The organism is Kribbella ginsengisoli (assembly GCF_039537185.1).
Classification (GTDB): Bacteria; Actinomycetota; Actinomycetes; order Propionibacteriales; family Kribbellaceae; genus Kribbella; species Kribbella koreensis.
This window is the reverse complement of the sequence record NZ_BAABAA010000002.1, coordinates 1,066,207-1,178,643: the sequence shown is the minus strand read 5'-3', so window position 1 is coordinate 1,178,643 and position 112,437 is coordinate 1,066,207. Positions and strand designations below refer to the sequence as shown.

General features: G+C 68.5%; 107 protein-coding genes (2 of these 107 cut by a window edge). 52 read left to right on the top strand and 55 right to left on the bottom strand.

The annotated features are described in order from the left end of the window. Window positions 1–623, top strand: the 3' end of a protein-coding gene (locus ABD768_RS13060; RefSeq protein WP_344840568.1) for a hypothetical protein. The gene continues 679 nt to the left of window position 1, outside the view; only the last 623 of its 1,302 coding nucleotides appear in the window; the start codon falls outside the window, past its left edge; it ends in the stop codon at window positions 621–623. Here the strand turns inward: ABD768_RS13060 and ABD768_RS13055 are convergent. Further along, the gene (locus ABD768_RS13055; RefSeq protein WP_343975484.1) at window positions 609–1,298 is read right to left on the bottom strand and encodes a DedA family protein; all 690 of its coding nucleotides are present in this window, start codon (window positions 1,296–1,298) and stop codon (window positions 609–611) included. The genes ABD768_RS13060 and ABD768_RS13055 overlap by 15 nt on opposite strands. A gap of 86 nt (window positions 1,299–1,384) precedes the next feature. Then, entirely contained in the window at window positions 1,385–1,963 is a 579-nt protein-coding gene (locus ABD768_RS13050) for an ArsR/SmtB family transcription factor (RefSeq protein ID WP_344840566.1), read from the bottom strand. Window positions 1,964–2,022: 59 nt separating this feature from the next. Here ABD768_RS13050 and ABD768_RS13045 point away from each other — a divergent pair, with 59 nt between their 5' ends. The 4 genes from ABD768_RS13045 to ABD768_RS13030 all read left to right on the top strand — a co-directional run bounded on the left by ABD768_RS13045 (window position 2,023) and on the right by ABD768_RS13030 (window position 8,346). Next, window positions 2,023–3,312, top strand: a complete 1,290-nt coding sequence (locus tag ABD768_RS13045; RefSeq protein ID WP_344840565.1) for an MFS transporter — start codon at window positions 2,023–2,025, stop codon at window positions 3,310–3,312. Between the two features lie 10 nt (window positions 3,313–3,322). Further along, a complete protein-coding gene (lysS, locus tag ABD768_RS13040) occupies window positions 3,323–4,843 on the top strand; it encodes a lysine--tRNA ligase (RefSeq protein WP_344840564.1) in 1,521 nt (506 codons plus the stop codon). Window positions 4,844–5,130: 287 nt separating this feature from the next. Further along, complete coding sequence (locus tag ABD768_RS13035) at window positions 5,131–5,460, top strand: histone-like nucleoid-structuring protein Lsr2 (protein ID WP_343975495.1); 330 nt, start codon at window positions 5,131–5,133, stop codon at window positions 5,458–5,460. 339 nt (window positions 5,461–5,799) lie between these two features. Next, entirely contained in the window at window positions 5,800–8,346 is a 2,547-nt protein-coding gene (locus ABD768_RS13030; RefSeq protein WP_328330040.1) for an ATP-dependent Clp protease ATP-binding subunit, read from the top strand. A gap of 263 nt (window positions 8,347–8,609) precedes the next feature. Here the strand turns inward: ABD768_RS13030 and ABD768_RS13025 are convergent, their stop codons facing one another. The 3 genes from ABD768_RS13025 to ABD768_RS13015 form a co-directional block, all read right to left on the bottom strand. Beyond that, the gene (locus ABD768_RS13025) at window positions 8,610–9,038 is read right to left on the bottom strand and encodes a hypothetical protein (RefSeq protein ID WP_344840563.1); all 429 of its coding nucleotides are present in this window, start codon (window positions 9,036–9,038) and stop codon (window positions 8,610–8,612) included. A 180-nt stretch (window positions 9,039–9,218) separates the two neighbouring features. Beyond that, a complete protein-coding gene (locus ABD768_RS13020) occupies window positions 9,219–9,881 on the bottom strand; it encodes a hypothetical protein (RefSeq protein ID WP_344840562.1) in 663 nt (220 codons plus the stop codon). After that, window positions 9,878–12,178, bottom strand: coding sequence for a hypothetical protein (locus ABD768_RS13015; RefSeq protein WP_344840561.1), 2,301 nt, complete (start codon window positions 12,176–12,178; stop codon window positions 9,878–9,880). Before ABD768_RS13015 ends, ABD768_RS13020 begins: the two co-directional genes overlap by 4 nt. Window positions 12,179–12,852: 674 nt before the next feature. On the opposite strand from ABD768_RS13015, the gene ABD768_RS13010 reads away from it, so the two are divergent. Both ABD768_RS13010 and ABD768_RS13005 read left to right on the top strand, forming a co-directional pair. Next, complete coding sequence (locus ABD768_RS13010) at window positions 12,853–15,099, top strand: kinetoplast-associated-like protein (protein WP_344840559.1); 2,247 nt, start codon at window positions 12,853–12,855, stop codon at window positions 15,097–15,099. 72 nt (window positions 15,100–15,171) lie between these two features. Further along, window positions 15,172–16,125, top strand: coding sequence for a DivIVA domain-containing protein (locus ABD768_RS13005; protein WP_270135943.1), 954 nt, complete (start codon window positions 15,172–15,174; stop codon window positions 16,123–16,125). 174 nt (window positions 16,126–16,299) lie between these two features. Here the strand turns inward: ABD768_RS13005 and ABD768_RS13000 are convergent, their stop codons facing one another. After that, window positions 16,300–17,244, bottom strand: coding sequence for an HhH-GPD family protein (locus tag ABD768_RS13000; protein ID WP_344840558.1), 945 nt, complete (start codon window positions 17,242–17,244; stop codon window positions 16,300–16,302). Between the two features lie 32 nt (window positions 17,245–17,276). Here ABD768_RS13000 and ABD768_RS12995 point away from each other — a divergent pair, with 32 nt between their 5' ends. After that, a complete protein-coding gene (locus tag ABD768_RS12995) occupies window positions 17,277–17,924 on the top strand; it encodes a hypothetical protein (RefSeq protein ID WP_344840556.1) in 648 nt (215 codons plus the stop codon). Here ABD768_RS12995 and ABD768_RS12990 read toward each other — a convergent pair. The 10 genes from ABD768_RS12990 to ABD768_RS12945 all read right to left on the bottom strand — a co-directional run bounded on the left by ABD768_RS12990 (window position 17,911) and on the right by ABD768_RS12945 (window position 29,608). Next, window positions 17,911–19,419, bottom strand: coding sequence for a DHA2 family efflux MFS transporter permease subunit (locus ABD768_RS12990; protein WP_343975519.1), 1,509 nt, complete (start codon window positions 19,417–19,419; stop codon window positions 17,911–17,913). The two genes, ABD768_RS12995 and ABD768_RS12990, sit on opposite strands and share 14 nt — an antisense overlap. Further along, window positions 19,395–19,976: a PadR family transcriptional regulator gene (locus ABD768_RS12985; RefSeq protein WP_344840555.1), complete on the bottom strand. Its 582-nt coding sequence runs from the start codon at window positions 19,974–19,976 to the stop codon at window positions 19,395–19,397. Before ABD768_RS12985 ends, ABD768_RS12990 begins: the two co-directional genes overlap by 25 nt. 143 nt (window positions 19,977–20,119) lie before the next feature. Beyond that, complete coding sequence (gene disA / locus ABD768_RS12980) at window positions 20,120–21,214, bottom strand: DNA integrity scanning diadenylate cyclase DisA (RefSeq protein ID WP_343975525.1); 1,095 nt, start codon at window positions 21,212–21,214, stop codon at window positions 20,120–20,122. 257 nt (window positions 21,215–21,471) lie between these two features. Beyond that, on the bottom strand, window positions 21,472–22,410 hold the full coding sequence (locus ABD768_RS12975; RefSeq protein ID WP_344840553.1) for a beta-ketoacyl-ACP synthase III: 939 nt from the start codon (window positions 22,408–22,410) through the stop codon (window positions 21,472–21,474). A gap of 153 nt (window positions 22,411–22,563) precedes the next feature. Continuing rightward, window positions 22,564–23,976, bottom strand: coding sequence for a DNA repair protein RadA (radA, locus tag ABD768_RS12970; RefSeq protein ID WP_343975531.1), 1,413 nt, complete (start codon window positions 23,974–23,976; stop codon window positions 22,564–22,566). A 57-nt stretch (window positions 23,977–24,033) separates the two neighbouring features. Next, window positions 24,034–25,329: a hypothetical protein gene (locus tag ABD768_RS12965; protein ID WP_344840552.1), complete on the bottom strand. Its 1,296-nt coding sequence runs from the start codon at window positions 25,327–25,329 to the stop codon at window positions 24,034–24,036. Beyond that, window positions 25,326–27,095, bottom strand: a complete 1,770-nt coding sequence (locus tag ABD768_RS12960; RefSeq protein ID WP_344840550.1) for a sugar ABC transporter permease — start codon at window positions 27,093–27,095, stop codon at window positions 25,326–25,328. Before ABD768_RS12960 ends, ABD768_RS12965 begins: the two co-directional genes overlap by 4 nt. After that, window positions 27,095–28,348, bottom strand: coding sequence for an ABC transporter substrate-binding protein (locus tag ABD768_RS12955; protein WP_344840548.1), 1,254 nt, complete (start codon window positions 28,346–28,348; stop codon window positions 27,095–27,097). The genes ABD768_RS12960 and ABD768_RS12955 overlap by 1 nt, the downstream gene beginning before the upstream one ends. After that, a complete protein-coding gene (locus tag ABD768_RS12950) occupies window positions 28,338–28,886 on the bottom strand; it encodes a P-loop NTPase family protein (protein ID WP_343975543.1) in 549 nt (182 codons plus the stop codon). Before ABD768_RS12950 ends, ABD768_RS12955 begins: the two co-directional genes overlap by 11 nt. A gap of 80 nt (window positions 28,887–28,966) precedes the next feature. After that, window positions 28,967–29,608 (bottom strand): class I SAM-dependent methyltransferase, encoded by a 642-nt coding sequence (locus ABD768_RS12945; protein ID WP_343975546.1) that lies wholly within the window; start codon window positions 29,606–29,608, stop codon window positions 28,967–28,969. A gap of 134 nt (window positions 29,609–29,742) precedes the next feature. Between ABD768_RS12945 and ABD768_RS12940 the strand changes: the two genes are divergently transcribed. Both ABD768_RS12940 and ABD768_RS12935 read left to right on the top strand, forming a co-directional pair. Continuing rightward, window positions 29,743–30,588 (top strand): GNAT family N-acetyltransferase, encoded by an 846-nt coding sequence (locus ABD768_RS12940; RefSeq protein WP_344840546.1) that lies wholly within the window; start codon window positions 29,743–29,745, stop codon window positions 30,586–30,588. 61 nt (window positions 30,589–30,649) lie between these two features. Then, on the top strand, window positions 30,650–31,447 hold the full coding sequence (locus ABD768_RS12935; protein ID WP_344840544.1) for an SDR family NAD(P)-dependent oxidoreductase: 798 nt from the start codon (window positions 30,650–30,652) through the stop codon (window positions 31,445–31,447). Window positions 31,448–31,466: 19 nt separating this feature from the next. On the opposite strand, the gene ABD768_RS12930 is transcribed toward ABD768_RS12935, so the two are convergent. The 3 genes from ABD768_RS12930 to ABD768_RS12920 are packed head-to-tail and all read right to left on the bottom strand — an operon-like array spanning window position 31,467 to window position 33,848. Further along, window positions 31,467–32,075: a TetR/AcrR family transcriptional regulator gene (locus ABD768_RS12930; RefSeq protein ID WP_344840542.1), complete on the bottom strand. Its 609-nt coding sequence runs from the start codon at window positions 32,073–32,075 to the stop codon at window positions 31,467–31,469. Window positions 32,076–32,111: 36 nt separating this feature from the next. Next, on the bottom strand, window positions 32,112–32,570 hold the full coding sequence (locus ABD768_RS12925) for a GNAT family N-acetyltransferase (protein WP_344840540.1): 459 nt from the start codon (window positions 32,568–32,570) through the stop codon (window positions 32,112–32,114). 9 nt (window positions 32,571–32,579) lie between these two features. Continuing rightward, the gene (locus ABD768_RS12920; protein ID WP_344840538.1) at window positions 32,580–33,848 is read right to left on the bottom strand and encodes an MFS transporter; all 1,269 of its coding nucleotides are present in this window, start codon (window positions 33,846–33,848) and stop codon (window positions 32,580–32,582) included. Between the two features lie 100 nt (window positions 33,849–33,948). Between ABD768_RS12920 and ABD768_RS12915 the strand changes: the two genes are divergently transcribed. Both ABD768_RS12915 and ABD768_RS12910 read left to right on the top strand, forming a co-directional pair. Continuing rightward, the gene (locus ABD768_RS12915; protein ID WP_344840536.1) at window positions 33,949–35,373 is read left to right on the top strand and encodes a beta-N-acetylhexosaminidase; all 1,425 of its coding nucleotides are present in this window, start codon (window positions 33,949–33,951) and stop codon (window positions 35,371–35,373) included. Between the two features lie 105 nt (window positions 35,374–35,478). After that, complete coding sequence (locus tag ABD768_RS12910; protein ID WP_344840534.1) at window positions 35,479–37,008, top strand: WS/DGAT/MGAT family O-acyltransferase; 1,530 nt, start codon at window positions 35,479–35,481, stop codon at window positions 37,006–37,008. Window positions 37,009–37,093: 85 nt separating this feature from the next. On the opposite strand, the gene ABD768_RS12905 is transcribed toward ABD768_RS12910, so the two are convergent. From ABD768_RS12905 to ABD768_RS12895, 3 genes are all read right to left on the bottom strand, one after another. Then, window positions 37,094–37,813: a Type 1 glutamine amidotransferase-like domain-containing protein gene (locus tag ABD768_RS12905; protein ID WP_344840533.1), complete on the bottom strand. Its 720-nt coding sequence runs from the start codon at window positions 37,811–37,813 to the stop codon at window positions 37,094–37,096. Between the two features lie 10 nt (window positions 37,814–37,823). Beyond that, window positions 37,824–38,456, bottom strand: coding sequence for a VOC family protein (locus ABD768_RS12900; RefSeq protein WP_343975572.1), 633 nt, complete (start codon window positions 38,454–38,456; stop codon window positions 37,824–37,826). A 63-nt stretch (window positions 38,457–38,519) separates the two neighbouring features. After that, on the bottom strand, window positions 38,520–39,275 hold the full coding sequence (locus ABD768_RS12895; protein WP_344840532.1) for a DUF3109 family protein: 756 nt from the start codon (window positions 39,273–39,275) through the stop codon (window positions 38,520–38,522). A 136-nt stretch (window positions 39,276–39,411) separates the two neighbouring features. Here ABD768_RS12895 and ABD768_RS12890 point away from each other — a divergent pair, with 136 nt between their 5' ends. The 6 genes from ABD768_RS12890 to ABD768_RS12865 are packed head-to-tail and all read left to right on the top strand — an operon-like array spanning window position 39,412 to window position 44,131. Beyond that, on the top strand, window positions 39,412–40,344 hold the full coding sequence (locus ABD768_RS12890; RefSeq protein ID WP_344840531.1) for a Ppx/GppA family phosphatase: 933 nt from the start codon (window positions 39,412–39,414) through the stop codon (window positions 40,342–40,344). A 22-nt stretch (window positions 40,345–40,366) separates the two neighbouring features. After that, the gene (locus tag ABD768_RS12885) at window positions 40,367–41,230 is read left to right on the top strand and encodes a sugar phosphate isomerase/epimerase family protein (protein WP_343975580.1); all 864 of its coding nucleotides are present in this window, start codon (window positions 40,367–40,369) and stop codon (window positions 41,228–41,230) included. A 28-nt stretch (window positions 41,231–41,258) separates the two neighbouring features. Then, window positions 41,259–42,077 carry a TetR/AcrR family transcriptional regulator gene (locus tag ABD768_RS12880; RefSeq protein WP_344840530.1) on the top strand — a complete coding sequence of 273 codons (819 nt, stop codon included), beginning with the start codon at window positions 41,259–41,261 and terminating at the stop codon, window positions 42,075–42,077. Then, window positions 42,074–42,619, top strand: coding sequence for an HDIG domain-containing metalloprotein (locus tag ABD768_RS12875; RefSeq protein ID WP_344840528.1), 546 nt, complete (start codon window positions 42,074–42,076; stop codon window positions 42,617–42,619). The genes ABD768_RS12880 and ABD768_RS12875 overlap by 4 nt, the downstream gene beginning before the upstream one ends. A 49-nt stretch (window positions 42,620–42,668) precedes the next feature. Further along, window positions 42,669–43,397, top strand: a complete 729-nt coding sequence (locus tag ABD768_RS12870; RefSeq protein ID WP_343975589.1) for an ABC transporter ATP-binding protein — start codon at window positions 42,669–42,671, stop codon at window positions 43,395–43,397. Continuing rightward, on the top strand, window positions 43,394–44,131 hold the full coding sequence (locus tag ABD768_RS12865; protein ID WP_343975592.1) for an ABC transporter permease: 738 nt from the start codon (window positions 43,394–43,396) through the stop codon (window positions 44,129–44,131). The genes ABD768_RS12870 and ABD768_RS12865 overlap by 4 nt, the downstream gene beginning before the upstream one ends. A gap of 42 nt (window positions 44,132–44,173) precedes the next feature. On the opposite strand, the gene ABD768_RS12860 is transcribed toward ABD768_RS12865, so the two are convergent. Both ABD768_RS12860 and ABD768_RS12855 read right to left on the bottom strand, forming a co-directional pair. Next, complete coding sequence (locus tag ABD768_RS12860) at window positions 44,174–45,133, bottom strand: hypothetical protein (RefSeq protein WP_344840525.1); 960 nt, start codon at window positions 45,131–45,133, stop codon at window positions 44,174–44,176. 37 nt (window positions 45,134–45,170) lie between these two features. Beyond that, entirely contained in the window at window positions 45,171–46,205 is a 1,035-nt protein-coding gene (locus ABD768_RS12855; protein WP_344840523.1) for a DUF695 domain-containing protein, read from the bottom strand. A 259-nt stretch (window positions 46,206–46,464) separates the two neighbouring features. Between ABD768_RS12855 and ABD768_RS12850 the strand changes: the two genes are divergently transcribed. Beyond that, a complete protein-coding gene (locus ABD768_RS12850) occupies window positions 46,465–47,394 on the top strand; it encodes a proline dehydrogenase family protein (RefSeq protein ID WP_343975601.1) in 930 nt (309 codons plus the stop codon). A gap of 333 nt (window positions 47,395–47,727) precedes the next feature. Here the strand turns inward: ABD768_RS12850 and ABD768_RS12845 are convergent, their stop codons facing one another. The 3 genes from ABD768_RS12845 to ABD768_RS12835 form a co-directional block, all read right to left on the bottom strand. Further along, a complete protein-coding gene (locus ABD768_RS12845; RefSeq protein ID WP_344840522.1) occupies window positions 47,728–48,561 on the bottom strand; it encodes an SDR family NAD(P)-dependent oxidoreductase in 834 nt (277 codons plus the stop codon). A 75-nt stretch (window positions 48,562–48,636) separates the two neighbouring features. After that, entirely contained in the window at window positions 48,637–49,239 is a 603-nt protein-coding gene (locus ABD768_RS12840; RefSeq protein ID WP_344840520.1) for an alpha/beta fold hydrolase, read from the bottom strand. Window positions 49,240–49,284: 45 nt separating this feature from the next. Further along, the gene (locus tag ABD768_RS12835; RefSeq protein ID WP_344840518.1) at window positions 49,285–49,632 is read right to left on the bottom strand and encodes a nuclear transport factor 2 family protein; all 348 of its coding nucleotides are present in this window, start codon (window positions 49,630–49,632) and stop codon (window positions 49,285–49,287) included. A 78-nt stretch (window positions 49,633–49,710) separates the two neighbouring features. Here ABD768_RS12835 and ABD768_RS12830 point away from each other — a divergent pair, with 78 nt between their 5' ends. Next, window positions 49,711–50,517, top strand: coding sequence for a MerR family transcriptional regulator (locus tag ABD768_RS12830; protein ID WP_343975616.1), 807 nt, complete (start codon window positions 49,711–49,713; stop codon window positions 50,515–50,517). 61 nt (window positions 50,518–50,578) lie between these two features. After that, entirely contained in the window at window positions 50,579–51,715 is a 1,137-nt protein-coding gene (locus ABD768_RS12825; protein ID WP_344840516.1) for a DNA alkylation repair protein, read from the top strand. Window positions 51,716–51,942: 227 nt separating this feature from the next. Here the strand turns inward: ABD768_RS12825 and ABD768_RS12820 are convergent, their stop codons facing one another. Further along, window positions 51,943–52,548 (bottom strand): TetR/AcrR family transcriptional regulator, encoded by a 606-nt coding sequence (locus ABD768_RS12820; protein WP_344840514.1) that lies wholly within the window; start codon window positions 52,546–52,548, stop codon window positions 51,943–51,945. Between the two features lie 49 nt (window positions 52,549–52,597). On the opposite strand from ABD768_RS12820, the gene ABD768_RS12815 reads away from it, so the two are divergent. After that, the gene (locus tag ABD768_RS12815) at window positions 52,598–54,037 is read left to right on the top strand and encodes an MFS transporter (RefSeq protein ID WP_344840512.1); all 1,440 of its coding nucleotides are present in this window, start codon (window positions 52,598–52,600) and stop codon (window positions 54,035–54,037) included. Here the strand turns inward: ABD768_RS12815 and ABD768_RS12810 are convergent. Beyond that, window positions 54,034–56,118 (bottom strand): Xaa-Pro dipeptidyl-peptidase, encoded by a 2,085-nt coding sequence (locus tag ABD768_RS12810; protein ID WP_344840510.1) that lies wholly within the window; start codon window positions 56,116–56,118, stop codon window positions 54,034–54,036. The two genes, ABD768_RS12815 and ABD768_RS12810, sit on opposite strands and share 4 nt — an antisense overlap. Before the next feature lie 199 nt (window positions 56,119–56,317). Between ABD768_RS12810 and ABD768_RS12805 the strand changes: the two genes are divergently transcribed. Further along, window positions 56,318–58,696, top strand: a complete 2,379-nt coding sequence (locus ABD768_RS12805) for a tetratricopeptide repeat protein (RefSeq protein ID WP_344840508.1) — start codon at window positions 56,318–56,320, stop codon at window positions 58,694–58,696. On the opposite strand, the gene ABD768_RS12800 is transcribed toward ABD768_RS12805, so the two are convergent. Then, complete coding sequence (locus ABD768_RS12800; RefSeq protein WP_343975637.1) at window positions 58,693–59,157, bottom strand: hypothetical protein; 465 nt, start codon at window positions 59,155–59,157, stop codon at window positions 58,693–58,695. The genes ABD768_RS12805 and ABD768_RS12800 overlap by 4 nt on opposite strands. Before the next feature lie 108 nt (window positions 59,158–59,265). Between ABD768_RS12800 and proC the strand changes: the two genes are divergently transcribed. The 3 genes from proC to ABD768_RS12785 are packed head-to-tail and all read left to right on the top strand — an operon-like array spanning window position 59,266 to window position 61,298. Next, complete coding sequence (gene proC / locus ABD768_RS12795; protein ID WP_343975640.1) at window positions 59,266–60,075, top strand: pyrroline-5-carboxylate reductase; 810 nt, start codon at window positions 59,266–59,268, stop codon at window positions 60,073–60,075. A gap of 49 nt (window positions 60,076–60,124) precedes the next feature. Beyond that, window positions 60,125–60,655: a hypothetical protein gene (locus ABD768_RS12790; RefSeq protein ID WP_344840506.1), complete on the top strand. Its 531-nt coding sequence runs from the start codon at window positions 60,125–60,127 to the stop codon at window positions 60,653–60,655. A gap of 49 nt (window positions 60,656–60,704) precedes the next feature. Next, the gene (locus ABD768_RS12785) at window positions 60,705–61,298 is read left to right on the top strand and encodes a hypothetical protein (protein ID WP_343975646.1); all 594 of its coding nucleotides are present in this window, start codon (window positions 60,705–60,707) and stop codon (window positions 61,296–61,298) included. A 49-nt stretch (window positions 61,299–61,347) separates the two neighbouring features. On the opposite strand, the gene ABD768_RS12780 is transcribed toward ABD768_RS12785, so the two are convergent. Beyond that, window positions 61,348–61,782 (bottom strand): TIGR03618 family F420-dependent PPOX class oxidoreductase, encoded by a 435-nt coding sequence (locus ABD768_RS12780; RefSeq protein ID WP_344840504.1) that lies wholly within the window; start codon window positions 61,780–61,782, stop codon window positions 61,348–61,350. A 51-nt stretch (window positions 61,783–61,833) separates the two neighbouring features. On the opposite strand from ABD768_RS12780, the gene ABD768_RS12775 reads away from it, so the two are divergent. Together ABD768_RS12775 and ABD768_RS12770 are read left to right on the top strand one after the other, a co-directional pair. Continuing rightward, a complete protein-coding gene (locus ABD768_RS12775; RefSeq protein ID WP_343975652.1) occupies window positions 61,834–62,184 on the top strand; it encodes a winged helix-turn-helix transcriptional regulator in 351 nt (116 codons plus the stop codon). A 10-nt stretch (window positions 62,185–62,194) separates the two neighbouring features. After that, the gene (locus tag ABD768_RS12770; protein ID WP_344840502.1) at window positions 62,195–63,097 is read left to right on the top strand and encodes a TIGR03560 family F420-dependent LLM class oxidoreductase; all 903 of its coding nucleotides are present in this window, start codon (window positions 62,195–62,197) and stop codon (window positions 63,095–63,097) included. Here ABD768_RS12770 and ABD768_RS12765 read toward each other — a convergent pair. Beyond that, window positions 63,068–63,835 carry an endonuclease/exonuclease/phosphatase family protein gene (locus ABD768_RS12765; protein ID WP_344840500.1) on the bottom strand — a complete coding sequence of 256 codons (768 nt, stop codon included), beginning with the start codon at window positions 63,833–63,835 and terminating at the stop codon, window positions 63,068–63,070. The two genes, ABD768_RS12770 and ABD768_RS12765, sit on opposite strands and share 30 nt — an antisense overlap. After that, window positions 63,832–64,800, bottom strand: coding sequence for a tryptophan--tRNA ligase (trpS, locus tag ABD768_RS12760; RefSeq protein WP_344840498.1), 969 nt, complete (start codon window positions 64,798–64,800; stop codon window positions 63,832–63,834). The genes ABD768_RS12765 and trpS overlap by 4 nt, the downstream gene beginning before the upstream one ends. 268 nt (window positions 64,801–65,068) lie before the next feature. Between trpS and ABD768_RS12755 the strand changes: the two genes are divergently transcribed. Further along, on the top strand, window positions 65,069–66,244 hold the full coding sequence (locus ABD768_RS12755) for an acetoin utilization protein AcuC (protein WP_343975664.1): 1,176 nt from the start codon (window positions 65,069–65,071) through the stop codon (window positions 66,242–66,244). A gap of 169 nt (window positions 66,245–66,413) precedes the next feature. After that, window positions 66,414–66,629 (top strand): helix-turn-helix domain-containing protein, encoded by a 216-nt coding sequence (locus ABD768_RS12750; protein ID WP_343975667.1) that lies wholly within the window; start codon window positions 66,414–66,416, stop codon window positions 66,627–66,629. 69 nt (window positions 66,630–66,698) lie between these two features. Here the strand turns inward: ABD768_RS12750 and ABD768_RS12745 are convergent, their stop codons facing one another. Then, window positions 66,699–67,205: a MarR family winged helix-turn-helix transcriptional regulator gene (locus ABD768_RS12745; protein WP_344840495.1), complete on the bottom strand. Its 507-nt coding sequence runs from the start codon at window positions 67,203–67,205 to the stop codon at window positions 66,699–66,701. Between the two features lie 90 nt (window positions 67,206–67,295). On the opposite strand from ABD768_RS12745, the gene ABD768_RS12740 reads away from it, so the two are divergent. Next, window positions 67,296–68,543: an amidohydrolase family protein gene (locus tag ABD768_RS12740; protein WP_344840493.1), complete on the top strand. Its 1,248-nt coding sequence runs from the start codon at window positions 67,296–67,298 to the stop codon at window positions 68,541–68,543. A 2-nt stretch (window positions 68,544–68,545) separates the two neighbouring features. On the opposite strand, the gene ABD768_RS12735 is transcribed toward ABD768_RS12740, so the two are convergent. Both ABD768_RS12735 and metG read right to left on the bottom strand, forming a co-directional pair. Next, a complete protein-coding gene (locus ABD768_RS12735; RefSeq protein ID WP_344840491.1) occupies window positions 68,546–69,430 on the bottom strand; it encodes an LLM class flavin-dependent oxidoreductase in 885 nt (294 codons plus the stop codon). Window positions 69,431–69,760: 330 nt separating this feature from the next. Beyond that, window positions 69,761–71,236, bottom strand: a complete 1,476-nt coding sequence (metG, locus tag ABD768_RS12730; protein WP_344840489.1) for a methionine--tRNA ligase — start codon at window positions 71,234–71,236, stop codon at window positions 69,761–69,763. A 265-nt stretch (window positions 71,237–71,501) separates the two neighbouring features. Between metG and dnaN the strand changes: the two genes are divergently transcribed. From dnaN to ABD768_RS12715, 3 genes are read left to right on the top strand one after another with little or no spacing between them, the layout of a single operon-like run. Beyond that, complete coding sequence (gene dnaN, locus ABD768_RS12725) at window positions 71,502–72,656, top strand: DNA polymerase III subunit beta (protein ID WP_344840487.1); 1,155 nt, start codon at window positions 71,502–71,504, stop codon at window positions 72,654–72,656. Between the two features lie 58 nt (window positions 72,657–72,714). After that, the gene (locus ABD768_RS12720) at window positions 72,715–74,571 is read left to right on the top strand and encodes a hypothetical protein (protein WP_344840485.1); all 1,857 of its coding nucleotides are present in this window, start codon (window positions 72,715–72,717) and stop codon (window positions 74,569–74,571) included. A gap of 33 nt (window positions 74,572–74,604) precedes the next feature. After that, the gene (locus ABD768_RS12715) at window positions 74,605–75,735 is read left to right on the top strand and encodes a DUF6042 family protein (RefSeq protein WP_344840483.1); all 1,131 of its coding nucleotides are present in this window, start codon (window positions 74,605–74,607) and stop codon (window positions 75,733–75,735) included. 1 nt (window position 75,736) lies between these two features. Here the strand turns inward: ABD768_RS12715 and crcB are convergent, their stop codons facing one another. Both crcB and ABD768_RS12705 read right to left on the bottom strand, forming a co-directional pair. Further along, entirely contained in the window at window positions 75,737–76,111 is a 375-nt protein-coding gene (gene crcB, locus ABD768_RS12710) for a fluoride efflux transporter CrcB (RefSeq protein ID WP_343975690.1), read from the bottom strand. Next, window positions 76,108–76,587: a fluoride efflux transporter FluC gene (locus ABD768_RS12705; RefSeq protein WP_343975693.1), complete on the bottom strand. Its 480-nt coding sequence runs from the start codon at window positions 76,585–76,587 to the stop codon at window positions 76,108–76,110. The genes crcB and ABD768_RS12705 overlap by 4 nt, the downstream gene beginning before the upstream one ends. Window positions 76,588–76,687: 100 nt before the next feature. Between ABD768_RS12705 and ABD768_RS12700 the strand changes: the two genes are divergently transcribed. Continuing rightward, window positions 76,688–77,197 carry a GNAT family N-acetyltransferase gene (locus tag ABD768_RS12700; protein WP_344840481.1) on the top strand — a complete coding sequence of 170 codons (510 nt, stop codon included), beginning with the start codon at window positions 76,688–76,690 and terminating at the stop codon, window positions 77,195–77,197. Window positions 77,198–77,210: 13 nt separating this feature from the next. On the opposite strand, the gene ABD768_RS12695 is transcribed toward ABD768_RS12700, so the two are convergent. Further along, entirely contained in the window at window positions 77,211–77,870 is a 660-nt protein-coding gene (locus ABD768_RS12695) for a class I SAM-dependent methyltransferase (protein WP_344840479.1), read from the bottom strand. 123 nt (window positions 77,871–77,993) lie between these two features. On the opposite strand from ABD768_RS12695, the gene ABD768_RS12690 reads away from it, so the two are divergent. The 3 genes from ABD768_RS12690 (at window position 77,994) to ABD768_RS12680 (ending at window position 80,441) form a co-directional block, all read left to right on the top strand. Next, the gene (locus ABD768_RS12690; protein ID WP_008356322.1) at window positions 77,994–78,095 is read left to right on the top strand and encodes a 30S ribosomal protein bS22; all 102 of its coding nucleotides are present in this window, start codon (window positions 77,994–77,996) and stop codon (window positions 78,093–78,095) included. 83 nt (window positions 78,096–78,178) lie between these two features. Next, complete coding sequence (locus ABD768_RS12685; RefSeq protein WP_343976834.1) at window positions 78,179–79,183, top strand: NAD-dependent epimerase/dehydratase family protein; 1,005 nt, start codon at window positions 78,179–78,181, stop codon at window positions 79,181–79,183. Beyond that, window positions 79,176–80,441, top strand: coding sequence for a 1-acyl-sn-glycerol-3-phosphate acyltransferase (locus tag ABD768_RS12680; RefSeq protein WP_344840477.1), 1,266 nt, complete (start codon window positions 79,176–79,178; stop codon window positions 80,439–80,441). The genes ABD768_RS12685 and ABD768_RS12680 overlap by 8 nt, the downstream gene beginning before the upstream one ends. 283 nt (window positions 80,442–80,724) lie before the next feature. Here the strand turns inward: ABD768_RS12680 and ABD768_RS12675 are convergent, their stop codons facing one another. The 3 genes from ABD768_RS12675 to ABD768_RS12665 form a co-directional block, all read right to left on the bottom strand. Further along, a complete protein-coding gene (locus tag ABD768_RS12675; protein ID WP_344840474.1) occupies window positions 80,725–81,822 on the bottom strand; it encodes a DUF5667 domain-containing protein in 1,098 nt (365 codons plus the stop codon). Window positions 81,823–82,031: 209 nt separating this feature from the next. Continuing rightward, the gene (locus ABD768_RS12670) at window positions 82,032–82,574 is read right to left on the bottom strand and encodes a sigma-70 family RNA polymerase sigma factor (protein ID WP_020388025.1); all 543 of its coding nucleotides are present in this window, start codon (window positions 82,572–82,574) and stop codon (window positions 82,032–82,034) included. Window positions 82,575–82,617: 43 nt separating this feature from the next. Beyond that, a complete protein-coding gene (locus ABD768_RS12665) occupies window positions 82,618–83,580 on the bottom strand; it encodes an HAD family hydrolase (RefSeq protein WP_344840472.1) in 963 nt (320 codons plus the stop codon). On the opposite strand from ABD768_RS12665, the gene ABD768_RS12660 reads away from it, so the two are divergent. From ABD768_RS12660 to hemB, 7 genes are all read left to right on the top strand, one after another. Beyond that, window positions 83,570–85,018, top strand: a complete 1,449-nt coding sequence (locus ABD768_RS12660) for a class I adenylate-forming enzyme family protein (protein ID WP_344840470.1) — start codon at window positions 83,570–83,572, stop codon at window positions 85,016–85,018. The two genes, ABD768_RS12665 and ABD768_RS12660, sit on opposite strands and share 11 nt — an antisense overlap. Continuing rightward, a complete protein-coding gene (locus ABD768_RS12655) occupies window positions 85,015–85,254 on the top strand; it encodes a glutaredoxin family protein (protein ID WP_343975712.1) in 240 nt (79 codons plus the stop codon). Before ABD768_RS12660 ends, ABD768_RS12655 begins: the two co-directional genes overlap by 4 nt. A 115-nt stretch (window positions 85,255–85,369) precedes the next feature. Continuing rightward, complete coding sequence (locus ABD768_RS12650; RefSeq protein WP_344840468.1) at window positions 85,370–86,128, top strand: redox-sensing transcriptional repressor Rex; 759 nt, start codon at window positions 85,370–85,372, stop codon at window positions 86,126–86,128. A gap of 73 nt (window positions 86,129–86,201) precedes the next feature. Next, entirely contained in the window at window positions 86,202–87,494 is a 1,293-nt protein-coding gene (locus ABD768_RS12645; RefSeq protein WP_343975718.1) for a glutamyl-tRNA reductase, read from the top strand. Next, on the top strand, window positions 87,491–88,372 hold the full coding sequence (gene hemC, locus ABD768_RS12640; protein ID WP_344840465.1) for a hydroxymethylbilane synthase: 882 nt from the start codon (window positions 87,491–87,493) through the stop codon (window positions 88,370–88,372). The genes ABD768_RS12645 and hemC overlap by 4 nt, the downstream gene beginning before the upstream one ends. Beyond that, on the top strand, window positions 88,369–90,123 hold the full coding sequence (locus ABD768_RS12635; protein WP_425552152.1) for a bifunctional uroporphyrinogen-III C-methyltransferase/uroporphyrinogen-III synthase: 1,755 nt from the start codon (window positions 88,369–88,371) through the stop codon (window positions 90,121–90,123). Before hemC ends, ABD768_RS12635 begins: the two co-directional genes overlap by 4 nt. A gap of 8 nt (window positions 90,124–90,131) precedes the next feature. Then, window positions 90,132–91,109: a porphobilinogen synthase gene (gene hemB, locus ABD768_RS12630; RefSeq protein WP_344840463.1), complete on the top strand. Its 978-nt coding sequence runs from the start codon at window positions 90,132–90,134 to the stop codon at window positions 91,107–91,109. Here the strand turns inward: hemB and ABD768_RS12625 are convergent. Beyond that, the gene (locus ABD768_RS12625; RefSeq protein ID WP_344840461.1) at window positions 91,102–92,328 is read right to left on the bottom strand and encodes an MFS transporter; all 1,227 of its coding nucleotides are present in this window, start codon (window positions 92,326–92,328) and stop codon (window positions 91,102–91,104) included. The two genes, hemB and ABD768_RS12625, sit on opposite strands and share 8 nt — an antisense overlap. Before the next feature lie 85 nt (window positions 92,329–92,413). On the opposite strand from ABD768_RS12625, the gene ABD768_RS12620 reads away from it, so the two are divergent. Then, window positions 92,414–92,791 (top strand): hypothetical protein, encoded by a 378-nt coding sequence (locus ABD768_RS12620; RefSeq protein ID WP_344840459.1) that lies wholly within the window; start codon window positions 92,414–92,416, stop codon window positions 92,789–92,791. Between the two features lie 18 nt (window positions 92,792–92,809). Here ABD768_RS12620 and ABD768_RS12615 read toward each other — a convergent pair whose 3' ends face one another. The 8 genes from ABD768_RS12615 to ABD768_RS12580 form a co-directional block, all read right to left on the bottom strand. Next, a complete protein-coding gene (locus ABD768_RS12615; RefSeq protein WP_344840457.1) occupies window positions 92,810–93,334 on the bottom strand; it encodes a dihydrofolate reductase family protein in 525 nt (174 codons plus the stop codon). A gap of 42 nt (window positions 93,335–93,376) precedes the next feature. Next, on the bottom strand, window positions 93,377–94,174 hold the full coding sequence (locus ABD768_RS12610) for a Rossmann-fold NAD(P)-binding domain-containing protein (protein ID WP_344840455.1): 798 nt from the start codon (window positions 94,172–94,174) through the stop codon (window positions 93,377–93,379). 38 nt (window positions 94,175–94,212) lie between these two features. Next, a complete protein-coding gene (locus ABD768_RS12605; protein ID WP_344840452.1) occupies window positions 94,213–95,037 on the bottom strand; it encodes a carbohydrate ABC transporter permease in 825 nt (274 codons plus the stop codon). After that, window positions 95,027–95,968 carry a carbohydrate ABC transporter permease gene (locus ABD768_RS12600; protein ID WP_344840450.1) on the bottom strand — a complete coding sequence of 314 codons (942 nt, stop codon included), beginning with the start codon at window positions 95,966–95,968 and terminating at the stop codon, window positions 95,027–95,029. Before ABD768_RS12600 ends, ABD768_RS12605 begins: the two co-directional genes overlap by 11 nt. Continuing rightward, window positions 95,965–97,221: an ABC transporter substrate-binding protein gene (locus tag ABD768_RS12595; protein ID WP_344840448.1), complete on the bottom strand. Its 1,257-nt coding sequence runs from the start codon at window positions 97,219–97,221 to the stop codon at window positions 95,965–95,967. Before ABD768_RS12595 ends, ABD768_RS12600 begins: the two co-directional genes overlap by 4 nt. A gap of 13 nt (window positions 97,222–97,234) precedes the next feature. Beyond that, window positions 97,235–98,830, bottom strand: coding sequence for an FAD-dependent oxidoreductase (locus ABD768_RS12590; RefSeq protein WP_344840446.1), 1,596 nt, complete (start codon window positions 98,828–98,830; stop codon window positions 97,235–97,237). Continuing rightward, a complete protein-coding gene (locus ABD768_RS12585; RefSeq protein ID WP_344840444.1) occupies window positions 98,830–100,014 on the bottom strand; it encodes a LacI family DNA-binding transcriptional regulator in 1,185 nt (394 codons plus the stop codon). The genes ABD768_RS12590 and ABD768_RS12585 overlap by 1 nt, the downstream gene beginning before the upstream one ends. Window positions 100,015–100,156: 142 nt before the next feature. Continuing rightward, a complete protein-coding gene (locus ABD768_RS12580) occupies window positions 100,157–101,890 on the bottom strand; it encodes a hypothetical protein (RefSeq protein WP_344840442.1) in 1,734 nt (577 codons plus the stop codon). A 163-nt stretch (window positions 101,891–102,053) separates the two neighbouring features. On the opposite strand from ABD768_RS12580, the gene ABD768_RS12575 reads away from it, so the two are divergent. Genes ABD768_RS12575 through ABD768_RS12555 form a run of 5 tightly spaced genes read left to right on the top strand, consistent with a single transcriptional unit; the run spans window position 102,054 to window position 107,317 of the window. Further along, window positions 102,054–102,944 (top strand): carbohydrate ABC transporter permease, encoded by an 891-nt coding sequence (locus ABD768_RS12575; protein WP_344840440.1) that lies wholly within the window; start codon window positions 102,054–102,056, stop codon window positions 102,942–102,944. Beyond that, window positions 102,934–103,818 (top strand): carbohydrate ABC transporter permease, encoded by an 885-nt coding sequence (locus tag ABD768_RS12570; RefSeq protein WP_344840438.1) that lies wholly within the window; start codon window positions 102,934–102,936, stop codon window positions 103,816–103,818. The genes ABD768_RS12575 and ABD768_RS12570 overlap by 11 nt, the downstream gene beginning before the upstream one ends. A gap of 21 nt (window positions 103,819–103,839) precedes the next feature. Then, complete coding sequence (locus tag ABD768_RS12565; protein WP_344840436.1) at window positions 103,840–105,159, top strand: ABC transporter substrate-binding protein; 1,320 nt, start codon at window positions 103,840–103,842, stop codon at window positions 105,157–105,159. Beyond that, on the top strand, window positions 105,159–106,409 hold the full coding sequence (locus ABD768_RS12560; protein WP_344840434.1) for a Gfo/Idh/MocA family protein: 1,251 nt from the start codon (window positions 105,159–105,161) through the stop codon (window positions 106,407–106,409). The genes ABD768_RS12565 and ABD768_RS12560 overlap by 1 nt, the downstream gene beginning before the upstream one ends. Continuing rightward, complete coding sequence (locus ABD768_RS12555) at window positions 106,406–107,317, top strand: DUF6807 domain-containing protein (protein WP_343975778.1); 912 nt, start codon at window positions 106,406–106,408, stop codon at window positions 107,315–107,317. The genes ABD768_RS12560 and ABD768_RS12555 overlap by 4 nt, the downstream gene beginning before the upstream one ends. 81 nt (window positions 107,318–107,398) lie before the next feature. Here ABD768_RS12555 and ABD768_RS12550 read toward each other — a convergent pair whose 3' ends face one another. Both ABD768_RS12550 and ABD768_RS12545 read right to left on the bottom strand, forming a co-directional pair. Then, complete coding sequence (locus tag ABD768_RS12550) at window positions 107,399–108,160, bottom strand: hypothetical protein (protein WP_344840432.1); 762 nt, start codon at window positions 108,158–108,160, stop codon at window positions 107,399–107,401. 300 nt (window positions 108,161–108,460) lie between these two features. After that, window positions 108,461–108,718, bottom strand: coding sequence for a hypothetical protein (locus ABD768_RS12545; RefSeq protein ID WP_343975784.1), 258 nt, complete (start codon window positions 108,716–108,718; stop codon window positions 108,461–108,463). Window positions 108,719–109,020: 302 nt separating this feature from the next. Here ABD768_RS12545 and ABD768_RS12540 point away from each other — a divergent pair, with 302 nt between their 5' ends. Then, window positions 109,021–110,685: a hypothetical protein gene (locus ABD768_RS12540; RefSeq protein ID WP_343975787.1), complete on the top strand. Its 1,665-nt coding sequence runs from the start codon at window positions 109,021–109,023 to the stop codon at window positions 110,683–110,685. Window positions 110,686–110,735: 50 nt separating this feature from the next. On the opposite strand, the gene ABD768_RS12535 is transcribed toward ABD768_RS12540, so the two are convergent. Both ABD768_RS12535 and ABD768_RS12530 read right to left on the bottom strand, forming a co-directional pair. Beyond that, window positions 110,736–111,935: a cytochrome P450 gene (locus tag ABD768_RS12535; RefSeq protein ID WP_344840430.1), complete on the bottom strand. Its 1,200-nt coding sequence runs from the start codon at window positions 111,933–111,935 to the stop codon at window positions 110,736–110,738. Window positions 111,936–112,094: 159 nt separating this feature from the next. Then, window positions 112,095–112,437, bottom strand: partial view of a GrpB family protein gene (locus ABD768_RS12530; protein ID WP_344840429.1) — the 3' portion only. Its footprint extends 185 nt past the window's final position; the window shows 343 of its 528 coding nt (coding positions 186–528); its start codon lies beyond the right edge, outside the window — the gene reads right to left on this strand; its stop codon occupies window positions 112,095–112,097.

Here is a 112,437-nt window from a genome sequence, read left to right as displayed (position 1 = left end):
CGATCCCCGCCGCCGCGCAGTACGGTCTGCCGATCAGGATCCGTGGCCGGTCGATCCTCAAGGAGGTCGTCTGCGCCGACGAAGGTAGTTGCGTGCAGCAACGAACGACGATGTCCGGGCTGCCCGTGGTGCTGCTGACCCAGGTGACGCCGCACGGGCGCTGGACACCGGCCGGCCGCGGCAAGACCACCTCCGGCGGGCACTACGAGATCCCGGTCGTGACGAGCGCCAGCCGGCCGTACAAGGTGATGACGCAGGACTACAGCGAGATCGGCTCGGTCGCCTCGCAGTCGACCAGCAAGGCGCGGCTGACCCAGACCGTCACCCGGATCCAGACGACCGGCTTCCTCGGCGGCGCGATGAAGAAGCGCGGCGAGACGGTGACCGCGATCGTCGTGGTCAGGCCGGCCATGAACACCGTGGTGACGTTCCAGTCCTGGAACAAGGTGACCAGGCACTGGGCCGGCCTCCGCGTCCCGATGCGACGCGGCACCGCGGTGGTCGCCTTCAAGGTCACCCAGCCCGGCATCTTCGCCTACCGCTTCGTGATCCCCAAGGCGATGTCGCTGGGCCGCCCGCTGCTCGGCAAGACGACCCAGACGCTGGCTCTAAGCGTCCGCTGACTCGGCCGGTACTACGTCCGCGTCGCCGGCGGCCACTGCCGGCTTGGCCTCGTGCACCGCGTTGCGCCGCTTGCGGATCTTGTAGACCGCGTACGCCACCACGAGCGCGGCGCCGATCACCACCAGCGCCCAGACCGAGACCTCGCCGAAGATCTTGTCCGCGTTGTCGCCGATCTTGTACGCGACCACGCCGATCGTGGTCGACCACGCGATGCCACCGGCCGCGTTGGCGGCCAGGAACCGCGGATAGTGCATCCGCAACATGCCTGCCATCGGCCCGGCGAAGATCCGCAGCAGCGCGACGAACCGGCCGAAGAAGACCGTCCAGACGCCGTACTTGTGGAAGTACTTCTCCGCCTTGACGATGCGTTCCTCGGAGAAGTGGTGGAACCGCCGGCCGAGTCGCTCGAACAGCCCGCGACCGGCCTTCCGGCCGATGAAGTACCCGATCGAATCGCCGATGATCGCGCCGGCCGCGGCCGCGGCGATCACGAAGACGATGTTCAGGTCGTGTTGCGACGCCAGCAGCGCGGCGGCGATCAGCGTCGTCTCGCCGGGCAGTGGCACCCCCATCGACTCGACCCCGATCACCAGGCCGACCACCAGATAGGCGAGGATCGCGACCCCGCCGGTCGGGATCGCGATCGCCAGCGCATGCAATGTCGTTGCCCCCATACCCCCATCCTGGCACCGCGGAGCAAGCGAATAGCTGATCTGTGAGCTATTCCGGGGGAATTTCAGGGTCCCTCAGGTTGAACTGATCACTCTGCGTCACCTTCGGCGGGTGGCTTGCCGGTGGGGACGATCGCGATCAGGGTGCTCACCTGCCGGGTTCCGGCCGGGTGGCCGGCCGCCGAGCGGCCGCGGCGGTAGCGGTTGACGACCTCCATCAGATCCTTGTCGAGCTGCTCGGTCTCCGCCTTGGTGAGCCACAGGCGGCTGCGGTTCATCGCGCTGACGCCGTCCCACGGGTCGTCGCCGGGGAGCTCCTCGAACTGCTCCATCACCCGGTCGATGTTGCTGCGCATCATCGCCTGGCTGGCCAGCCGGCCGGCGCCGGTCGACTGCGACGAGATCACCAGGCTCGTGGCCGGGGCCTGCCAGGGCCGTTCCCGCCCGTCGGGCGAGCCCTCGGCGCGCTCGATGATGCCCCACCGCGACAGCGCGCGCAGGTGGTAGCTGGTCGCCGACGGGGTCAGCCCGGCCAGCTCGGCGCACTCCGTCGCGGTCAGCACCCGCCCGCTGTACAGCTCGTCGATGATCCGCTGCCGGGCCGGGTGCGCCAGGGCGCGGATCGCTCGCGGGTCGGTCAGCACCACGCGCTTCTTCTTCGCGGCCACGCCCGACAGCGTAGCCGGTCCCTTGACGATCCGATATCTGAAGCATTAACTTCATAGTTATGAAGCAATCACTTCACATCTCCGGTACGCCGGCCGCCGCCTCGCTCTGGTCGCACCGAGACATCCGGCTGGTGCTGCCGGCCCGCGCGGTCTCGTACGCCGGTGACGCGATCGCCCTGGTGGCGTTGATGCTCCGCGTCTCGGGCGACGGCACGGGCACCGGCGCAGACGGCGGCTCTGGCTCCGGACTCTCGGCCACGGCGGCGATCACCGCCCTGCTGCTGGCCTTCGCCGTGCCTACGGTCGTGATGATCCCGTTCGCGGGCCGGATAGTGGATGCGTACGACTCGCGCCGGGTCCTGGTGTGGGCGTCGCTGCTGCAGGCGGCCGCCGGTGTCGGGATCGCCTTTTCCCGCGGACTCGCGGCCACGTTGGCACTGGTCTGCGTGCTGCAGGTCGGCCAAGCCGTCGCCGGTCCGGCCTGGGCGGCGCTGATCCCACGGATCGTCGGCGATGACCTGGTCGGCCGGGCAACCGGGGTGAGCCAGGCGCTCATCGGTGCGGCCACCCTGGCAGGGTCGGCAGCAGGCGGCCTACTGGTCGGCATGTCCGGGGATCGGGTCGCTTTGCTGGTCGACGCCTCGACCTTTGTCGGTCTGGCGGTCGTTGCCCGGCTGGTGCGCACCCGGCGTACTCCGTTGCCCGGGGCACCGAAGGAGCGAGGGGGCATGACTGCTGGTCTGCGCAGCCTCTTCGCCGACAACCTGTTGCAGGTGCTCGTGCCAGCGCTCTGGGTGTTCATCCTGGTCGGGGAGGCGGTCAATGTGGTCGAGGTCCTGCTGATCAGGAACGAGATAGGACTCGGCCCGACCGGCTACGGCCTGGTGCTGGCCGCCCAGGGAGCGGGTGCCATCGCCGGCGCCTGGTACACCGGCCGGTTGAGGAGCGACCTGGCCCGCACCCGCGCAGTGCTGGCCGGTACTGCGGCCATCGGCGTCTCCTGCGTCCTGATGGGCCTGGCGGGTGGGGTGGTCCCGCTGGTGATCGGTGCGGTGGCGGTCGGGTTCGGGGGCGGGATGCTCAACGCGGCCACGAGCACCTTGGTGGTGACCCGGTCGCTGGATGCTCTGCGTGGCCGGGTGGTGGCTGCATTGAGTGGTACGGCGCGAGCCTGCTCGCTGGTGGCTCTATTGCTGGGCGGTGCCGTCGGGGCGCTGGTCGGGCCTCGGGCGACCTTTGTCCTCGCCGGGGTGCTCGCCGTCCTTTGCGCGGCTGTTACGGCGGGTCTGGTGGCCCGGAGGGACGTAGTACGGACAAAGGATTCGTTGGTGGAGGCGTTAAGTCACTAGCCTTTGAGGCATGACTGAATCACGTGAGAACCCGGCGACCCCCGACAGCGGGCAGGACGACCTGCCCGAGCAGATCCGGGTACGCCGGGAGAAGCGTGACCGGCTGCTGGCCGAGGGGGTGCAGCCCTACCCGATCTCGGTGCCGCGGACGCACCTGCTGAAGGACCTGCGGGCGAAGTACGACGTGCAGGAGCTGGAGAACGACTTCAAGACCGGCGAGCTGGTCGCGGTGACCGGCCGGGTGATCTTCCAGCGCAACACCGGCAAGCTCTGCTTCGCCCAGCTGCGCGAGGGCGACGGTACCGAGCTGCAGGTGATGCTGTCGCTGGCCGAGGTCGGCGAGGAGGAGCTGGCCCGGTACAAGGCGCTGGTCGACATCGGCGACCTCATCTCCGTGCAGGGCGAGGTGGTGACCAGCCGGCGCGGCGAGCTGTCCGTGCAGGCGACCAGCTGGCAGATGGCGGCCAAGACGCTCCGCCCGCTGCCGAACGAGCACAAGCCGCTGAACGAGGAGGCCCGGGTCCGCCTGAGGTACGTCGACCTGATCGTGCGCCAGGAGGCGCGGGAGATGGTCCGTACCAAGGCCGCCGTGCTCAAGTCGCTGCGCTCGACCTTCGACAGCCACGAGTTCATCGAGGTGGAGACGCCGGTCCTGCAGCTGACCAACGGCGGCGCCGCCGCCCGGCCGTTCACGACCCACCTGAACGCGTTCGACCAGGACATGAAGCTCCGGATCGCGCTCGAGCTGGATCTGAAGCGGGCGATGATCGGCGGCGTCGACCGGGTGTTCGAGATCGGCCGGACCTTCCGCAACGAGGGACTGGACTCGACCCATGCGGCGGAATTCTCGATGATCGAGTCCTATCAGGCCTATGGCGATTACGATTCGATCGCCGAAGTGACCGAGGAGCTGATCCGGAACGCGGCCCGTGCGGTCGGCCGCAGCGTGGTCACCGCGCGCGACGGTTCGCAGATCGATCTGGACCTGCCGTGGCGGCATGCGACGCTATTCGAGCTGGTCTCCGAAGCGGTCGGCGAGACCGTCGACGCGACCACCGAGACGGCCCGGCTGATCAAGATCGCCGAGCAGCACGAGGTCGAGCTGCAGCCGGCCTGGAATGCCGGTGAGATCGCCCTGGAGATCTACGAGAAGCTGGTCGAGCACACCCTGATCCAGCCCACCTATGTACGCGACTATCCGGAGTCGGTACGGCCGCTGGCCAAGCCGCACCGCGAAATTCCGGGCCTGGTCGAGGCCTGGGACCTGATCATCAACGGGGTCGAGCTGGGCACCGGCTACTCGGAGCTGAACGACCCGGTGATCCAGCGGGAACGCCTGGTGGCACAGTCGTTGCTGGCCGCGGCCGGCGATCCCGAGGCGATGGAACTGGACGAGGATTTCCTCCGCGCGATGGAGTTCGGGATGCCGCCGGCCGGCGGTATGGGGATGGGCCTGGACCGGCTGGTGATGTTGTTCACCGGGGCCGGGATCCGGGAGACGATTCTGTTCCCGCTGCTCCGGCCGGAGTAGTTTCCTCCGCTGATCTGAAAGGCGGCCCCGGGCTGTTGCATAGCACAACCAACGGTCAAATCCATTCCCGGGGCCGATTCTTTCCACGATCCGGCGGGTGAGCGCGATGAATACCCATCGTCACGACGGATGCGCAGCGTCGGCGGAACCGGAGGCTTTAGTCACATCTTTCCTGCCCATTCCGCCTGTTGAATGACAACTTGCCGGTTTGTGCTGTAGAAATCAGTAACAAGAAATTCGGCAGGGGGATTGTGCCCGGTGGCGGGCGCGGAAAGGACTGTCACAAGATGGCGCAAAGGGTTCAGGTGGTTCTCGAGGACGATCTCGACGGCGGTAAGGCCGACGAGACCGTGACCTTCGGACTGGACGGTTCGACGTACGAGATCGACTTGTCGAAAAAGAACGCGGCCAAGCTGCGCGACGCCCTGTCCGGCTACGTCGGCGCCGGGCGCCGGGTCTCCGGGCGCCGGGGCGGGGCCGGCCGGACGCGCGGCCGTGGCCGCTCGGCCACCGACTCCGCGGACATCCGCGCGTGGGCCAAGGACAACGGCTACGAGGTCAGCGAGCGGGGCCGGATCTCGGCCGAGGTGCGCGCGGCCTACAACGACGCCAAGTAAGTTTTTCCGGACTTTGCCGGTCCCGGTGCCAGGTATGGCGCCGGGACCGTCCGCATTCCGGCCGTTTCACAGTGTGGACACAGTTCGGCGGGTCGGTGCGAGCCGGTGCCTGACCGGGCAGGTAAAGGGATGAATTCGCTGGTGGCGAACACTCAGCGCGTCGGGAACACCGGGGCACTGAGCGGGGTTGTTCCCTTGTGATCCCCACTTCGCGGCCGTACCGGAGGTCGTCGCTTGTTCGCTGAGAGCGAGGTCGTCGGTGCCGGGGACTAGCATGCATGTACGGGGGTCGGCCTACACGGCACGTCCGACTCCTCTGAGGCAAGGAGCGCTTTGGCGATGTTTGAACGATTTACGGACCGCGCCCGTCGGGTAGTCGTCCTGGCACAGGAAGAAGCCAGGATGCTCAGCCACAACTACATCGGGACCGAGCACATCCTGCTCGGCCTGATCCACGAGGGTGAGGGTGTCGCCGCCAAGGCTCTGGAGAGCCTTGGTATCTCGCTGGAGGCTGTCCGCTCTCAGGTCGAGGAAATCATCGGCCAGGGACAGCAGGCTCCGAGCGGCCACATCCCGTTCACCCCTCGCGCCAAGAAGGTACTGGAGCTCTCCCTGCGTGAGGCCCTGCAGCTGGGCCACAACTACATCGGCACCGAGCACATCCTGCTCGGCCTCATCCGTGAGGGCGAAGGTGTCGCCGCGCAGGTCCTGGTCAAGCTCGGAGCGGACCTGAACAAGGTCCGGCAGCAGGTCATCCAGCTGCTTTCGGGATACCAGGGCAAGGAGACGGCGACCGCCGGCTCCGGGGCCACCGAAGGTGCCCCGAGCAGCTCTCTGGTGCTCGACCAGTTCGGCCGGAACCTCACCCAGGCCGCCCGCGAGTCCAAGCTCGACCCGGTGATCGGGCGCGAGAAGGAGATCGAGCGGGTCATGCAGGTGCTGTCCCGGCGGACCAAGAACAACCCGGTCCTGATCGGTGAGCCGGGCGTCGGCAAGACCGCGATCGTCGAGGGCCTGGCCCAGGCGATCGTGCGTGGCGACGTGCCCGAGACCCTGAAGGACAAGCAGATCTACACGCTCGACCTCGGCGCGCTGGTGGCCGGGTCGCGCTATCGCGGTGACTTCGAGGAGCGCCTCAAGAAGGTCCTCAAGGAGATCCGCACCCGCGGCGACATCGTGCTGTTCATCGACGAGATCCACACCCTGGTGGGTGCGGGTGCCGCCGAGGGCGCGATCGACGCGGCCAGCATCCTGAAGCCGATGCTGGCCCGCGGCGAGCTGCAGACCATCGGCGCCACCACCCTCGACGAGTACCGCAAGTACGTCGAGAAGGACGCCGCGCTGGAGCGCCGGTTCCAGCCGATCCAGGTGGCCGAGCCCTCGATCGCACACACGATCGAGATCCTCAAGGGCCTCCGCGACCGGTACGAGGCGCACCACCGGGTCACCATCACCGACCCGGCCCTGGTCGCGTCGGCGCAGATGGCCGACCGGTACATCTCGGACCGCTTCCTCCCGGACAAGGCGATCGACCTGATCGACGAGGCCGGTTCCCGGTTGCGGATCCGCCGGATGACCGCTCCGCCGGACCTGCGCGAGTTCGACGAGAAGATCGCGAACGTGCGCCGGGAGAAGGAGTCGGCGATCGACGCCCAGGACTTCGAGCGGGCGGCCTCTCTTCGCGACGACGAGAAGAAGCTGATCAACGCGAAGGCCGAGCGGGAGAAGCAGTGGAAGGCCGGCGACATGGACGTCGTCGCCGAGGTCGACGAGGAGCTGATCGCCGAGGTGCTCAGCACCGCGACCGGCATCCCGGTCTTCCAGCTGACCGAGGAGGAGTCCTCGCGACTGCTGAAGATGGAGGAGGAGCTGGCCAAGCGGTACATCGGTCAGGTCGACGCCGTGAAGGCGTTGTCCCGGTCGATCCGGCGGACCCGTGCGGGTCTGAAGGACCCGCGCCGGCCGAGCGGCTCGTTCATCTTCGCGGGACCGTCGGGTGTCGGTAAGACCGAGCTGTCCAAGGCGCTGACCGAGTTCCTGTTCGGCGACGAGAAGTCGCTGATCAGCCTCGACATGTCGGAGTACTCCGAGAAGCACACGGCCTCGCGGCTGTTCGGTTCGCCTCCCGGGTACGTCGGCTACGAAGAGGGCGGCCAGCTGACCGAGAAGGTCCGCCGCAAGCCGTTCAGCGTGGTGCTGTTCGACGAGGTGGAGAAGGCCCACCCGGACATCTTCAACTCGCTGCTGCAGATCCTGGACGAAGGTCGGCTGACCGATGCCCAGGGCCGCGTGGTCGACTTCAAGAACACCGTGATCATCATGACCACGAACCTGGGCACCCGCGACATCGCCAAGTCGGTCAGCACCGGCTTCCAGCGAGCCAACGACGTGGTCGGGTCGTACGACAAGATGAAGGCGAAGGTGACGGACGAGCTGAAGCAGCACTTCCGTCCCGAGTTCCTGAACCGCGTCGACGAGATCGTGGTCTTCCACCAGCACGGCAAGGAAGAGATCGTCCAGATCGTCGACCTGATGGTCGCGCAGGTGGAAGAGCGGCTGAAGGACAAGGACATGGGCATCGAGCTCACCCCGGCGGCGAAGGCTCTGGTCGCCGAGCGTGGCTTCGACCCGATCCTGGGTGCCCGCCCGCTGCGTCGCGCGCTGCAGCGTGACGTGGAGGACGTGCTGGCCGAGAAGATCCTGTTCGGGGAACTGCGTCCCGGCCAGATCGTGCTCGTCGACGTCGCCCCCGAGGGCACCGTCAGCGAGGACGGCGTGCCGGAGTTCTTCACCTTCACCGGCGCTCAGAAGAGCACCGCTGCGGACCCGGACCTGGAACTCACCGAGATCGCCGGCGGCGGCACCTCGGGCCTCCAGGACACCTGAGCCCCACAGCACCAACCGGAAGGCCCCACGGACACCCGTCCGTGGGGCCTTCCGCCGTTCCCACCCACCCAACACAACCAAGCCCCAAGCAGCACCACCACAACGGACGATCGGCCCGCACGGCCGCAGCTGAGGCTGGAGCGATACGGCCGCCGCCGGGATCGGACGGCACGGCTGTGGCCGAGAACCGGGCGGTGCGACGTACTGGGGTACAGGCGGTGGGGCTGTGGCGCGGGGGCCGGGCGGGTACGGCGTACTGCGGTTCAGGTGGTGCGGGTGTAGCGCAGGCCTCGGATGCCGAGTGCTGTCCAGCCTGCAGCCAGCGCAACCGCTAGCACTCTCGCCGTGACGGCAGCGCCTGGCGCCAGGAGCAGCCCCACAGCCGCAACCACCTCCACGGCGGTGAACCACAACAACGGCCGGTACGCCGATGGGCTCCACTCGGTCCGCGCATGCCCGACGGCAGCCGGTACTCCGATCAAGCCCAGTACTGCCACAGCTCCGGCATCCACCCGCGTCGGCACGAAGCTGAGTCCGAGCGCATCGACGCCGAACAGCCCAGCGAACCCTTCGATGCCGAGGGGGTCAGCGCTGAGCAGCCTGGCGACTCCATAGGCACCGAGAGCCAGCGACATACAGGCCACTGCGATTGGTAGCCAGACCTGCGTCCGGCGGATGGCGATGACGCTCACCACTCCACCTTCGCGCACGCCAGCCCCCACCACCTCAACTCCGCGAGGGACTCCCCTCACTCCACCGGGTGACCCGACCAGCCACGCCCTCCGCAGGCGCTCTGCCCGGGGACCGTCCGCAACCGTTGGGTCGGGGAGGTTTCTGGCCGCCATTGGGGTGGGTTGTACGCCCGGATCAGGCTATTGGTCTCCCCGGTTGGGTGGGCCGCTGGATGGTCCGGGTAGCTCGGATGCAGTGGGGGTGCCGGGCGTGGTGGATCGGGTGGGTCGGCCGGCTCGGCTAGGCATGTTCGGGGTGCTGGTCGGGCTGGAGTGGCTGGGCGGGGTGGGTATGCGGCGGAGGCGGGAGTGGGCGATGGTCAGGGCTTCTTCGGTGGGGGGTGGATGGTGGAGGTGGGTGGCCAGGAGGTGGGCTGAGGTGGTGAGGAGCCAGATGATGGCGGTGGTTAGGGCGAGGGTGGGGCCGGGGCCTGGCCAGGTGTCGGTCAGTTGCTCGAGGTCGCGGGCCTGCCAGCAGCCGGCGAGGTAGATGAGGGTGATGACGCCGGTGATCGCCGCAGCGGCTTGGGATTTCGGGCCGGGCGGCAGGGCGAGGGTGACGATGGTGGCGAGCAGGCCGGCTGACCAGGTGAGGGCGAGGGTCGGTTGGGTCTCGATGCCGAGTTGCCACACGGACAGACCTAGGCGGCGGCTGAACGTCCAGGGGAGTAGCAGCGTGACACCGGTCGCGATGGCTGCAAGCAGCATCGCCAGGGCGAACCATCGATGTTGCTGAGCGCCAAGTTCGCGCTCCAGGGCGTCGAGCTTCGGTGGGAGTTGCTCATCGGGCGGCAGTTCGGTCATCGCGGATCCAGCCGGGCAATATCGTTGCCCAAGGCAAAGAATAGTGAGCGGCCGATGACGGTGACCTCGTCGGCCGCCTGCGGTACTCCTTGGGCCGGTCCGGCGATCGTCGTGATTCGCCCAGGACCGTCGACGCGCACCAGATGGCTGCCGTCGTACCCCCAGAGCTTCCCGTCCGGACCCGCGAACCAGTTGCCGTCCGTGGTCCACTGGCTCGGCGCGACGCTGGTCGACGAGATCGGCCAGCCCGTGGTGGCTCCACCGAACAGCGCAGTGGTTCGCCCGCTCCGGCTCACCAGCACCAGCCGCTCGTCGAGCACCATCGCCGCATCCCCAGAACTCAACTGAACCAGCCCGTCCGGCCGCAGCCCACCGGCGACCTTGACCCGGCTGACCTGCTCGCCCGGCCCGTAGAAGTTGTACAGGTTCCCACCGATCGCAGTGACGAGCCGATCCCCAGCAGCGGCCGCGAACTCACCCCGCTGGTTGGGCAGCTCAGGCGCAGGGTCTCGCACGACCTTGGTCGACCCACCCACCAGATGAACGCCGATCTCGTTGGACGCCTTGCCCGGGCCACTCGTAGTCCACCAGACGCCGCCCAGGCCGTCCGGAGCCCACGCATGCGCCGCAATAGGCAGTCGAACCTGCACCAGCCGCCCATGCCCGTCCAGACCCAGCTGAGTCGCCGTCCCCGTCGCCACCTTCCCCGGCGGATCCACAGCAGGCACGACCGGCACCACGGTCGCCTTGTACGCCGTACTCCCACGAGCCGGCGTCCGTCGGTCGCACCGGGCGTCTGGCTCGGGTGCAGCCGGATACGACTCAGCAGCATCGGCCGCACCCGTGATCTCAAGGACCTGGTCGCCCCCACCCGGCGACGTCCCCAGCAACACCGACCCATCCGGCCGTGCCTCGATGCTGTCGACTCCAGCAGCTCCACCCGGCAGCAGTCGCAGCACGCCGTCTGGCGTGACCACTGCGGTCGGCGAACCACCACCGAGCCACACGTTGCCGCGGACATCGACAGCGAAGGCCTCGACTGTCAACGACGAGCTGGCCGCGTCTCTGCTCAGCGAGCAGGCAGCAGGAGCGACACCAGTGAGCTGCTGCGCCATAGAAGAGCCGGGCCGCAGCAGAGCCAGGCCCGTCCAACTGGTTCGCCAAGCAGTAGTGCCGTCAGGCCCGGTAGACACCGCGTTGCCGGGTGCGCCGGGTCCTGGGTCCACCACGTAGGCGCTGAGATCCAGACCGGGACGCAAGCGATCGGCTGGGATCTGCCAGGTGGTGGTGCCTCCCCAGATGACGATCGACCGGTCCGCGTTGCGATGCGTGAGTGCAGGGCCTTGGCCGGTCGCCAAGACGTCGACGTCGGGCGTCACGTAGTACGTGTTGTCGGGGTTCTTGTGGCTCAGGCTCACATCAGCAGCCACTAGCGTCAGTGGGACGGCGAGGATCGCCCAGGGTCGACTGCCTGCTCCGCCAGCGAGCATGACCATCTTGTCGTCCTCGACGCCGAGCAATGCGGGTGGTGTCACACCGTGGCTCAAGGTGACGCGAGGGAACGCCACCCCGTCGCGGTACTCGAACAGGGTCGACCCTTCCGAACCAGTACGGCCCAGAAGCCATTGACCCGGTCCGCCGTCCAACCGTCCCGCGATCGAGTCCAGCGGGTCCGACGTACCGATGGCGACGCGCATGCCGAGCCGGTCGACCAGTTGCCCGCCCTGCAGGTCCAGCAGTCGATGCGGAATCCCTGCAAACGCTAGGGGTTTGTACTCCGGTGCTGCTGTCGCTGGCGCGAGTACTCCAGCCGTTACGCCAACAGCCCCGGCTAGCAAGACAGCAAGCAGTTCGCGTCGGCGAGCTTGTGCGCCAAGGCCTAGCAGCACCACACCAGATGCAAGTGCGAGCCAGGCGCCGATCCCTGGGCGATAGCCCACGCCGTCGGACAGTTGGTCCGGTAGTTGGACCAGTGCCGAGAGGACGCCGGCTACTGCGAGAGCGCCGGCTAGTGCGGACGCAGGCCGGAGCACGGGCAGGTAGCGCGCTATGGATGCGCCGAGCACGGCCACGGCGGTTAGGGCGAGTAGGGCGGCCCACGTTTCGGCGTACGGGATCTCCCAGAGCTGGACGCGGATCATGCCGGCCTCTGCGCCGGCCGGGCCGAGGGCTACGGGATCGAGCAGTTCGCGCCAAGGGAGGACGGTTGAAAGAAGGAGGATCGCGGCCAGCGAGCCGGCCAGGACGGGGGCGACGACAGGGCGGGAGACCGGCCGAGACTCGGTCGAAGAGGTCAATTCGACGAAGATTGCTCGCAATTCGGACTGATCGAGACTTTCTTCCGACGAGTTTTCGCGGCCTTCCGAAGGGCTGCCGAGCAGTGGTGAAACAGTTGGCGAACAGGTCGCCCAATAGGCGGCGATGACCGCGGCCAAGGCGGCGGAGACGAGGAAACCGATCACAGCCGGTGAAGTGCCGCAGCCCGATCGGCCCTGCCAGGCAAGGCCGCTCCATGCGGTCGCGGCGACGGCAGCAACCGCCACGGCACCCCATCCGCGGACCTGTCGGCGAAGGACGATTCTGTCCGCAGACAAGCGATCCGCGAGTACCAGCGCGATCAGCGTGAGGGGTAGGGCCAGCGCCGCGCCGCGACCGCTTACGGGCTGGGTCGTCGCGCGCCAGAGGTAACAGCCTGTGCTCGCGCTGCCCGGCAACAGGACGGCCACCGTGCAGACCACTGAGAGACACGCGAGGGTTACACCTTGCCACTGGGTTCGTCGTAAGGTCCTTCGGTGTGCCAGCTCCTCCGTGCGGAGCAGGGCCGCCGCGGCCTTCGATTCGGTGGGAAGATCGCGCAGCGGCATGAAGGAAAGTTAACCCGTCACCCGAACTCGCTCGTTGTAGCTACGTGACCACGGCTTTGGGACCCGGACTGTTGGAGAGGGGGCCGGAGATGGAATCATCTCGTCGCATGGACGCACCGCGTCTGCCGCTGACCCAGGAACCGGTCCCCGACGCCGGTTCCTTTGGCGTGCGGCAAGCGGGCGGCGTGCTGGAGCGCGCACAGCGGATCGCGGACACCCTGCGCGAGCAGGCGGAGTACGAGAACGACACCGCGCTGGAAGAGGCGGAGCGGATCCGCGCCGAGGCCGAGCGGGTGAAGGCCGAGGCCGAGCGGCATGCGCAGGAGCTACGCGCGGCGGCTGAGGAGGAGACGCAGGCACTGCGCGCGGAGGCCGAGCAGGCGGTCCAGAAGCTGCGCTCCGATGCTCACTCCGGAGCCCAGCGCTTGCTCAGCGATGCCGAGCGCGCCGCCGAGCAACTCCGGAGCGAGTCCGAGGCCGAGGCCCACCGGGTCCGTACCGAAGCCCAGGCTCTGGCCGAACGCCTGGAGCAGGAGTCCACTGCCGCAGCCGAGACACTTCGGGCCGAGTCGACGGCAGCGGCCGAGTTGTTGCGGTCCGAGTCGACTGAGGCCGCCGGCAAGCTGCTGGCCGACTCGAAGGCTGAGGCCGAGCGGCTCCGTTCCGAGGCGGCTGCTGAAGCGGCGCGAGTCCGTGGCGATTCGACTGCCGAGGCCGAGCGGATTCTTGGCGAGGCCCAGGCCGCGGCCGAGCGACTGACAGCAGAGTCGACCGAGGCCGCCGAGCGGTTGCGGGCCGAGTCGACGGCTGAGGCCGAGCGGGTACGGGCCGAGGCGACCGCGATTGCCGAGCGGCTGAAGGCCGAGTCGGAGGCTGCTGCCGAGGAACTGCGCAGCACGGTCGACTCCGAGGTGGCTCAGCGCCGGATCGAGGTCAAGGCGGCCGCGGAACAGTTGCACACCGAGTCGCACGCCGCGGCCGACCGGTTGCGCGAGGAGTCGCAGGCGGCGGCGGATCGGCGGATCGCCGCGGCCGAGGCGGAGGCCGCGCGGCTGAAGGAAGAAGCCGACGAGATCGTCGAGGAGGCCAAGCAGGCCCGCGAGGCGGCCGCTGCGGCAGTCGAGCGCGCGAGCCGCGAGGCGCAGCAGCTCGTCGCCGACGCCGGCGAGCAGGCCGCGCTCGTTTCGCAGGCAGCGGTTCGCAACGAGGCCGAGCTGATCGCCCGGGCCGAGTCGGAGGCGATCGCCCTGCGGACCACGGTCGAGCGCGAGGCGGAGGCGGCCAGGGAGAAGTCCCGGGCGCAGATCGCCGCCGCGCATGCCGAGATCGAGCGCCTGCGCGGTGAGAACCGGACCGAGCTCGAGCGCCGGACCGCCGAGCTCGAGGAGACCGAGCGCGCCAAGATGGCCGCCATCTCGCTCGAGATCGACAAGCTGCGCGCCGCCGCGGTCGAGGAGATCGCCGCGAAGAGGGCCGAGGCCGAAGAGGCCAACGAGCGGCTGATGGCCGACGCGCGAGCGCAGGCCAAGCTGGTCGTCGACAGTATCGAGGCGGATCGGCGTACGGCGTCGGCCGAGGCGCAGCGGATCGTCGAGGACGCGAACAAGGCGGCCGAGACCGCGCTCGCCGAGGCCGAGAAGCAGACGGCCTGGAGCAAGAAGACCGTCGACGACCTGGTCGCCACCGCCGAGCAGGAGGCCCGGGGGATCCGCGACCGGGCGGCGATCGAGGTCGCCGAGCTGGCCCGCGCCAAGCGCGCGCATCTGCGCCGTGTGGTCAGCCGCTCGACCAGCCGGCTCAAGGAGACCCAGGCCGCGATCGCCAAGGAGAACGCGGAGCTGACCGCGCTCGCCGAGAAGACGCTCGCGTCGGCCAACCAGCAGGCCGAGGCGACGCTCGCCAGTGTCACCCAGCAGGCCGACAAGGTGACCGCGCAGGCGCAGGCGAAGGCCGACCGGCTGAAGGCCAACGCCGAGGTCGAGGCCAAGGAGATCATCACCCGCGCCAACCGCCGCGAGGCCGAGGCGAAGGTCAGCACGCAGGTACTCCGCGAGCAGGCCGCCAACGATCTGGCCAACGCGCAGCGTCAGTCGCACGAGCTGATCCGCAAGGCCCGTGCCGAGGCCCAGGGCCTCGAGGCGCAGGCCCGCGAGCACTCCGACGAGCTGCGCCAGCAGGCCCGAAAACTTCTCGCCGACGCCGAGGCGAGGGTCGCGGCGCTGAACCAGCGCCGCGACGAGATCACCAAGGAGCTCACCCAGCTTTCGGGTGTGATCGAGGCACTCGCTATCCCTGGGTTCCACGCAGGTGGTGGAATGTCCGGTAGCGAGGGTTCCACGGGGGAATCAGGATGAGGACGTGACAGTCAGATCCTTGTCAGTGACAATGTGTGATCCACCCACCCACCGAAGTGAGCATCAGAAGACATGAGCAGTGAATCCCCAACCCCGTTCCGCACCGTTCTGCGTGGCTACGAGCCTGCCCAGGTGGACCAGCACGTTCGTGAGCTGACCACCTCGCTGACCGCACTGCAGCAGCAGTCGGAGCAGCTGCAGCGCCACGTTCAGGAGCTGCAGTCCCGGACGGACGCGGCCGAGTCGGCCGTCATCACCGCCCAGGAGGACAACAAGGACCGCACGCCCACCTTCACCGAGTTCGGTGAGCGGGTCGCCAAGATCCTGTCGCTGGCCGACGACGAGGCCCGCGATCTGGTAACCCGGGCCCGCACCGACGCCGACGCGATCGTCGCCGACGCCGACGTGCACGCCAAGAAGGTCCGCAAGGAGGCCGAGCAGTACTCGCTGGACTGGAAGAGCGAGGTCGACGCCGAGGCTGCCCGCATCCTCGAGGAGGCCCGCACCCAGGCCGACGACATGCGCGACGAGGCCGAGCGCGACGCGACCGCGCGCCGCAGCGAGGCGCAGGCGCTGTACGAGCAGGAGCGCGCCAAGTCCGCTCAGGCGGCGGCTGCCTTCGAGACCACCCTGGCCGAGCGCCGGGGCAAGGTCGAGCAGGAGTTCGCGGCCCGGACGGCACTGGCCGAGCAGCAGCTGGCGGCGGTCACCGACCGTGCGGCCCAGGTGCAGCGCGAAGCCGACCGGTCCCGGTCCGAGGCGGAGCGCCTGGCCCAGCAGCAGCTGGCCGACGCCAACCGTCAGGCGCAGGAGATCGTCGCGGCCGCGAAGGACAAGTCCGAGCGGATCCGCGCCGAGTCCGAGCGCGAGCTGGCCGCCGCGACCCAGCGTCGCGACAGCATCAACGCGCAGCTGACCAACGTCCGGCAGATGCTGGCCACGTTGTCCGGCAGCCCGGCGATGCCGCTGGACCTGCTCACCGACGACGCCGACGAGGCGACGGCGAACAGCAGCAAGAAGAACTGATCACCACCTGTACGACCTGCTGAGGCCGGCCCGACCCCGGGCCGGCCATCGGCACCCCGCCCGATCGGCAGCAGCCGCTCGGGCTTTTGCGATGGCTCACCCGGCCTGGGTTGTTGGTGCCGGCCGGGTGCCACCCGGGTTAGCTCGCTTCGCGAGCAGCTGGCGTGGGCTGGGTCAGGCCGGGAGGCGGTAGCTGTTGTTGGCTACCGGGTCGACCAGGCCGTCGGCAACCAGGCCGTCGAGGGCTCGTTCGCGTTGGATCTGCTCTGGCCAGCACGCATCCAGTTCGCTCTTCGGGACCGGGCCCTGCGCAGCACGCAGCACTGCGAGCAGTCGGCCACGCACCTGGCGATCCGTACCTTCGTAGGTCTGGCCCTTGCGGGGTGGGCCGTCGTAGGGCGGGCTGCCCGCCAGCACCCAAGCGCAGTTGCTCTGGATCGGGCAGGCGGCGCATCGCGGGGTTCGGGCGGTGCAGATGAGGGCGCCTAGCTCCATTGTGGCTATGGCCCAGCGGGCGGCTGTCGGCTCGTCGGCGGGCAGTGCGGAGACAGCTAGCCGCAGGTCGGCCGCAGTGGGCGAGATGGTCGGCTGAGCCGACCCGGTGATGGCCCGGGCGAAGACTCGGCGCACGTTGGTGTCCACCACCGCATGGCGCTGCCCATACGCGAACGACGCGATCGCAGCCGCCGTGTACGTCCCCACCCCCGGCAGTGCGAGTAGTGCCGCGTGGTCATCCGGTACTACGCCCCCGTGCTCCTCCACGATCGCCTTAGCCGCCGCATGGAGCCGCAGGGCCCTCCGTGGGTACCCCAGACGGTCCCAAGCCCGCACAGCCTCACCTGGAGCCTCCGCGGCGAGGTCAGCCGGCTTCGGCCAGCGCTGCATCCACCGCTCGTACGCAGGGAGCACCCGGGCGACCGGTGTCTGCTGCAGCATGAACTCGCTGACCATCACCGCCCAGGCACCGGCATCGGGCTCGCGCCAGGGCAGGGTGCGGGCGTTCTCGGCGTACCAGTCGAGGATCGGCTCGTGCAGGGCTGAGGCTGAGCGGGCCGCCGGAGCCGACGAGGCTGAGCGTGGCGTGCGGGCTGGTGTGTGGGGGAGCGGCGAGTCTGACATGTCGGGCACAATCCTGACATTAAGGTTCGAACATGAGCAGCCTGCTCCGACCGGTCGGGCATCTGCCCGCCAGCGTGTACTGGTTCCGGCGCGCACTTGTGCTCGCCGTACTGGTGGCGCTGCTCTTCGTCCTGGTCCGGGTGCTCGGCGGTGGCGACGACCCCAAGAACTCAGCGGCCACGGACCCCGGCCAGAACCCGACATCGGCCCCGACCGTCGTCCCCACGCAGACACCCAGCTCGAAGACGTCAGAGTCCAAGAAGGCGACGGAGACGTCGACCAAGACTCCGAAGGACGTCACCTGCACCGGCCGGGACGTGCGGATCGAGGTCGTACCGGCCACCCGGACGCTCACCTCGGGCAACTCGATGAACCTGGTGATCCAGCTGAGCGCCGTCCGCGAGGAGTGCCGGGTCGCCGTCGACCCGACCGTACTGTCGCTGACGATCACCTCCGGCAAGGACCAGATCTGGACCACGGAGCACTGCGAGAAGGTGGTTCCGCGAGCCATCCTGATCCTTGCCAAGGGCAAGCAATCGACGGTGACCATCCCGTGGGACGGCCGCCGGTCGCGCCCCGGCTGCCTGCCCGGACAGCTGCAGGCCAAGCCGGGAACCTATGTGGCCAAGGCGGTCTACGACGGGAACGCCTCGGCCCTCCAGGCCTTCACGATCGTCTAGCAGTCCCTGTTGCAGAAGGGATGTCGGCCGGCTTGTTCATGAAGGCCGGCTTGGCGAAGAGCAGTGACGCGGCGAGTCCGATCAGCAGAACAGCAGCCGGCAGCATGATCGATTGCGCCATCGAGTCGCTGAAGCCCTGCCGTAGCGCCTCGGGCAGCTTGCCTGCACCTTCGACCGCAGTCCCTTGCAGTGCAGGGAGATTGCTGGCCAGACGCGACTCCATCAGTACGGCGATGCCCGCGCTGCCCAGCACCGCACCAACCTGCCGCGTGGTGTTGTAGACGCCCGCGCCCGCACCGGCCTGATGCATCGGCAGGTTACGAGTCGCAGTGCTGCCCAGCGGCGCCCACATGAAGCCGTTGGCGACACCGAGCAACGCGATCGGCAGCAGTAGCTTCCAGATCGCCACGTCCGGCTCGATCACCTGGCTGAGCCAGAAGAGCGAGACCGAGCAGCACAGCAGGCCGAAGCCGGCCAGGTACCGCGGGTGGGTCTTGTCCGTCAGGCGTCCCACGAACGGTGCGAGCAGGCCGGAGATGACCGCCATCGGCACGAGCAGCAGCGCCGACCGGGTCGGGCTCAGGCCGCGCACGCTCTGGGCGTACAGCATCAGCGGGAACGTCATCGCGGTGATCGCGAAGCCGACGGTGGTGATCGCGGTGTTGGCCAGCGAGAAGTTGCGGTCCTTGAACAGCGACAGCGGCAGCAGCGGCTCGCCCTTGTTCTTCGCCTGCCAGAACAGGAAGATCCCGATCACCAGCAGGCCGACGATGATCAGGCCCCAGACCGAGATCGGTCCGCTGATCTGACCCCAGTCGTACTTCTGGCCCTCCTGGATGCCGAACACCAGGCAGAACAGGCCGATCGAGGACAGCGCGACGCCGACCAGGTCGAACCTGTGCTCGTGCGTCGGCAGGTCCGGGACGAGCCGCCAGGCCAGCACGAAACCGAGGACGCCGATCGGCGCGTTGATGAAGAAGATCCACTGCCAGCCGAGCCCGTCGACGAGCACGCCGCCGAGGATCGGGCCGACCAGCGTCGCGACGCCGGCGGTGGCGCCCCACAGGCTCATCGCCTTGCCGCGCTCGTTCGCCGGGAAGATCCGGGTGATCACCGCCATCGTCTGCGGCGTCATCATCGACGCGCCCAGTCCCTGGAAGACCCGGGCGATGATCAGCATCTCGATCGAGTTGGTCAGCCCGCACCAGACCGACGCGAGGGTGAACAGGGTCAGGCCGGCCAGGTAGAGCTTCTTCGGCCCGATCCGGTCACCGAGCCGGCCGGTGATCAGCAGCGGCACGGCGTAGGCGAGCAGGTAGGCGCTCGTCACCCAGACGACGTTGCCGACGTCGGTGTGCAGGTCGGTCAGGATCGAGGGGGTCGCCACCGAGACGATGGTGGAGTCGACCAGGATCATGAAGAAGCCCAGTACCAGCGCCCACAACGCCGGCCACGGCCGGACGTCGGGTGTCACTTGTTCTTGCGGTGTTGCCATGAAAGATCCTTGCTCTCGATCCGTTGGAGAAGCGTGGTCAGCCAGTCCCGCTCGGCGGCGAGCACGGCCCGGTTGTAGCCCGCGGCGAGCCAGAACGGCTCGGGCACCTGCCGCTCGGTCACGTCCGCGATCGCGGACTCGACCTCGGCGAGCTGCTCCTCGATCTCGCACAGCCGGCGCCGGAAGCGTTCCGCGGCGTCCTTCACTTCGAGGTTGTGCGCCTCGCTCAGCACGACGGGGAACAGTGGGTACTCGTACTCGTAGGTCTCGATCCCGGTCCGGACGCGCTCCTCGAGCGCCTCCCGGCCGGCGGCGGTGATCTCGTACGTCGTCCGCTCGGGGCGGTTCCCGGCCCGTTCGGTGCCGGTCGCGCGGACGAGTTCCTGGCCGGTCAGCCGCTCGACGGTGTGGTAGAGCGAACCGGGCTTGACCTTGATCAGCCGGTCGTTCCGCCGGTGCAGCAGCAGTTGGTACATCTCGTAGGCGTGCATCCGGCGCTCGACCAGCAACGCCAGCACCGCGATCGCCAGTGGCGTCAGGGAGGCCAAATCGCCCACTCCGATCATTCCGTGCGAACTATTCCACGTGGAGTATTACTCGCCGAGAGGTGCTCAGGCAAGTCCCCTACGGGCAGCACAAAGAGACGCGGCGCCGGCTGATGGGTCAGCCGGCGCCGCGTTACGTAGTACAGGAAGAGCGTCTAGACGTAGCGCTCCAGGATGCTGGACTCGGCGAGGCGGGACAGGCCCTCACGGACCGTGCGGGCGCGGTTCTCGCCGACGCCGTCGACGGTCTGCAGGTCGTCGATGCTGGCGGCGAGCAGCTTCTGCAGGTGGCCGAAGTGCTCGATCAGGCGATCGATGACCGCGCCGGGGAGGCGCGGCACCTTGGCCAGCAGGCGGTAGCCGCGCGGGGTGACGGCCGCGTCGAGCTGCTCGGCGCCACCGAGCTGCAGGGCGCGCGCGACCTGGCCGATGTCGAGCAGGTCGGTCGGGCTGACCGCGTCGAGCTCGAGCAGGACGTCCTCGGCCGTCTTCGGGCGGCGGCCGGCCGCGGGCGGCAGGTAGTCGCGGACGACGAGCTCGCGCTCACCGGCGACACCGGCGACGAGCTCGTTGAGCTGCAGAGTGAGCAGCCGGCCGTCGGTGCCGAGCTCGACGACGTACCCGTCGATCTCGGTGGCGATCCGGCGGACCATCTCCAGCCGCTGGGCGACCGCGGCGACATCGCGAACCGTGACCAGGTCCTCGATCTCGAGCGCGGACAGCGTGCCGGAGACCTCGTCGAGGCGCAGCTTGTAGCGCTCGAGGGTGGCCAGCGCCTGGTTCGCCCGGGACAGGATGGCGCCGGAGTCCTCGAGCACGTAGCGCTGGTCGTCGACGTACAAGGCGATGATGTGCATCGACTGGGAGACCGAGATGACCGGGAAGCCGGTCTGCCGGGCCACCCGGTCGGCGGTGCGGTGCCGGGTGCCGGTCTCCTCGGTGTGGATGGACGGGTCCGGCATCAGGTGGACGGCGGCGCGCAGCATCCGGGACATGTCGCGGTCGAGGATGATCGCGCCGTCCATCTTGCTCAGCTCGCGCAGGCCGGTCGCGGTGAACTCGACCTCGATCTCGAAGCCGCCGGTGGAGATGGAGTCGACCACCTTGTCCTGGCCGAGCACCAGCAGGGCACCGGTCCGGCCCCGCAGGATCCGTTCCAGGCCTTCACGCAGTTCGGTACCGGGCGCCACGGCGGCGAGGGTCGCGCGCATCCGGGCGTCGGTGCTGTTCTTGTCGGAATTCGGGGCCACGGTCCCTGAGTCTATGCGGCTGCGCGCCGTACTGTGACCGACCCACCAGCTTTGCGGGCCGGTGGGCTCCGGCGATTCGGTCGCGTTTGCAAACGCACGTGCATCGCATCGTGCAACCGCATCGTGCAGTGGTCGGCTGAGCGTCGTTTCGGTACCCGGCGGGGCCGGAAGGTGATCGGGGGCGGTGTTCGATCACCGATCGGATAACAGCTGAAGCAACTCCCGGTGTACCGCGTGTCGCTGCTGCCGGGCCGGTACTACGGGCAGCGGATGATCTGTCCGGCGTACGAGAGGCCGCCGCCGAACCCGAACAGCAGCACCGGCGCACCGGCCGGAATCTCGCGCCGCTCGACCAGCTTCGACAACGCGATCGGGATGCTCGCGGCCGAGGTGTTGCCGGACTCGATCACGTCGCGGGCGATCACCGCGTTGACCGCGCCGAGGCGCTTGGCCAGCGGCTCGATGATCCGCAGGTTGGCCTGGTGGAGGACGACACCGCCGAGCTCCTCGGGGGTGACTCCGCCCTTCTCGCAGACCTGCCGGGCGATCACCGGGAGCTGGGTGGTGGTCCAGCGGAAGACGCTCTGGCCTTCTTGGGCGAACTTGCCGTCGCGGCCCTCGATCCGGACCGCGTCGGACATCTCCGGGACCGAGCCCCAGACGACCGGGCCGATCTCCGGCTCGTCGCTGGCGACCAGGACGGCCGCGCCGGCGCCGTCGCCGATCAGCACGCAGGTGGTCCGGTCGGTCCAGTCGGTGAAGTCGCTCAGCTTCTCGACGCCGATCACGATCGCCTTGGAGGCGGCGCCCGCGCGGATAGCGTGGTCGGCCGTGGCGAGCGCGTGGCTGAAGCCGGAGCAGGCGGTGTTCACGTCGAGCGCGGCCGGGCTGCCGAGGCCGAGGCGGGCGGCGACCCGGGCGGCGATGTTGGGGGAGCGGTCGATCGCCGTACAGGTCGCGACGACGACCAGGTCGATCTCGGCGAGGTCGATGCCGGCGTTGGCGACGGCCTTCTCGGCGGCGCGCCAGGCCATCTCGTCGACCTGCTCGTCCGGCGCCGCGATCCGGCGTTCCTTGATCCCGACCCGGCTCTGGATCCACTCGTCGTTGGTCTCCACCATGGTGGACAGCTCGGCGTTGGTGAGCACCCGCTCGGGTTGGTAATGGCCGAGGGCGACAACTCTGGAACCGGTCATCTCGCGTGCTCCTCCGGGAGGGGGACGGCCTGGGGCGGTGGCCGTTTGGGGTGGGGGCACCCTCAGAATACGTTCCTTACTACTGGTGCGTAGATACCCGTCTCACGCTCATGCCCCCGCTGTGAACTGGACCACAGGGTCCAGCCCCGGTGGTCAGGTGAGGCCGGCGGCGGTGAGGGCGGCGCGGATGTCGCCGGCTGCGAACGTGCGCAGGCCGTACTTGGCCTCGATGTCCATCGGCTTGGACTCCTTGGAGCGGTTCGGCACGTCGGCCGGGATGATCGCCTTGGTGAAGCCGAGCCGGGCGGCCTCGGCCAGCCGCTTCTCCAGCCCGCCGACGCGGCGCACCTCGCCGGCCAGGCCGACCTCGCCGATCGCGATCAGGCCGGGGTGGATCGGCTTGTCCATCACCGACGACGCAACCGAGATGGCGACCGCGAGGTCCGCGACGGGCTCGGTGATCTTCACTCCGCCGACGGTCGCGACGTACACCTCCTGGTCGGTCAGCTTCAGCCCCGCGCGGTTGCCCAGCACCGCGAGCACCATCGCCACCCGCGACGACTCGAGCCCTGACGTCGTACGCCGTGGTTGTGGTGCCGCCGACGGCCCGACCAGAGCCTGTACTTCGGCCAGCAATGGCCGGCGTCCTTCCATCATCACGGTCACGCAGGTGCCGGCGACCGGCTCGGCGTGCTCGGACACGAACAGGCCGGTCGGGTCGCTCACCTCGACGATGCCGGTGTCGACCATGTCGAAGCAGCCGACCTCGTCGGACGGGCCGAACCGGTTCTTGGTCGCCCGCACCATCCGGAACCCGGAGTGCCGGTCGCCGTCGAACGCCAGCACCACGTCGACCAGGTGCTCCAGCATCCGTGGTCCGGCGATCGCGCCGTCCTTCGTCACGTGCCCGACCAGGACGACGGCGATGTTCCGCTCCTTCGCCAGCCGGACGAGTGCGCCCGTCACCTCGCGGACCTGGGTGACACCGCCTGGCGCGCCGTCGACCTCGGGGTGCGCCATCGTCTGCACGGAGTCGATCACCAGGAAGGTCGGGTCGACGGCGTCCACTTGGCCGACGACCGCTCCGAGGTCTGTCTCGGCCGCGAGGTACAGCTCGTCCACCAACGCGTCCGTACGTCCTGCCCGGAGCCGGACCTGGGCTGCGGACTCCTCGCCGGACACGTACAACGTGCGTTGTCCTCGCCGCGCCGACTGCGCCGCCACCTCCAGCAAAAGCGTCGACTTGCCAACACCCGGCTCGCCCGCGAGCAGAATCACTGCCCCCGGCACAACCCCGCCGCCAAGCACCCGATCCAGCTCACCGATCCCTGTCGGCCGAGACTCCGCCTCAACCGCCGACACCTTCCCGATCGGCATCGCCGGCGACGACACGGGCCCCGCAGTAATCCGAGCAGCCTTGGGCGCCCCGACCTCGGCCACCGTCCCCCACGCCTGACACTCCCCGCACCGCCCGATCCAGCGCGCGGTAGTCCACCCACACTCACTACACGCGAACGGCGATTTCCCCGCCGCCTTCGACCTGGCCGACCCCGCTGCCTTCACCATGCGGCCCAACCTAATTGAACCCACCGACAAACTTGATCTCCCTATCCACAGGTTTGCTCAGGTGAACCAACGGGAGAGTTTTCGGCGGAGCCAGTTGGTGGCGGTTCGGTGGGGTGGGGATTCGGGTGGGGGTGGTTGGTCGCCGGCGTCGCGGGCTGCTTTGAGGTAGTGGGCGAGGAGAGGGTGGCCGGTTGTGCCGCCGCGGAGGTCGGCACTTTGTTCGAGGTAGGCGCGGGCGTTGTCGGGGAGGTTGTTGATGATCTCGGCTGAGCCGAGGTGCTGGAGGCAGCGGGCCCGGCCTTCGGGTTCGTCTACCTCGGCGTAGAGGTTGGCGGCTTCTCGCCACCACTGTTTGGCTTCTTTGGGGCTGCGTTGCATCCAGGCTGCTACGCCGTGGAGTTCCAGGGCGTGGGCTCGTGCGCTGGCGTCACCGGCGGCGGTGGCCCGGGCAGCTGCGGCTCGTAGGCGGTCCAGGGCGCTTTCAGGATCCTGTTGGTAAAGGTGGACGATCGCGAGGTTGATCTGGATGGCGATCTCGCCTGCCAGATCCGGCCCGGGGCGTCGCAGTCGTGCGTCGTCCAACCGGTCCCGTGCGTTCAGTACCGCCTCGTCCCGATCGCTGCCGGCCGGTGCCTGCTCGGCCCGCGCCAAATGCAGCAGCGCCCGCTCCACCTGCCGCCGAGTGGTCAGTGCCGCCGCAGTCCGACCACGGGTCGCCACATTGGAAGACACCCCGAGCCGAGTGCTCGCCGTCTCCAGATCACCCATCAACCGGTACGCCGTTGCCGCCCGCGCCGCAGCGAGTTCCGCCAGGTCGCGCCGAGCACAGGCATCACCCGCCGCCGTCAGCAGTTCACTGAGCTCCAGCAGTCCACGACTGTCCTGCCGCCGCAGGTACCAAGCCTCCAGCGCATCGCAGATCCGGGCGAAGTCATCCACGTTGTCGGTACGAGCCTTCTCCACCTCCAGTAGCTCCCGCAACCGCGGCTCCTCCTGCTGGAACCACTCCGAGGCCGCCAACCCACCTGCATCCGAGCCGAGCGACACCAGCCACTGCTCAGCCTCCTCAGCCGCAACATGCAACGCGCCAGGCTCTCGCGGGGCCCGAGACCGCCAGCGCCGATACCGCCGCAATCCGACCGGAGCGTTGTAGATCGCCCAGATCAGCCCCAGCACGATGGTCAGGCTGATCCCGGCGACCTTGATCCAGCCGCTGCTGTCGATGCTCTGGGAGAGCTTGTCCCCGGCCAGTCCCGACAACAGCCCGGCCGCGAGCGCGCTGATCCCGAGGATGTCGCCCCGCCGACGCGGTTCCTGGTCAGACGGCTTGTGAGAAGGGTCAGGTGACGTCACGGCTTGCTCCCCACGGTCAGCCCGCGCACAACCGTCCGCCAGAACGTCAACAGCAACGCCACTGGCACCACCGACGCCACCACCGCAGCAGCGGCCACTGTCCCGCTGGAGGCCGAGAACTGCCGAGCCTCTCCCCACAACACCAGCGACAGCGGCGTAGTGCCAGGCCCGCTGATCAAGAACCCCACGATGAAGTCATTCCACACGAGCGCGAACTCCAGCACCGCCACAGCAACCAGAGCAGGCCGGTACGTCCGCTGCACAGTAGCCAGTACTGCGCTCTGCCGAGCCGGCCCCCGCAACGCCTCAGCCACCAGCACCGGCGGCGCCGAAGCAAACGCCGACCGCAGCAGCAGTACTGCGAACGGCAACCCGGCCGCCGCATGCACCAAGGCCAACGCCACCCGCGACCCGGCTAACCCCGCCGTGCCGATCGCATCCCGCAGCGGAGCCGCATACATCTGCACCGGCGTCACCGCGAGCACCACAAAGGACGACGAGACCAGCCGCCCCAACCAGTGCGGTAACCCACCCCAGGCCACCAGGTACGCAGTAGGCACCGCGATCACCAGCAAAACAAGGGTTGCCACGGAAGAGATCAGCAGTGTCGACAGCAGCGCCCGCAGCAAGCCCGCGTTGACGGCGGCCGTGAAGGAGTCCACCCCGATCCCGTCGAGCGACCACCACCCACGCAGCCCGGCCTCCCGCGGCGAATGCAGCGCAGTCGCCACGAGCACAACGGCAGGCAGGATCCAGATCAGGCTCACCGCGAATCCGACCGTCCACCCGATCCGCCGCACCCGCCGGCTAGGCCTGGAGCGCGCGAGGACAGGCCGGACCACACTCACCGGCATCGCCCACCGCCGTCGCCGCAACCCGCGGACACCGATGACCGCGACAGCAGCCACGATCGCGAACAGCACCACACCCAGAGCCGCAGTACGACCGGCAGGCTCACCCGTGCTGGTAGCGCGCCACCAGTTCAACCCCAGTACGTCGGCATCGCGCTGCATCGGCCCAGGGACGACGATGAGCACCAGGTCGAACACCCGCACGGCCGCAATCACCAGGGTCAGCGTCACCACGCCAGTGATCGGCCTGAGCAAGGGCAACTCCAGTGCCAGCAGCCGTCGCCACCCGGTGACGCCCTCGGCCGCCAAGGTCCGGCTCACGTCATCCGGGATCGCGTCCAGGCCTGCCCGGAACAGCGATACGACGTACCCGAGCCAGGTCCAGCCGAACGCCGACACCAGCACCAGCCAGAACAGCCCAGGCCCGAGCCATACCGGGCTGGAGCCGAACAGCTTGGTCCAGACGGCCGTCACCGTGCCACGCTCGGGCGTCGGGTCGTAGATGAGCCGGAAGGTCACCCCTGACACCAGCACCGACACAGCGAACGGAATCACCAACGCCGGCTGGAGAAACGTCGACAACCCCGGCAGCCGGTAGCTGACGAGCGCCAGCAGGAAGCCGACCACGACCAGTCCGAGCGCCACCGCGATCCACGCCAGACTGTTGCCGACGGCATGCAATGCGGCCGGGTCGCCCATCACCGTGAAGTTCCCGAGCCCGAAGGTACCGTCCGGACGCCTGAACGCAGCCACCACGGTCACCGCAATAGGGATGAACAGCAACGAGCTCAACAGCAATGCCGGAAGCCCAAGCAAATAAGGGCCTAGTGGTCGCCGTGGCTTACCAGGCACCGGCCGGCCGCTGATCTCGCGCCCGACGATCTCGAGCGTCAGGCCGTTGCTCTGCAGCCCCATCAGCTCTCCACCTTCTTCAGTTCGGCCAGCGCGTCGTCAACGGCCTCCGGTACGACGTCGCTACCGCGGCCGCCGATCCGGACGAGGAAGTCGGTCAGCACTCGCCACAGCCCATTGATGTCGCCCAGGCGTCCGAGCCGGTCGGACAGGTCGAACTGCAGCGACGCACCGGGCGCGACCAGTTGCTGAGCGAGCCGGGTGAGCTCAGGGGAGTACCCACTGGTCACCCCGTCCGCCAGGAAGCCACCCTCTGCGATCCACGGATCGACAGCGGCGGGCGCGGCCAACCGGCGTACGAGGTCTCGGGCGTCGTCGCTGGTCGGCTTGGGCAGCACCATGACGTCGCCACCGACCACTACTGGTGGCGCCGCGCCGGGACTGATCGGCGGGAAGGTGAAGATGCCGATGTCGTCGGGGTCTGCGGCGAAGGAGCGCACCACTGGTTCGGCGAAGTCGGATGCGAGCACCATGGCCGCCCTGCGATGCCCGAAGACCTCGACGATCGCATCGGGGAACTGCTGTACCAGCGACCGCTCCACGCCGCCCGCCAGCGCTCCAGGTGCCGACCACATGGTCCCCAGGAGTCGCAGAGCCGCAGCGAAGCCAGGCTGCTCGGATGGCCGTGGGTGAGCGGCAGTGGCCAGCGCGCGGTAGGTGGATGGCGAGGAGCTCAGCAGTACGTTCTCCAGGAAGTCGGTGAGCACCCAGCCATCTCCAGCGGCCAGTGCCAATGGCCTGATGCCTTCATCCGACAAGGCCCTGTTCATCGCGAGCCATTCACTCCACTGGGTGGGCGGCTCGAGTCCTGCCTTCTTCAGCACGGATGGCCGGTACCAGACCGCGGACTTGTGAGCCGTCTTGAACGGCAGCCCGTACGTCGTTCCGTCGACGACCAGTAGCTCGTCCCAGAGCCGCGCTCGGCCCCGCTCGGCCAGGTCATCCGGCATCGATTCCAGATCCTTCTGGTGAGGTGGGACGAGCCCCGGCTGCGGCAGCATCACCAAGTCGGGTCGGCGAGCAGAGCGAGGTCCGAAGGCAGTGGAGATGTCGTCGCCGAGTGGGACGACCTCAACCGGGTAGTCCAGCCGCCCGAGCCCGTCGAGCACCGAGTGGAAGGCGCGCAGTTCCTGACCGCTCCAGCTCACTGCGATGCGTACGGGTCGACGGAGACCGAGGACGTCCGCAGTACCGGAGCAGCCGGTGGCCAGGAGTACGGCGGAGGCACCCAGGAAGGCGCGGCGGCTAGTCGGCATGCTGGAACCCCGTAGTACGGGCTGGGTCGGTAGTGATGAGCAGGAGAGTCGGGAACCACAGCTCCGGGTTCTCGAACCACAGCAGTGATCCCCACGTGGGTAGGCCGGGTGCATCCTCGAGGACGATCGCGGTGGGGTGCGCACGCAGTGCACGGGCAACTCCGGCCAGGCGGCGACGGCCGGGGGTGATCTCGTGGGGATAGCGGTCCAGTACGTCTCCCAGACCGCAACGGGCTGCGGTCTCGCGGCTCTCTTCCTCGGCTGCCCGGCGGGTGACTCGGTGGGTGACGGTATGGCCGTGGACGATGTTGCCGAGCACGTCGAGGTGGGGCAGCAAGCCGCCTTCGGCCGGTACGAGCCGGATGTCGCCGGTGCAATCGATGGTCGCGTCTGGCGGCGGTTGCTCCAGCCCGGTGATCAGATCGGCTAACAGGCGTGCAGTAGTCGCATCCTTAACCACCAGGGCTCGCTGCTCGCCTCGGACTAGCTGAAGCTCCCGTGGCAGACCGGGCAACCCCTTGAGCAGCAGTCCGTCCATCCGGCCTGGCGCCTCCTACGTCGGGCTGCTCACCGTAGTAGAGGGCCAGGGCCACCGCAGCTTCAACGCGTGCCGCAATGTCAGTAGGCCTTACTCCAGAGGTTGATCGCGTAGTCGACCTCGAGGCCTATGTGGGAGGCGATGTAGTGCTCGGCGTCGGCCGGCTTGAACTCGATCCGGATCACCGCCTCCAGGTCTTCGCGGCGCTCGAACCGCCAGCCCATGTCCAGCGAAGTCCGCTGCCAGCCACGGCTGAGCCAGAAGCGCTCTACCTCAGGAGGCTTGATCATCGGGTAGCTCTGGCTGAACCAGCGCCCGAAGGTCGACCGCGAGCCGTCGTTGTCGATCACGAACGCGGTCCCGCCCCGGCGCATCACCCGGTCCAGCTCGGCCAGCCCCGGCTCGCTGCCCGGCCCGAAGAAGTACGCCCAGCGCGCATGCATCACGTCGATCGACGCGTCCTCGACCGGTACCTTCTGCGCCGTCCCCTGCCGGATCTCGACCGTCGGCAGATCCTTGGTACGCCGCCGCGCGATCGCCGCCAGCTCCCCGTGCGGCTCGACCCCGATCACCCGGCCGGCCGTGGCCGCGAACATCGGCAGGTGGAACCCGGTCCCGCACCCGAGGTCCAGCACGGTCGCCCCGGCCCAGTCGCGGATCGCCCGCATCGCCGGCTCGATCACCCCGTCCGGATCGACGGCGCGGTTCTCCACTTCGTACACGGCGGGATGGTGCCAAATGTTGGGACTCGGGATCCCACCGTCCGCTATGTTCGCCACGCCGCAACCCTAATCAACTGCCCCCGGAGGCTCTCGTGCACCGTCGCGACCACCATGGATCAGCCGATGACCGGGCGATGCAGGATCTGGTCCAGCGGATCTACGGCGCCGGATCGCGCTTCCACATCGGCGACATCGGGTGGGAGCTGGCCTCGGTCCCGCCGGAGCGGCAGGCCGGCTGGCGGATCGCGTTGTGGAGTGATGGCGACCAGGACGTCGCGTGGGGCTGGATCGAGGGCAACGGGCTGCTGCTCGTCGTCGATCCGGCACGGCCCGAGGTGGCCGGCGAGGTACTCGACTGGTTCCGCGAAGAAACCGGCCCCGCGGTGCAACGACTGACCAGTGTGCTGGAGAGCGAGACGCACCTGATCGACGCCATCGAGAAGGCCGGCTTCGTCCTCGAGCACGGTCGCCCGTACTACACCCACCACAACATCACCCTCGACGACCTCGGTACGCCGGTCGTCCCGGACGGCTTCACCTTGCGCCATGTCCGTGCCGACGAGATCGAGAAGCGGGCGGCCGTTCATCGCGCCGCCTGGTCCGACGTCGCTCCGTCGAAGATGACGGCCGAGGCAATGGCAGCGGTGATGAGCACCTGGCCGTACCGCCCCGAGCTCGACTGGGTCGTCGAGAACTCCGACGGTGTCTTCGTGGCCAGCGCGCTGATCTGGCTCGACGAGCAGCACCGGGCGGGCCTGGTCGAGCCGGTCGGCTGCGCACCGCAGTACCGGCGGCTCGGATTGGGGCAGGCGGTCAATCTGGGCGCGCTGCACGCGTTGAAGGAGCTGGGCGGCGTCGAGGCACGCGTCTGTCCCCGCGGCGACGACGGCTACCCGATCCCGGCCAAGCTCTACCAGAGCATCGGCTTCCGGCCGGGGCTGCGGACCGTCGACTACGTCGGCCAGAAATTGGACTTGTGAGTCCATTTTCGGCTTTCCACACTGATGGGACAAAGACCGTCGGACGTGGAAGGAACGGATCGTGGATCTGCAGTTGGCCGGGAAGAAGGCGCTCGTCACCGGCTCGAGCGCGGGGCTGGGCGAGTCGGTCGCGAGGCTGCTCGCGGCCGAAGGGGCGAGCGTCGTCGTGCACGGACGCGACCGGGACAAGGCCGAGCAGGTACTGAAGGCGATCGAGGCCGACGGTGGCCAGGGGACCGTCGTCGTCGGTGACCTCGGGACCGACGAGGGTGCGGCGCAGGTCGCCACGGCGGCCGGCGAGGTCGACATCCTCGTCAACAACGCCGGGTACTTCGAGCCCGCCCGCGGCTGGGGTGACCTGGCGGCGAGCGATTGGGCGGACATCTACAACGTGAACGTCCTGTCCAGCGTGCGGCTGATCCAGCACCTGGTGCCGGGGATGCGCGAGCGCGGCTGGGGTCGCGTGATCCAGATCGGCAGCGCGGTGGGCATCATGCCGCAGGCCGGTCAACCCCACTACGCGGCCAGCAACGCCGCGCGTCACGCACTCGCGTCGTCGCTGGCTCGTGAGCTCAAGGAGACCGGCGTGACCTCGAACGCGGTCGCGCCCGGCGGCATCCTGACCGAGGTGAGCGAGCGGAACCTGACCGCACTCGGCCAGGCGCAGGGCTGGGGCACGACCTGGGCGGAGATCGAGCCGAATCTGCTCCGCGCGCTCGCCCCGAACGACGTCGGCCGGATCAGCCGGCCGCACGAGATCGCCAGCGCGGTCCTCTACCTGGCCAGCCCGCTCGCAGGCTCCATCACCGGCACCACCATGCAGGTAGACGGCGGCTGGTACGACGTACCGGCGGCCTGACCGCTGGGCCGGCGCGTGCTCAGGCGTGCGCGTCGGCCTGCCGTAGTCGCGCGAGCCACTGGTCGATCGCTGCTTCCAGGTAGGTGGTCTGCCCGGTCGACAGCATGATGGCGACGCCTCCCTGGATGCCGGCGAGCAGCGCGGCCGAGGCCTGGTCGATGTCGATCGGACCGAGGTGGCCGTTGGCCTGCAGCGCCTCGAGTCCGGTCGCGAGGTACCGCTGCCAATCCGTGAGCAGCTGCCGCACGATCGCCTGGGCGCCGGGACTGTTCCGGCCGACCTGGAGGAACAGGGTGCCCATCGGGCAGTTGTCGCCGAGCGAGCGGTAGCGCTCCACGACCACCTCGCGCCACTCTTGCCAGGCCTCCCAGCTGCCCAGGTTGCTCAGCTGCGGCTGCTGCTCGTCGATCACCCGATCAGCCTCGTACTGCGCGACCGCGAGCAGCAGTTGGTCCTTCCCGTCGGGGAAGTAGTGGAAGAGCTGGCTCTTGCTGCTCCGGGTATGAGCGAGCACGTCGTCGAGCGTGGTGGTGACGACGGACTGCCGGCGCAGCAACTCGGCCGCGCCGGCCACGATCCGGTCCCGGGTCGCCGCGCCCTTGGGTGTCAGCCGCTTCGGTACCGCCATCGACCCTCCGTAGATGTTGCCGCAGGCAATTGTCCCTCAGGCGTCGAGGCGGAAGTAGTACGAGTCCGGCTCGGCCTCGGCCGGCTGCTCGTCCGGGCCGAGCAGCCGGAATCCGTTCTTCTCCAGGACACGGCGGGAGCCGACGTTGCTCTGCACGAGGTCGGCATTGAGCGGGCGCTCGATGACCTCTTTGAGGAACAACTGCAGCGCGACGGTCGCAATTCCGCGGCCCCAGAACCGTTGGGCGATCCGGTACCCGACGTGCCGGCCGCCCTCGTCGGCCCAGCTGACCACGTCACCGGCCACCTCGCCGTCGACGACGACCACGCGGGTGATGTTGTCGGGGTTCGCCTGGACCCGCTCGCGGTGGGCGTAGAAGTCCGCTTCCTCTTTGCTCGGTACGCCGGCCATCGCCGCGCTGGCCGGGTCGTACTGGTTCTCGAACAATGCGGGCAGGTCGTCCGGCGTGATCGGCCGCAGGGTCACCTCAGTCATGCGAGCACGCTAACTCGCCGTACGGACAGTTCTTGTGGTGAGCGTGAGGAGGGCGACCGGGACGAGCAGGAGGCCGCACAGCACTGCGAGCCAGTGGAAGCCGAATTGGGCCAGGATCGGGCCCGCGCCGGTGCCGGCGAGCGAGGCGAAGATGCCCATCGTCAGGTCGGACAGGCCTTGCGCGGAGGTGCGGATGTCGTCCGGGACCGAGCGGGAGAGCAGCGTCGAGCCGGCGACCAGGCACGCGGACCAGCCGAGGCCGAGTAGGAACAGAGCGATCGCGGTCAGCCCGTGGGCATCGTCCGGCGCCAAGGCCGCGACTGTCATCGCGCCGGCCAGGATGACCAGGCCGGTGGCAATCGTCGGGATGCGGCCGATCCGGTCGGCGAGGTAGCCCATCACGGGGGAGAGGGCGTACATCCCGGCGACGTGGCCGCTGATCACGAAGCCGACGATGGTGAGCGAGGCGCCGTGGTGGCGCAGGTGGACCGACGTCATCGACATCACGCCGACCATCACCGCGTGCGCGGAGGCGATCGCGAGCAGGCCGAGCCGGGCGTGCGGGATGGCCATCACGCTGCGGAAGGTGGCGGCGAGTGGCTGGCGTTCCAGAGTGGTCCGGACGGTGACCTGTTGGAGGCGGCGCAGGCCGAACCAGACGGTGGCCAGGGCGAGACCGAAGGCGACGACGGAGAACACGTACGGTCCGGCCAGGGCGAGCACACCGAGCGACGTACCGACCGAGCCGCCGACGCCGGTGAGGTTGGGGCCGACGATGACGCCGATGGTGGTGGCCCAGACGACGACCGACAGGGAGCTGGCGATGTGTTTGGGGTCGGCGGCGTCGGTCGCGGCGTACCGGGACTGCAAGTTCGCTGCGGAGCCGCCGCCGAACAGGCAACCGGCGAAGAGCAGCAGGGCCAGTGAGCCGATCTGTGCGGCGACGATGCTGAGTAGTGCGCCGGCGGTGGCGATCAGGTAGCCGGCAGTCAGCGAGCTGCGCCGCCCCTGCGACCGGGCCAGCTTGGCCAGCGGTACGGCGAGCGCTGCCGCCCCGAGCGTCGTCGTGGTGGACACGAACCCGGCCATCGAGGTCGACCCCGAGATGTTCTCCGCCAGCAGCCCGGACACCGCGAACCCACTGGCCACAGCCACTCCACCAAGCACGTTGCTGGCTACCAGAACCCGCAACGTCCCCCGCTGCAAAGAAGCCGCAGTAGCCGGTACTACGTCCTGCACCGGCTGGGCAGGGTCGGTGGAGTCTTGGTCGGCGGACACTCGCCCACCTTCTCACCCGAAAGGTGCGGGTAGGGTCGCCGCAGCGGCTTTATGTCGCCAGTCTTCGTTTGTCAGCCTGTCGTCCTCACTTGGAGTCCGGATGTCCGAACAGATCGCGATCGTCCCCGCCCCCCGGGAGCTCGTCACCGCCGACGGCCAGTGGGTCAGCGCCGACCCGGCCGGCGACGCCGTCCGTACCGTCGTGGAGAACCTGGGCGATACGGAGTACCGGATCGACGTGACGCCGGACGGCGCCCGGCTGTCGGCCGGCTCCGAGGAGTCCCTGCGGTACGCCGAGCAGACCTACAAGCAGCTGCTCGACGCGGCGACCGAGGTCGAGGGCGGGCTCGCCGTACCGGCCGTGCACATCGCCGACGCGCCCCGGTTCGGCTGGCGCGGGATGATGCTCGACGTCTCCCGGCACTTCATGCCGAAGGAGTTCGTGCTGCAGGTGCTCGACGTGATCGCGCTGCACCGGATGAACGTGCTGCACCTGCACCTGACCGACGACCAGGGCTGGCGGGTCCAGATCGACGCGTACCCGAAGCTCACCGAGGTCGGCGCGTGGCGGCCGGAGACCATGGTCGGCAAGATGTCGCACGGCCAGACGGAGTTCGAGTACGACGGGACGCGGCACGGCGGTTTCTACACCAAGGACGACCTGCGGGAGATCGTCGCGTACGCCGATGAGCGGGGCATCACGGTCGTACCGGAGATCGACCTGCCGGGGCACATGCAGGCGGCCATCGCGGCGTACCCGGAGCTCGGCAACAACCCGGACCAGCAGCTCGGCGTACGGCAGGTCTGGGGCATCAGCGAGGACGTGCTGAACGTCAACGACCAGACCGTCGAGTTCGTCAAGACGGTCCTGCGGGAGGTGCTCGACATCTTCCCCGGCCCGTACATCCACCTGGGCGGTGACGAGTGCCCCGACGGCCAGTGGCGGGTGTCGGAGGCGGCCCAGGCGCGGCAGGCCGAGCTGGGGCTGAGCGACGCCGGGCAGCTGCAGGGCTGGTTCACCGAGCAGGTCTCGTCCGTACTGACCGAGGACGGCCGGCGCCTGGTCGGCTGGGACGAGATGGTCGAGACGGACTGCCCGAAGAGCGCGGTGATCATGGCCTGGCGTGGGCCGGACCGTGGTGAGGTCGCGGCGAAGGCGGGGCACGACGTGGTGATGGCGCCGAACCAGTCGGTGTACTTCGACTACTACCAGGGCGACCCGTCGACCGAACCGCTGGCGATCGGGCACTTCACGCCGCTGGAGAAGGTGTACGACTTCGAGGTGATCCCGCCCGGCCTGACCGCTGAGGAGGAGGCCCGGATCGTCGGGACCCAGTGCCAGGTGTGGACGGAGTACATGGAGGGCCCCGAGCGGGTCGGCTACATGCTGCTGCCGCGGCTGTCGGCCTTCGCCGAGCGCGCGTGGGGGTCGCCCAAGACGTCGTACGACGAGTTCCTGGGCCGGCTGCGGCCGCACCTGGCGCGCGTCGAGGCGCTCGGGCTGACGTACCGGCCGCTCGACTGAACCTGGTCCCTGACCTTGCAGATACTGCGGGGGTAACTAAAGTCGCCTCAGGCTGGTTAGCACGGGTAACAGCCTGAGGCGACTTTTGGTCGGGGCGGAGGACGGATGACCGCAGTGGGGCCGCTGGATGCGATGTTCCTGCTCGGCGAGACGCGCGAGCAGGCCATGCACGTCGGCGGGCTGATGCTCTTCGAGTTACCGGAGGGCGCCCGGGACCAGGTCTTTCCGGACGGTACGCGCGACTACGTGTCGCGGCTGTACGAGGACATCACCCAGGATCAGACCGTCAATCCGCTCTTCACCCGGCGGGTGCGGCACCGGGCGCTGGACCTCGGGTACTGGTCGTGGGACCAGGATCGGGACATCGATCTCGAGTACCACGTGAGGCTGTCGGGGCTGGCCCGGCCCGGGCGGTACCGGGAGCTCTTCGAGCTGACCAGCCGCCTGCACGGCACGCTGCTCGACCGCCACCGGCCCCTCTGGGAGATCCACCTGATCGAGGGCGTCCAGGGCCGGCGCTTCGCCGTCTACAGCAAGATCCACCACTCCCTGATCGACGGCGTCACCGCCCTGAAGTGGATGCAGAACACGCTCACCCCAGACCCGACTCGGACGGGTATGCCGGCTACCTACGCCCTCCGCGCAGCTCCCGGCGCGGACTCCGGCGGCGCGGACTTCGGCGACCCAGGCGGCGCGGACTTCGGCGACCCACCCCGTCGCGGCGGCTCCGGGGTAGCAGCGGGTGCTGGTCTGGCGGGTGGGTTGCCGACGGCGGCTGAGCTGTTTGCGGCTGTTGGGCGGTTGCCGGGCGAGGCGGTCGGGGCTGTTGGGGGAGTTGGGCGGCTGTTGGCGGATGTTGCCGGGTTGTCGCCGGTGGGGTTGCGGAGTGCGTTGCGGGCGTTGCAGCACGAGCATTCGTCGGTGGCGTTCAAGGCGCCGCAGACTGTTTTCAACCAGCCGATCAGTGCGGCTCGGCGGTTCGCCGCGCAGTCGTGGCCGATGGAGCGGTTGGAGAAGGTCCGCGCGATGACCGGCGCGACGCTCAACGACGTGATGCTCGCGATGTGTTCAGGTGCCTTGCGCAACTACTTGCTGGACCTCAAAGCCCTTCCGGACAAGGGTTTGACGGCCATGGTCCCAGTGTCACTCCGATCCGCGGACGGCTCCGGTACCGGCGGTGGCAACTCGCTGGCCACCCTCATCGCCGACCTCGCAACGGATGAGATCGACCCCGAGGCGCGCATCCGCCGCATCATGGACTCGACCACGTACGGCAAGAGCGTCCTCTCCCAACTCAGCCCCACGCAAAACCTCATGCTCGGCGCCCTAGGCCTAGGCTCGGCCGGCCCCGCCGCCGTCATCCCGGGATTGGCCGGCCGCACCCCACCGCCGTACAACCTGGTCATCTCCAACATCCCCGGCCCGTCCGAGAGCCCCCTCTACTGGAACCGCTCCCGCCTCCTGGGCACCTACCCGGCCTCCATCGTCCTCAACGGCCAGGCCCTCAACATCAGCGTCACCAGCTACGACCACCAACTCCACTTCGGCCTCATAGGCTGCCGCCGCACCGTCCCCCACCTCCAACGCCTACTGGCTCACCTGGAGACGTCCCTAGCCGAACTAGAGCTCCTCTAGCTTCCAAGCCACCGTCAGACCGGTCGCCTCGGTGAAGGTGGCGACGGTCGGCGCGAGGTCGGGCGTCGCTAGACGAGGTGATCCATCACAGCAGTCGCGGCACGATCTCGGTCTCGGCGTGGCCACCGGAGCCATCGGGGTCGACCTTCCAGGCGCGTGCGTCCGGTAGTACGGAAACGGCTTCGCGCAAAGTGCCGTCCACGTAGTGCAGGCCCACACCGTCCTCGGTTGCATAGCCGGGTGGAAGCTCGCCAGAGGCCACCAGTCGCCGGTACGTCGTACGCCGGGGCTGGTCGGCTAGGTCGTCGTGGACGCCGTTGCTCCAGGGGAGCCAGCCCAGGCAGTTGCTGTAGGCATCCAAGGAGCCGCTGAAGGAGTCGGTGGGGCCGCCGATGTGCCAGCAGAGACTGCCGGCGGACTGGCCGGCCATCACGACGCCGTTCTGCCAGCACTCGTGCAGGATCTCGGGGAGGTTGTGGGCCCGCCAGACCGCCATCAGATTGACGACGCTGCCGCCGCCGACCCAGACGACGTCCTGGGACAGCAGGTGCTTGCGGACGTCGGGGACGTTCGGCCGGGTGTAGAGGGTCAGCGTGCTGGCCTCGACGGAGGGGTCGTTGCCGAAGGCACCCTTGAACCAGTCGAGGACATAGGGGTTGTCGCCCTCGGCGGTCGGGATGAAGCAGAACCGGGCCGGGCGGCCGGTGATGCCGGCGAGCGATACGGCGTACGAGATCAGATCGCGGGTGCGGGCGCGATCTCCGGTCAGGATGCCGGAGATCGCGAAGATCTGCGTCGAGGTCACCGGAGGCCGGTCAGAGGCGGACGATGCCGTCCGGCGTCTGGAAGACGGCCGCGACCAGGCCCGGCTGGCCGTTCGGGCCGACCCAGGCGACGTCGAGGTCGTCGAGCAGGTGGTCGGCCGGGTGGCCGATCCAGTCCGTGACCCGGGTCGGGTCGCCGGCGATCTCGAGGCCGGTCAGCTTGACGCCCTTGCCGCCGACGGACGGGTGCTGGGTCAGGTCGTCCCAGTGGATGAAGAACGGCAGCTGCGGGTCGGCGATCAGGCCCTTGACGCCGATCTGGCGCCAGGTGATGTTCGCCCCGTCCGGCCGGTGCCGGTTGCCTGGGACCGCTTCACGCCCGAGGCGCTGCTCCATCCGGGCCATGTCGCGGACGGCGACCACCCAGCCGAGCCAGCCGCCGCCGAGCTCCTTGCGGGCCCGGACGGCCTGCCCGAACGGCGCCTTGTCCGAGGACGGGTGGTCGAGCACGTCGACGACCTCGATGTAGCGGTCGTTCTCCAGCGGCAGGATGTGGTTGACCGTGCCGAAGCGCGGGTGCACGCCACCGTCGACGAACTCCGCGCCGAGCACGGCGGAGAGCCGTTCGACCGTTGCCTTGTACCCGTCGGGTCCGGCCGCGTAAGACAAGTGATCAAGGCGCATGCCGATCATTCTGTCCGCCGACCGCCGACACCGCAGATCCGGGGTGTCGAAGAAAGGTAACCCTTACTTGTTGATCAGAGGTAGCGAGGCAGGGTGCGGGAGCAACGGACGGGTGGCTTCCAGGTGCTGTCGGCAGTACTCCGCGAGTACGTCGTACGCCTTCAGCCCCATCAGCGTCTGCAGCTCGACCTTGCTCGACTCGAAGACCGCCTCGACCGCGATGTGCGCCTCGGTGTTGCCGGTGCAGTACCAGTCCAGGTCATGCCCACCCGGCCCCCACCCGCGCCGGTCGTACTCGCCGATCCCGACCTCCGTGTACGACGTACCGTCCGGCCGCTCGACCTCGCGGAAGGTCCGCCGGATCGGCAGCTGCCAGCAGACGTCCGGCTTGGTCTCGACGAAGTGCACGCCCTGCTTGAGTGCCAGCCCGTGCAGCGCGCAGCCGCCGCCGGCGGGGAAGTCCGGCCGGTTCAGGAAGATGCAGGCACCCTCCCAGACGCGGGTCTTGCGATCGCCCTCGTCGTCGGTCTCGACCCAGCCGTTCTTCTTGCCTTCCTTGCGGAACTGCCAGTCCTCGTTGCCCAGCTGCTTGACGTAGCCCTTGACCCGCTTCTCGTCGTCCTCGTCGGAGAAGTGCGCGCCGAGCGTGCAGCAGCCGTCGTTCGGCCGGCCCTTGTAGATGCCCTTGCAACCACCGCCGAAGATGCAGGTCCAGTTGGAGGTCAGCCAGGTCAGGTCACACCGGAACACCTGGTCGGCGTCGTCGGGGTCGACGAACTCGACATAGGCGCGGGGGAAGTCAAGAGATACCTCGGGCACCCGGAAAGAGTACGCCGCCCACCGCGATACCCGGTCATCGAAACCAGTACTGCGTAAGCGGCGGCTGAATCAAATCTCGGGGAAGACGGCCACACGCCCACCAGGTGAACGCCCGGAGTCAAGTAGCGTGGAGGGTATGCGCCTCGGTGTACTCGACGTCGGATCCAACACCGTCCACCTGCTCGTGGTGGACGCGCATCGTGGTGCCGCGCCGCTCCCGGCGTACTCGCACAAGACCGAGCTGAGGCTCGCCGAGCACCTCGAGAAGGACGGCCGGATCGCCCAGTCCGGGGCCGACGAGCTGGTCTCGTTCATCTCCGAGGCGGCCGAGCTGGCCGCCGACAAGGGCTGCGAGTCGGTGATGGCGTTCGCCACCTCCGCGCTGCGCGAGGCGCCGAACGGGGAGAAGGTGCTCGACCGGGTCCGCGAGCAGACCGAGGTCGACCTCCAGGTGCTGACCGGCCAGGACGAGGCGCGGCTGACCTTCCTCGCCGTACGCCGGTGGTTCGGCTGGTCGTCCGGCCGGCTGGCCGTGTTCGACATCGGCGGCGGGTCGCTGGAGATCGCGGCCGGGTCCGACGAGGAGCCGACGGTCGCGGTGTCCGTGCCGCTGGGAGCCGGTCGGCTGACCCGCGAGTCGCTGACGCAGGACCCGCCGGACAAGGACGAGGTCAAGGCGCTGCGCCGCCGGATCCGGATCGAGATGGCGGCGGTCGCCGGCGACGTACTCCGGGCAGGCAAGCCCCAGCGTGCCGTCGCCACCAGCAAAACCTTCCGCTCCCTGGCGAGGATCACCGGCGCGGCCCCGTCCGACGACGGCCCGTACGTCCCGCGCTCGCTCAGCCGCGACAGCCTGACCGAATGGCTGCCGAAGCTGATCGCGATGTCCGAGACCGACCGGGCCGCGCTGCCGGGTGTCTCGGCCGGCCGGGCCAGCCAGCTGGTCGCCGGCGCGCTCGTCGCCGACGCCGTGATGGACCTATTCGACCTGACCTCGCTCGAGATCTGCCCGTGGGCTTTGCGCGAAGGCGTGATCCTGTCCCGCCTCGACCAGTTGCAGCCCCGATGAACTACCACGAAGGCAAGTACTGATGACCCGCGACACCGTCAAGATCGGCCTCTCCAACGCTTCGGTGTACCCGGAGTCGACCGCCAGCTGCTTCGAGCTGGCGGCCCGGCTCGGGTACGACGGCGTCGAGGTGATGGTCGGCATCGATCCGCTGAGCACCCAGATCGACGCGATCCAGCGGCTCGTCGACTACCACCAGCTGCCGGTGCTGGCGATCCACGCGCCCTGCCTGCTGATCACCCAGCGGGTCTGGGGCACGGACCCGTGGGGCAAGCTCGAGCGCAGCGCCGAGGCGGCTACCGAGCTGGGCGCCGACGTGGTCGTCGTACACCCGCCCTTCCGGTGGCAGCGGGACTACGCCCGCGGGTTCGTCGAGGGGATCGCGCGGCTGGAGGCGGAGACCGGGATCATCTTCGCGGTCGAGAACATGTACCCCTGGCGTGCCCCCGGCAAGGGGTTGCAGGCGTACGCGCCGAGCTGGGACCCGACCGAGCAGACCTACGCGCACACCACGCTCGACCTGTCGCACGCGTCGACGGCGGAGCAGGACTGCGTCGAGCTGGCCGCGACGATGGGCAGCACGCTGAGGCACGTCCACCTGACCGACGGCACGGGCTCGGCGAAGGACGAACACCTGGTACCGGGCCGCGGCACCCAACGTGCGGCCGACCTGCTGCAAGTGCTGGCGAACCAGGACTTCGACGGTCACATCATCATCGAGATCAACACCCGCCGCGCCCCCAGCCGCTCCGAACGCGAGGTCGACCTGATCGAGTCCCTCGACTTCACCCGCAAACACTTCACCCGCACCACCGACACCCCCTCCGCCCGCCGCTCAGCCTTCGCCGTCTCCAGCTCCGGTGAGGTGTCGGAGCTCGACTCGTGAGCAGCAAGCCACGGCCGGAGCTCGACTCGTGAGCCCGCAGAACGCCGCGAGGCCGGAACCGGTCGATCCCGGTACGCCGAAGCCGTCCGCCTCCGGCGCAGCCGCGGCGCGAGGCACCGCCCGGGCCCGCGCGCCGAAGCCCGCCACGCGCACGGTGAAGCCTGCCGCGGGCATGGTGAAGTCCGCCCCGGGCGCCGTCGGAACCGGCGATGCCGCCGGGCGAGCTCGTCCGACCAAGGCAGCCGCCGGCAAGCGGCGCGCTCCCTCCCCCCGCGCTCCCGGCCGCCGGCCCGGAGGGCCGGATACTCGCGGGGAGATCTTGCGAGCCGCTCGGGAATCCTTTGCCGGCAAAGGATTCACCTCCACCTCGCTCCGGGCGGTCGCCAGAGAAGCTGGTGTGGATGCGGCGTTGGTGCACCACTACTTCGACAGCAAAGACGCGTTGTTCGTCGAGTCGATGGCCTTGCCGATCGATCCTCGGCAGGTGGCGGCGCATGTGCTCGACGGGCCTCGGGAGGAGCTCGGACGGCGGATCATCACCGTCTTCCTCGGTGTCTGGGAGTCGGCTGAAGGGCAGCAGCGGATGAAGGCGGTCCTGCGCAGCGTGGTGAGCAGCGACGACGTCGCCCGGATGATGCGAGAGGGCGTGACCGAGCTGATCATGCAACCGGTCGGCCAGGCTCTCGGCGTACCGGATGCCCCGCTCCGCGTCTCCCTCGTCGCCACCCAACTGATCGGCTTGGCCTTGACCCGCTACCTGATCGGGCTCGAACCACTCGCCTCCACCGAGATGCCCGAGCTGATCGACCGGATGGCCCCCGTCCTCCAGCACTACCTCACCGCGTGAATCTCCCCACCGACAGCGAGATCCGCGACCTGCACGCCCAGTACGCGCCCACCCGCGCCGCCTTCGAACTGGTCCACACCCACTGCCAGATCGTCTGCGACCTTGCCGAACAGGTCCTCAAGGCGAACAGGCTCTCGGTCGACGGCGATCTCATCCGAGCCGGTGCCCTCCTGCACGACATCGGCGTCTACCGCCTCGAAGGCTCCGCCTACATCCGCCACGGCGTACTCGGCTACGAACTCCTCCGCTCCCTGGACTTCCCCGAGACCCTCAGCCGCTTCTGCTCCCACCACACCGGCGTCGGCCTGACCCGCGAGGACATCTCCGACCAGAACCTCCCGATCCCACCCGGCGACTACCTCGCCGACACCGTGGAGGAGGAACTGGTCATGTACGCCGACAAGTTCCACAGCAAGACCAACCCGCCGACCTTCGTCACCGCAGCCGCGTACCAGAGCTCCGTACGACGCTTCGGCACCGCCAAGGCCGCCCGCTTCACCGACCTCGTCGCCCGCTACGGCGAACCCGACCTCCCCGCCTGACCCACCCCGAGCAGTTGCCAGCGAGACATTCGCACGCTAAATTCATCACATGATGAATAACGCGGTGGCGGTGTCCTGCCGGGACGTCGTGGTGGTGCGTGGGGACCGCGAGGTCCTGCACGGTGTCGGGTTCGACCTCAAGGCTGGGTCGGTCACCGGCCTGCTCGGTCCGTCCGGCTGTGGCAAGACGACGCTGATCCGGTCGATCGCCGGTCTGCAAGCCAAGGTCACCGGCACCGTCCAGGTGCTCGGCCTGCCTGCGGGCGCGCCCAAACTGCGCGGCCGGATCGGCTACGTCACCCAAGAGCCCAGCGTGTACGGCGACCTCACCGTCACCGAGAACCTGCGCTTCTTCGCCGCCGTACTGGGCGTCGCAGCCGCCGACATCGACCGCGTCATCGACGCCGTCGACCTCCGCAGTCACGCCGACGCCCGCGTCGATCGCCTCTCCGGAGGCCAGCAATCGCGAGCCTCGCTGGCGGCCGCGCTGCTCGGCGAACCCGAGTTGCTCGTCCTCGACGAGCCCACCGTCGGCCTCGACCCGGTCCTGCGCCGCGATCTGTGGGAGCTGTTCCATCGCCTCGCGGACGGTGGCGCGACCTTGCTGGTTTCCAGTCACGTGATGGACGAGGCCGCCCGCTGCGACCGGTTGCTGCTGATGCGTGACGGTGAACTACTCGCCGACGACACTCCGCGGGCGCTGCTCGAGTCGGCCGGCGCCGACGACATGGAGCAGGCCTTTCTCACCTTGATCGACCGGAAGGCGGCAGCCCGATGACTCCGCGAGTGACGTTCGCCGTGGCGACCAGGGTGGTCGCCCAACTGCGCCGGGATCACCGCACGGTCGCGATGCTGATCGTGCTTCCCGCCCTGCTGGTCAGCCTGATGTGGTGGATGTTCCACGACACCCCGAACACCTTCGACCGGGTCGGCGGGCCGCTGCTCGCGGTGTTCCCGGCGATCATCATGTTCATCGTCACCTCGGTCGCGACGCTGCGCGAGCGGTCGACCGGCACACTGGCCCGGCTGTTCACGATGCCGATGGGCAAGCTCGACTTCCTGCTCGGCTATGCGCTCGCCTTCGCGCTGATCGCCGTCGTCCAGGCCGTCGTGGTGGTCTCGATCTCCTTGTATGCCCTGGATCTGGACATCCGCGGCGCCGCTTGGCAACTCGGTGTGGTGGCCGTTCTCGACGGAGTACTCGGTACTGCGCTGGGCTTGTTCGCCAGTGCCTTCGCGGCCACCGAGTTCCAGGCCGTGCAGATGATGCCGGCCGTGATGATCCCGCAGTTGCTGCTCTGCGGCCTGTTGCTGCCGCGCGACCGGCTGCCCGGCGTCCTGCATGCGGTGAGCGACATCCTGCCGCTGTCGTACGCCGTCGACGCCGTCGTCGGTGTTGCCCAGGGCAACGGATTCGGCGCAGGCGCCGGCGTGGACACGCTGATCGTGGTCGCGTTCATCGTGGCTGCGCTGGCACTTGGCGCGGCGACGCTCAAGCGGCGTACGGCGTAGTCGAGTGGCCTATCGGGCGCTCAAGGAGACGTACCTGTTGGGTCACTCGCCGGCCAAGGCGTCGGTCGGTGGGTTGTCGGTCCAGCGGAAGAACGCCGGGTCGGGGGTGCGGAACATCAGTGCGTCGAGCTCGCCGAGATGCTTGATCGGCGTCGAGAGGCCGGTCGCGTGCCCGACGGCGTACAGCTGGCCGTACTTGGACTGTCTGTCGACGCCGATCACCAGCGAGCCCTTGCCGCAAGTGGCCGCGACGAGCTGCTCGAACTCTCCCCAGCCGGTCGTCCGGACCTGCTTGACCACCGGCTTCAGCGGCGCCGTGGTCGGCAGGTGGATCGTGTAGAGGGCGCCACCGCGGAGGTTGGCGATGAAGGTGTCGTAGGTCGCGGTCCGGCTGATCAGCGCGATCGACCGGACTGCAGAGAACCCGGTTGCCGCCCCGGTCGGGGTCCACTTGCCGGTGCTGCTGATCGACCAGCGGCGGAGGGTGCCGTCTGTGCGCAGCGCATACGCCGTCTGCCGGGCCAGGGTCTGGCCGCGGTAGTAGTTCGACACCTCGAGGGCTGAATACGGGCCCCAGCCGCCGCCGAGTTTCGTGTACTTGGCGGGCAGGGCGGGATCCGGTGCGCCGTTCTTGAGGCCGTAGTGGTGGGTGTAGAGGGTGTCGCCGTGCACGAACCAGCCGTAGCGGGCTTCCTTGCCGCTCGCCTTCGGCCAGTTGTTGAAGGTGGTGCTGAGCCGCACCCAGCCGCTCGGGTAGGTGTGCGGTTGGTACGTGCTGGTGCCGATGACAGGCGGCGTCGTCGAGGTGATCGGAGTACGCACGTGGTACCCGCCCGCTGTCGCACTCCCCACGACGATCCGGCAGTTCGCGGCCGCGGTCGTGTTGGCCTCGACCGCCCGGGGCGGGGCGCCGATGCTTGCGGCCGCGGGGCCAGCCGCCAGGGAGCCGGTGGCCCCGACGGCCAGGCTGAGCATGGTGAGGACGGCTGGGAGGGTTCGCATACCTAGCTCGATGCTGAGTGTTGGCAGATGGTTGCCTTCAGCTCAGGTGGCGGACGCCTTCCCAGCCGGCGTCCTGGGAGACGTCGAGGGCCACCTTGCCGTCGGGCCAGCCGGTCACCGCCGCCTCGAGCTGGGCGGCCGCAGGCGTCGTACCGTCGACGTAGTAGTGCAGGATCCGATGGCCATCAGCGGTCTCATGGGCGAGCAGTCGCCCGGAGTCGCCGAGCCGGTCGCTCAGATGATCCTCGAAGTCGCGCAGGTGGCTGAGCGTCTCGTCCAGCGGGAGCCCGTCCTCGCGAGCCGCCTTGTACGGAACCGATACGGCCACATGCGTATCCAGATGCGGTAACTGCACCGACCGCAGCGGGACCATCGCCGTCGCGACCAGCCGGTGTCCAGCGGCCGTCGTACCCTCCATCAGCCGCCAGCTCGGCCCACCGTCTTCAGCCACATGATCTGCCGCGAACTGTGCAACAGCCGGCAGCAATTGGGCGATCGGTACTGCGTCCGCCGGGCGCTCGACCGCAGTCTCGATCGCGCCGACCCAGGTCTCGACCAGCTCCTCGCCGAGCACCAGGTCGAGCAGGAGGAACGTCACCCGCTTCTGCAGGTCTTCGGGAAGCTCGCTGAAGGCCGGGTGATGGACGCCGACGTGCAGTGCCGCCTCGCGGGTGTCGGCCTCGATCGTGACGAGCGCGGCGTCGATCTGTACCGGTGGCATGCCCTCGAATCGGATCGTCACGTCAGGCGCCGGGCGGCGCATATCGGCGTACTCCCAGGTCTGGTCCGACGGTGGTGCGGCCCGCAGCCAGCGGCGGGCGAAGGCGCGGGTACCGGGGTCGCCGGCGGCGGTCACCACGAGGACATGGGCGGCGTGCAGGCCGGGGCCGAGCTCCCAATCGAGGTTGCCGTGGATCCGCGAGACGCGGCGGGACAGCTCCTCGGCGGTCGAGCTCGGGTCCTGGTTGGCGACCGCAGTGGCCACCTCGGCCGCGCCGGTCGCGGTCCACCAGGCCCAGAACTCACCGATCGGGTCACCGGTCGCGGCCTTGCGCCGCCGGAACAAAGGCATGCCCGCATCCTCTCTCGCCCTCAGTCCAAGCGGAACCACGCCGTGTCGTACCGGGGTGTGGTGGCTGGGCCGGCGGCGGTCCAGGCCCTACCCTCGGAGCACGGACCACTCGGCGTACTGGTGTGGTTCTGGCCACACTCCTGGCGGGATTGAGCCGCACCATTAGGGACGGCCTGGTTCAGGCGCGTAGCCTGCTGACACCCCTGATTCATCGCGCGGCATGGGGCCGGGTGGGACGGGAAACGAGGAGGAACGCGAAGTGCTTCGGCGAGTCCTGCTGGGCGTGTCCCGCAGCCCCCAGATCAAGAAGGCCGTCTCGGCGATGCCGGTCTCCAGCGGCATCGTGGCCCGGTTCGTGGCCGGCGAGACCGCTCCGGAGGCCGTCCTGGCCACCGAGAAGCTGGTCAGCAACGGCCTCAACGTCACTCTCGACCACCTCGGCGAGGACGTCACCGACATCGCCGCCGCGACCGCGACGGCCGACGCCTACCTCACCCTGCTCAAGCAGCTGTCCGCCGCCGGCCTCACCGCCAACGCGGAGGTCTCGGTCAAGCTGTCCGCCGTCGGCCAGGCGCTGCCGGGTGACGGCGAGAAGATCGCGCTGGAGAACGCCCGGTCCATCTGCCACGCGGCCCGCAACGCCGGTACGACGGTGACGCTGGACATGGAGGACCACACCACCACGGACTCCACGCTGAGCATCCTGCGTGAGCTGCGCCAGGACTTCCCCGAGACGGGAGCCGTGCTGCAGGCGTACCTCCGTCGTACCGAAGCCGACTGCGTCGACCTCGCCCACGCCGGCTCGCGCGTCCGCCTCTGCAAGGGCGCCTACAAGGAGCCCGAGTCGGTCGCCTTCCAGGACAAGCGCTCCGTCGACAAGGCGTACGTCCGGGCCATGAAGGTCCTGATGAACGGCGCCGGCTACCCGATGATCGCCTCCCACGACCCCCGCCTGATCGCCATCGCCGGCTCCCTGGCTGACCGCGCCGGCCGCGAACGCGGCTCGTACGAGTACCAAATGCTCTTCGGCATCCGCCCCGAGGAGCAGCTCCGCCTAGCCCGCGACGGCCAAACCGTCCGCGTCTACATCCCCTACGGCGAAGACTGGTACGGCTACCTCGTCCGCCGCCTGGCCGAACGCCCCGCCAACCTCCAATTCTTCGCCCGCTCCCTCATCAGCAAAAAGTAACCACCACCCGGGTAACCCCACGCGCCCGCCGCATCCGCTCCTACGTCGCTCCTGCTCTGGGCGCTCCCACCCGCCCGGTGTTTTGCGCTGCGCGCGAAGGTGACCACTGAGGTGGCGGCCGTGATCGCGACCGCCTTGGAGTCCGACATGCCGTTGGACACGATCGCGCCGGCGCTGAAGACTGCTGACAGCGCGTTCTGGAAGTCCGAACTGGTCGAGTCCTCTGGGTCAAGCGCGAGGGTTCGTTGCCCTTTCGGCTGTCGGCCGGGGTGCTGGTTCGCCCGGCCGACGGGGCCTCCGCTGGTTAGTCGCTCGACGCGGTAGGGCCGCGCCCTACGAAAAGTCCGCGCTTCGCGAGAGCTTCTCGTTCTGACGGAGCTCGGTGAGTGCGTTTTCGTGCATGGCGACGACGGCGTCGTAGCCGAAGTTGCCGAGGACGATTCGCTGCGGTGGAACGGCTGCGTTCATCGCGCTGATCACGGCCTGCACCCCGCGGACGGGATCACCTGCCTGCTTGCCGTTCTGGTCGACGAACGCCGCCTTGATGCCCTCGATCATCGGTACGTAGGCGTCGACGGTCTCGTCGACGGGCGCGTCCTGGAAGCCGGCGAAGGCCTTGGTGCGGAACGCTCCCGGCTCCACGAGGAGCACGCGCACCCCGAACGGCTCGACCTCGTGACGTAGTGCCTCCGACAGTCCTTCGAGGGCGAATTTGGCCGCCGCGTAGTAGCCGAACCCTGGGGCACTGACCAGGCCTGCGACCGACGACATGTTCACGATCCAGCCGTCACCCCGCGCCCGCATCCCCGGCAGAACCGCCCGCACGACCTCGACCACTCCGAACAGGTTCAGGTCGAACGTACGGCGGATCACGTCGTCCCGGGCGCCCTCGACCGAACCGAACCAGCCTCGGCCGGCGTTGTTGACGAGCACGTCGATCCCGCCGAACCGCTGCTCCGCGGTCCTGACCGCCGCCTGCACCTGAGCCGCGTCGGTCACGTCCACCTCGACGACCAGCACCCGGTCGCCGTACTGGTCGGCCCACTCCTGCAGTTCGGCCGGTCGCCGTGCGGTCACGGCCACTTGATCGCCCAGTTCCAGCGCGGCCTCGGCATACGTCAGGCCGAACCCGCCAGGCGTTGCACCAGTAATGAACCAAGTCCTCATGGACTTTCTCCTTTTGCTATACGTGTCATGTGTCGCTGTTGATGGATGGTTGAGAGCACGCACGAGGGGGTCGGCTCAGTGCGCTCCGACCAGCGCGTTCTGCGCTGCGGAGAGGATGACCTCTGAGACGGCCTCTGCCTGGGTGGCATGCACCGCGTGGCTGCCTGGGACCGTGGTGATTGTTGCGCCGGCGCGCTGGGCCATGTGCCGGAGCATCGCCTGGTCGAATGCCTTGTCCTCTGTGGCGATGACCGCCTTGAACTGCTCGCGGTTGAGGAAGCCGAATCCGTCGTCGCCCACGTCGATGACGAACTCGGGCGTTGGGGCGAATCCCTCGTACTGTTGCGCGGTGGTCTCGCCGGCGTCGGGTACAAGCGCGGCGACATAGACCAGCCCAGCGACCTTGTCGTGGGTCCCGGCTTGCGTGATGACGGTGCCGCCCCATGAGTGGCCGACGAGGACGGCCGGACCATCCTGCTGGTCCAGGACCCGGGTTGTGGCCGCGACGTCATCCTCGAGCGAGGTGAGCGGGATCTGGACGATCGTCACCCGGTGACCCCGGCTGGTGAGGTTGTCGTACACGCCGCGCCAGCCTGAACCGTCGGCGAATGCGCCGTGCACAAGCACGACGTTTTTCACCGCTCCGTCAGTACTGAGTTCTGCGTTGTCGTCGGACATCATTGATCCTTCCCGGTAGTGATGGCTCGAGCGCTGGGCGAGGGGTCAGCCGAGGACGATGTCGAGCCGGTCGATGTGCTCACCCTGGAGCGTGAATCGGTAGTCGAGGTCTGCCTTGCCGCCGGGGAAGTCGCCCTCGAGGTGCTGGCTGGCCACCCAGATCTCGCCGTCGCGGGCGACTTTGGTGATCTCGGTGGTGACGGTGAACTCGGCTCCGGCCTCGGTGATGAAGCGGCGCAGCTCTCTGTCGCCGCTGAAGGACTCCCCGACGTCGGCGATCACGGCCTGCGGGGTGAGAAGGGCGAGGGCGGTGTCGGGATCGCGGGCTTCCTGGGCCTTCAGGAAGGCGCGGATCGTGGTGGGCAACTGTTCGGTGTGCTTGTTGGTATCCATGTCTGGAGCGTGCTGGCTCGCGCCGCGCGAGAGTCAAGAACTGGACTCTCCCCCAGGGAGAGAGTCCAGACTGCTGCCATGTTGGCGATTGGTGAGTTCTCACAGATGACACACCTCAGCGTCCGTACGTTGCGGCGCTACCACGAGGTGGGATTGCTGGAGCCGGAGGTGGTGGACCCCTTCACCGGCTACCGGTACTACTCGGGTGCCCAGATCCCGGTCGCGCAGGTCATCCACCGGCTGCGTGAGCTCGACGTTCCACTCTCCGACGTTCAGCGCATCTTGCGCTCGCCCGACCCGGACCAGCGAGCTGCGCTGGTTGCTCAGCACGTCGAGCGTTTGGAGTCCGAGCTGGCCCGCACCCGCGCGGCGGTTGTTTCTTTACGACGTCTGCTGTCCCCGGAGCCGGCGCCGCTGCAGGTGGAGCTGCGCGCGGAGCCCGCTGTGACGGTGGCGGCGGTCGAGGACGAGGTCGGCGAAGACGACGTTCCGGCTTGGTACGCCGGGGCGATGGCCGAGCTCGACGCCGTACTCGGCCCGCCGGCGGGCGACGGACCGCCCGGCGGTCTCTACGACAACGCGCTCTTCGAGCACGGCCGAGGGCACCTGCTGCTCTACCGGCCCGCCGCAGAGCCCCCCACCCGCGGGCGCGTCCACCCCTTCACCCTGCCCGCCGCCGAACTGGTGGTCACTACCCACCAAGGTGAACACGAGGGCATCGACGTCACCTACGGCGAACTCGGCTCCTGGGTCGTGGACAACGCGCTCACCGTTGCCGGACCGGTGCGGGAACGCTACCTGGTCGGCCCGCGCGACACCGACGACAGCGCCGCTTGGCGCACCGAGATCGGATGGCCCGTGTTCCGCCTGGCCAACAATCCCTGACCTACCCGGCGCGGCCGAGCACCGGGGCTCGAACGAACCCACAACCCACCGAAGAGGCGGCATGCTCATGGGCGCGATGGATGAAATGATCAACCTGAACCTCGTGGCAAAACTGCACGGCATCTTCGACGCCTCCCACCTCCCCTCGACGCGTCGCCACCCCGAGTGGCCAGCGCTGAAGAAGAGTGGCCGCGCACTGCAAAACAGGCCCCTGCGTGCGCGCGTGGACACCGTCCGCGACGCGATCATCGAAGACGTCGAACACGACTTCGACCTGCTCACGGACGTCGTCGATAGGAGCCTGCAACAGGACCGCTTCAAAGGCTGGATGATCTGGCCTGTCACCGAGGCCGTGGCACAACTGGCCGTGGACGCCGCCGCTGCAGGAACCGATCAAGCGGCTCCCGGAGCATTCGAGGCGGGCCTGGAACTGATGCGGAGACTGACAAGCCGGCTCAGCGCAGAGTTCGCACTCCGAATCTTCCTCAACGCCGACGCTGCCCGCACGATCGACGTCGTCACCAGCTGGTGCTCCGACCCGGACGAACACGTACGACGTCTGGCCAGCGAGGGCACCCGAAGCTACCTGCCCTGGGCCAGACAGGTCACCGAGCTCCATCTTCATCCAACGCTCACGGTGCCGATCATCGACGCGCTCTACCGCGACGACAGCACCTACGTGCGCCGCTCAGTCGCGAACCACCTCAATGACCTGTCCAGGCGTCATCCAGAACTGGCCGTCGAGATCGGCAAGCGGTGGCTTGCAGCACCGGACCCCAACACCGAAGCGCTGGTCAAGAAAGCGTTCCGCACCCTCATCAAAGCCGGCGACCCGGGAGCCCTCACCGCGATGGGTTTCGATGGAGACGCCGAGGTGACAGGGCCGCTGCTTGACCGACGATCGCTACGAGTCGGCGAAGACCTCGAGGTTCGAGCGATCCTGACCAACACAGGCTCAGCGCGGACCCGCCTCGCCGTCGATTTCGTCGTCAACTACCGCAAGGCCCGCGGCCAGACAGCCCCCAAGGTCTTCAAGATGGCGACCGTGAACCTTGACCCCGGCGAAACCACGGAGTTGGCGAAACGCCGGTCCTTCGCCCTCACCACCACGCGCGCGCTGTATCCCGGAGCGCACAGCATCGAGTTGCAGGTGAACGGGCGGCGACATGGCGCCGCCGAATTCGAGCTACTCGGGTAATCGCGCGTCACTCAAAGGGCGGAGCATCAACCGTGAGGAGGTCAACGATGGCCGGACACGACCTCGCGTGGTGGAAGTGGTCGACGCAAGCGGACATCCACCCCAGAACTCCGAAGAGACAGCCGCCCAGCACTACGAGGACGAAGGCATCCCCTTTCACCGCGCGGGCGAGCGAGTGACCGTCAATCTCAGTGAATCTCGCTGGCAGATCCGGTAGAACCTGCACTTCACGGCCGAGGGAGGGTTCCTTCGCGGAGGGTGGTGAAGAGGGTGGTTAGGCGGGTGCGGTGGCTGGAGTTGATGTCTGTGGCCGGGAGGTCGGCGATGCGTTGGCGGGCTGTTTCGAGGAGGACTGTGGTGTAGCCGGCGATGAAGAAGGCGGCCAGTAGTACCGGGTCGCCTTTGAAGGTCGCGTCGGCAGACAAAGCGTCGGTGAGGGTTTGTTGGAGGTCGGCGGACAGTTCTCGGGCTCGGGCGATCAGGGCGGGGGAGCCGGCGACTGTGCGGAAGAACGAGACGGAGCGGTCGTTCAGGCCGGACAGTGGGTGGGTCTCGTCGGCCAATTGGAAGGTCAGATCGCGGAGGGAGTCCAGTACGTCGACCCCGGCGACGACGGCCGCGCGGAGGAAGTCGTGGGCGTCGTCTACGCGGTCCAGGAAGAGGTCTTCCTTGCGGGGGAAGTGGTTGAAGACGGTGACGCTGGAGACGCCGGCTTCGCGGGCTATCTCGGCGACGGTGACCGGGTCGTAGCCGCGTTCCAGGAACAGGGTGGTCGCTACGGACAGGATCCGCGCTCGGGTCTGGGGGCCGCCGCGTGCACTTGTCCGGGGCATGAAACCTCACTCCCTTGTGTGACTAAATTTAGTGACCTAAGCTAGTCGCATGTCAGCTCAACAGTCCACCGCCATTGTCGTCCGCGAGCCTCGGTCGTTACGGGAGGCCTGGGTGGCCCTGGCGGGGCTCGCCGCGGTGTTTCTCTTCGAGATGCTCGACAACTCGATCCTGAACGTCGCGCTGCCGACCATCGGCCGCGAGCTGCACGCCTCGACCACAAGCCTGCAGTGGGCGACAGGGGCATACGCGGTGGTATTCGGCGGTCTGATGCTCGCGGCCGGCGCGATCGCCGACCGGTTCGGCAGGCGGCGGATCATGCTGATCGGGCTGGTCCTGCTCGGCCTCGCGAGCCTGGCCACCGCGTTCGTCACCACGGCAGAGCAGTTGATTGCGGTGAGGGTCGCGATGGGCGTCGCGGCCGCGATGACTACGCCCGGGTCGATGGCACTTGCCTTCAGGTTGTTCGGCGACGACGGGCTCCGGCTTCGCGCGCTCAACCTGATCTCGACGGTAGGCATGGTCGGACTCGCGGTCGGGCCGACCACTGGCGGCTTCGTGCTGGCCATCGCGCCCTGGCAGGTCCTCCTGCTGGTGAACGTTCCGATCGCAGTGCTCGCGATCATCGGCATCCGGACCGGTATCGCCGCCGACGACCCGCTCGAGCTCCACCGCGATCCGCTGGACGTCACGGGTGCGCTGCTCGGTACGGCGACGATCGTGCTCGCCCTCGTCGCGCCGACGCTCTTCGTCAACCAGGGCGCCAAATCCTGGATCCCCTGGACCACAACGGCAGCAGCTGCCGTAAGCGCCATCGCGTACTACCTCCGCGAACGCTCTGCGCGCTACCCACTGCTCGACCCGAAGCTCGTCGCCCGCCCACTGGTCTCGAGCGGTCTGGCGTTCAAGGCAGCGTCAGCGCTGGCGGTCGCCGGCCTCAGCTACCTGGTGACGCTGCAACTGCAGCTCGACTGGGGGTGGTCACCGGCGCTGGCAGCGATCGGTATGTTGCCGCAGGTCATCGTGTTGCTGGCAGGCAGCGCGTTCGTCAACCCATTCGTCAAGCTGGTCGGTCTCGACTGGGCCGCCCGCCTCAGCGCCACAGCAGTTGTCGCCGGGCTCGCCGTCTACGCGCTGCTCGGCAGGTACGGCTACCCCTGGATCGCCGCAGCGCTCGTGCTGGTAGCAGCAGGTATGCGAGTGGTCGGCCTGGTCGCCGGTACCAACGTCCTCCGCGGCCTCCCAGAGAACCGCACCACGATCGGCGCGGCCCTGGTCGATACTGCCGGTGAGGTCACCTCCGGTGCCGGTATCGCCATCACCGGCACCATCCTGGCCGCACTGTTCACCGGCAGCATCGCCACCTCGCACTGGACCTCCGATCAGACCAGCCAGTTCCGCGAGGCGGTGATGGTCGCGGGTCTCACCATCACCGCCGTCGCGGCCGCACTAGTTGCCTGGGGCATCCTCCGGTCGAGGAAGGTCAGCTAAGAAGTGGCTGCCTTGAACGCGCTGATCCCGCCCACGACCGGCAAATTGAACGAGCTGCCGTGCAGGTTGAGCGTCAGCTTGGTCCCCGCCGGCGGCCGGATCGTGAACTCCTGGTCGCTGGACAGCACCATCAGCCCCAACCGGTTGCCCGCCGGTACGACGACATCCTTCGGCTGCAGGTCGACGTCGACCCGATCGGTGGCGCCGATCCGGATCGGCGTCTCGACCCAGTCCGAATCACGGTTGGCCGGATCGCGCCAGCCGCGAGTGAGGATGGTGGCCGCGCCGCTGGGGGCGTAGCTGACCAGCGCGACGGACAGATTCGCCCGGGGCGCGTCGAAGGCGACCTTGAGTGACACAGTCGGCGTACCACTGATCCGGATCGGCTTGGTCAGCGCGCCGGTCTCGTAGATCAGCCGCTCCGGAGACGCAGCCGCGTTGGCCGAAGCGGTCGCCGAGATCGAGACGTTGTCCACGAGAGTCTCGCGGGTGCTGCCGTCCTTGCCGACGGTGAGGCCGCCCCGGGCGTTGCCACCCGGCGTGAACCGGAGATCGACCCCGCCGGTGGCCGGATCGGGCCATTCGGCGTACGGGGTGGGGTTGGAGGTGTTGCAGACCAGGTTGACGACGGTGCCGCCGGCAACCTTCTGGCCGGCGCCGGTCGCGACGGCCGAGGTCAGTGTCAGGTGGGTGCTGTCAGGGATGTTGGTGATCAGCCGGGTGGTGTTCGTGATCGTCCCGTTGGCGTTGGTCTGCGGAACGGTCAGCGTGAACCCGATCCGGAACGCGCTGGTGGCCGCAACGGTCAACGTGGCGGTGTTCGCCTGGTCGCCGGTCACCGTGCTCTGCCGGGCCGGGCAAGCCGCAGGCTCGCGGACGACCCACGAGCGAGGCAGCTGCTCGACACCGTTCTGTACGCCGTACAGGTACCGCGTGAACCAGTAGTTGATCAGCACGTCCGGCGGCGCGCCACCGTGGCCGCCCTGGTGGAAGTAGAACATGTGCGGCACGCCCTGCTTCTTCAAGGCGTCGTAGAACTGGGCCGCGTTCTTCGTCATCACGTTGAAGTCGTTGTTGCCGTGCGCAACCAATGCGGCGGCGTGCACGTTCTGCACGTCCTTCATGTAGTTGCGTTCCTGCCAGAAGGCGCTGCGGTCGCCGGTCGCCCGGTCCTGGTTGGCCTTCAGCTCGTCGAGCACCGGCTGGCAGATCGTCCGCTGGGTGGTCTCGTCCAGCCGCGAGTACACCGCGTCGGCCAGGACGTCGAGGTCCTCGCCCTGGAACGTACCGGGCGCCCGGACCATGCCGTTGGCGCGGTAGTAGTCGTACCAGTCGGAGATCGCCGAGATCGGCACGATCGCCTCCAGACCCTGTACGCCGGTGGTCGCAACCGCCTCAGGAATCGTCCCGTTGTACGACGTCCCCATCATCGCGACCTTGCCGGTCGTCCACGAAGCGACCGCGGGCGTGTCACCGTCCCGAGTCGTGTACGCCGGTACGCGACCGTTCAGCCAGTCGATCACCGCCTTGCCGGCCAGCGTCTCGTTGCTACCGCCCGAGGTCGCGCAACCGTCCGAGTGCCCGGTCCCCGGCGACTCGGCGTGGACGACCGCGAACCCGCGCGGCACCCAGCGGGACTCGTAGATGGTGCTGATCACCGGGCTGGTCTCACGCCCGGCCTGGAACGGGGTGGCGATCCGCGATGCCGGCGGCTGGCCGAGCGGGTGGTCGACTCCCCAGTTCGCCGCGTCGTTGAGGCCGGCGTAGTACGGGCTGTCCTCGAAGATGACCGGCACCTTCAGGCCGTCGGTCAGCACCTCGCCGGGTGCGGTGAAGTCGGCGTGGATCCGGTCGGGGCGGCCGTCCCGGTCGGAGTCGAAGGTCGTCTGCACCCAGACCTCGCCGCTGTACCAGTCGGCCGGGTTGGTCGAGAACACATCCTGGGCCAAGCCGTTCACGAAAGTTGGTGTCACACCCTGCGCCTGCGCCTGCGCAGCCACCGGCGCAGTGGCGAGCAATGCCCCCGCCACCAGGGCGGCCGCCGCCGCGGCGCCGGTCACCCCACGAACACGTCGTCTCATTCGGTCCACCTCACGTTGTCGTCGGCCCCCGAACCTGTTGGCTGCATCATCCGGTGCCGTCCGGGGCCCGGCAATTAATTAACGGCCGCGGACCGAGCGCAAGGGAATTCCTTCGAAGCCGGACGAGAGTGGCCAGGAGGTGACTGGAGAGGCTGAGCGGGGTGGCTAGGGTGGCTGTCTTCCGAACTGGGGAGGCTGAGTGCAGGGTCGGGCGCCGGAGCCGGGCGGAGTGCGGACCGTCGACGAGCTCGGGGCGCGGTTGCGGGCCCTGCAGGTCTGGTCGGGGCTGTCCTACCGGGAGATCCATCGGCGGCTGGTGCGGTCGCGGCAGGAGCGCGGGATCGCTGAGCTGCCGGCGTTCAACACGACGTACCGGTGCCTGTCGCCCGGGCGGACCCGGCTCGACGTCGAGCTGGTGGTCGACATCGCGCGGGCGATCCTGGGCGACGAGTCGCGGGCGGCCGAGTGGCGGCAGGCGCATCAGGTGGTCTCCGGGCTGGCCGCGGAGGCCTCGGTCGTGCAGGTCGGCGGCCGAGTGGAGTCCGACGGCGACGCCTTCGTCGGGCGGTCCTCGACGGTCGCAGCTGCGGCGGAGGCGCTGCGGACGCACCGGCTGATCTGCATCGACGGGATGCCCGGAGCCGGCAAGACCACGCTCGCGACCCGGGTCGCCGGGCAGGTCCGAGACGTTGAGCTCGAGTTCTTCGTCAATCTGCGCGGGTTCGACCCGGCACGGCCGCCCGCCGACCCTGCGGCGGTACTGGACGGTTTCCTGCGGCGGCTCGGTGTATCGGGAAGCCGCATCCACGGGCTGGACCTCTCGGCTCGATCGGCGCTGTTCAACCAGTTGCTGGACGGGCGGCGGGCGGTGGTACTGCTCGACAACGCGGCCTCCGACGACCAGGTGCAGCCGCTCACCGCGCCCAACGCGCTCACCCTCGTCACCAGTCGACGGCGCTTGAAGGCTCACCGCATCGGGCTGGAGGTGTTCGAGCCGGCTGAATCGGCCGTACTGATCCGGCGGGCGGCCGGAGACAAGGTCGATCGCGAGCCGGCGGCGGCCACCCGGATCGCGGAGCTCGTCGGCCATCTCCCGCTCGCCCTCGCGGTGCTCGCCGGCCGCATCAAGGCGCAGCCCGAGTGGACTCTCGGCGACCACCTCGAGCGATTGCAGGAGCACACGGCAAGGCTCAGGCTCGACAACGGCGTCGCGGCCTCGCTCTCCCTTTCCTACCAGGCGTTGCCACCGGCCGCTCGTCGCATGCTCCGGCTGCTGGCGCTGCATCCCGGCCGGGACTTCGACGCGTACGCCGGTGCGGCGCTGGCCGGCGCGCCCATCGACCAAGCACGCGAGGAGTTGGCCCGGCTGGTCCGGTCGAACCTCCTGGAGGAGCACGGATCCGGGCGTTACGAGTTGCATGACCTGATCCGCTTGCTGGCCTCCGATCAGGCGCGAGACGAGGATCCTGCGTCGGTACGCCGGACCGCCATCGACGGCCTCTTCGACTACTACCGCAAAGCAGTGGCCACCGCCGCCACGGTGTACGCGCCCCAGGACCAGGCGCGGATCGAGATGACCCAGCAACCGGGCCTGTCCGAGCTGCAGTTCGCCGACCGTGAAGAGGCGCGCAACTGGCTGGAGGCCGAGCGCTCCAACCTGATCGCCACGGCTCTGTATGCCGCCGACCACGACCGCCCCGAGTACGCGACCGGTATCTCGGCCATGCTCATGTACTACCTCGGCACCGCGAGCCTGTTCAGCGGCGCGGAGATCCTCCACCTCACCGCCATCCGCTGCGCCGAGTCCGACCAGGTGCGGGGCCGGTCGTACAACAGCCTCGGCGCGCTCTACTGGCGTCTCGGCCGGTACGCCGACGGCCGCGCCGCCTATCAACAGGCGCTGGACTACGCCCGGCTCGCGGGCAACCGGGTCGGTGAGGCGAGCGGCTTGTCGAATGTTGCCCTAGGCCACTATCGACTCGGCGACTACGAGCAGGCGATCACCAGTCAGCGCGAGGCCTTCGCGCTGTTCGAAGCCGAGGGCAACCTGAGCGGGATGACGACGACGCTGGCTGGTGAAGGCTGGCCGCAGCTACGGCTCGGCCGGCCCGAGATCGCGCTGGAGTTGTTCGAGCAAGGGCTTGCGGTCAGCCGGAAGCTGGGCACGGACACGTTCGAGGAGGCGTTCGCCCTCAACAACGTGGCGGCGGCGCACGAGGCTCTCGGCCGGCTGGACGAGGCGCGGCAGGGGTTCGAGCAGGCGCTGGAGCTGTCCCGCCGGATCGCCTTCGTCAACTGCGAGAGCGACTGCCTGAACTGCCTCGGCCGGCTGCACCTGGCAGCCGGTCGCGTCGGCGAAGCGATCGAGTTCCATGAACAGGCGCTGGATCTGGCCGTCCGGCAGGGCAGCAGGCCGTTCACGATCGAGGTCCGCAACGACTACGGCCACGCCCTGACCGCAGCCGGCCGGGTAGCCGAGGCGGTCGAACAACACCGCACGGCGCTGGAGGACGCCGAACGCATCGAAGACCGCCACGAACTACGCCGTGCCGAGGCCGCTCTGGCCGCGATCGGCTAGCAGGGCGACCCGTACTCCGTGCCGATCCAGGCACTCCAGATGGACGGGTTGCGGGTCACGCCGTCCTTCTCCTCGTACAGCATGAAGCGGACGCACTTGCCTTCGATGTGGTCGTAGTCGCAGTAGTTCCAGCCTTCGGCGGCGGGCCTGGCCTGGCAGTACCGGTCCTTGCCGTAGTTGGTCTGGCTGTGCACGATGGCCGCCCAGCCGTTGGCGTCGCGATCCTCGATCCACTGCTTGTCGCCGACCCACTGGAAGCAGGTGGCCGCGTACTCGGTGATCAGGCCGCCGGCACAGGTGCCCGCCGGCGGTGGTGCGCCGGTCGTCGTGGCCGATGCGGCGCTCATCCCGCCGGCCAGCAGGACGACGGCCCCGGCGAGCACTGCGGACGTACGGCGGAAGGTGCTGAGACCCCAGCCGGTGTCGGAACCGGGGCGGGTGCGTGCTGCGGTGCGGGGCATGCGGAGGTCCTTTCGGCGGGGCGGTGGCCGAAGGAGCATGCAACCCGGTGACCGACCGGGTCGCGGAATTCGAACGAAGTCGAACAGCGGCGGCGCTAACCTGAGCGCATGAGTAGCGACGGTCAGGTGGCCATTCTCGGCGCCGGTGTGATGGGTGAGACGTTGTTGTCCGGGCTGCTGCGCGCCGGACGGCGACCGGGCGAGCTGCTGATCACCGAGCGGCGTGCGGAGCGTGCGACCGAGCTGCGCGAGCGGTACGGCGTGGACGTGGTGACGAACGTGGAGGCCGCGGCCAAGGCGGACACGCTGGTCCTGGTGGTCAAGCCGCAGGACATGCCCGACCTGCTCGCGGAGATCGCTCCGGCGATCCGGTCATCGCAGACGGTCGTTTCGCTGGCGGCCGGTATCACCACCACCTTCATCGAGTCCCGGCTGCCGGAGGGCGTCGCCGTCGTCCGCGTGATGCCGAACACGCCGGCCCTGGTCGACGAGGGGATGGCGGCGATCTCCCGGGGCGCGCACTGCGACGAGAGCCACCTGGTGCTCGCCGAGGGACTGCTGGCCGCGACCGGGCGAGTCATCCGGGTTCCCGAGAAGCAGCAGGACGCGGTGACGGCGATCTCGGGGTCCGGTCCGGCGTACATCTTCTTCGTGGTCGAGTCGATGATCGAAGCGGGCGTGCACATGGGCCTGCCGCGCTCGACCGCCACGGACCTGGTCGTCCAGACCCTCTTCGGCTCGGCCAAGCTGCTCCGCGAAACCGGCGAGCATCCGACCGTACTGCGAGAGCGCGTCACCTCCCCGGGTGGCACGACAGCCGCCGCGGTCCGCGAACTCGAAGACCACAAGGTCCGAGCCGCCTTCCTCTCCGCCATCGAAGCCGCCCGCAACCGTTCCCGGGACCTTGCCGCCGAGTAGCCCGGGCGAGCCGAACCGCAAGGCGCCCGCCCGCGTCACCCCAGCTCCGATGGAGGCAGTACCGCCACTGCCCTGGTCGCCCCGGCTGGAACACCATCTGTACCGCGAGCCGTTCTGGCTGATCTTCGTGTTCGGCGTCGTGCTGACCGTGATCGACCTGACCAGGACGGAGGATCCTGGCTGGCGGCAGTGGGTCTCCGGCCCGGTCGCATTGTTCCTGCTGTGGGGCGCGCTCGCCGTCGTGACCGACCGGCTGACGGTACGGACCGACGAGCTGGTGCTCCGGGGCCCGGTGCTGCGCCGCCGGTACAGCTGGAAGGCGGTCGACGGCGTCCGGCGGCGCGGCGAGAAGAAGGTGATCGTCGACCTGGGACACCGGGGCACCCGGACCTTCAAGTACGACGGCAAAGGCGGCCGTCCGGACGCCGACCAGGTGGCCGCGGTGGTCGAGCGACTGCGGAGTTACAACACCTCGGCGTTGACCAGTTACCGGGTGTCGTTATCCTGGGGCGCCGTGGTCTTTCTGCCTGCGGTTGTGGCGGTCGCCGCCGCGACCGCCTGGGCGTTGATCAAGGGGTAAGTCGATGTCGGATCAGCTAATCCACGCTGAGGGGTCTAGGGTCCCGCCCATGGGAAATCGTTCGAGCGGCACCGATGACGCTGCCGCGCGCCCTGTAACCAGCCCTGTTACCAGCCCCGAAGAAGCCGCGCTGCCAGCGTTGCCGTGGCGGGTGCCGCTGGATCCGGCTCCGTGGTGGGCCTGGGCGCTGTTCGTGGTGCCATTCGTTGCCGTTCCGGCGCTGAACTCCTGGCTGTGGATGGGGGCCCGGGACTTCCTCGCCGTCGGCCTCTTCACCATCATCGGCGCCTCCGTCGTCCGGGTCGCCGGTGGGGTCGTGCTGTACAGGGTCGAGATCACCGCCACCGCCCTGAAGGCCCGCACCAGCCTGCTCGTCCGCAGCCTCGCCTGGCAGGACGTCGACGACATCGAGATCGTCGACGACTCCGTCGTGCTGACCAGCGGCAAGGACGAGAACGAGATCAACGGCATCGCCAAGGGCCAGACCCTCAACTCCGCCGCCGTCATGCAGGCAGCCCGCGCCGCAGCCGACAACCAGCCGGTACGCCGCTCCCGCCCGCGCCCCGGCATCGGCGTCGTCTTCGTCCTGGCATACCTCGTGCTGGCGGTCGGCGCCTTCCTCCTCCGCTGGCACCTGCTCTAACCTCGCCCCACCGCTGTCCACCTGCTCCGGCGCTGCGCCGGGCGCCACGCTAGCCACGGGCTGCCCACGGCCCTTCGCCGGTGATGTTCTCCGGCGTGACGCGAGCGATCACCGCCGTTTCGGAGTACCGGTTCTCGAACGGGTACTCCTTGCCCAGGTACCGCTGTGCCTGCTTGTCCATCAATGCGGTCCACTTTTCGCCGATCCCCGGCCCGGTGATCTCTGCCCGTCCACGGATCACCAGGTACTGCGCAAGTCCCCGCCGGCTGGGCTGGTCGTCCTCGATGATCACTGTGACGCGGGGATCCCGCCGCAAGTTCGCCGCCTTGCGCTGGTACCCCTCCATCCCGATCAGCACCTGGTCGCCGTCGCGCTCGGCCCAGACCAGGGATGCCTGCGGTGAACCGTCCGCGTCGACCGTGACGAGGACTGCGTGGTTGTCGGTCGCGAAGAGTCGATGAGCGCTCTCAGGCAAAGGGATCATGCCGCCGACGCTAGCCAGCGCAACGGGAACCCCTCGGTACCCTTGGGCACTGTGGATGGCATCGGTGACGTCTTTCTCGCGGACTGTCCGGCGCGGCTGGCGGTCGAGGTGATCGCGGACAAGTGGGCGGTCGTGGTGCTGTGGGGGCTCAGCGAAGGGCCGCGGCGGCACGGCGAGCTGGTCGACCTGATCGGTGGGATCTCGAAGAAGGTCCTCACCCAGACCCTGCGCCGGCTCCAGACCAACGGGCTGGTCGCCCGCCACGACTACGGCGGTGTACCGCCCCGCGTCGAGTACGACCTGACCGACCTCGGCAAGACCCTGATGGAGCCGATCCGGATGCTCACCACCTGGGCCGCCGACAACGGGGAGGCCGTCCTCGCCGCACAAGAGAGTGCATAAGGTCGGGGGCATGGACTTCTCTCTCTGGCCCAGCGCCACCCGGACTTGGCAGGAAGTACTCGACGGCGCGGAGTACGCCGAACGGACGGGCTGGTCGGCCGTCTGGATGGCCGACCACTTCATGATGAACAACGGTGACTTCTCGATCCCGATGAACGAGTGCTTCGCGCTGCTGGCCGGGCTGGCGGTGAAGACCGAGCGGGTCCGGATCGGCTCGATGGTGCTCGGCAACACCTACCGGCACCCGGCCGTGGTGGCGAACCAGGCCGCGACGCTCGACCAGATGAGCAACGGCCGGTTCGTGCTCGGTCTTGGCGCGGGCTGGCAGGTCAACGAGCACCAGGTGTACGGGATCGACCTGCCGCCGGTGAAGGAGCTGCTGGCCCGGTTCGAGGAGGCCTGCCAGGCGATCACCGGGCTGCTCACCCAGGACCGTACGACCTTCGACGGCAAGTACTACCAGATCACCGAGGCGCCGCTGGAACCCAAGCCGGCCAAGCTCCCGGTGCTGATCGGCGCCTCCGGCGAAAAGGTTGCCCTGGGCATCGTTGCGAAGTACGCCGACGAGTGGAACCACTGGGGTCTGCCGGAGCTCGCCGAGCACAAGGGCAGCGTGTTCCGTGAGCACTGCGAGCGGATCGGCCGGGACCCGTCGACGGTCCGCCGCTCGACCCAGGCCATGATCGAGATCATCGAGCCGGGCGACACCGAGGCCGAGGGCCGGCGGGACAGCCTGCTCGCGGCCGGCCGCCCGACGATCATGGGCTCGGCCGGCTACGTGCTCGACGTGGTCTCCCGCTACCCCGCGGCCGGCATCGACGAGTTCCTGGTCCCGGACGGCTCGCTCGGCAGCGGTTCCAAGCGCTTCGACCAGCTCGAACGCCTACGCGAAGAGGTCTTCACCAAGATTTAGTGTCGCCACGACCGGCCAGTGGTCGCTCGGCAGGCGACCACCGGGCCGGTGGTGCGAGACCTCGGCGTCGACGACGTGCCAGTTCTTGCTGATCAGGATGTGGTCGATGCGTTCGCGGTCGGTGGCGCCGGTGAAGTCGTGGAAGGTGCCGCCGGCCCCGGCCGGTACGGCGTCCCGCCAGCCTGCCTCCAGGAACACCTTCAGGGGAAGGGATTCCGGCCCGACGTTGAGGTCGCCGAGCACGACCCAGTGCAGCTCCGGCTCGGCGGCCGTCCACCGATCGATCAGCTTCGACGACTCGAGCTGAGCCACCTCGCCGATGTGGTCGTAGTGCGTGTTGACGATCCCGGCCCGGGAGCCGTCGATGGTCGACAGGCGAACGAGCGTGGCGATCCGGGTGAGATCCGCATCCCACCCGACCGACCCCGGCGTCGACGGCGCCCCGGACAGCCAGCGCGTCTCGTGCGAGTCCAACTGCCAAGGACCGCGCCGAATCATCACCACCGAGTGCTCGCCCGCGTGGGCGCCGTCATCCCGCCCGGCCCCGACGATCTCGTACTCCGCGAACCGCTCGCGCAAGTACTCCAACTGGTCGGGCAGCACCTCCTGCAATCCGACCACATCGGCCGCCAGCTCCTCGATCGCGGCCGCGGTCGCCTCGCGCCGCAGTACCCACGAGTCGTCGCCGTCGGCCGCCGAGGAGTTCCGGATGTTGAACGTCGCCACACGAAGTCTCACATCGTCGATCCTGCCAAACCCATCGCGACCGTCGCTGCCCGGAGTCGCGGTGCGCTCGCTTCGATCGCCCGGTCCCGCCCCTGGGCGAGCGCCGCGTCGACCGCGCCGGGGTCGGATGCCAGCCGTGCGTACTCCTTCTGCAGCGGCTCGATCACGGCCAGTACGGCGTCGGCGACGTCGGACTTCAGAGCGCCGTACGTCTCGTACGAGCCGGCCAGTTCGACCGGATCGCCGTCGGTGCAGGCGGCCAGGATCTCCAGCAGGTTGGTGATACCGGGCTTGTTCTCCTCGTCGTGACGCACCTCCCCGTCCGAGTCGGTCACCGCACGCATCACCTGCCGGCGGATGACGTCCGGCGGGTCGAGCAGCCGGATCGTGCCGACGGCGTTGTCCTCGTCGGACTTGCTCATCTTCGCGGTGGGATTGGCGAGATCCTTGATCCGCATCGCCAGCGCCGCCTTCTGCAGCTGCGGTACGACGAACGTCTCGCCGTACTCCCGGTTGAACCGGATCGCGACATCGCGCGCCAGCTCGACGTGCTGGTCCTGATCGCCGCCGACCGGGACGCGATCCGTGCCGTACAACAGGATGTCCGCGGCCATCAGGCACGGATACGTGAACAGCGAGGCGCGGGTCATCGGTCTGCCCCGGCCCTTCTCCTTGTACTGGATCATCCGCGACAGCTCCCCGACGTACGAGGTGCACTCGAGCAGGTACGCGAGCTGAGCATGCGCCGGTACGTCGGACTGCACGAACACCGTGCCCGGCGGCAACCCGGCGGCGAGCATCAGCGTCGCCATCTCGCGGGTCAGCGTTCGCAGCCGGCGTGGATCGTGCCTGGTCGTCATCGCGTGCTGGTTCGCGACGAAGTAGAACCCGTCCGGGTCGGTGAACCGGCGCAGCGCACCGAGGTGGTTCCCGAGCGTGAGCCGGCCGGACGGGGTGATACCGGAGAGCGAGGTCATGGTCTTGTCCTTCGTCGATCGGGCCTCACCGACCGACGGGCACACGAAAAAGGCCGCCTCGGCGAGGCGGCCTGGTCGGTGCGCGTGAACGCAGGAGGGTCCGCCTAAGCGGCCCACCACTGCTGCAAGCTGAAAGCGTTCACCCGAAAACCATAGCCCGTCCCAGGCTCACACCGCCACCCGCCGCCGTCGGCGCGCGGCAGTCCGGCGGACACAACCGATCGGTTGAGCGCAAGCCCGTAGCGCGCTCGCGGGCTAAGGTCGGGGCATGAGCGGTGAGGCGATGCTGGTCTTCGACGAGGGTCTGACGGCGTACGACTTCGGCCATGGGCATCCGATGAGTCCGGTCCGGGTGGATCTGACGATCCGGCTGGCCCGCGCGCTCGGCGTACTCGATCAGCTGAAGGTGGTGCCCGCGCCGGTGGCGGACGACGCGCTGCTGCGGACCGTGCACACGGCCGAGTACATCGAGGCCGTCAAGCGGGCCGGGCAGGATCCTGATCACCCGGACCCGGAGCACGGGCTCGGCACCGACGACACGTACTGCTTCCCGCGGATGCACGAGGCGTCGGCGCATGTGGTCGGGGCATCCGTCGAGGCCGCGCGGGCCGTGTGGGAGGGCGACGTGCTGCACGCCGCCAACATCTCCGGCGGGCTGCACCACGCGATGCCGGGGATGGCCAGCGGCTTCTGCGTCTACAACGACCCGGCCGTCGCGATCCAGTGGCTGCTCGACCATGGCGCCGAGCGGGTCGCGTACGTCGACGTGGACGTTCATCACGGGGACGGCGTACAGACCGTGTTCTACAACGACCCGCGGGTACTGACGGTGAGCCTGCACGAGTCGCCGACGACCCTGTTCCCGGGCACTGGGGGGCCGGGGGAGACCGGTGGGCCGGATGCGGAGGGCAGTGCGGTCAACATCCCGCTGCCGCCTGGTACCGGGGATGCGGGCTGGCTGCGGGCGTTCCACGCGATCGTGCCGGACGTGGTGAAGGCGTTCAAGCCGTCGGTGCTCGTCACCCAGCACGGCTGCGACTCCCACGCCGAGGACCCGCTGGCGCACCTGACCAAGACGGTGGACGGGCAGCGCGCGGCGTACCTGGCCCTGCACGACCTGGCCCACCAGGTCTGCGACGGCAAGTGGGTGTCGACCGGTGGTGGCGGCTACGCGATCGTCGACGTCGTACCGCGCGCCTGGACCCATCTGCTGGCGATCGTGGCCGGTGAGCCGATCGACCCGGAGACGGCGGTGCCGGAGTCGTGGCGTGAGGACATCCGGCTCCGGTTCGACCGGGTCGCGCCGATGCGGATGACGGATGGCCGCGCTCCGACGTACGCGGACTGGTCGACCGGGTACAACCCCGACACCTGGCTGGACCGCTCGATCAAGGCGACCCGGGACATCAGTTTCCCGCTGCTCGGGCTCGATCCGACGTACTAGACCGGGCCCGGATCAGGCTGCTGCGACACTCTGATCCGGATGAACCATCCAGTCACACCAGGCACCCTCTTTCCCATTCGCACCAACAGCCACTACGCTCTGTTCATGCACGCGCGGAGGTGCCGGAGGGGAAGCCGGCGCACGACTCGTGCTGGAAGTGCGGTGCGTTATGGCATCAAAGAAGTCCGGTGGTGAGTCGCCGCTCGCCGAGGTGAAGTTCCTGACCGTGGCAGAGGTCGCCACGGCCATGCGCGTGTCCAAGATGACGGTGTACCGGTTGGTGCACTCCGGAGAGCTGCCCGCGGTGCGGGTGGGTCGGTCGTTCCGGGTGTCTGAGGGCGCGGTGCACGACTACCTCAAGGGCGCGTTTTTCCAAACCGGATAACCACGAGAAGCGAAAGCGGCCGGATCCCCGTGAGGGACCGGCCGCTTCGCCTGTCTGCCTTGCTGCCGACTAGCCGCGCCGTGCTGCCGGGCCGGTCGCCTGGTGGAGTGCGCGCAGCGCGGTGGTCGCGGCATCCAGCACCTCGGCCGGTACGCCCGCCCAGACCTCGGCATGCGCCGCGGCGCCCGCCAGCACCGCTTTCTCGGCCATCGCGACGCCCTCGTCGGTCAACCGGATCTGCGTCCCGCGCCCGTCGTCCGGATCGGGCTCGCGCACCACCAGTCCGCGGTTGGCCAGCTGATTGACCACGTTGCTCGTACCTCCGGACGACAGCAGCAGGCTCCGGCTGAGCTCGGTCGGCTTCATCCGGCACGGCTCGCCGGACCGCCGCAGCGTGCCCAGCACGTCGAACTCCGCCATCGTCAGCCCCAGCTCGGGCAGGACCGCTCGGGCCGACTCGTCCACCGCGGCGGCCAGCAGCAGGAGCCGCTTGGACAGCTCGGTCGTCGGGTGGAGCGCAGCAGGCAACTCGCGCTCCCACGCCGCGATCAACTGGTCTACCCGGTCTGCCGTCATCGCTCCCACCCGTCGCTCGCTTGGTTGACAGCTTATCTGCCTTTGGTGATAGCTTTCAATAAAGCTTTCTAGTGAGGGGATTGATCGGGGATGAACCGAACGCTGCTCCGTGGCGGACTCGTGATCGACACCGAGCCGATCGTGACCGTCCACCGCGACACCGACGTACTGATCGAGGACGGCCGGATCGCCGCAGTCGGGCCCGACCTGGCGGTGACGGATGCCGAGGTGATCGACGCGACCGACCGGATCGTGCTGCCCGGCTTTGTGGACACCCATCGGCACCTGTGGGAGACCGCGCTGCGGGGAACGGCGGTCGACATGGACCTGATGGGGTACATCGAGCAGGTGCTCGGTGGGTACGGTGCGAGGTACCGGCCGGAAGACGTTGCCACCGGCAACCTCGCGGGGGCGTTGGAGTGCCTGGACGCGGGGATCACCACAGTGCAGGACTACTCGCACGTGCAACACAGCCGCGACCACACCGACGCGGCTCTGGACGGCCTGGCCTCGAGCGGCATCCGCGCGGTCTTCGGCTATGGTCCGTCGGCGACGGCAGGCGCAGCGGTTGATCCGGCCGGGATGCGGCACGTCGTGGACCGGGCATCAGGGCTGATCACGCCGGCCCTCGCCGCGATCGGGCCCGCGTTCGCGCCGTTCGAGATCACCCAGGCCGACTGGGCCCTGGCGGCCGAGCTCGGCGTGCCGATCGTCGTGCACATCATGAGCGGCCCGCTGGCGCCGTACCCGCTGCAACTCCTGCAGGACAAGGGCCTGCTGCGCTCCGATGTCCTCTACATCCATGGCAACAACCTGCCCGACTCCGAGCTGAAGCTGATCGCGGACTCCGGCGCTGCGGTCGCTGTCACTCCGGCGGTCGAGGCGCGGATGGAGATGGGCGACCCGATCGCCGGCCGCCTGAAGTCCGCCGGTGTCACCACCGGCCTCGGCATCGACGTCGTCACCACCGCTCCCGGCGACATGTTCAACGCGATGCGCTCGGTCCTCGCCCTCGGCTACCAAACGCTGACCGCCGCCGAAGTACTCCGAATCGCCACCCTGGACGGCGCCCGCGCCCTGGGCCTGTCCGACCAGATCGGCTCGCTGCGCCCCGGCAAACAGGCCGACCTCGTCCTCCTCCGAGCCTCCGACATCAACCTGATCGGCGGCCTCCACGACCCGATCGCCACCGTCGTCACCTCAGCCCACCCGGGCAACATCGACACCGTCCTGGTGGCCGGCAATCCCGTCAAACGCGACGGCCACCTGCTCCACCCCGACCTCGAGTCCACCTTGGCGGCCGTCCGCAGTACCGCGGAACACCTCCGTGCAGCCTGAGTTCAGGCGAGTTTCGCTTGTATGGGCTGAATGATCTCTTCGGCCGCCCAGGTCGCGAGGCCTGGGCGGAACGGCTTCAGGAGATTCAGTACTACGTGCCCGACGCCGATGTCGGCGAGCTCCAGGACGGTACGCCGGGTTCGCTCGACGTCGTCGGGAAAGGCGTGGGTCTGGACCGACCAGGTGATCTCGCGTGGATCCCGGCCGATCGCCCGGCAGTGCTCGTCAAGAACCGTGCCCCGCTCGGCGATCAGCGCGGTGTCGTTGTGCGGCGGACCGGGGATGTTCCAGATGTCCGCGTGCTCGGCGACCACGCGGAGGGTCCGGTCGCCCCAGCCTCCCAGCAGCAGAGGCGGTCCGGGGTGCTGGACAGGCTTCGGCGAGCAGTAGTTCTCCCGCAGCCGGTAGTACTTCCCGTCGAAGTCGACGACCTCTTCGGTCCACAACCTGCGAAGGATCCGGCAGGTCTCGTCGAGTCGCGCGATGCCTTCGGCCGGCGGTACCAAGTCGAATCCATAGGCGGCGTACTCCGCCAGCGCCGGGTTCTCGCCGTCCTGGTGTGTACCGCCGACCCCCAGCCCGACCACCAGGCGGCCGTGCGAGATCGCGTCAACGGTTGCCGCGATCTTCGCCAGCATGGCGGGTGGCCGCAGCCGGTTGCTCGTCACCAGCAGGCCCATCCGCAAGCGCCCGGTCTGCGCGGCCAGGGCCGCCAGCAGCGTCCAGCCCTCGAAGATCGGCCCACCTTTCGGGCCCATCAACGGCAGCAGGTGATCCCACAGCCACGCGTCCCGGATCACCTCGACGGCGTCGGCCTCGTGCCAGACCGCCGCCAGTTCGTCGTACCCGATCTGCGCCGGCACCGTCTTGATCCCGAACTCCACCATCCACGCCTCCAGTTGATTAGCTGGACAAATAAAAGCCTAGTCGGCTAACGACCTCGCGTGCAACGGTGAAATCCGGTTGTCCGCGGCGGGGCCGGTGCCTAGGCTGCGGGCGTGATGCAGGAGGTGTTGGATATTCCCGGTCGTTCGCGCACGCGTTGACGTAGTCAGTCACCGCGTGCTGCCCACTCTGGTGGCACCGTGAGCCCTTTTCCCTGCCCAGGCAGGGCGGCGTGCTGGCCGCCCACCTCGGGAATCGCGCCGCGTTGTTGCTTGCTGCGCTGGGGTTGTGCCTTTCGCCGTTGACCTTTCTCCTCTCACCGCTGCGCAAGCTCAGGTGAGCCTGGGGAACAGCGGGGTCGCGGGCGGGAGGACGCCGTCGATCGGGGTGCACTGGGTGGTGATGCGGGCGGCTGCGCTGGGGAGGAAGGGGGACAGCTCGCCGGCTAGGGTCAGGCAGGCGTGGTGGAGGGTGGCCAGGACCTTTGCCAGCAAGGGATCCTGGGTCTTGGCCAGCTGCCACGGCTCGGTGGTTTCGATGTAGCGGTTGGCGGACTCCACGATGTCCCACAGTGCGGTGGCTGCTTTGCGGAAGTCGTAGTTCGCCAGGGCGGTCTCGATTTCGGAGGGTGCGTTGGCGACGGCCGTCCGGAGCTCGCCAGGGGCCGGTTGGAGGTTGGGTACGCGGCCGTCGTAGTACCGGTGGATGAGGGAGACGACGCGGTTGACGAGGTTGCCGAGGCCGCCGGCGAGGTCGGAGTTGCTGCGGGCGATCAGGCGTTCGCGGGTGAAGTCCGCGTCGCCGATCCTCGGGACGTCGCGCAGCAGCCACCAGCGGACGGCGTCGGTTCCGACTTCCTCGACGAGTTCGGCCGGGTCGATCGTCGTACCGGCGGACTTGCTGATCTTGCGGCCGTCGACGGTGAGATAGTCGTGGACGAGAATCTCGGTCGGTAGCTCGAGTCCGGCTGAGAGCAGCGTCGCGGGCCAGTAGACGGCGTGGAAACGGACGACTCCCTTGCCCAGCAGGTGAATCCGGTCGTCGGAGGTCTGCCACCAATGCTCCAGGTCGGGGCTGTCGGTGCCGTAGCCGAGGCTCGACACATAGTTGCCCAGGGCATCCCACCAGACGTAGACGACCTGGTCGGGATCGCCAGGGACCGGGATGCCCCAACCACGAGCCCGGCGCTGCGAGCGCGAGACGGAGAAGTCGTGCAGCCCGCCGTCGATCAGGGCCAGTACTTCGTTGCGCCGGGTGGCCGGCTCGATCCGCAGCTTGCCGGTGGTGATCAGGTCGCGGAGCTGTTCGGAGTACCGGGAGAGGCGGAAGAACCAGTTCTCCTCGGAGACGAGTTGGGGCTCGGTGCCGTGGTCGGGACAGCGGCCGTCGGTGAGGTCTTCGGGCTGGTAGAACTGCTCGCAGCCGACGCAGTACAGGCCCTCGTAATGCTTGCGGTAGAGGTCGCCGGCGTCGGCGCAGCGCTGCCAGATGCGCTCGACCCCGACGCGGTGGCGGGGATCGCTGCTGGTCCTGATGAAGTCGTCGAAGGACAGGGCGAGTGGCTCGCGCAGCTCTTCGAAGGCCGCGGCGTTGCGGTCGACGAACTCCTGTACTCCGATGCCCTCCGCCTCGGCGGCGAGCACGTTCTTGAGGGAGTTGTCGTCCGTTCCGGTGAGGAAACGGACTTCGTCGCCGCGGCGCCGGCGATGCCGGGCGAGGACGTCGGCCTGGACCAGTTCGAGGGCGAACCCCAGGTGCGGGCGGGCGTTGACGAACGGGATGGTGGTGGTCAGATAGGAACGCGTCATCGGAATCTCCTGCTGGGATGGAAGGAGAGCCGGGACGACGCCGCCCGGTGAAACGCGAACGAGGCCCCGACTCGGGGCCTCGGATCGACTACGTCCGTCGCTGAACCCCGCGCTGGCGGGGCATCATCTGCTGCGACGGGAAGCTGTTCACGCCTTCGAGATTACCAGGCTGGTGGTTGAGCCCCTAGTCGATTCGGCGGCCGCGGAAACTGTCGGTGGCCGGTGCTTGAGTGGAACCCGGTGAGGAAGCTGGGAGGCGGTCGGCATGAAGGTACGGGTGGAGCGGGATCTGCTGGTGGAGTCGGTGGCGTGGGTGGGCAAGAGCCTGCCCAGCCGGCCGAATGTGCCGATTCTGGCGGGGTTGCTGATGGAGGCGTCGGAGGGGGAGCTGACGCTGTCGGGGTTCGACTACGAGACGTCGCATCGGGTCACGCTGCCGGCGCAGGTGGCTGATCCCGGGCGCTGCCTGGTGTCGGGCCGGCTGGTCGCCGACATCGTGAAGAGCCTTCCCCATCAAGCGATTGACTTCAGCGTCGACGGAGCGAAGGCACTGCTCACCTGCGGCACGGCCCGCTTCACGCTGCAAACCTTGCCGGTGGACGAGTATCCGGAGCTGCCGGCACAACCACCGACCAGCGGTGCCCTCCGCAGCGACGTCTTCGCCCAAGCAGTCGCCCAGGTGGCCGGCTCAGCCAGCCGCGACGACACCATGCCCACCTTCACCGGCGTCAGCATGGAGATCGAAGGCTCGACGATCACCCTGCTGGCCACAGACCGCTACCGCCTGGCCATCCGAGAACTGGAATGGGACCCAGCCACCCCGGAGCCAGTGTCAGCGACGATTCTGATTCCGGCTCGGGTGCTTTCGGATACCGCCAAGGCGATGACCGGCTCGGCGCTCACGCTGGCTCTCGACCAGGAGGCCGCCGGCGGGGACGGTCTGGCGGGGTTCTCGGGTGAGGTTTCCGGTGGCTGTCGATGGACGACCACACGATTGCTGGACGGGAGTTTTCCCAAGGTCCGCAATCTGATGCCGGCCGCGGATGCGATCCAGACCCGGGTCCGGGTCGGTACGGCGACGCTGGTCGAAGCGGTGAAACGCGTCGCCCTGGTGGCCGAGCGCAATGCGCCGATCCGCATCACCTTCAGCGAGGAGGGAGCAACCCTCGACGCCGGCAGCGGTGAGGAAGCCCAAGCATCGGAGTCCATCGAGGCCCGCCTGAGCGGTGAACCGGTGACGGTCGGTTTCAATCCGGCGTACCTGCTGGACGGCCTGCACGCGATCGGCACCCCAGTCGCCCAACTCGCCTTCACCCACCCCACCAAGCCCGCCGAACTGACCGGCGCCACCGACCTGGAAGAAGAGCCCCTGACCAACTTCCGCTACATCCTGATGCCGGTCCGCCTCCACAACAACTGACCGCCTGGCCCTGATAACCCGTATTATCGTCACTCTCGACGAGGCGGGGGGCGGCAGCATGGGATTCGACAGCCGGAAGTTGTCAGCGGATTTCGATGACGACTTCGACGAGTACGGCGAGCCCGGTCCGCTCAACCACAGCGCGCTGGAGCGACTGAAAGCAGCTCTCGGCGAGAAGCTCGAGCGCGCCAGACCCGCCGAGGCAGAGCGGTGGGAACAGCAGCTCGAATCGGTGCACTCTGTCGGACTGGTGCCGCTCCTCGGCTGCCTGCGGCATCCCGATCCGGTGGTACGGCGGATCACCGCCTACCTGCTCACCTACGTCGACGACGACATCACGACGCAACTGCTGAACGCGCTGGCCGACGAACAGGACGCGGCCGCCCGGATGGCGCTCCTGGTCAGCCTCGCCGACCGGGACGCCGGCCGAGTGCTGGCCTTCACGGAACCGGGCAACTCCGACACGGACCGGCTCGGCGCCGCGTACGGGCTGACATTGCGGCACCGGCAGGCCGATCCGGCATCGCGGCCCGCACAGGCCGAGCTGCCGTTGCTGAATCGACAGACCGAGGGTGGGTCGGAGATCCCCGAGCGGGTGCTCGACGCGCTGGTGCTCTGCGCAGGACCGGCCGGCCGGACGATGACGATGGAGCTGCCGTGGGCGGAAGGCGGCGGCTCGTGGGCACTCTGGGCGGTTCAACCGACGCTGCCGCCGACTGCTCTGCGGTACTGGCTGCAGCGCATGCTCGACCTCCCCTGGGCGACCGACCCGACGCTGTTCGGGAATCCTGGCTCGCTCGTCCTGATGGCCACGCATCTGTACCAGACGCATCCGGACCTGGCGATCGAGCTGGTGCCGCGGATCATCGACCTGGTGGCGACGACCGATCTGGGGATCGTGTCGACCGGCGTACCGGACCTGATGGCCTGGTTCAAGGATCGGAAGGGACCCGACGGCCCGATCCCCTGGGACCGCAGCGATCGGCGGCTGGTCGTCCTGCTCGACCAGGTGGCGAACCTGAACGACCGCACACCGACGCTCGGACTGCGGAGGATCCTCGTCGCGGCCGGGCATCCCCGAGCGGAGCAGTTCCTGCTGGAGTTGGTCGACCGGCGGCTCTCGAACGAGTCGAGCGAGGTGCTCGGGTCGGCCGCCGGGCACGCGACCGCACTCACCCCACCGCTGGTTGCGCGATTCCGGCAGGAGAAGCAGTTCGACCAGCTCGAACGGTTGGTGGACGCCTTCCCGGACAAGCAGGCGGTGCGTCCCGAGCTGACCGCGAAGCTGCTCGCTCTGCTGCGGTTCAGCGAGGGTCAGACCACTCGCAACCCGGACGTCATCAAGGTGATGGTGATGCTCTGCCAGCAGCTCGGGCGGGTCGGCGGGGCGGATCCAGCGGTACGCGCTGCCCTGCTGACGGTCTGCGCCGGGAGTGATCTGGAGTCGCGGGCCTGGGCGGCCAGGGCGTTGATGGACCTGAGGCACCCGGCCGATGAGGTCGTGCCGATCCTGGTCTCGGTGATCACCGACCATCCCAGGCGGTCGACGAAGGTGCCGCCGAACGAGCCGGCTCTCGGTGAGGGTGGGATAGGCCTCGACTACCTGGCCCTGATGTGGATCGATCAGCTCGGACCGGCCGCGCGGGCCGCGGAGCCGGTACTACGGACGCTGCTGTCCGAGGTGGACCCGAGCCCGTGGGTAGACATCCGCGTCCAGGCCTCCAAAGCCTGGTTCAAGGTGACCGGCGACGCCGAGACCGCTGTTCGCGTCCTCGTCGCGGTGCGCGAGACCAAGTCGCTGGGCGACGGGGCTGTCCTGGAGATCTCGCTGATGACCCCGGTACTCCCGATCCTGAACGAGCTCGCGGCCGAAGGGAGTGCCCAGGCCGCGCGGCTGGCAGCATGGCTTGGGTGAACGGACCAGGCCCACAACGGCTAGCGTTGATGGATGGCGGTGTTGGGGACGTTCGAGGATGACGACTACCTGCCGGAGTTCGGCACGCTGACGGTGCGGGACGCCGCCAGTGGCCACGTCGAGTATGTCGACGCCGGGCTGCTGGAGCAGTACGCCACCGAGGCTCAGCCGTGCGGGACGATCGCCCGCGCCGGCGCCGGCTGGCTGGAGGCCGCCTCAGGCGACCTTCCCTGTCACGTCCGCATCCAAGTCCACGACAGCACACCGAACCTCGACGAACCACTCGAGTGGGTGGAGCTGGTCGAGCTTCCGTATCGGAGCGCCAGTGGTGTGGTCGGTCTGACCTCGGTGACGGGCTCCTGGCCCGAGGAGCATCTCCCGCTCGGCGCGCCGGGGTCGTACCGGGTCCGCGTCGCCCACCAAGAGCTCCCTCGACCGACTGCGACAGATGAGGCCGGGGAGCCAAGAGGGCCTTGGAGCTTGTGGCAGTTGGATTTCTGGCCGGTCGCCGAGGTGGAGCCACCGCGCTGGCTTCGACGGAGCAAGCCGGCCGTGCCGGCGGGGGACCCGGGGTGGGGCTATCTGCTCGGATATGAGGCAGCCGGGATGATCACCACTCTCGAGTACGTCAGCGGACGGGACGACGGGACGTCCTTGGAGGAGCTGGCGGAGTGGGCCTCGACCCACTCGTGGGGCGACGACTGGCTCGACCAGCCACTCACGCCGGCCGACCGGGCGTACCAGCTGATGACGCTGGCAACCGTCGCCGAACAGCTCGGCCGAGCAGAGCCGACCAGCCGCCGGATGCTGCCGCCGCTGTTCACGGCACTCGGCTGTCTCACCTTCGGTGGCGACCGCTACCGCCGATCACCAGTTGAGCCGCTACCTCAGGAGGTTCTGCGGATTCCACCCGAGACGCTGACCGCGCTCGAGACCTACCAGAGCATGGCCAAGTACACCTCCTTCACCTCCGACCTGATGACGATCGCCTTGTGGGGCGGCGCCGATCAGACCACCGTGGCAGCCCTCGCGGAGCGCACGCTCGCCTCGCCGGAGGAAGTACGAGGAGCACTCGGCGATGCCGTACTACGCAAGCTGATGGCCGTTGAAGGCGACCCGGCCGGAGAGTTCACCCTGACCGTGTTCCCGGCCCAGGCGCACTGAGTCAGCGCCAGATGCTGTCGCTGATCGCCAGGCCCAGATAGGCGGCGCCGAGGCCGGCCAGGATGCTGGCCGTGACGTTGGCGACGGCGGCGAGTCTGGCGTTCTGTTCCCACAGCCGCAGCGTTTCGTACGAGAACGTCGAGTAGGTCGTCAATGCGCCGCAGAACCCGGTACCGACCAACAGTTGCACCCAATGCGGAGCATCGGCCGCCGTGCTCGCGCCCACGACGAAGCCCAGGATCGCCGAGCCGACGACGTTGACGGTGAACGTGCCCCAGGGGAAGTCACTGTCGTGCCGCGACTGAACCGCGCGATCAGTCAGATACCGCAGGGGAGCACCGGCAACAGCACCCGCGATGACGAACAAGACCTTCATCGACGGCTCCGCCGGACGAGCGCGCGCGTGACATGCGTACCGGCGAAGACGGCGGCGATCGCCCCGGCCACGGTCGCGAACAGATAGCCCACCGCGATCAGCGCATGCCCGTCGGCGAGCAACCGCTGGAGGTCGACGGCGTACGTCGAGAAGGTGGTGAACCCGCCGAGGATCCCGGTCCCCACGAACGGCCGCAGCAACCGCTGCCCGATCCACACCTCGGACACCAGCACCATCAGTACGCCGATCAGCGCACACCCCACCACGTTGATCATCATCGTTGCCCAAGGCCACGATCCCGCGGCGGCCGGCCACGCGACGCCAACGCCATAACGCGCCGACGCCCCGATCGCACCACCGGCCGCGATCGCCCCGACCACCGCGGCCTCACCCCGCCGGACCGGTACTACGCCCGCCGGGTGCCGCAGATCGACGTCGGAGTCAACCGGCTCCCGCGGCGACGGATCCTTCTGCACTCCCACCTCCCGGCCTTGGTGACAGCACGATAGCCCGCTGGATCAGCACCGGACGGAAATGCCTCGTCCGCGGACCGGCGGGTAGGAGAGGATGGCGAACATGACCGAGATGACTGGTGTACGGCTGGCCGGTGACGGACTGATCCTGCGGGAGTGGGTGGAGGCGGATCTCCCGGCGATGGTCGAGTTGTTCGACGATCCGGCCGTGGCGTACTGGACGCCGCTCGTGACACCGTTCGACGAGCAGGCGGCGAAGGCTTATCTCGAGGTGGCACAGGCGGACAACGGACGGATCCAGTTGGCGATCACCACCGACGGCGAACGGCCGCTCGGCGAGGTGCTGCTGATGCCGAAGACGCTGAGTGTCGGGTACTCCGTCGGCTCGCAGTTCCGCGGGCAAGGCCTCGCAGTACGGGCCGTGAAGCTGATCACCGCGTACGCCCATGAGGTCGCTGGAATGCCCCGGGTGCTCCTGGAGATCGAGGCCGAGAACGAAGCCAGCAACGCGGTGGCTCGTGGGGCCGGCTACGAGTTGACCGACGCTGAGCCCGCACCGGTGACCGAGAAGGGACGCGACCTGCTGCTCTACACGTGGGAGCACCTCGCCTGAGCGGCCGCGCGGTTCAGTTTCGGCGGGCCTTCAGGGCGAGGGCGTGCGGGACCGGCATGCCTTCGGGCTCTTCGACGCGTTCGAGGGTCAGTTCGGGGCGGAGGAACGCGTTGAGTAGGTCCGGCAGGGGGAGATGGCGCATGCCGACGCGCTTGCGGATGCCGTCGTCGGCCCAGGCCGGTGACTCGTCGTGCCAGCCGGGGGTCCGGTACGACGGGTGGATGAGCCGCGTACCGTCTTCGTTCCACTGGACATGCGGGCCGTTGAAGGCCGGGTGGACCCCGTAGCAGACCAGCAACCCGCCAGGGCGTAGTACGCGGACCGCCTCGCCCAGTGCGCTCGGGAAGTCATCTAGGTCGGTGGAGATCCACATCGCGATCACGGTGTCGAAAGAGCCGGCGGCGAACGGGAGCAGCGCCGCGTCCGACTCGATCAGCGGGCCGTCGGTGCGGGTGCGGGCCAGCCGGAGCTGGTCGGACGAGCGATCCACCCCGACCACCGTGCGGCCGCTGTCGCGGATGGTGTCGAAGTTGCGCCCGGTCCCGCAGCCGAGGTCGAGGCAGGGGCCCGAACCGGGGCCGAGCAGCTCCAGCAGACCGGGCTGGTGGCGGGGTGCTCCGACGACGAAGCGGGCGTCGTACCAATCGGCTAAACCGTTGTAGCGAGCGCCCATCGAGGCCTCCCCAGTCGACGAGAAACCATCCTATCCAGGCGGGCGACCAGCCTCACTTAGGTCAGGGAGGTGACCTGCAGGTAGTCTTTCCTGACGCTCTCTTTAAGTTTGGAAGGTCCAACTGTGGGTTCTGTAATCAAGAAGCGCCGTAAGCGGATGGCGAAGAAGAAGCACCGCAAGCTGCTGAAGAAGACGCGGGTGCAGCGCCGCAAGCTCGGCAAGTAGCAGTTCCCGCCGTCCTGGGATCCAGGGCGGCGTTGACGGAGTTGTTGCTGTCTGGCTGGGGGTCACTCGTGGCACAGGTAGTGATGGTTACCGGCGTCTCTCGAGATGCCGGTGCTCGTTGTGCCCGCAGACTCGCTGCCGATCCCGGGATTGACACCGTGATCGGCATCGATGTGGTGCCGCCACGCGCCGAGCTGGGCCGGGTCCGGTTCGTCCGGGCGGACATCCGCAACCCCGTCATCGCGAAAGTCATCGCCGGTGAGGACGTCGACACAGTCGTCCACACGGGCGTCGTGGCGACCCCTGGCAGCGCCGGGGGACGGTCGTCGATGAAAGAGATCAACGTCATCGGCACCATGCAGTTGCTCGCCGCGTGCCAGAAGGCGCCCGGCGTGCGCAAGCTCGTGGTCAAGTCGTCGACCACGGTGTACGGCGCCGGTCCGCGCGACCCCGCGATGTTCACCGAGGAGATGGCGCCGCGGGCGATCCATCAGACCGGGCTGAGCAAGGACGCGGTCGAGGTCGAGGGGTACGTGCGCGGGTTCGCCCGGCGCCGCCCCGACGTCTGCGTCACCACCCTGCGGATGGCCAACTGGATCGGCCCGCAGACCGACTCCCCGATCACCCGGTACTTCGCGATGCCGGTCGTGCCCACCGTCTTCGGCTTCGACGCCCGGCTCCAGTTCCTGCACGAGAACGACGGCGTCGAGGCGATCCACCACGCGACCGCGCACGATCTGCCCGGCACCTTCAACCTGGCCGGCGACGGCGTGGTCACGCTGTCCCAGGCGATCCGTCGCCTCGGCCGGCCCGCGTTCCGGCTCCCGTCGTTCACCGCGGCAAGTACAGCGGCCGTTGTACGCCGGGCCCGGCTGGCCGACTTCTCGCCGGACCAGATCACCTTCCTGACCTACGGCCGCGCGGTGGACACCACCCGGATGCGGGCCGAGTTCGGTTTCGAGCCGGAGTACACGACCGCCGGCGCCTTCGACGACTTCCGCGCCCACCTCGGTACGGGCGCCGTCACGCAGGCCTCCCGCCTGCTCACCGCTGGACTGAGCGCCGGGTTGGGAGCACTGCGTGGCTGACGCCGACGTCATCCCGATCGGATCGGGCGGCCGCCCAGGCCGCGGCAGCGGACGCCGCACCACCCCGTCCGCCGCAGCCCGCGCCCTCGCGGGCCCCGAAGCGGTCAAGGACAGGGCAGAGCGAGCCCGCAACCGGACAGCCAAGGCCCGTGCTGATGCCGAAGCCGTCCAGCCGGCTGAGCTCGGCAAGGCGAAGCGGCCCGGCAAGGCCCGGGTCGGCAAGGGCACTGCCGGAGCTCGCGGTCAAGCAGCCGAGCACGGGCCGGCCGATGACGCCCCGGGCGTGGGCCCATCGGCGGCAGCGGCAGAGGAGCTGGCGGCCGGGTTCGGCCCGCAGGCCGGCGACTTCGGCCAGACCAGTGCTGTGCCGCGCGGCCTGAAGGACTTTGCGGCGTTCGAGAAGATCGTGCGGGAGACGTTGGGGGCCGACGGGGAGCGGCAGCTGGCCGAGTTCCTGGCGTTTTTGCGGCGGCGGCTGACGGGGGAGTACGAGGTCGACGAGTTCGGCTTCGATCCCGACCTGACCGACCACGTGATGCTGAAGTTCCTGCGCCCGCTCGCGGAGAAGTGGTTCCGGGTCGAGGTGCGCGGGATCGAGAACATCCCCGAGACCGGCAGCGCGCTGATCGTCGCGAACCACTCCGGCACGATGCCGATCGATGGGCTGATCACCCAGCTGGTCGTGGCCGACCACACGAACCGGCCGCTGCGGACGCTGGCCGCTGACCTGGTCTTCAAGACTCCGTTCGTCGGCGAGCTGTCCCGCAAGGGCGGGGCGACACTGGCCAACAACGACGACGCCGAGCGGCTGCTCCGGCAGGGCAACCTGGTCGGGGTCTGGCCGGAGGGCTTCAAGGGACTCGGTAAGCCGTTCAGCGAGCGGTACAAGTTGCAGCGGTTCGGTCGCGGCGGTTTCGTCAGCGCGGCCATGCGGACCGGCGTACCGATCGTGCCGTGCTCGATCGTCGGCGCCGAGGAGATCTATCCACTGGTCGGCAACATGGCGTCGCTGGCTCGCCTGGTCGGGGTGCCGTACATCCCGGTCACACCGTTCTTCCCGCTGCTCGGCCCACTCGGGCTGATCCCGCTGCCGTCGAAGTGGCTGATCGAGTTCGGCGAGCCGATCCGCACCGACGAGTTCCCCGACGGCGCCGCCGACGACCCGATGCTGGTCTTCAACGTCACCGACCAGGTCCGCGAAACCATCCAGCAGACCCTCTACACCCTGCTGATGCAACGCCGCAGCGTCTTCTTCTAACCCCGCCCCGCTGCCCCACCCCACCCCACCCCACCGCCCGAGCGCCGACTCGCAAAGCCGACGTTTGAGGGGTTAACCCCTGAGATGGTGGGTTGCCTAGCCGGAATCTGACGGGGCAACCCACCATCTCAGGGGTTAACCCCTCAAATGACGCGCGAGAGAGCCGGGCCGCGACAGGCGGGCGACGGCGGGCGGGGGGCGGGGGCAGTGGGGATGCGGTGGGGACGCGGTGGGGATGCGGAGAGCCCGGCTTCCGAGGGAAGCCGGGCTCTTCGGGTGGTGATCAGTTCCAGGGTGGCAGGAGCGTCTGGAGGACGCCCGGCAGGTTGATCGTCGGGAGGTTCAACGTCGGAAAGGGCCAGGGCCAGCTCGGGGTGCCGGGGGTCGGCAGCGTGGGGACGGTCGGTCCCGACGGTGTCGAACTCGGTTTCGTCGATGGCCTGGGTGGCGTCTTCAGGTCGGTCGGCCGGGTGGTCGGCTCCTGGACGATGGTGGTGTCCACCGGCTGGGTGGGAACCGTGGTGACCCCGGAGCTTGGCGGCTTGGCCGACGGCGCTGTCGTGGTCTTGCCGGTCGGCGACGAGCCCGCCTTGATCGGCGTGCTCGGCTCCGTGCCGGGGTTGATCGCCGGGGCCGGGCCGCTGTTCTTGGCCGGCTTCGGCTTGTCGCACTTCGGGCAGGCCCGCGCCGTGACGCCGGCCTGCTTCTCCAGCATCGACAACGCCTCGACGGCCGGTTTGAGCGACTCGGGCGGCAGTTTCGGAGCGAGCTCACCGATGGCCTGGCGGGCGCTGGTGATGAACGCGGTGACCTCCGCGATGGAGGCCGGATCGCCGTCCTGCTGGTACGACGCGACGAGCCTGGTGATGCCCTTGCGGGCCTGGATGGTGAAGTCCGCCAGGGTGCTGTTGATGGTGGACACGTCGCCACCGTTGTTCACCAGCGCCTGGATCTCGGTCAGCCTGGTCTTGGCGTGGTCGAGCTCGCGCCGGCCCCGGGAACCGTCCCCGACGCTGACGTTGGTGGAGACGTTCTCGATGCCGCGCTTCATGCCGTACAGCGCGTCGCCGGGCATCGCCTGCTGAGCGGCGGCGGCAGAACCGATGCCACCTCCGAGCAGGACCAGCGCGGCGGTACTGGCCACCAGCCGGATACGCCGGCCGTGACGATGGCGGATATCTGTCACGGACGCGTCGTCGTCCTCGCGCTCGGGCGGATCGTCCGAGTTCTGCGGAATGCTGGGTACCACGGTCGGAGTCGTGGTCGCGGCTCGCGCCGCGGCCTGCTCGAGGAGGCGGTGCCTCAGCTCGGCAGCGAACTCCGGTCGCGGTGTCACTGCGCCGGCGGTCCTCAGCCGTCCGACCAGCTCCACAGCATCCATCAGCTCAGGGTCATCGCTCAGTCGCGAAGAGTGACGGGGCCCGTGATCGACGGCGTGCGCGAAGGTCTCCGCGCGCGCTCGAGCCCTGTGTAGGTCACTCATGAGTTCTCGTTCTCCTCAATGGCCGATCGGGGTCACCGAAAGGTCCTCACACAGGCAAACGAGGAAACTCCCTGACGGGTTACGAAAGACATTCGTTGTCATCCTCCTCACCTCAAGTCCTTGGGGATAACCTTCGCCAAGTGCCGGACGGCCCTCAGTTGCAGTTGCTTGACGGCGCCCTCGGATTTCTCCAGCGCCTTGGCCGTCTCCGCGATCGACAGACCGGCGAAGAATCGCATCGTCAGGCAGTCGCGCTGCTCCTCGGGCAGCGCGGCCACGGCGTCCCGCAGCACCTCGGCGGTGGCCGCGGCCAGCACGTCCACCTCCGGGCCCTCGGTCTGCCGGTCGTGCGTCTCGATCTCGTCGGTGACCACCTCGAGCCGGACCCGGCCCGACTTGTAGTGGTCGGTGATCAGGTTCCGGGCGATCGTCACCAGCCAGGCGCCGAAGTCCCGGCCCTGCCAGCGGAACGAGTCCAGTGCGCGCAGCGCCCGGACGAACGTCTCACTGGTCAGGTCCTCCGCGAGCGCCGAGGACGACACCCGCGCGTAGATGTAGCGATACACGGTCAGCGAGTACTCGTCGTACAGCTCGCCGAACGCACCGACGTCCCCTGCCTGGGCGCGATCGACGAGCTCTGCGCGTCTCATCCCGTCCGGGCTTGGCTCCGGCGTCGTCAAGTTCTCTCCCCGTTCAACTGACACGTCTGCGTCTGACACGCCCACTGATGACACGTTCTTGCAAGACACTGCCGCGGATGGCCACAGCGGCTGAGACAGCACCGAGCGTTACGCCTAAGGCACCCGCTGTCAACAGCGCGCGGCGTGCCGCCTTCCGTCCGGTCCGATAATCACGCACCTTCCAGCCCGCCACCTCGGCATGCCGGCGGAGCCTGGAATCGGGGTTGATCGCGCAGGGATGGCCCACCAACTCGAGCATCGGCAGATCGTTGACCGAATCCGAGTAGGCCGCACAATCGGCCAGGTGAAGCCCTTCGTGCGCCGCCAGCGCGCGGACCGCCTCCGCCTTCGCCGGACCATGCAAGATATCGCCGACCAAATGTCCTGTATAGACCCCGTCTCGCGTTTCTGCAATCGTTCCCAGCGCTCCGGTCAGACCGAGCCGGCGGGCCATCAGGCGGGCCACCTCGACCGGCGACGCGGTCACCAGCCAGACCCGCTCGCCCGCGTCCAGGTGCTGTTGGGCGAAGGCCTTGGTGCCCGGCCAGATCTTGTCGGCCATCAGCTCGTCGAAGATCTCCTCGACCAGGATCTGTACTTCGGCCACCCGGTGCCCGGCGATGAACGAGAGCGCCGACGAGCGCGCGTTGGCGACCGATTCGGGCGTTTCGCCCTGCAGCCGGAACCTGAGCTGGTCGACCGCCTTGCGGGCGATCTCGGCGCCGGTGAAGAACTTGCGCCGGTACAGACCTCTGGCCAGGTGGTACACCGAGGCGCCCTGCAGCATGGTGTTGTCCAGGTCGAAGAACGCGGCCGCATGCGTCACCGGCGGGGTCTGCAGCGCAGCCTCCAGTTCGGCGGCGGCGGCGCTCGCCTCCCCGGCCAGCACCGACCGGGCGCGCAGATCGCGCGTCGTTGGTCGAGTCACAGGATGGACCCTAGCGCTGTCGTGACAGACTCGCCTGGTGAACTTCAACTTCGCGGATGTTCTTCGTGACACAGCGCGACGTCACGGCGAACGTCAGGCGCTGGTCGACGGGGATCGGCGGCTGACCTACGGCCAGCTCGACGAGGCCGTCGACGCGGCTGCCCGGGGGTACTCGGCGGCCGGTCTCGTACCGGGGTACCGGGTGGTGCTGCTGATGGCGAACAGCATCGAGTTCGTTACCTCCTACCTGGGATGTCTTCGCGCCGGACTGGTCGCCGTACCGCTCAACACGGGCCTGACCAAGGGCGAGATCGGCAACGTGATCGCGCACTCCGGAGCCCGTCTGGCGGTCGCCGACGGGGACCTCGCGGACAAGCTCGAAGGGGTCAGAGTGGTCCGGCCCGGTGAGCTCACCGGTGACGCTCCGCTTACGCCACAGACCGACCCGGAGGCCCTCGCGGTCCTGCTCTACACGTCCGGGACGAGCGGCGACCCGCGCGCGGCGATGCTGACCCACCGGGCGCTCGGCGCGAACGTCCGGAACCTGGCCGATCTCGGCGAGGACCGGATGGGTCCCGAAGACGTCGTGCTCGGCGTGTTGCCGATGTTCCACGCCTTCGGCCTCAACGCGGTGCTCGGCTGGGCCGTCGCGACCGGAGCGCAGCTGGTCATCGAGGCACGCTTCGACTCCACCGCGACCGTCGACCTGATCCGCCGGTACGCCGTGACGCGCCTCCCGCTCGCCCCACCGGCTCTGAACGCGTTCATCGCCCGCCCGGACCTGAAGGAAGCGCTCAGTACGGTCAAGGTCGTGCTCACCGGCGCGTCGACCCTCGATCGAGGGCTCGCGGACCGGTTCGAGCAGGCCAGCGGACTGTTCGTGCACCAGGGCTACGGCCTGACCGAGGCCTCGCCCGGCGTCACCACGACACTCGGTGAAGACGAGCCGAAGCCGGGTTCGGTCGGCCGGCCGCTGCCGCACGTGGAGCTGCGGATCGCCGACGAGCAGGGTGAGGACGTCGAGGGCGACGACCCGGGCGAGATCCTGATCCGTGGCGAGAACCTGTTCTCCGGCTACTGGCCGGACGGGGTCGACGGCCCGGACGACGAGGGCTGGTACCGCACCGGCGACGTCGGCTTCCTGGACGCCGACGGCGACCTGTTCCTGGTCGACCGGCTCCGCGAGCTGATCATCGTGTCCGGCTTCAACGTGTTCCCGAGCGAGGTCGAGGAGGTCCTCGTCCAGGCGCCGGGGGTGCGGGAGGCCGCCGTCATCGGCGTACCGTCCGAGGACACCGGTGAGGCGGTCAAGGCGTTCGTCGTACCGGCGACCGGCGCGGCGCTCGACCCGGTCGCGATCGGCGAGTACGCCGCGACCCGGCTGGCCCGGTTCAAGTGCCCGGTCGAGATCGAGGTGGTCGACCACCTGCCGCACTCGGTCACCGGCAAGGTCGCGAAGGGCCGGCTGCGCGAGGCGGACCGATGAGCGACCGGGTCACCCTCTACGGCAAGCCCGGCTGCCACCTCTGCGACGACGCCCGGGCGATCGTCGCCGCGGTCTGCGCCGAGCTCGGGGTCACCTGGAGTGAGATCGACATCACCCAGGACGAACAGCTCTTCAAGGAGTACGGCGAGCAGATCCCGGTCACCTTCGTCGACGGCCGCCAGCACGACTTCTGGCGGGTCGACCCGATCAGGCTGAAGAGGGCCTTGACAAGTTAGTGCTCTTGACCACTTGCGCGGTTCTCGATTTTGTTCTCACGTTCACAAGCTCCTAGAGTGGGGTCGTCGCCAGCCGTGAGGCGGTGACTCGCGAACCACCTTTTCCAGGAGAATTGTGACGCCTGCCCGCAGCCGTCGCCCCGGCGCGCCGACGAGAACCGAACGCGGCATTCCCGAGGCCACTGTCGCGCGCTTGCCGGTGTATCTGAGGGCCCTGACCGCCTTGTCGGACAGTGGCATCGCCACCGCGTCGAGCGAGGATCTGGCGACCGCCGCCGGGGTCAACTCGGCCAAGCTGCGCAAGGACCTGTCCTACCTGGGCTCCTACGGCACCCGCGGGGTCGGCTACGACGTCGAGTACCTGCGCTACCAGATCGCCCGCGAGATCGGCGTCACCCAGGACTGGGCGGTCGTCATCGTCGGGATCGGGAACCTGGGCCACGCGCTGGCCAACTACTCCGGCTTCGGCACCCGCGGCTTCCGGATCGTCGCCCTGCTGGACGCGGATCCGACCCTGGTCGGCGAGCAGATCGGCGACATGATCGTCCGGGACTTCGCCGAGCTCGAGGAGATCGTCGCGGCCGACCGGGTCTCGATCGGCGTGATCACCACGCCGGCCGGTCCGGCGCAGGAGGTCTGCGACCGGCTTGTATCAGCCGGCGTCACCAGCATCCTCAACTTCGCACCGGTGGTACTGACCGTGCCGACCGGCGTCGACATCCGCAAGGTGGACCTCTCGATCGAGTTGCAGATCCTGGCGTACCACGAACAACGAAAGTCCGGAGAGGCGGCGCTCCCCGAGGTGCCCGAACTGCCAGCGATGAACGGTGTGGTCTCCGATCTGCCCAGCGTCGGCGGGGGTGTCGGCCTGTGAACGAGCGAAGCGAGTTCACCAATGAGCACAGCAGCGTCGGCTCATCTGCGCCCGCAGCGAAGCGAGGACGCAGATGAGCTACCTGGTCGTCGGGATCTCGCACCGGTCCGCTGAGATCTCTGTACTCGAGCGGGTGGCCCTCGATCCGGACGCGGCCACCAAGCTCGCGCTCGCGGTCCAGCACACCCCGGCGGTGACCGAGTCGGCCGTCCTGGCCACCTGCAACCGCACTGAGGTCTACGCGAACGTCGACCGCTTCCACGCCGGCATGGACGAGGTCACCGCGATCCTGTCCGACGTCACCGGCGTACCGCTGCTGGACCTGGCCGAGCACCTCTACGTGCACTTCGAGGAAGGCGCCGTCTCGCACCTGTTCCAGGTCGCGGTCGGGCTGGACTCGATGATCGTCGGCGAGAGCCAGATCCTCGGCCAGCTGAAGGAGACGCTGCGGATCGGTCAGGACCTGGAGACGATCAGCTCCGCCCTGAACCCCTTGTTCCAGCAGGCGTTGCGGGTCGGCAAGCGGGCCCGGTCCGAGACCGGCATCGACGCGGCCGGGCGCTCGGTCGTGTCCGCGGGGCTCGAGGCCGTGGGCGGCTACGAAGGCCGTCGCGCCCTCGTCGTCGGGGCCGGCTCGATGGCTTCGCTGGCAGCCCAGACGCTGCTCGCGGGCGGCGCGGCCAGCGTGACGATCGCGAACCGCAACTACGACCGCGCCGTCGCGCTGGCGGACCGGATCGGCGGTACGGCGATCAAGCTCGCCGACGTCCCCTCCGCCATGCGTGAGGCCGACCTGATCGTCTCCTGCACCGGCGCGCGGGGCGTGGTGCTGACCGAAGAGATGGTTCGCGACGCCGCGGACGGCCGGCCGCTCGGCGTACTGGACATCGCGCTGCCCCGCGACGTCGATCCCGCGGCCGCGCGGATCGAGGGCATCACCTTGGTCACGCTGGCCGACCTCGCCCGGACGGCGGGCGGCAGCGCGGACGACATCGACGAGGTACGCCGGATCGTCGGCGAGGAGACGGGTGCCTTCGAGGCGACCCGCCGCGCCGCGTCGGTGCTGCCGACCGTGGTCGCGCTCCGGACGATGGCCAGCGAGCTGGTCGACGCCGAGCTGGCCAGGCTGGACCGCAGGCTGCCCGGGCTGGACGAGATCCAGCGCGGCGAGGTGGCCCGGACCATCCGGCGGGTGGTCGACAAGGTGCTGCACACGCCGACCGTCCGGGTGAAGGAACTGGCCGCCGATCCGGGCGGCCCGACCTACGCCGACGCGCTGCGGGAGCTGTTCGCGCTCGATCCCGCCACCGTGGACGCGGTCACCGCTCCCAAGACTTCGCAGGCAACCGGAGGTGATCCCGCATGATCAGGCTCGGAACGCGCAGGTCGGCGCTCGCGACAGCCCAGGCGACCCACGTGGCCGACCAGCTGCGGGCCCTCGGGCACGAGGTCGAGCTGGTCCCGATCGTCACCACCGGCGACACCAACCGGGCACCACTCGAGCAGATCGGTGGTACCGGGGTCTTCGTCAGCGCGCTGCGCGACGCCCTGCTCGCCGGTGAGATCGACATCGCGGTGCACTCGCTCAAGGACCTGCCGACCACGCCGGAGGCCGGGCTGACGCTCGGCGCGATCCCGCAGCGGGAGGACCCGCGCGACGTGCTGGTCGCCCGCGACGGGCTGAGCCTCGGTGAGCTGCAGACCGGCGCCCTGGTCGGGACGGGTTCGCCGCGCCGGGTGGCGCAGCTGGAAGCCCTCGGACTGGGCCTGGAGCTGACCGGGATCCGCGGCAATGTCGACACGCGGATAGCAATGGTCACGGATGGCAAATTGGACGCGGTGGTGCTCGCAAGGGCAGGGTTGGCCCGGTTGGGCCGGCTTTCGGAGGTCACCGAGACGCTGGATCCGATCCAGGTGCTGCCGGCACCGGGACAAGGTGCCCTGGGCATCGAATGCCGCGACGACGATGACGTGGTGCTCAAAGCCCTTGCACCGTTGGAGGATCCCGCAGTACGCGCAGCGGTGACGGCCGAACGGCAGATGCTGGCCACGCTCGAGGCAGGGTGCACGGCTCCGGTCGGCGCGCTCGCCGAGGTGGTCGAGGGTGAGGACGGGCCGGAGCTGTGGCTGCGGGGAGCGTTGGGCCAGGACGGCGGCGTACGGCGGCTGTCGGCGAACGGGCCGGTGGACGACCCACGGGCTCTGGGCCGGCGCCTCGCGAACGAGTTGCTGGAGCAGACATGACACCGGCACGGGGAACGACGCACGCGAGCACGAGTACGGGTACGAGCACGAAGACGAGCAGGACAAGGGCAAAGGCGACAGCAGACGTGAGCAGCGCGAAGACAGCGGCCACCCCGGCACCCCAGAAGGTGCCGGCCAAGATCGCCGCCAGCACCACGACCGCCAAGCAGACCAGGCCACTCGGCCACGTGACCTTCGTCGGCGTCGGCCCGGGCGATCCCAGCCTGCTGACGATCGCCGGCCGGGACGTGCTGGCCAACGCCGACGCCGTCGTGGTCGAGGGTCCTGAGCACGACGCCTTCCTGGCGTACTGCAAGCCGGGCGTCGAGGTCATCGACGGCTCCGGCGCCGAGGGCAGCCGGGCGCTGCGGGTCGCGGCCCGCGCCCGGCTGGTGGTGAAGACCGCCAAGGCCTCGTCGAACGTGGTCCGGTTGCTGACCGGCGACCCGTTCACCTTCTCCAGTGGGGCCGAGGAGGCGTCCGCCTGCCGCAAGGCCGGCATCAGCTTCAACGTGGTTCCCGGGGTCAGCGAGGTGAGCGCCGTTCCGGCGTACGCCGGGATCCCGCTGACGATGAAGAGCGACCGCGAGGTCACGGTGCTGGACCTGGCCGAGGCCAAGCTCGACTTCAGCCGGCTGCACCCCAAGCAGACGCTGGTACTGCTGAACGCGACCGAGGTTCTGAAGGACACCACCGCCGCGCTGATCGAGTCCGGCTTCGACGCCGGTACGCCGGTCGCCGCGACCGTCGGCGGCACCACCACCGCGCAGACCTCGGTGGTCGGGACGCTCGGCACGATCGTCGCGGACCTGCGGGCCGCCAAGCTGGTCGGCGAGGCCGTGATCGTGGTCGGCGCCGTCGTCGAGCAGCGCGAGTCGCTGTCCTGGTTCGAGACCAAGCCGCTGTTCGGCTGGCGGATCCTGGTGCCGCGCACCAAGGACCAGGCCGGCCCGCTGATGGACCGGCTGCGCCGCTACGGCGCGATGCCGGAAGAGGTGCCGACCATCTCGGTCGAGCCGCCGCGCAACCCGCAGCAGATGGACAAGGCCATCCGTGGCCTGGTCGAGGGCCGCTACGAGTGGGTCGCCTTCACCTCGGTGAACGCGGTCAAGGCGGTTCGGGAGAAGTTCGACGAGTACGGTCTGGACGCCCGGGCGTTCTCCGGGCTGAAGATCGCCGCGGTCGGCGAGAAGACCGCCGAGGCGATCGGTGCCTGGGGCATCCGGCCGGACCTGCTGCCGTCGGGTGAGCAGTCCGCCGCCGGGCTGGTCGAGGACTGGCCGCCGTTCGACGAGGTGCTGGACCCGATCAACCGGGTTTTCCTGCCGCGGGCGGACATCGCGACCGAGACCCTGGTGGCCGGGCTGACCGATCTCGGCTGGGAGGTCGACGACGTCACGGCGTACCGGACCGTTCGGGCCGCGCCGCCGCCCGCGCCGACGCGTGAGGCGATCAAGTCGGGCAAGTTCGACGCGGTCGTCTTCACCTCGTCCTCGACCGTGCGCAACCTGGTCGGCATCGCCGGCAAGCCGCACGCGTCGACGGTGATCGCGGTGATCGGCCCGGCGACTCTGAAGACCGCCGAGGAGCACGGCCTGCGCGTGGACGCGATGGCCGAGGCCCCGTCGGCCGAGGAACTGGCCGACGCACTCGCTCGCTTCGGCGCCGATCGTCGTGACACCATGCTGGAGGCCGGGGAGCCGGTCACCCGTCCGTCCGAGCGCCGCTCGGGTTCTCGCAGGAAGAGCTAGGTTCCGCCATGGCTGGTTTCCCGGAGGTTCGTCCGCGGCGACTGCGGTCGTCGGCAGCGGTCCGTCGGCTGGTCGCCGAGACCACCATCGAGCCGCGGCAGCTGATCCTGCCGATGTTCGTCCGGGAAGGCGCGCGCGAGCCGATCGCGATCAGCTCGATGCCGGGCGTCTACCAGCACACGCGGGACACGGCCCGGAAGGCGGTCGCCGAGGCTGCCGCACTGGGCCTCGGCGGGGTGATGCTGTTCGGAGTACCGACCTCGAAGGATGCCAGCGGTTCCGGGGCGATCGACCCGGACGGCATTCTGAACGTGGCGATCCGGGATGCCGTGGCCGAGGCGGGTGACGACCTGCTCGTCATGTCGGACCTCTGCCTCGACGAGTTCACGGATCACGGGCATTGCGGCGTACTGGACTCCGCGGGCCGCGTGGACAACGACGCGACCTTGAAGATCTACGCCGAGATGGGTGTCGCGCAGGCTTCCGCCGGCGCTCATGTCGTCGGCCCTTCGGGGATGATGGACGGCCAGGTCGGCGCGATCCGCACCGCGCTCGACGGCGCCGGCTTCCTCGACACGGTGATCCTCGCGTACGCCGTGAAGTACGCCTCAGCCTTCTACGGCCCCTTCCGCGAGGCCGTCGACTCGTCCCTCCAGGGCGACCGCAAGACCTACCAGCAGGACCCGGCCAACTCCCGCGACGCGATCCGCGAGGTCGACCTCGACATCGCCGAGGGCGCCGACATCGTGATGGTCAAGCCGGCCCTCGCCTACCTGGACATCATCCGCCAGGTCCGCGACCACGTGACGGTCCCGGTCGCCGCGTACAACATCTCCGGCGAGTACGCCATGGTCGAAGCCGCCGCCGCCAACGGCTGGATCGACCGCGAACGAGCCATCGTCGAAACCCTCAACTCGATCCGCCGAGCCGGCGCCGACACCATCCTCACCTACTGGGCAGCCGAAGCAGCCACGCTCCTCAGGTAGAGGCGTCGTACCGGCGGAAAGTCTTGTTGGTCGTCAGGAGGAGGACTCCTAGGACGCAGGCTGCGCCGCCGGTGAGGATGCTGATGGTTGGGCCGGCCAGGCCTGCGACTGTGCCTGCTCGGACGTTGCCCAGGTTGGGGCCTCCCAGGCCGATGATGAAGTCGAGGGAGTTGAGGCGGCCGCGGAGGTCGTCGGGGGTTTTGGTTTGCAGGATGGTGGCGCGGAAGACCGTGGTGACGATGTCGGCGGCGCCCGCGACGGCCAGGAACGTGACGGCCAGCCAGAGGTTGTGAGTCAGGCCTACTGAGCCGATGCCGGCGCCCCAGATCGCCACGGAGATGAGCATGGCGCGGCCTTGGTGGCGGAGACGAGCCAGCGGGCCGGAGAGGATGGCGGCGATCAGGCCGCCGACTCCGATGGCGGCGAAGAGGTAGCCGACGGTTCGCGGTCCGCCACCGAAGCGGGTGGCGGCGAGGGCGGGGAACAGGGCGGTCGGCATCGCCAGGACGGTCGCGTTCAGGTCGATCAGGAAGATCATTCCGATCAGCTTGTGGTTGACGGCGTACTTCACGCCCTCCACCACCGAGCGCAGACCGAGCTTCGACCCACCGCTGTCGGGTGGCATCGGGGGCAGTCGCCGGACGCTGACCAGTACGGCGACGAAGGTCAACGCATCAAGCCCGTACGCCGCTTCGAGCCCGGCCGACGCGATCAGCACTCCGGCCAGCACCGGCGCGGCGATCACCGCCACCTGGAACGACAACTGCGACAACGCGGCAGCAGCCTGCAGCCGCTTCACCGGCAGTACTCGTGGGATGAACGTCCGACGGGCCGGTACGTCGATCGCCGACACCGCGGCAGAAGTTGCCGTAAGCAAGTAAAGCAACCAGACCTGGCGCCAGTCGAGCAACGCCTGGACGGCGAACAGCAGCGAGACGATCATCAACCCGCACCCGGTCAGCAACACCAGCCGTCGCCGATCCACCGCGTCAGCCAGCGACCCGCCGAACAACCCGAGCAGCAACGTCGGTACCAGCGACGCCAGACTGATCGCGCCGACCGCCACCGACGATCCGGTCAGGTCGTACGTCTGAATGGCGACCGCGACCATCGTCATGAAGCTGCCGATCGAGGACAGCGATTGCCCCGCCCACAACCACCGGAACTCCACCGACTCCCGCAACGGCGTCACATCGGCGAACAACCCCGGCCCAGGCACAAACGTCGATTCTCGCCCGGCACCCGCGCCCGGGCAAACGGATTTGCCGCCGTCCGGCACGATGTACAGGACCGGGGGAGGCGAGATGACGACAGCAGCACCGGAACTCACCGCGACCAAGCGGCGGCCCGCCACGTGGTACGGCATCTGGGCGGCCGTCAATGCCGCCCTCGGCGTCCTACTGGCCTACCCGTTCCTGCTGCTCGCCTTGATCGGCCTGCACGCCAGGGCGATGCTGTTCGACCGCCCCGACTCCCCGTTCTCGAACAACGAGATCCAAGGCGGCGAGGCCGACGGCTTCATCCCGCTCGGCATCGTCGCGGCGCTGCTGATCCTGGCCGTGGTGATCGGAATCAACCTGGCGCTGTTCCGTCGTCTCCGGCCGCCATCGGTTGCTGCAAAAGCCGGGCAGGTGCTGACGACAGTCGCACTGTTGATCGCACCGTCGTTCCTGATCTGGTGACGCTTCGCCGCCGGAGCTTCAGCGTTTGACGGTGTAGTCGGACTGGATCAGGCCGGCGCCGAGGGTGCGGGTGGCGTTGTGGGTGAGCGAGATGTCGTGGTCCAGGTCGCCGAACAGGGGCAGACCGGTGCCGAGCAGGACCGGTACGACAGTGATGGTCAGCTCGTTGAGCAAGCCGGCCCGGAGGAAGGTCTGGATGACCTGGCCGCCGTCCGTGTAGACGCGCTTGGCGCCGCGGTCCTCCAGCGTCTGGACCAGGCCGTCGAGGGTGCGGTGCACGATGATGCGCTCATCCGCGTCGGCGTCCAGCGTCGTGCTGAGCACCTCGACCTGTTTGCCCTCATACGGCCAGAAGCCGAAGCTGAGCGCCTTCTCGTACGTGTTTCGCCCCACGACGACGGTGTCCACCGCCGCCATGAACTCGTCGTACCCCGTGTCGCCCGCCTGCTCGCCCCGCTCGGTCAGCCAGTCGATCGACCCGTCCGGGCGCGCGATGAATCCGTCCAGGCTGGTCGCGATGAAAACCGCGGCATGAAAAGTCACTCCCCTTTTGTACAGCCTGCCACCGACAGACCACAGCGAGAGTCAGCGCTTTTGACGAAACTCGTCCACATGCTCCGCCGCCCACTCGCCGAAGCTCCGCGCCGCCCGGCCGCTGACCTCCTTAACCGTCGAGGTGATCAGGGTCGACGGCGGCCGTCCGACATTGGCGAGCAATGCTTCGACCAGCACCGCCGGCCGACCGTCGGCGAGCATCTGCGTCCGCGCGTCCCCGGCCGCGACCGGCTCGAACCGCAGTTCCCGCCCGAGCGCCGTACCGAGCGCCGCGACCTGCTCCGCGCGACTGACGACCGCCGGGCCGGTCAGTACCAACCGCTGCCCGTCGAGGTCGGCTGACGTCAACGCGCGGGCCGCGACGGCGGCGATGTCGCGCTCATGGACAACCGCTGTGGCGGGGATGTCAGGACCCCGCACCACACCCGTACTGCGAACCTGCGCCGCCCACCCCCGCGCGTTGGAGGCGATCGTGTTCGCCCGCAGAATGGTCCAGCTCGCCGCAGCCCCCTCCACCAACGCCTCGAGCTCCGCATGCATCCGATTGATCGGATCCCCGTGCCCCTCGGCCACCCCGGACGACGACAGGTAGACGACCCGCCGCCCCCGGCCGACCTCTTCCAGCACCGCCGGCGCCGCGTCCGCCGTCAGGAACGGCCAGATCAGGAAGACCGTGTCGACCCCGTCCAGTGCGTCCCGAAGGCTCTCCACCTTCGACAGATCTCCGCCGGTCTGACGGGAGAAGGGGCGAACGTCCGCGGCCGGGAGTTGCCGGATCAGCTCGCGGCCGACGTTGCCGGTGGCACCGGTCACCAGGATCTTGGTCATGCCTGGTGACAGCTTCCGGCGTACCGGAGGTATTCCCGTCAGCCTTTGAGGCCGGTTTGGGTCAGGCCTTCGACGAATTGGCGTTGGGCCAGGACGAAGATGATGAGGACGGGGAGGGCCGACAGGGTGGCGGCGGCGAGTTGGACGTTCCACATGGCGCCGCCGTAGGCGTCGACGTACTGGGTGAGGGCCTGGGGGATGGTGAAGCGGTCTTTGCTGGAGAGGAAAACGATCGGTTCTAGGTAGAGGTTCCAGCTGTGTAGGAAGGTGAAGATGGCGACGGCGCCGATCGCTGGGCGGGCCAGGGGGAGGGAGACCTGCCAGAAGAGGCCCAGGCGGCCTAGGCCGTCGACGCGGCCGGCCTCCTCGAGTTCGCGGGGGAGGGTGATGAAGAACTGGCGCATGATGAAGGTCGCCAGGACGCTCGGGGCGCCGAGCATCGGGATCAGGATCAGCGGCCAGTGCGTGTTGACCAGGCCGAGCGAGTCGAACATCCGGTACAGCGGGATGATCGTCACCTCGTTCGGGACCAGCAGGCCGGCCAGCACGATCATGAAGACGACGCCGGCGCCGCGGAACTTGATCCGGGCGAAGGCGTAGCCCGCGAGCGACGAGACGACCAGCGTGCCGAGGGTGACGACGACGGCGATGTAGCAGCTGTTCAGGTACTGCCGGGCGAACGGTTGCAGCTCGAAGACCTGCCGGTACGCGTCCAGCGTGACCGTGTGGGGGAAGAGTGAGAAGGCGAAGATCTCGTTCACCGGCTTGAGCGAGGCCGTCACCATCCACCAGGTGGGGAAGACGAAAGGCACGCAGCAGACCAGCAGTACGCCGTACAGGATCAGCTTGCCCTTACGACTCATGGAAAACCCACCTCCTACGCATGCGCCATTGCAGTGCCGTCAACGCGAGGACGATGACGAAGAGCAGCAGCGAGATCGTGGCGCCGTAGCCGAAGTGATGGAACTGGAAGGCCTGCTGGTACAGGTAGTAGACGAGGACGGTCGTAGACGTCCCCGGCCCGCCCTGCGTCAGTACTGCGATCTGCGCGAACACCTGCAGCGAACCGACCACCGTCAGGATCGACGTCAGCAGGATCGTCGGGCTGATCAACGGCACCGTCACCCGCCGGAACCGCGCCCACGCCGAAGCGCCGTCTATCCGAGCGGCCTCGTAGAGCTCGGCCGGAACCCCTTGCAGGGCAGCGAGAAACAGCACCATGTTGAGCCCGACACCCTTGAAGAGCTGCACGACGACGACCGAGATCATCGCCGTCGCGTCACCGCGCAGCCAGTTGGGCCCGTCGACGCCGATCAGGTCGAGGAAGCCGTTGACCCCGCCGTTGTCCTGCAGCAGGAAGCCCCACACGATCGTCCAGGCGACCAGCGTCACCACGACCGGCGAGAAGAACAGCGTGCGGAAGAAGACCGTCCCGCGGAGCTTCTGGTTGAGCAGTACCGCGAGGAACAGCGCGAGGCTGAGGTTGAGCACCACCAGCCCGAGCGAGAAGGTTCCGGTCGCCCGAAGCGCCGGACCCAGCCGGGGGTCGTCGGCGAGCGCCTGGTAGTTGCCGGCACCGACGAAGTCGAAGGTGCCGGCCAGCACGTTCCACTCGTGCAGGCTGTACCAGACCACGAGCCCGAGCGGGACGATGACGAAGGCGGCGATCCCGGCCAGCTGCGGCGCGATGAACAGCCAGCCGGCCAGCTCGTCGCGCCGCCGCATGGTCCAGTACGGCGCGCTGCTCGCCGTCCTGGGCGGGGCGACCTGCTTGTCGTCGAGTAGCAGCGTCATTTGCTCAACAGCGGGTTGATCTTCGAGCACACGCCGGACAGGACGGCCTTGACGTCGGCGTCCGGCTTCCACAGCGGGTCGAGGGCGGCACGGACGGTCTGCTGCAGTTCGGCGTACCCGGTGTGGCTGGTCTTGAGGTCGCCGCGCTCGATGCCGTCGATCACGACGCTCTGCAACTGCTCGGGCTTGAGCAGCGGGTTCGCCTTGGCCAGTAGCGAGGTGGTGAGCTGCGACTTGCGCGGCGGCGGGAAGAACTGGGCGAGCTTGGCCGAGTTCTCCTGATCGGTGAAGTACGCAAGGAACTTCTTCGCCGCGTCGGCGTGCTTGCCACGCTTCATCACGCCGATGCCGGCCTGGCCGACGACCGAGTACTCACCGGCCGGGCCCTTCGGCAGCGGTACCAGGTCCCACTTGAACTTCGCCTTCTCCAGCAGGGCCGCGCGGCTGATCTGGGTCAGTACCATCGACGCGTCGCCGGCGAAGAAGTCCGTCGTACGCCCCGGGCCGGGCATCGCCTTGTCGGTGAAGATCGTTTTGTGGACGAACGTCATCGCGTCGACCATCGGCTGCTGGTCGAACCCGCAGCTCTTGCCGTCCTCACTCCACGGCCGGGCGCCCCAGCCGGCCCAGATCGTGTTGAGCGTGTCCCAGCCCTTGTAGTCGAAGTCGCCGACGACGATGCCGCCCTTGCCGGTCTTCGCCTGTACTGCGGCGCCGGTCGCGACCGCCTGGTCCCAGATCCAGGCGCCGGCCGCGATCTGCTGCGCGGGGGTCGGTCGTCCGGCCGCCGTCACCAGGTCGGTGTTGACGAAGACCCCCAAAGGCGAAGTGGAGAAGGGATAGGCGAAGAGCTTGCCGTCCTGCTCCCAGGTAGCGGTTGCGCTAGGCAACAGATCTGGGTCCTTGTCGATCGGCTCCAGTGCGCCGGAGGTGACGAAGTCGGGCGCGGTGCTTTCGAGGATCCAGGCGAGGTCGGGTGCGTTGCCGCCGCCGATCTGGGTGGTCAAGGCGGTGGTGTAGCTGTCGAACGGGATCGACTCGAAGGTGATCTTGCCGATCTCCGGGTGGTCCTTCTTGTAGGCGGTGGCGATCTGGTCGAAGAGCGCGGTGTGCTTGGCGTTCGCGCTCCAGATGGTCATCCGCAGGTCGATCGGGCCGGACGCGGCCGGGCTGTCGCCGTCTGATCCGCCGCAGCCTGCCACCATCAGTAATGCGGCGGTGGTTGCTGCCGCTGTCAGCAGTCGGAGTTTCATGATCAGTCCTCCATCAGTAGCCGGAGACGTCCGGCCAGCTCAGTTCGACGCCCTGGGCGACCAGTACTGCCTGGAAGTCGCTGAGCAGAGCAGGGGAGTTGCGGACCGCGCGCGGGCTGACGCGACGGTCCAGGCAGAAGGCAGCGAGCAGTCCCGCGGCCTCGCCGATGTTCCACTCGACCGGGTGCAGCCGGTAGCAGCCGTTGGTGATGTGGGTGGTGCCGAGGTTCTTGCTCGCCGGCAGCAGGTTCTCGACCCGCTGCGGGATCAACGCCCCGAGTGGGATCCGGAACGGGCTACTGGCCACGTCGATGTAGTTGTCGCCGCCAGTGGACGGGTGCAGGTCGATCCGGTACATCCCGACGCCCACACTGTCGCCGTACTCCGCTGCGCCCTTAGCTCCTCGTACTGCGACCGACAGGTCCTGCTCGACAACCGTGTACTCCGCTGCGATGCGCCGCGACTCCCTGATGTAGGGCGCCTGGGCCAGGCCGTCCTTGGACCCGAGGAGGTCGCCCCGGAGACGCAGGCCGTGGAACCCTGTGCCGCCGTCGGGTCTGGGCGCCTCGGTCTGGAGCCAGTAGAAGACTGCCTGGGACAGCTCCTTGGCTTTGAGTAGATGCTTGGCGGCGTCCGGTACGTCGAAGACCGGGCCGTCGAGGTAGTCGATCATCGGCCAGTTCACCAGGCAGATGTCGGACTCGTAGGCGCCTGGCTGGAAGTGTCGGCGGGCTGCGATCCGCCGGAAGGTCCAGAGGTTGGTGTCACCGCCGGTACGCCGCTGGTCCGCGACCACTGCGAGTGGGTCGTCGTCTGGGTTAGGGGTGAAGGTCCGGCGTGAGGTGGCGAGGGTGCGTGGGTCTGGGGCGTTCCAGGAGAGCATGCGGTCGCCCCAGAAGGGTGGCTGGTAGTTGCGCCAGTAGGCGTAGTTGGCCGGCTTGTCGCCGACCTGGTTGCCGTCGACGTGGTCTACCGCGAAGCAGAAGGAGACGGCTTGCATGTTGAGTGGTTGCGCTTCTGCTGGTGCGCTGGGCTCGCCGGTGGTGGCCTGCGATTCGAAGCCGGTGACGTACTCGGTGCCGGTGAGGGGGAGGAGTTCTCCTGTCTCGGTGGCGTCGAGGACGTAGGGCGCGGTGAGGGTTAGATGGTCGCCGGTGTCGCGGTGTTCGACCTGCACCGACGTGACCCGGTCGCCGTCGGTCGTGGCGGCGATCGGCTTGTAGGGTTGGAGAATCTGGAGCTTTCGGTTGGATCGGTACGGGGCGAGCATCGACTCCAGGACCGCTACGGCGACTCGCGGTTCGTGGCAGAGCTTGGAGACGTAGCCGGCACCGGGGTTGAGCTCCGCGGCCGCTCTCGATTCGGCGGTCAGTGGGTAGTACCGGCGGTAGTAGTCGCGGATGCCGTCTCGCAGCCCCCGGTACGACGCTGTGACGCCGAACTGCTCCACCCAGGTGTGCTCGTCCGGTGGTACCGCCTGGCTCGTCAACTGCCCACCCAGCCAGTCGTACTCCTCGGTCATTACCACCGACCGCCCAGCCCTCAGCGCAGCCAAAGCCGCGGCCACCCCACCGAGACCGCCGCCGATCACCAGCACATCCGTCTCCATCAAAACCCCTTCACCTTGCCGAGCGTGCTTCCCTCGACGAGCTCACAATCCAGCAGTTGCTGCAGCTCGACCTCCTCACCGGACAAGACCGACTCCAGCAACCCCACGGCTCGCCGCCCCATCTCCTTCCGCGGAATGTGAAACCCCGAGTACTCCCCGTCCCCCTTCACCGGCCGACTCGCATCCCCCAAAGCCACCACCGAAAGGTCCCTGGGAACCTCCAGCCCGCGCTCCCGCGCGGCATGTGCAAGAGCAGCCGCATCGGCGAGATCCTCGACAAACACCGCAGTAACCCCGCGCCCCAGCAGCTCGTCGAGCACCTCACCAACCGCCCGCTGCGCGGGCGGGCTAGAGGGGGAGGAGGGCCGGCTCACGCCGATTTCGAGCTCCGCAGGAGCGCCGCTGGCTTGGCGGCCCCGGGCCGCGGCGCCCTCCGGCGCAAGCGCGCCGAGCACCGCGCGGCCCGATCCGCCGGTCCGCTCCGCAGGAGCGGGTGGTGCGAGGTGTAGGCCTCGGGGGGCTACCTGGTGGAAGCCGAGTAGGCGGTCGGCTGAGGATTCTGCGCCATGGCCAGGGCCTACGAAGGCCAATTGTTGGTGGCCGAGTTGTAGGGCGCGGGTGGTGACTGTGGCGGTGGCTGTTGTGTAGTTGGCGCCTACGTACGGGATGACGGCGGGGGTGCCGTCCGCGAGTGCCGGGTTGTTGCGGCGGCCTACTGAGACGAAGGGGTAGTTTTCGGAAACCAGGCGGCTCAGTTCTGTGGCGGGGATCTGGCGGCCCAGGAGGAGGGAGCCGTCTGCTATCCGGAGGCGGTTGTTCTCGTGGAAGACGAGGCGGTGGCCGTCGGTGACGGGGGCGCTGGTGAACAGGAGCAGGTCGCAGCCGAGTTCTTCGGCGCTCTCCTCGATGCCGCTCAGGAACGGGTGGTAGAAGTCGGCGCTCGCGCTCGGGAACACCGACTCGTAGGTGAACACCCCGAGGATCTGGTTGCGCTGCTGCAGCAACCGGCGGGCGAGCGGATCCGCCACGTACCCGGTCTCCCGGATCACCTTCAGTACCCGGTCCCGCGTCTCGGTCGGGATCCGCGCCGACGCCGCCGTGCGGTTGTTCAGCACCAGCGAGACGGTCGTCTGGCTGACCCGCGCCAGCCGCGCGATGTCGCGCTGCGTCAACCGCTCGCTCATCCACCGACCTCCCTTGAGTAATACGTATTGCCAGCCATGTGATCCGGAACGGTAGACCGGCGCGTTCGCCACCGTCAAGACCGCAAACACGTGCTAATACGAATTAGCAAACGGGCGTGAGTAAATGATCAGCCAGGCAGGCTCAGGAGGCGCGCAGGTTGAGCGTGTAGTACGCCGGTGCGCGCCCGGTGAGGTAGACCCGCAGACCGTCCGGCACCAGCGAGCCGTTGAGCTGGGTGTACTGCTCACCCGGATCCATCGCCACCCGCGTCGCCCCGTTGCCAGGACCGAACTCGATCGAGTCCTCGCCGACCGAGTACACCCCGGCACCACCGACCAGCTGATAGTTGCCGTCAGCATCGAGCGCGTCGACCCCGCCGAGCACCCCACCCGCCCGGAAGCACAGCTCGATCGCGAACGGTACGTCGGACCCGGACAGCTCGAAGTCCAGGTCGAACCCGCCGGCCACCTCGGTCACCGCGACCGTGGTGCGGAGACTGCGGTACTGCTTCGGCCGCCGTCCGAAATCCATCGACGAGTAGAACCGGCCGTCGCTGCTCAGCGCGTACCCGCCGTCGTCGCTCCGGTACTGCTGAGGCAGCGGTAAGTGATACGGCACCCGCACCTCGTCGCCGAGCTCGAAACTCGCCGGCCCGGTCCGCCGGAGTCCATTGCTGCGGAAGTGGCCGGTGCCGAAGAACTGCGGTGACAACCGGACGGAGTCGAGGACGGCGGCGCCGGTACGGAACTTGAAGAACGTGGGATTGGTCGACAGGCCGGACGCGATCACCGGCACGTCGTGGAAGTCGGTACCACCGAAGACCGACGCTGTACGGCTGCCTCGGCGAATCCGGGCGAGTTGCTGGGACGGAAACTCATGGACGAAGTCATCCCGCACCGGCACTGCGACCGGCAGAACACCAGCGAGCTGCGGCCGCTCGACGACCTCGGCAAGAAAGTCACCGACCGCGCCGACCGCGCCGGCGTCCGGGCCGCCGGCGTCCAGTGAGTCGGCGGTGCGGGTTTCGATGCCTTTGGCAACTGTTGCGAACCGTCCGTCGCCATCGAGCAGAGCCAGTTCACGGAACTGGGTCAGGTACCACCGGATGTCCCTGATCCTGGTCTGGTCCTGGCGCCGGGAGGCGATCGTGTCCACCTCGCCGTTGGGCTCCAGCAGGTACAGCGTGGCGTCCAGGTTCCTGCGGACGAAGGCGATCAGCTCCGGCCGCCGATGCAACCGCGCGATCGTCAGCAGCGACGGATTCGTCACCTCCGACGCGTAGGTCGAGCTCCGCTCGCTGTAGCTCCCGTCCGGCGTCGCGTCGATCCCTTCGGCCAGCCACTCGTCGATGCGATCGGCGTACCGCTGATCAGGAAACAGCTGATTGACCCGGGCGAGCGCCGCCGATACCTCCCAGCGATGGTTGGGAGTGTGCACGCCTCCGGTAGCGAGCGCCGGCCCGGCCTGACGAATGACCCGCTCGAGAACATCGCGTGATCTCACAGTGGCAGGCTGCCCGTCGCCGTCGAGCAGTGCCCAGCTCAGGCAGAGGTCCTGGATGGCGAAAGCGCTGTCGGGCGGCGAATGCAGGTTGCCGAGATCCCACGTGCCGTCGTCGTGCTGCGAGGCAGCCAATCGTTCGGCCAGGAATTCCAGTGGCTCGATCAAGGTCTCGTCGTGGTGGTGCGCGGACTGCTCCCAGACGTAGCCCGAGACCAGTCGCCGGGCCTTCCGCGCGCTGGCGCGGACGCTGTCCGCAGGGCTCCGGCAGGTCTCGAGGACGGCTGGGATCTGAGCCTCGTTCAGCTTCGTCAGCAAGCCCAGAAATGCTTCGTCGCGCACCATCGAGACCTCCGCGGGCAGGAAAAGCAGCACGGTACTGTCCTCGCCGCGGTAGCCGGCGTCCAGGGCGGGCGGGGTCCGGAACCGGTCACGGTAAAACCGGGAAAGGTCTTGTCTGAACCGGTTCGGTGGACTAACTTCTGACAAATCGGCAAACGCTTTCCAGTAGCCTCACAGCCGCCCGGAGGTGGAGACGTTGAGCGCTCTGACCGAGAAGAAGAAAGAGAACCTCGCGGCCTACTTGTTCTTGTCGCCGTGGTTGCTCGGACTGTTCGTGATCACGATCGGCCCGATGCTCGCGTCCCTCTACCTCGCCTTCACCGACTACAACCTGATCCAGTCGCCGGAGTGGATCGGCCTGCAGAACTTCACCCGGATGCTGTCCGACGAGCGCCTGCACAACTCGCTCCGGGTCACCTTCACCTACGTCTTCGTCTCGGTCCCGATCCAGCTGTCGATCGCTTTGCTGCTGGCCGTCGTTCTGGATCGCGGCGTCCGCGGGATGGCCTTCTACCGCTCGATCTTCTACCTGCCGTCGCTGCTCGGCTCGAGCGTCGCGATCGCGGTCCTGTGGCGCCAGGTGTTCGGCACCGAAGGCCTGCTCAACCAGGTGCTCGCGACGATCGGGATCGACGGCAAGGGCTGGATCTCCGACCCCAGTACGGCGCTCGGCACCCTCGTCGTGCTCAACGTCTGGACCTTCGGCTCCCCGATGGTGATCTTCCTGGCCGGCCTGCGTCAGATCCCGGCCATGTACTACGAAGCCGCGTCCGTCGACGGCGCCGGCGTACTGCGCAGGTTCTTCAGCATCACGCTGCCGCTGCTCACCCCGATCATCTTCTTCAACCTGGTGCTGCAGATCATCCACGCGTTCCAGTCGTTCACCCAGGCGTTCGTCGTCTCCGGCGGCACCGGCGGCCCGTCCGACTCGACGATGTTCTTCACGCTCTACCTGTACGACCGGGGCTTCGGCCATTTCGACATGGGCTACGCCTCCGCGATGGCGTGGTTCCTGCTGGTGATCATCGGCATCTTCACCGCGGTCAACTTCTTCGCTTCGAAGTACTGGGTGTTCTATGACGACTGAGACGCTCCGAACCACAGTGGCCGCGCGACGGCAGACCGGTATCACCTGGGCCAGGCTCCGGCCGGTGGTGATCCATGTCGTGCTGGCCGGGTCGGCCCTGGTGATGCTCTACCCGGTCATCTGGATGGTGGTCAGCTCACTGCGCCCGGGCAACGAGATCTTCCGCGACCCCGGCATCCTGGTGAAGGACCTGAAGATCGAGAACTACCGCGTCGGCTGGAACGCCCTGACCGAGCCGTTCACCCGGTACCTGCTCAACTCCGCGGTCGTGGTGCTCGGCGCGATCCTGGGCAACCTGGTCTCCTGCTCGATGGCGGCGTACGCCTTCGCCCGCTTGGAGTTCACCGCGAAGAGGCTCTGGTTCGCGATCATGCTGCTCAGCATCATGCTGCCGATCCACGTGGTGATCGTGCCGCAGTACATCCTGTTCTCGCAGGCCGGCTGGATCAACACGTTCCTGCCACTCGTCGTCCCGAAACTGCTGGCCACCGACGCGTTCTTCGTCTTCTTGATGGTGCAGTTCATCCGCGGCATCCCGCGCGAGCTGGACGAGGCGGCCCGGATCGACGGCTGCGGCCGGGCCGGGATCTTCCTGCGGGTGATCCTGCCGCTGATGGTGCCGGCCCTGGCGACCACCGCGATCTTCACCTTCATCTGGACCTGGAACGACTTCTTCAGCCAGCTGATCTACCTGACCGATCCGAAGATGTACACCGTCCCGGTCGCGCTGCGCTCGTTCGTCGACGCCACCACGAGCACGTCCTGGGGATCGATGTTCGCCATGTCGGTCGTCTCCCTGGTCCCGGTCTTCCTCGCCTTCCTGCTCGGTCAGCGGTTCCTGATCAAGGGCATCGCGACCACCGGCATCAAGTAACCCCTCCGAAAGGTGCCCGTCATGCCGCTCCCTCGCAGAACCCCGCGAGTACTACGTGCCGCCACCGCCCTCGCGCTGGCGTCTGCCCTGCTCGCCGCCAGTGCTTGTGGTGGCGACTCCGGTGGTCCGTCGTCATCGTCCGACGGTGGCAAGGTCACGCTCCGGTTCACCTGGTGGGGATCGGACACCCGGACCAAGCTCACCCAGCAGGCCATCGACGCGTACCAGAAGGATCATCCCGACGTCACCATCAAGGGCGAGTTCGGCGAATGGTCCGGCTACTGGGACAAGCTCGCCACCACGGTCGCGGCCAACAACGCGCCCGACATCATCCAGATGGACGAGAAGTACCTGCGCGAGTACGCCGATCGCGGCGCGCTGCTCGACTTGAGGAAGGCCGACGGCCTCGACACCGGCAAGTTCGAGCCGGACACGTTGGCGGCCGGCGAGTTCGACGGCGGACTGTACGGGCTGAATGCCGGGATCAACTCGTTCGCCGTGATCGCGAACCCTGCTGTCTTCAAGGCCGCTGGGGTGGCGCTGCCGGACGACACCACCTGGACCTGGGACGACTATGCACGGATCTCCGCCGAGATCTCCTCGAAGCTGAACGGCAAGGCGTGGGGGACCGGCACGCTCGGGCAGAACGAGGCGTCGCTGAATCTGTGGGCCCGGCAGAACGGCGAGTCGCTGTGGACGAAGGACGGCAAGCTCGGCGTCTCCGAGGACAAGGCGACCAGCTTCTTCCAGTACGTGCTGAAGCTGCGCGACGCGAAGGCGCTGCCGTCGGCCGAGGCGGTCTCGCAGGATCTGAACGCGGCGCTCGACCAGTCGATGATGGCGACCGGCAAGCTGGCGATGAGCCTGATCTGGAGCAACCAGCTGCTCGCGATGGACAAGGCGTCCGGACAGCAGATGAAGCTGCTGCGGATCCCGAGTACCGACGGCAAGGCGGCCGACAACGGCTCGTACTACAAGGGATCCATGTTCTGGTCGATCTCGTCGCGGTCCAAGCAGCAGAAGGCGGCGGCCGAGTTCGTGAACTATCTGGCCAACGCGAGTGCGGCCGGGAACATCCTGCTGGCCGAACGCGGCGTACCGCCGAACACTGAGATCCGAAAAGCGGTGGCGTCGAAGCTGCAGCCTGCCGATGCCACGTCCGCGAAGTTCATCCAGGACATCGGCAAGGAGCTCGGCGAGCCGTCGCCTGCGCCGCCGGTCGGTGGTGGGCAGGCGGAGAAGATCGTCCAGCGGTACACGACCGAGGTGCTGTTCGGTCGCCAGTCGCCCGACAAGGCAGCGAAGGCGATGCTGGACGAGATCAGCGGGGAGCTCAAGTAGTGTCCTTGCCACGGGTGGCCGTGGTCGGCATCCACGGCCACGGCGCCTCCCACGTACGCCGAGCCACCCACCTCACCGCAGCTGGTGCCTGCCGCCTCGTAGCAGTCGCCGATCCCCGCCCCCCAACCCCCGAAGAACTCGCCTCGCTGCTGGGCGCCCGGCCTCCCATCGCGGGGACCTCGCCCGTGGCTGCCTCGCCGCTGGCGCCCCCGGCCGCCACGCCGGCGGGCGGGGCGCCCGCCGCCGAGCCCGAGGCTGACCGCCGGGTTGAGCCCCGGGTCTACTCGGGTCTGCCGGATTTGTTGCGTGCTGAGGATGTTGATGTTGTTGTGCTCAGCACTCCGATTCATACCCACGCAGCGCTTGCGGAGTTGGCGTTGCGAGCGGGGGCCGATGTGTTGGTGGAGAAGCCGCCGGTGGCTTCTCTGGCGGAGTTCGAGCGGTTGGCTGAGGTGGTGGAGGAGACCGGGCGGAGTTGTCAGGTCGGATTTCAGGCTCATGGATCGGGGGCGGTTCGCGCGCTCGCCAGTATGGTTGCCGAGGGCGCCTTTGGTGAGATCGAAGGGATCGGCGCGACGGGGAAGTGGGTGCGCAGACGGGCCTATTGGCAGCGAGCCAAATGGGCCGGTCGGCGGACGTTGGACGGCATACCGGTGGTGGACGGGGTGGTGACGAACGCGTTCGCTCACTCGGTGGCGGCCGCTTTGCTGATTGACGGATCGGGGCGTGCGGAACAGGTCGCAGGGGTCGAGACCGAGCTGTTCCATGCCAACGAGATCGAGGCCGACGACACCTCGACGGTTCGGATCCGGACGACGCGCGGTACGGCGATCGTTGCCGCGCTCACCCTTTGCGCGACCGACGACGAGCCGCCCAAGATCACCGTCTACGGGTCGAAGGGCCAGGCAGTACTGAGCTACACGACCGACGAGCTGGAGGTGGGCGGCAGCACGACGCAGTACGGGCGGGATGACCTGCTGGAGAACCTCCTCGATCATCGGCGCGACGGGGTGGCGTTGATCGCGCCGCTCGAGGAGACCGGCGGGTTCATGCGGGTGCTCGACGCTGTTCGGTCGGCGCCGGCGCCGGGGGAGGTGGCGGCCAGTTGGGTGGGGGATGGGGATGAGCGGCATCCCGTAGTACCGGGGATCGAGAAGTGGATAGAGCAGGCGGCCGAGCGGCAGCAGTTGTTCAGCGAACTCGGCGCGCCTTGGGCACAACCAACAGAGAATCGGAGCTTCGACAGATGACGCAGAACCTCGGTTGCAACCACGCCATCGGCCGGTCCATCCAGGTCACGGCGGCTGATCGCGAGCTGTTCACCTACGTGTACCGGCCAACCGACCCGCAACTGGAGTCGCCGCGGCCGTACCTGCACCCGATCCGTACCCTCGGCGGCGATCTGGTCTCCGTCTTCCGGCCCCACGATCACGTCTGGCACAAGGGGATGACCTGGTCGCTGCCGCATTTCGGGCACGAGAATTTCTGGGGTGGACCGACGTTCTCGATCGACAACGGCTACGAACAGCTCGACAACAACGGCTCGATGGACCACGACCGGATCGACGCGCTCGACGTCACGGACGAGTTCGTCCGCTTCTCGCATCACCTGTCGTGGCATCGGCAGGACGGCGTCCACGTCGTCGACGAGCAACGCACGCTGACCACCCGGCTGGCCGACGACGGCTGGGTGCTCGTCTACGAGACGGCGATGACGAACGTCTCCGGCGACACGGTCCAGATCGGCAGCCCGACGACAGCAGGCCGGCCCAATGCGGGGTACGGCGGCCTGTTCTGGCGCGGCCCACGATCCTTCACCGGCGGTACGGTGCTCGCACCCCAAGGCCTGGGCGGCGACGAACTCCGCGGCCAGCGCGCGACCTGGATGGGCTTCTCCGGCAAGCACGACGATGTCGACCGGGCCTCCACGCTGATCATCGTCGACGCCTCCGACAACCCGAACCACCCACCGGAATGGTTCGTCCGCTCCGAGGACTTCGCAGCCGTCTGCCCGGCGCCCTTCTTCTCCGAAGAACTCCCCTTCCGCGCGGGCGAGACCCTGACCTTCCGCTACGCCACCATCGTCGCCGACGAAGGCTCGGACGACACCCGCTCCACCCTCCTCGCCACCCAGGCGACCAAGGCCCTCACCGCGTGAACGAGATCGGGCCGGGAACCCCGCCGAGTACTCAGTTGGAGATGGGTAAGGCAGGTGGAACGACTCGATCGCACTGAAGTATTAGGTAATTGGGGTTGATGCAGGGATGGCTTTGATGGCTTTGCTCGTGTCTACCAGGAAGTCCTCGATCACGTGAATCACCAGGTCGCATTGAGAGCCGACAGCTGTCATCTCCCTGTGCCGGCGCCCGCGGTTGCCTCGTCCGCTGGGATCGACCAGATCTAGCTCATGGCTAATCTCGTTACGTGCCGCGAAGAAGGGCTTGAGGTTCTGGAGGTTACTATCCACAAGAGTTCGTGCAGTCAGTCCGAGAGCATCGCGAACTGACTGGAGATCCTGCCAAGATTGAAGGCTTGAGCCGGCCAGATCTTCGACATAAAGGTCGATCAGACGCGCTCGTGGGTCTGCGGATGTGATCGCGCTCTTGGTTGCTTTGGTCAGCTCGCCGCGAAGCCGGTGCTCGTGCATATAGCCGGTGAACTTGCCGTCCGCTGCGCCGCCCGCGTGGATGAGGTCTGGCAATGCGTCTCGGAGTAGTCGCCGGAGGCAAGCGTCGAGTCCGGCGGACGTGAAGACGATGGCGGCACGGACCTGGTCAAGTTGATCCTCTGTTAGGCGGCGCGGATTTCCCTCTTCGGCTGACCTCTCGCGGAGTACGTGAAGGGTGTCGAACAGACCCGTTATCGCCTTGTGTGTAGCTGTCAACCGAGCCCAGCTGGGAGTCACCGCAGCCGGGCAGCCATGTGGCTTGCGACCGAGCGGCGTCAGCTGAACCCTGGTGAGCTTCGGGATTCGGTCCTGGGATTTAGCTGCTGCAGCCATCGGTGCTTCCTCGCGACCTACGCGTATGTACGTTGACCTGGCCAGCGGTTTGAGTCGTATCAAGCAACGGGTCAGATCGCCGGTGGTTGAGCCATCGACACTGCAGCTTATCGAAGACTGATGGCAGGCGTCCGGGAGGACAGCGCCTCTACGTGTCGGCAATCGATCGTTCCAGACGGCCGAGGCACTGCCTCGGACTTGGGTGTGTATAGCTTGAAGAAGGCGTGGTGCTCCAGCTGATCTCCCAGTCGGGCTGGAACCCCGCCCCCGGCGTTCCAGCCCGACTCAGCTCAGCTCCAGTCAGCGCACGAAGAGCCAGTACTCGCCGCTCGGACCGGCCGGCCGGCAGTCCCAGTCGTTGAAGCCTTCGCGGACGTACTGCTGCCCGGCGTCCACGCACCGGCGGTAGTTCGGGTACTTCGCGATCGCCTGCCAACCGGTGACGACCGAGACCGACGTACCGGCCGTAGCTGCGGCCTGGGCCGACACTGCCGGGGCAAGCACGAGCAGTCCGAGGGTGGCCAGACCGGCGCTGGTCAGTGCTGCGGTGATACGCATGGGCGGCTCCTTGAGCAGGGGGATCGGTGTCGTGGGGACACCGGCTTGGCTGAGAGCCTTGTCCGCGCGGCCGGCGGCGTCGCGGTTTTCGAACGAACTCGATCAGCCCGATTTCCACCCTCTACCAGGTGTGAAGTGATCGCTTGATGGGGAGGTAGGGGTAGCGGTAGAGAATCGTTTCCGGTATCGCCTCCCCTGAAGGGCCCGGGAACCGGTAGCCTCATCCAGCCACCTGGATGGCATCGCTGTAACCACCACCGACGAAACTGCCGGAGAGCCCAAACCGGTCAGGAGACCACGTCTTGCAGGAGAACACCACCAGCACCAGTACTGGCGAGCTCGCCAACGTACCCCTTACCGGTGCTGACAAAGTCGCCTACGCCTTCTACGCCACCGCCGCCACAGCCGCCCTCGTCGGACAGGTCTGGGCCGGTGTCACACACATCCCGTGGCCGGACGAGGGCTTCTCGCCGTTCCTCAAGATCGCCCTGGTCACGCCGGCCGTCGCGGTCATCGAGCTCGGAGGTGTCGCCACCGCCGCTCTTGCCGACCTGCGCCGTCGCAAGGGTGAGCAGGCCTACGCCTACCGGGCGATGTCGCTGTTCGCGGCCATCGTCGCGCTCGTCTTCAACGTCGTCGGGCACTGGCGGCCGGAGGAGCGCTTCCTGGCCTTCGGCTTCGGTGGCCTGTCCGCGTTCGCCTACGTGCTCTGGCTGATCCACAGCTCCGCGCGCCGTCGCGACGCGTTGCGCAAGGCCGGCCAGATGGCCACCACCGGACCCGTCTACGGCGTGGTCCAGTGGGCCCGCGAGCCCAAGGTCACCTGGGCCGCGCGCTCGATCGCACTCGAGCACGGCCTCGGCCTGTACGAGAGCCTGCGGGCCGCCCGGGTGCAGCGGCGCAACAACGCGCGCCGCGACGCCATCGCCGGAACCGTGGCCGAGTACATCCGTTCGGAGCACCAGGACGAGCGGCTCGCGAAGATCGCCGAGACGACGTACGACGCGGACCGGCTGGCCGGGATGCTCGAGGAGCGGATCAACTACGAGGTCATCACCAACAAGCTGACGCTGGCGATCTCACCGCCGCCGCCACCCGAGCCGGAGCCGAAGCCGGAGGAGCGTGGCGACCTGCGCGCGGCCGTGTGGGTCGTCGAGGGCACGACGCCGCCACCGGTGCAGCAGATCCCCGTTCAGCAGTTGCCGGCCCAGCAGGTCCGGCCGACCGGCGGAGTACCGCTGCGCGACGACGAGCAGTGGGGCGAGGCGATGACCGGCGAGTTGATGGCGGTCGACTACCTGCCCTACGACCGTAGTACCGAAGAAGCCGACGAGGCCGAGGTGATCGAGGAGGCCGCCGCGGCTGAGGCTGCAGCGGTCGCCGAGGCAGCAGCCGTCGCTGCCGCGCAGCCGGTCGTGGCCAAGCCGCGGCCGGAGTCTCCGTTCGCCGAGCACCCGGTCGACGAGCAGCCGCCCGCTGTCGACAAGCGGCCGGCCCGGAGGCCGGCTGCCAAGCCGGCGGCTGCTGAGCCTGCGGCGGCCAAGACGGCTGCTGCGGCGCCGAAGAAGAAGGCCGTCGTCCGTAACGGCGCGGCCAAGCCGGCCGCGTCCGTGGTCGAGCAGGCTCAGGTCGAGCCGGTTGTCACGCAGCCCGTCGTCACCCAGCCGGTCGTCACGCAGCAGGTCGAAGAGCCGGCCGTCATCGCTCGTGAGGTCACCGCGCGGACTACTCCGTCGCGTCCGGCGGCGCCGCGGCCGAAGTCCAACGGCGCCGGTGGCGACCTGGAGAAGAAGCGGATGCGCGCCTGGGCGCTGCTGTCCGACTGGCCCGAGGACCGTCCGCGCACCGCGGCGACCCTCGCGTCGGCGATCGCGTCGTCCGAGACTGACGCCGCGCGGCTGCTCGCGGAGTACGACAAGGAGAACGGCTCCAGCAACCTCACGCTGGTCGCCAACTCGCAGAACTGAGTTGTTGCTGTGAAGGAGGGGTGGCCGCCTGGGCCACCCCTCCTTTCCAGTTAGCCGAGGTTGACCGGGAGTTCCGCGAGGCCGCTCACCAGCACCCGGCGCCATTTGAGCTCCTCGGCGGGCTTGGCGAGGCTCATCTTCGGGAAGCGGCGCAGAAGCGCGAGCAGGGACTCCTGCAGCTCGATCCGGGCGAGCTGCGCGCCGAGGCAGAAGTGCGGCCCGAAGCCGAACGACAGTTGCTTGTTGTCCTTGCGATCGAGCTGCAACTCGTCGGGATTCTCGAACTGACGCGGATCCCGGTTCGCCGAGTTCAGCGCGGCCATCACGCCTTCACCAGCCTTGATCTGTACTCCGTGCAGCTCGACATCCTCAACAGCCACGCGCAACTGGCCGACCTCGCTGAACCGGTTGAAGCGCAGCAGCTCCTCGACCGCGGACGGCACCAGCTCGTGGTCGCCGACCAGCCGGGCCCAGTTCTCCGGCCAGCGCAGCAGGGTCGCGACGCAACTCGAGATCTGGTTCGCCGACGTCTCGTGGCCGGCCACGAGCAGGTTGACGCCGAACGAGATCAGCTCGTCATGGCTGAGCCGATCGCCTTCCTCTCGCGCCCGGACGAGCTCGTCGAGCAGGTCCTCGGCGGGCTGGTCGGTGGTCGCGAGCTTGCGGGTGACCAGCTCGTCGATGTACGCCGTCAGGTCGGTCATCGCCTGTTCGACGAGATCCTTCTCGGCCATCCGCATGCTGTAGCCGAGTTCCGTCCATTCGCGGAACTGGTCGCGGTCGGCGTACGGGACGCCGAGCAGTTGGCAGATCACCTGGATCGGCAACGGGAGCGCGACCAGTTCGCGGATGTCCGCGCCGTCGCCTGCCCTGGCGACGTCGTCGGCCAGTTGCGCTGACAGCTCGGCGACCCAGGGGCGGGTGCGTTCGATGCGCCGGTGCGCGAAGGTCGTCGAGACCAGTTTGCGCAGCCGGGTGTGCTCGGGCGGGTCGGTGGTGGTGAGGCTGTTCGGCATCGGCTTGGCCAGCGCGACTCTCGGGGCGCCTTGCTTGACGACTGCTGCCCGGGAGAATCGGGGGTCGGCGAGGACCATGCGCACGTCGTCGTACCGGGTCACCAGCCAGACCTCGGCTCCCGCGAGCGTCCGCACGCGCGCGACCGGGCGGCCTTCGCGCAGTTCGGCGAAGGTCGGTGAGGGGTCGAACTGGAAGGCGTCGGCGAACGGGATATCAAGCACCGGTTCCGTCATACCTCCGACCCTAAGCGGGTTAGGTAACCCTTCGCTCAACGCTCCAGCGGGTCGGGTTGGTGTCGCCGCCGAGGCCGCGGAGGAGGGTGTCGATCAGTCGGGTTGCCAGCGCATCGGTGTCGGCCTCGCCGGCGTCGGCGGTGGAGCGATCAAGACAGCCTAGGTTTCCCAGACGGGGACGGAGGGCAGGCCGCGGAGTTGGCGGGCGTCGTCGGTGAGTTCTTGGATGAGGGTCGTCTTGGCGGCGGTGTAGTCGAAGCCGGAGAGGCCTTCGGTGGCGAGTCGGCGTTTCAGTTCGGAGTACCGGCGGACAGCCTCGGGGGTCGCGCGGAGGTGGTCGCGCAGGATGCGCTGGTTGAGGCCGTCCCAGACCTCATCCGGGAAGACGTGCAGGTTGCTGGTGAGGATGCCATCGACAACGCGGGTGTAGGTGCGCCGGCCGGGCGGGCCGGCGGGCTCGTGGTGGAAGCCGAGGTCCGCGAGTTGCGGATCCTTGCCTGAG

Bases quoted from the DNA above. Each gene is read 5' to 3' on its own strand.
- ABD768_RS12590 (WP_344840446.1), bottom strand. From the start codon at position 98,830: ATGGAGACGGATGTGCTGGTGATCGGCGGCGGTCTCGGTGGGGTGGCC.
- ABD768_RS12990 (WP_343975519.1), bottom strand. From the start codon at position 19,419: ATGGCAACACCGCAAGAACAAGTGACACCCGACGTCCGGCCGTGGCCG.
- ABD768_RS12840 (WP_344840520.1), bottom strand. From the start codon at position 49,239: ATGTCCGACGACAACGCAGAACTCAGTACTGACGGAGCGGTGAAAAAC.
- trpS (WP_344840498.1), bottom strand. From the start codon at position 64,800: ATGACCTCGCTCTCCGGTATCACCCCGTCCGGCCGGCTCACGCTCGGG.
- ABD768_RS12855 (WP_344840523.1), bottom strand. From the start codon at position 46,205: ATGCCTTTGTTCCGGCGGCGCAAGGCCGCGACCGGTGACCCGATCGGT.
- ABD768_RS12925 (WP_344840540.1), bottom strand. From the start codon at position 32,570: ATGACTGAGGTGACCCTGCGGCCGATCACGCCGGACGACCTGCCCGCA.
- radA (WP_343975531.1), bottom strand. From the start codon at position 23,976: ATGGTGAAGGCAGCGGGGTCGGCCAGGTCGAAGGCGGCGGGGAAATCG.
- ABD768_RS12860 (WP_344840525.1), bottom strand. From the start codon at position 45,133: ATGCGAACCCTCCCAGCCGTCCTCACCATGCTCAGCCTGGCCGTCGGG.
- ABD768_RS12535 (WP_344840430.1), bottom strand. From the start codon at position 111,935: ATGACGGAACCGGTGCTTGATATCCCGTTCGCCGACGCCTTCCAGTTC.
- ABD768_RS12830 (WP_343975616.1), top strand. From the start codon at position 49,711: ATGTTGGCGATTGGTGAGTTCTCACAGATGACACACCTCAGCGTCCGT.
- ABD768_RS13000 (WP_344840558.1), bottom strand. From the start codon at position 17,244: ATGTCAGACTCGCCGCTCCCCCACACACCAGCCCGCACGCCACGCTCA.
- ABD768_RS12930 (WP_344840542.1), bottom strand. From the start codon at position 32,075: ATGGCGGTACCGAAGCGGCTGACACCCAAGGGCGCGGCGACCCGGGAC.
- ABD768_RS12800 (WP_343975637.1), bottom strand. From the start codon at position 59,157: ATGCCCCGCACCGCAGCACGCACCCGCCCCGGTTCCGACACCGGCTGG.
- ABD768_RS12745 (WP_344840495.1), bottom strand. From the start codon at position 67,205: ATGACGGCAGACCGGGTAGACCAGTTGATCGCGGCGTGGGAGCGCGAG.
- ABD768_RS12685 (WP_343976834.1), top strand. From the start codon at position 78,179: ATGGTTACCGGCGTCTCTCGAGATGCCGGTGCTCGTTGTGCCCGCAGA.
- ABD768_RS12825 (WP_344840516.1), top strand. From the start codon at position 50,579: ATGCTCATGGGCGCGATGGATGAAATGATCAACCTGAACCTCGTGGCA.
- ABD768_RS13055 (WP_343975484.1), bottom strand. From the start codon at position 1,298: ATGGGGGCAACGACATTGCATGCGCTGGCGATCGCGATCCCGACCGGC.
- ABD768_RS12695 (WP_344840479.1), bottom strand. From the start codon at position 77,870: ATGGGCGCTCGCTACAACGGTTTAGCCGATTGGTACGACGCCCGCTTC.
- ABD768_RS12585 (WP_344840444.1), bottom strand. From the start codon at position 100,014: ATGAGCGAGCGGTTGACGCAGCGCGACATCGCGCGGCTGGCGCGGGTC.
- ABD768_RS12885 (WP_343975580.1), top strand. From the start codon at position 40,367: ATGACCCGCGACACCGTCAAGATCGGCCTCTCCAACGCTTCGGTGTAC.
- proC (WP_343975640.1), top strand. From the start codon at position 59,266: ATGAGTAGCGACGGTCAGGTGGCCATTCTCGGCGCCGGTGTGATGGGT.
- lysS (WP_344840564.1), top strand. From the start codon at position 3,323: ATGACTGAATCACGTGAGAACCCGGCGACCCCCGACAGCGGGCAGGAC.
- ABD768_RS12645 (WP_343975718.1), top strand. From the start codon at position 86,202: ATGAGCTACCTGGTCGTCGGGATCTCGCACCGGTCCGCTGAGATCTCT.
- ABD768_RS12900 (WP_343975572.1), bottom strand. From the start codon at position 38,456: ATGCGCCTTGATCACTTGTCTTACGCGGCCGGACCCGACGGGTACAAG.
- hemB (WP_344840463.1), top strand. From the start codon at position 90,132: ATGGCTGGTTTCCCGGAGGTTCGTCCGCGGCGACTGCGGTCGTCGGCA.
- ABD768_RS12605 (WP_344840452.1), bottom strand. From the start codon at position 95,037: ATGAGTCGTAAGGGCAAGCTGATCCTGTACGGCGTACTGCTGGTCTGC.
- ABD768_RS12890 (WP_344840531.1), top strand. From the start codon at position 39,412: ATGCGCCTCGGTGTACTCGACGTCGGATCCAACACCGTCCACCTGCTC.
- ABD768_RS12780 (WP_344840504.1), bottom strand. From the start codon at position 61,782: ATGATCCCTTTGCCTGAGAGCGCTCATCGACTCTTCGCGACCGACAAC.
- ABD768_RS12915 (WP_344840536.1), top strand. From the start codon at position 33,949: ATGTCCGAACAGATCGCGATCGTCCCCGCCCCCCGGGAGCTCGTCACC.
- ABD768_RS12865 (WP_343975592.1), top strand. From the start codon at position 43,394: ATGACTCCGCGAGTGACGTTCGCCGTGGCGACCAGGGTGGTCGCCCAA.
- hemC (WP_344840465.1), top strand. From the start codon at position 87,491: ATGATCAGGCTCGGAACGCGCAGGTCGGCGCTCGCGACAGCCCAGGCG.
- ABD768_RS12715 (WP_344840483.1), top strand. From the start codon at position 74,605: ATGGCGGTGTTGGGGACGTTCGAGGATGACGACTACCTGCCGGAGTTC.
- ABD768_RS12785 (WP_343975646.1), top strand. From the start codon at position 60,705: ATGGGAAATCGTTCGAGCGGCACCGATGACGCTGCCGCGCGCCCTGTA.
- ABD768_RS12960 (WP_344840550.1), bottom strand. From the start codon at position 27,095: ATGGGGCTGCAGAGCAACGGCCTGACGCTCGAGATCGTCGGGCGCGAG.
- ABD768_RS13035 (WP_343975495.1), top strand. From the start codon at position 5,131: ATGGCGCAAAGGGTTCAGGTGGTTCTCGAGGACGATCTCGACGGCGGT.
- ABD768_RS13010 (WP_344840559.1), top strand. From the start codon at position 12,853: ATGGACGCACCGCGTCTGCCGCTGACCCAGGAACCGGTCCCCGACGCC.
- ABD768_RS12750 (WP_343975667.1), top strand. From the start codon at position 66,414: ATGGCATCAAAGAAGTCCGGTGGTGAGTCGCCGCTCGCCGAGGTGAAG.
- ABD768_RS12955 (WP_344840548.1), bottom strand. From the start codon at position 28,348: ATGCCGACTAGCCGCCGCGCCTTCCTGGGTGCCTCCGCCGTACTCCTG.
- ABD768_RS12950 (WP_343975543.1), bottom strand. From the start codon at position 28,886: ATGGACGGACTGCTGCTCAAGGGGTTGCCCGGTCTGCCACGGGAGCTT.
- ABD768_RS13020 (WP_344840562.1), bottom strand. From the start codon at position 9,881: ATGACCGAACTGCCGCCCGATGAGCAACTCCCACCGAAGCTCGACGCC.
- ABD768_RS12735 (WP_344840491.1), bottom strand. From the start codon at position 69,430: ATGGTGGAGTTCGGGATCAAGACGGTGCCGGCGCAGATCGGGTACGAC.
- ABD768_RS12835 (WP_344840518.1), bottom strand. From the start codon at position 49,632: ATGGATACCAACAAGCACACCGAACAGTTGCCCACCACGATCCGCGCC.
- ABD768_RS13005 (WP_270135943.1), top strand. From the start codon at position 15,172: ATGAGCAGTGAATCCCCAACCCCGTTCCGCACCGTTCTGCGTGGCTAC.
- metG (WP_344840489.1), bottom strand. From the start codon at position 71,236: ATGACGCGTTCCTATCTGACCACCACCATCCCGTTCGTCAACGCCCGC.
- ABD768_RS12845 (WP_344840522.1), bottom strand. From the start codon at position 48,561: ATGAGGACTTGGTTCATTACTGGTGCAACGCCTGGCGGGTTCGGCCTG.
- ABD768_RS12595 (WP_344840448.1), bottom strand. From the start codon at position 97,221: ATGAAACTCCGACTGCTGACAGCGGCAGCAACCACCGCCGCATTACTG.
- ABD768_RS12910 (WP_344840534.1), top strand. From the start codon at position 35,479: ATGACCGCAGTGGGGCCGCTGGATGCGATGTTCCTGCTCGGCGAGACG.
- ABD768_RS12790 (WP_344840506.1), top strand. From the start codon at position 60,125: ATGGAGGCAGTACCGCCACTGCCCTGGTCGCCCCGGCTGGAACACCAT.
- ABD768_RS12810 (WP_344840510.1), bottom strand. From the start codon at position 56,118: ATGAGACGACGTGTTCGTGGGGTGACCGGCGCCGCGGCGGCGGCCGCC.
- ABD768_RS12755 (WP_343975664.1), top strand. From the start codon at position 65,069: ATGAGCGGTGAGGCGATGCTGGTCTTCGACGAGGGTCTGACGGCGTAC.
- ABD768_RS12820 (WP_344840514.1), bottom strand. From the start codon at position 52,548: ATGCCCCGGACAAGTGCACGCGGCGGCCCCCAGACCCGAGCGCGGATC.
- ABD768_RS13045 (WP_344840565.1), top strand. From the start codon at position 2,023: ATGAAGCAATCACTTCACATCTCCGGTACGCCGGCCGCCGCCTCGCTC.
- ABD768_RS12620 (WP_344840459.1), top strand. From the start codon at position 92,414: ATGACGACAGCAGCACCGGAACTCACCGCGACCAAGCGGCGGCCCGCC.
- ABD768_RS12700 (WP_344840481.1), top strand. From the start codon at position 76,688: ATGACCGAGATGACTGGTGTACGGCTGGCCGGTGACGGACTGATCCTG.
- ABD768_RS12870 (WP_343975589.1), top strand. From the start codon at position 42,669: ATGATGAATAACGCGGTGGCGGTGTCCTGCCGGGACGTCGTGGTGGTG.
- ABD768_RS13030 (WP_328330040.1), top strand. From the start codon at position 5,800: ATGTTTGAACGATTTACGGACCGCGCCCGTCGGGTAGTCGTCCTGGCA.
- ABD768_RS12550 (WP_344840432.1), bottom strand. From the start codon at position 108,160: ATGGCTGCAGCAGCTAAATCCCAGGACCGAATCCCGAAGCTCACCAGG.
- ABD768_RS12655 (WP_343975712.1), top strand. From the start codon at position 85,015: ATGAGCGACCGGGTCACCCTCTACGGCAAGCCCGGCTGCCACCTCTGC.
- ABD768_RS12565 (WP_344840436.1), top strand. From the start codon at position 103,840: ATGCCGCTCCCTCGCAGAACCCCGCGAGTACTACGTGCCGCCACCGCC.
- ABD768_RS12635 (WP_425552152.1), top strand. From the start codon at position 88,369: ATGACACCGGCACGGGGAACGACGCACGCGAGCACGAGTACGGGTACG.
- ABD768_RS12600 (WP_344840450.1), bottom strand. From the start codon at position 95,968: ATGACGCTGCTACTCGACGACAAGCAGGTCGCCCCGCCCAGGACGGCG.
- ABD768_RS12995 (WP_344840556.1), top strand. From the start codon at position 17,277: ATGAGCAGCCTGCTCCGACCGGTCGGGCATCTGCCCGCCAGCGTGTAC.
- ABD768_RS12740 (WP_344840493.1), top strand. From the start codon at position 67,296: ATGAACCGAACGCTGCTCCGTGGCGGACTCGTGATCGACACCGAGCCG.
- ABD768_RS12670 (WP_020388025.1), bottom strand. From the start codon at position 82,574: ATGAGACGCGCAGAGCTCGTCGATCGCGCCCAGGCAGGGGACGTCGGT.
- ABD768_RS12675 (WP_344840474.1), bottom strand. From the start codon at position 81,822: ATGGATGCTGTGGAGCTGGTCGGACGGCTGAGGACCGCCGGCGCAGTG.
- ABD768_RS12770 (WP_344840502.1), top strand. From the start codon at position 62,195: ATGGACTTCTCTCTCTGGCCCAGCGCCACCCGGACTTGGCAGGAAGTA.
- ABD768_RS12940 (WP_344840546.1), top strand. From the start codon at position 29,743: ATGCAGGATCTGGTCCAGCGGATCTACGGCGCCGGATCGCGCTTCCAC.
- crcB (WP_343975690.1), bottom strand. From the start codon at position 76,111: ATGAAGGTCTTGTTCGTCATCGCGGGTGCTGTTGCCGGTGCTCCCCTG.
- dnaN (WP_344840487.1), top strand. From the start codon at position 71,502: ATGAAGGTACGGGTGGAGCGGGATCTGCTGGTGGAGTCGGTGGCGTGG.
- ABD768_RS12720 (WP_344840485.1), top strand. From the start codon at position 72,715: ATGGGATTCGACAGCCGGAAGTTGTCAGCGGATTTCGATGACGACTTC.
- ABD768_RS12815 (WP_344840512.1), top strand. From the start codon at position 52,598: ATGTCAGCTCAACAGTCCACCGCCATTGTCGTCCGCGAGCCTCGGTCG.
- ABD768_RS12610 (WP_344840455.1), bottom strand. From the start codon at position 94,174: ATGACCAAGATCCTGGTGACCGGTGCCACCGGCAACGTCGGCCGCGAG.
- ABD768_RS12975 (WP_344840553.1), bottom strand. From the start codon at position 22,410: ATGACCGGTTCCAGAGTTGTCGCCCTCGGCCATTACCAACCCGAGCGG.
- ABD768_RS12555 (WP_343975778.1), top strand. From the start codon at position 106,406: ATGACGCAGAACCTCGGTTGCAACCACGCCATCGGCCGGTCCATCCAG.
- ABD768_RS12570 (WP_344840438.1), top strand. From the start codon at position 102,934: ATGACGACTGAGACGCTCCGAACCACAGTGGCCGCGCGACGGCAGACC.
- ABD768_RS12545 (WP_343975784.1), bottom strand. From the start codon at position 108,718: ATGCGTATCACCGCAGCACTGACCAGCGCCGGTCTGGCCACCCTCGGA.